The sequence below is a fragment of the Kumtagia sp. genome (assembly GCF_059502445.1).
In genome coordinates this window covers 1-94,208 of the sequence record NZ_JCACER010000024.1, presented here as the reverse complement: position 1 = coordinate 94,208, position 94,208 = coordinate 1, and the positions used below count along the sequence as shown (strand labels likewise).

The window sequence follows — 94,208 nt, the reverse complement described above, 5'->3', positions numbered from 1 at the left end:
CCCCCTCTCCGTCTCGGGCTTCGCCCTCGACACCTCTCCCCCACTCCGTGGGGGCGAGGAACCCAGGCTGGAGGAGCGCCGGCATCGCGGCAGCGGTTCCTCGCCCCCGCAGGGGGAGAGGTGTCGAGGGCGAAGCCCGAGGGGGAAGCGCCGGGGACGGTTTATTTTTTCGGCCCGCACCTACCTTGGAGCCGCGATGCGGGCCGGGTTCCGCTGCTGCATATGCGATTTGACCTGCCCACCCTAAGGGCAGGACAATCTCAAATCCCGGCGCCGTCGTCGAACTGCTGGCCGGCCTGGTCGCGGCGGTCGAGCCAGCGCTCGATCTCCTCGACCAGATCCTCCGGCGCGCGGCCGACGGTCTTCAAATGGATCTCCGGCCGCTCCGGCGCCTCGTAGGGCGAATCGATGCCGGTGAAATTCTTGATCTCGCCGGCCAGCGCCTTGGCGTAGAGGCCCTTGGGGTCGCGCCGGGTGCATTCCTCGATCGGCGTGTCGACGAAAACCTCCGCGAACTCGCCCTCCTCGAACAGCCGGCGCGCCATGTCGCGTTCGGCGCGGAAGGGCGAGATGAAGGAGACGATCACCATCAGGCCGGCGTCGACCATCAGCTTCGCCACCTCGGCGACGCGGCGGATGTTCTCGACCCGATCTGCGTCGGTGAAGCCGAGATCGCGGTTCAGCCCGTGGCGGATATTGTCGCCGTCGAGGATATAGGTGTGACGCCCGGCGGCGTGCAGCTTCTTTTCCAGGAGGTTGGCCACCGTCGACTTGCCGGAGCCGGACAGGCCGGTCAGCCAGAGTGCTGCCGGCTGCTGGTTCTTGGCGGCGGCGCGCGACTTCCTGGTGACGTCGAGCGACTGCCAGTGGATGTTGTCGGCGCGCCTGAGCGGATGCAGGATCATGCCGGCGCCGGCCGTCGCATTGGTGATACGGTCGATCAGGATGAAGGCGCCGGTGGCACGGTTGGCCGAAAAGCTGTCGAAGGCGATCGGTGCCTGCAGCGCGATCTTGACCTCGCCGACCTCGTTCATGGCGAGCGACCTGGCCGGCTGGTGCTCCAGGCTATTGACGTCGAGGCGATGCTTCAGCTCGGTGACCGTCGCGCTCGCCTGGTCGGTAGCGGTGCGCAGGATATAGGAGCGGCCGGGCAGCATGGCCTGCTCGTCGAACCAGACGACGGTGGCGGCGAACTGGTCGGCCACGTCCGGGCGGGCGGAAGGCGCCGCCAGCAGATTGCCGCGCGACACCTCGACCTCGTCCTCGAGCAGCAGCGTGACCGCCTGCCCCTCGACGGCACGCCGCAGGTCGCCGCCGGCCGTGACGATGCGGCGTACGCGCGACTTCTGGCCGGACTTCGCCACCACCACCTCGTCGCCGGCGGCGATCGAGCCGGACGCTACCGTGCCGGCGAAGCCGCGGAAGTCGAGATTCGGCCGGTTGACATACTGCACCGGGAAGCGGAACGGCCGCTCGGCGGAGGCGCCGTCGACGTCCACCGTTTCCAGATGCTCCAGCAGCGTCGGCCCGGAATACCAGGGCGTGTTGTCCGAGCGCTGCGAGACATTGTCGCCGTAGCGGGCCGAGATCGGGATCGGCGTGACCGAAGCGAAGCCGAGGCCACGCGCAAAGGCCGAATAGTCCTCGACGATACGGCCGTACACGCCGGCGTCGAAGCCGACTAGGTCGATCTTGTTGATCGCCAGCACGATGTGCCGGATGCCGAGCAGCGAGGCGATGATGGAATGGCGCCGCGTCTGCCGCAGCACGCCCTGGCGCGCGTCGATCAGCACGATGGCGAGATCGGAGGTCGAGGCGCCCGTCGCCATGTTGCGAGTGTACTGCTCGTGGCCGGGCGTGTCGGCGACGATGAACTTGCGGCGCGGCGTCGCGAAGAAGCGATAGGCGACGTCGATTGTGATGCCCTGCTCGCGCTCGGCCTCCAGCCCGTCGACCAGCAGCGCGAAGTCGACCTCCTCGCCGGTGGTGCCGTGACGACGCGAATCGCGCTCCAGCGCGGCGAGCTGGTCCTCGAAGATCTGGCGCGTGTCGGACAGAAGCCTGCCGATCAGCGTCGACTTGCCGTCGTCGACCGAGCCGCAGGTGAGGAAGCGCAGCAGCGACTTCCGGGTCTGGTCGGCAGCATCGAGGGGATCGATGACGGTGCCGACCAGCGCGTCCGCTTTGAGATGGCGCATCTTCAGAAATACCCTTCGCGCTTCTTCTTTTCCATCGAGCCGGCCTCGTCGCGGTCGATGGCGCGGCCCTGCCGCTCGGAGGTGGCGGCCGCGAGCGTCTCGCTGACGATGCTTTCGAGATCGGCGGCATCCGACTCGATGGCGCCGGTCAGCGGATAGCAGCCGAGGGTGCGGAAGCGGACCATGCGGTTCTCGACCGTCTCGCCCGGACGGAGTTCCATGCGATCGTCGTCCTTGAGGATGAGCATGCCGTCGCGCTCGACAACCGGCCGCTGCTTGGCGAAGTAGAGCGGCACGATCGGGATATTTTCGCGCAGGATGTATTGCCAGATGTCGGCCTCGGTCCAGTTGGACAGCGGGAAGACCCGGATCGACTCGCCGGGGGCAACGCGGGTGTTGTAGATGTTCCACATTTCCGGCCGCTGGTTCTTCGGGTCCCAGACGTGGCTGGCGTTGCGGAAGGAGAAGATGCGCTCCTTGGCGCGGCTCTTCTCCTCGTCGCGGCGCGCGCCGCCGAAAGCGGCGTCGAAGCCGTATTTGTCGAGCGCCTGGCGTAGCGCCACGGTCTTCATGATGTGGGTGTGGGTGTTGGAGCCGTGGGTGAACGGGCCGATGCCGTCGCGCACGCCGTCCTGATTGATGTGGACCAAAAGATCGAAGCCGAGCTTTCGCGCCATCTCGTCGCGGAACGCGATCATCTCGCGGAACTTCCATGTCGTGTCGACATGCAGGAACGGAAAAGGCGGCTTGGCCGGATAGAACGCCTTCATGGCCAGATGCATGAGCACGGAGGAATCCTTGCCCACCGAATAGAGCATCACCGGCTTGGCGAAGGTCGCCGCGACCTCACGAAAGATATGGATCGACTCGGCTTCGAGCCGATCGAGATGGGAAAGCTTTGCCAGCATGATGGTCCACTGCGAGACGGCGGGCCGGCCGGAACAGGGCGGCCCGGCCCAAATATCCGGATTGGCTGGCAGTCTCGCAGAAAAGCGGCTCGTCTCAAGGAGAGGCCTACCAAAAAGCCGGCGGATCGAGGGTTTCACTTCCGCCCGCGACACATTCTATGGAATCTTGTTCCTGCGTTTTCTGCGTACTCGACAGACCCAAGGAAATTCTTTCCTTCAACTTCCTGTGCGTCGGACCACTAGCCCGGCTGCGGTACGTGGATAGTATCACAATTCCACAAAATGGAACCTAACCCTTGTTCCATATGTGGGAACGTATTACTATTTGCCATGCAGGTCGTGAGCCGCAAGACGCTGGTCGCCTTCTGGGAAAAACACCCAAGAGCCGAAGCTCCGCTGTCGACCTGGTTCGTTGCCGCAAGAGCCGCGGAATGGAAGACCCCGCAGGACATCCGCAACGATTTCAGTTCCGTCGATTTCGTCGGAGACAATCGCGTCATCTTCGATATCGGGGGCAACAACTACCGGCTGATTGCTCACGTGAGCTACACCTACAAGAGCGTGCTCATAAAGTTTGTCGGCACCCACGCCGAATACGACAGGATAGACCCGGAGAAAGTCTAATGGAAAACATACGACCCATCCGCACCGAGGACGACTACGATTGGGCGATCGCCGAGGTGACGAGGTATTTCGAGAATGAGCCCGCCCCGGGCACTCCCGACGCGGACCGTTTCGTCCTGCTGACCGATATCATCGAGGCCTACGAGGACAAGCACTATCCGATCAAGGCTCCCGATCCCGTCTCCCTGATCGCCGACTATCTCGAGCGAACCGGCAAGAAGCAGTCCGCATTGGCCGAGATCATCGGATCGAAATCGAGAGCGTCGGAAATCATGAACCGGAAGCGCGCACTCAATATCGCACAAGTCCATGCTATCTCCGCGGCATGGAAGCTTCCGGCCGACGAACTGGTCAAGCCGTACCATCTTGAAGTCGAAGAGCGCGCCTGAAGCGCGACTTGTGAGCCGCTGCCTCCAATCGCCGGTCTTCAGGGCAATGCCAACACTGCGCATACTTGAAGGCGCGTACTTTGACGTATCCTTGCCCGGCAAGCCCACCAAGCCTATACTTTCTACCTGTGGGGTGCTTTCATGATCTTCATACTTCTCGAACTGTCCTGGATCGGCGCCGCGTGGGCGATCTATTGGCTCGTGCCTGCCGCCCAATGCGGTTTCTGACGCGCTTGCGTGCCGGCAGCACAGCCCTGCCGGTGGTTGTGGCGAGCGAGGAGTAGTTATGTGGACGATCGACATGACGCCTTCGACATTCAGGCAACTGGTCGTGGCGAACCTGATCGTTCCAGTCATCGGCATTGCTCTCGACCTCATGCTGTCGCCGAGCACCTACGACGGCCAGCCCTTCACGAAGTCGGATGCCATCCTGGTGGGAATCGGCCTGTTGGCCATCGTGCTCATGGTTATGACAACCATCGGCCTTTGCCGTTTCGCACGATGGTCGAGGCCTTTGGTTCTTTGGCTGACAGTGGTCGGGCTCGTGTGGATCGTGTTCGACAGCCCTTATCAAGCCCACGCATTCGCTGAAGCGATGTATGAGCTATCATCGTTGCTGACCGGCGCAGTCCTTGCAGCCGCATACTGGTCGCCGGTCAGCAGGCTGTTCGAACCAGGGCGGGCCGAGGAAGATCTGCAAGAGGTGTTCCGGTGAGCCACGCTCGCCGGTCGAAGCTCGGGCGAGCGAGGCACCAGCAGGCCATCCGGAATGGCAACACTATGCTGCGTCGGATGGGCCCTTGAATAGCCTGCCAATTGGCAGTATATTTTCCGCCAATTGACGGAGATAAAAATGTCCCTCGCCCCCGCGCCTCACGATCCTCAGGCTCTGCCGACAAATCTGGCGGATCAGGCGGCACGTGCGCGGCTCACGCCGGCGGCGGTCGCCGGCGTCGTCAGGCTCGCCGACATCTGGCGCCTGACCAGCGCCGAGATCTGCACGCTGATCGGCGACGTGTCGGAGCGAACCTGGTTCCGCATGAAGAAGGGCGAGTGGGACGGCGTGCTCTCCCAGGATTCGCTGACGCGGGTCAGCGCGCTGGTCGGCATCTTCAAGGGCTTGCGGCTCTTGTTTTCGGAACGGCTGGCCGACGAATGGGTGCGGCTGACGAACAGGGGACCGCTTTACGGCGGCCGGCGGCCCCTCGACGTGATGATCGAAGGCGGCATTCCCAGGCTGCTGCAGGTCCGTCAGCATATCGACGCCTTGCGCGGCGGACTTTGAATGCTGGTCCCGCCACGCGCCGACATTTCGCAGCGCGACACGATCCGGCTGATCTCGACGGGCAGGCTCAAGCAGCCCGTGCTGTTGCCGCTGGCCGCGAACCGGGAAGAGCTGGAGAACCTTGCGGAACTCGAAGGCGCAACCAGCGGCCGCCTGCAGGCGCAGGAAGGCGGCCTGCCCGACCTCGATCCGCGCGAGCTGGTGTTCGGCAGGCCGGGCTACACCTTCGTCAATGCCGCCTTCGCCTATACCCGCCCCGGCGGCAACCGCTTCAACGACGACGCGCGGGGCGCGTGGTACTGCGGCTTCGACGCCGACACGGCGCTCGGCGAGGTGTCGTTCCACCTGACGCGCGAGCTCGCCACTGTCGACCGGTTCGACAATGTCACCGACTATGCCGAGCTCGTGGCCGACTTCGTCGGCTCGTTCCACGACCTGCGCGGCTCTGAATTCAGCGAGCACCCGGTGCTCCATCCGGACACCGAGGTCGCCTATCCCGCCGGCCAGGCGTTGGCGCGGCATCTACGGAAGGAGCTGGCGGCGATCGGCCTCGTCTATCCGTCCGTGCGGCATGCCGGCGGAACCTGCCTCGCCGCCTTCCATCCCGATCTCGTCCAGAACCTGCGGCAGGGAGGGATATGGCGCCTGGAATGGCGGGGGTCGCCGATCCCGACGATCACGGGCGTATAGCGGATAGTGGCGCCGGCATTCTGACGGACAACCCGGTCAGGAGCGCGATTGCGGTGCCGGTCTCAAAGGACCACCCCATCGCCAAGAAAATCTTGCGTCGCTGCCACCGGATGGCGCCCGCACCGTCAAATCAGAACGGCAATGCCATATCTGTCCGTTGAGTTTGGTACGGCATTGCCGTATATTGCCAAAGTGCACACCGTTCTCACCACCCCTTATTTCGATAGGGAAGCTGACCGCGTCGGGCTGACATCCGAGGAGTTGACGGAGATCGTTTCGACCATTGCCGCTGATCCTCTGGCCGGCGATTTGATGCAGGGCACGGGCGGCGCGCGCAAATTGCGCCATGCTGGTCGCGGTTTCGGCAAGAGCGGCGGCTATCGCACCATTCATTACTTCGGTGGCGATGACGTGCCGGTGTTCCTCTTGTCGATCTACGGCAAGGGCGAGAAAGGCAACCTGTCGAAGCAGGAGCGGAACGAACTCGCGAAGCTGCTCCCGACGATCGCCGACAGCTACCGAGCCCGGAGATAGGCACCCTGGTCGGGGCAGAATCAAGTCAAGTGCGGCCAGCCGCAGTCTGGAAAGGAAAAGGTTATGTCCAAGTTCGGAAAGGGTCTGATCGAGAGCGCCAGCCAGGCGGTGGCCATTGCAAAGGGCGAAATGAAGCCCGGCCGCGTGTTCGAAGGCTCAAGCGTCGATGTGGCGGCTATCCGCAAATCCCTGGGGCTTTCGCAGGTCGGTTTTGCCGAGAAATTCAACCTGTCGCCGGCCACCGTGCGCGATTGGGAACAGAAGCGCCGGCACCCGGACAAGCCGGCCGAAAACCTGCTGCGCGTGATTGCCAGCAATCCGGAGGCGGTGGAAGCGGCACTTGCCGGGAAGAACCGTTGAATAAACGGAATCCGGTTTCCCGCTGCGTGGAGGGTAGCGCCACCGCAAGTTTCCGCCTCTCCAAAACCAAACGGCCGCGCGGGCGCGCGGCCGTCGGCTGAAATGCTCGGACTGGCCCGCTCAGCGGCGATTGGGCAGCAGCGCCCAGATGGCCGGCGGGATGGCGGCAGCGAGCGCCACCTTGATCAGGTCGGGCACGATGAACGGCACCACGCCGAACTGCCACGACTTTTCGACGCCGATCAGGCCGGCGAGCCAGGCGAAGCCCATGGCCATCATCACCACCTCGGCCACCAGCAGCGCGCCGAACAGCTTGAACGGGCTGCGGTCCCAGCCGCGGTCGGCGGCCCAGCCGGCGATCGCCGCCATGGCGACGAAGCCGGCGAGATAGCCGCCGGTGGAGCCCAGCATATAGGCGAGGCCGATACCCTTCTCGGGCGTGCTCTGGAACACCGGCAGGCCGGCGGCACCCTCGGCGAGGTAGAGCAGCAGCGTGGCGACCGCCAGGCGGCGGCCATAGGCGACGGCGATCAGCATGATCGCCAGCGTCTGCAGCGACATGTCGACCGGGCCGAGCACCACCTTGGTCTTGGCCGAAAGCGTCAGGAGCAGCGTGCCCAGAACGGCCAGGACGATTTGCGTCGCCAGTCGCAGGGCCGGGTTTTCCGGCAGCGCCAAGGAAACGAGCGGACGGGCCGCGGTGACTGCTGTTGCCATATCGATCCCCATTCTCCAGGTCGGCGGCACGCCCGCCATTCGGCTTCCGGTATATTGGCTTCCGTGTTATGCGGCAAACCGTTTTTCGGGGCCGCGCCCCGTTGCAGGCGGAAGGCGGTCCGATGGAATTCGACACCAAATTCGACCCCAGGCATGGCCAGGCCGTCGAAGTCGCGAAGGGCGTGCTGCGGGTGACGGCGCCGAACGCCAGCCCCTTCACCTTCCACGGCACCAACAGCTATATCGTCGGCACCGACACGCTGGCCGTCATCGACCCCGGCCCGAGCGACGAGCAGCACCTCGCCGCCCTCGTCAAAGCCATCGACGGACGGCCGGTCAGCCACATCTTCGTCAGCCATACGCATCGCGACCACTCGCCGCTGGCCCGGCCGCTGGCGGAGCGGACGGGCGCGACCGTGCTGGCGGAAGGCCCGTACCGGCCGGCGCGCATCGTCCAGGTCGGCGAGGCAGACCGGCTCGACGCCAGCAACGACGTCGAGTTTTCGCCCGATCATGCGCTTGCCGACCAGGAGTTGGTCGAGGGTGACGGCTGGGCGCTGCGCACCGTGCTGACGCCCGGCCACAGCGCCAACCACGCCGTGTTCGCGCTGGAAGGAACGGGCATCCTGTTCTCGGCCGACCACGTCATGGGCTGGTCGACGACCATCGTGGCGCCGCCCGACGGCGCCATGGCCGACTACATGGCCTCGCTCGAGCGCCTGCTCGCACGCGACGACCGCCTGTTCCTGCCCGGCCATGGCGGCCCGATCGGCAATCCGGCGGCCTTCATGCGCGGCCTGCGCACGCACCGCAGGATGCGCGAGCGCACCATCCTCGAACGGGTGATGCAGGGCAACCGGAAAATTCCGGACATCGTCGCGGCGATCTACCGCGACACCGATCCCCGCCTGTTCGGCGCCGCCGGTCTGTCCGTCTTCGCCCATCTGGAGGACCTGGTGGGGCGCGGCGCCGTCGCCACCGACGGGCCGCCGTCGCTGCATGGCGAGTTCCGGCCGGGCTGAGGCGCTACTCGACCGCCACGGCGGTCGTCCTGCGGATCACCTCCGCGTCGAGTTCCGCCAGAAAGGCGGATATCCGCGCCGCATTGTCGCCGAGGTCGTGGCGCCCGTAACGCCAGGCCGAGCGCATGTCGACATAGGTCGGTCCGGCCTCATCGGTGAGGCGGACTGAGACATCCACCGGAAGCGCGATCAGCGGCGTCGCCGCTTCCGCCTCGATCGTGACCTCGCCGGGCGGATGCTCCAGCCCGCCGGGGCGGAAGCGCCAGCCCTTGGCCGCCATGACGGCTTCCACGACTTCGAGCGCCTGGTCGAAAGGCAGGTCGTAGCGACGACCGGTCACGTTCGGATAGGCGCGCGCCTGCTCGGCCGCCGCGGCCGGCGCGATCGGCAGCACCCGGTTCATGCCGGAGCCGCGCGCGGCCGCCGCCTGGACCAGGCTGGGCGGATCGGCGGTGTCGGTCGAGATGTCCGCCAGCATCGGCAGGACGGCGGCGCGGTAGCCGGCGAACAGGAACGGGGCAAGCACGATCAAGGCGAGAAGCGTGCCGACGCCGAGGTCGAAGCCGCCGAGGTCGCCGTCGTTCCAGAACCGATGGAAGGCGACGCCGGCAAAGACCAGCGCCGCGCAGGCGATCGCAGGGACGAGGGTCAAGACGGTCAGGAACGCCGGCGTGTCGAGCAGGCCATAGCGGTGCGAGAGACCGGCGGTGACGGAAAGAACAAGGGCGAAGGCGCCGGTCCTCCGCGCCCAGCCCGCCGCCCGCGTCACCCGCCGTTCCAGAACCGCCGCCATGCAATCCGCTGTCCGTGACCGCCGCCAAGGGTGCTGCCCGGCAGCGGCTGACGCACACTCATTATCAGCCGCCCATCGCGGCAACAATGCGCCCGCGCCTTCCCGCTCACGCATCCGTCGGCAGGCGAAAATCCCTGAACTGTTCGCGCAGCGCGGTCTTCCTGATCTTGCCGGCGGCGGTGTGCGGGATCTCGTCGACGAACACCACCTCGTCCGGCATCCACCACTTCGCCACCTTGCCGTCCATGAAGGCGAGGATGTCGGCCTTCTCAGGCTCCTTGCCCGGCTTCCTCACCACCACCAGCAGCGGCCGCTCGTCCCAGCGCGAGTGGCGCACGCCGATCACCGCGGCTTCGGCCACATCGGGATGGCCGACCGCAAGGTTTTCCAGGTCGATGCTCGATATCCACTCGCCGCCGGACTTGATCACGTCCTTGGCCCGGTCGGTGACCTGCATGTAGCCGCAGGCGTCGATATGGGCGACGTCGCCGGTGTCGAACCAGCCGTCTTCGTCGAACTGCTCCTTGCCGTCGCCGCCGTAATAAGCGGCGGCAACCGCCGGCCCGCGCACCTTCAGCCGGCCGAAGGTTTTTCCGTCCCACGGATGGTCATGGTCGTCGTCGTCCGTCACCTTCATCTCGACGCCGAAGGGCGCGTGGCCCTGCTTCTGCTGCACCGCCAGGCGCTCTTCCCTCTCGAGCGCGTCGTAGTCCGGCTTCATCGTGCACAGCGAGCCTAGCGGCGACATTTCGGTCATGCCCCAGGCGTGGATGACCTCGACCCCGTAATTCTCCTGGAACTTCCGCGTGATGGCGAGCGGACAGGCAGCCCCGCCGATCACCACTTTCCCGAGATGCGGCAGCATGCTGCCGGTCTCCTCCAGATATTGCAGCAGCATCAGCCAGACGGTCGGCACGGCCGCGGAGAAAGTCACCTTCTCGGTGTCCAGCAGCTCGTAGATCGAGGCGCCGTCCATCTTGCCGCCCGGCATGACGATCTTGGCGCCGACCATCGGGCAGCTCTGCGCCAGCCCCCAGGCGTTGGCATGGAACATCGGCACGACCGGCAGCACCACGTCGCGCGCCGAGATGCCCATGGCGTCGGGCATCGCCGCCATCATCGCGTGCAGCACATTGGAGCGGTGGCTGTAGACCACGCCCTTGGGATTGCCGGTGGTGCCGGAGGTGTAGCACATGCCGGCCGCCGTGTTCTCGTCAAAGCTCCGCCAGGCGAAGTCGCCGTCGGCCTCGGCCAGCCATTCTTCATACGGCATGACATCGGGCAGGCTGGTCTGAGGCACGTGCGCCCGGTCGGTCAGCACCACCACCTTCCGAACCGACTTGACGGAGGGCACGATCTTCTCCGCCAGCGGCAGGAAGGTCAGGTCGACGAACAGCAGCCGGTCCTCGGCATGGTTCATGATCCAGGCGATCTGGTCGGGGAACAGGCGCGGATTGAGCGTGTGGTAGATGCCGCCCATGCCCATGATGCCGTACCACGCCTCCAGATGCCGGGCGGTGTTCCAGGCGAGTGTGGCGATGCGGTCGCCGACACGATAGCCGTCGCGCTCCAGCCGCTGCGCCACCTTTAAAGCGCGGGTCCGTATCCCGGTATAGGTCGTGCGCACGACCGGCCCTTCGACCGAGCGCGACACCACCTCTCGCCCGCCATGCTGGGCGGCGGCGTGGTCGAGAATCTTGTGGCAGAGCAATGGCCAGGGCTGCATCAGACCGAGCATCGGGGTTCCTCCTCTTGTTCGTTCCCGCCGGAAGATTGCGGCGCAACCCCTTCCCTGTCCAGAGCCGGTTTCCGCAGCGTAGCCGGTCCGTGCCACATTGCGGCCAATGTCGACGCCAACATGGAAAAGGGGCGAGGTTGGTTAACAGGCGCGAGGTTTGTCATGGACGCGCAGAAGAAACCCGTCGACGAGCAGAAGTCAGTCGAAGAGCACGGCAACGCCGAAGAACTCCGGCAAGCGGCAGAGGCGCCAGCAGCCACACCGGCGGCCGAGGACGAAATCGCTCCCGCTGCCGAAGTCGAGGCTGTTACGGCAAGCGCCGAAGCGGACGCCGTCAGCGAAGGCCAGTTCGAGGAGATCGCCGTCCAGGCGCTGGAAGGCGTCGGCGGCACCATCCTGTTCAGGATGCGGATCGACGGCGGCGCGGAGAGCCAGCACGTCGCGGCCGGCGCGGTCGGCGACGGCGAGGCCCGGCAGTTCCTCATCCTGTCCATGCCGACGGCCGGCGGCGAATTGCGGGTCGAGCCGGCGGGCGACAGCGACAATCCGGTCGCCGGCATCGCCGCCTCCTATGCCGGGCTGGCGGACGTGTTCGCGGCCGCCGCATAAGCGGCCTTGCGCGCTGCCGCGACGACCCCACATCAAGGCGATCGCATCGGCCGCACGGCCGGATACGACCACAGGACCGAAAGGATCGCCCGATGACACGCTCGAATCCGGCCCCGGGCTTCGCCCGCAATCCATCCAAGGTGATCACCATCGAAGCCCATGACGGCGAGGTGACGGTGAGCGTCGGCGACGTGCCGATCGCAAGGTCGGCAAGCGCCAAGATTCTGGCGGAAACGCCCTACGCGCCGGTCTTCTACATTCCTTTTTCGGACATCGATTTCGGCAAGCTGGCGAAGACGGATCATTCGACCCACTGCCCCTACAAGGGGGATGCCAGCTACTGGAGCATCGGGGCGCTTGGCGAAGACGGCAGGAACGCCATGTGGGCCTATGAGGCACCGTTCGACGAGGCCATTGCCATCAAGGACCACGGCGCCTTCTATCCCGACAAGGTGACGATCAGGACGGCGTAACCGGCTTGCCGGCCAATTGGACGGGCATTCCGGCCAGGCCGATATCGTCCGATGAAACGCCGAATTGCGGCGCCCATCGCGCCGCCGCCTCGTCGAGCATGCCGCCGGTTTCGGACGTGAGCCTGGCCTTGCCGAGCGTCAGCGCGTGGCGCCAGGTCGGACCGCGCTGCCATGCCTCCATCCAGGCTTCGATCAACTCGAACCCATTGAGCCTCACCAGGGCTTCGATCAGGAAAGACGCCTGCCCCAGATCCTTGGCCGCCTTCTCCCTGTCCTTGCGCCGCGTCGCGACGATCAGCTTGTGGATCGCGTACCGCGTCGGAGCGGGAACGGTGACCGGCACGCCGCCGCCATAAAGCAACACGGATCGAACGGGGTGGCGGATCAGGAAATCGAGAAAGCGCAGCGGCTGCGCCGCCGTGCCAGCAAGGGCGGGCATTGTCGAAGGCTTGCCGGAATGGTCATCCGAGCCCCTGTTCGGAACGAGAAACTCGATCTTGTAGCCGCGCGCATTCACATAGCTGGTGGTTTTGCGCCCGTCCGTCATGTTGGATACCGCTCGAAACGACGGGTCAATCTGCGCGATCTTTTCGAGAACCGGTGACATATTGTCGTCGATAGCGATCGAGATGCCGTGATCCTGAGCGAGATCGATGTCGCCGGTCTGCAGATACCGCTCAGGGCGCGCTCCTACCAATCCCGGATAGGTCTGGAACGCAATCGTTCCGATCAGAACGCCGCGCAGGCGAAAGAACCCGGCCCTGGCGATCTTGTCGACCAGCGCGCCCGTCATCGCGTCTGGCACCGGAAGGCCGGCAGCCCGAAGCATGCGAACCGCTTCCAGGCGGGCCTTCAAAGCCGTCTTGTTACGGTCGAATGCTTCCACTCGGGATGAAATCGCCTCGTCAGAAGCGGGGCCGACATATTTGCGCGACTTCTTGCCCGTCAAAGGATCGTAGCCGTCGTAGTACCAATAATCCCGGCCCTTGACCGTGCTCCTGGAAAAACTGCCGTTTTCCGGAAACGCCTCGTCGAAGGCTGCATCCAGGGTACGTTGATTGAGATCGGCGAATACGGTTTGAGTTGCCTGATCGATCGGTTGCATGGCTAGTTATAGGAAAATCCGGATTTTCCTATAACTAGCTTCCCCAATGAATCATCGCCAGGCAAAAAGAGTTATAGGAAAGCCCAGATTTTCCTATAACCATTTTATATCAATTAGATGCCCGAATTTAGCGACCCAAGGGCCTAAGGCACCTCCAGAAGAATTTCGCCATGGTCTCTCCGCTCAGTCATCCATCTCGTAGCTGCCGTCGCGGTCGGCGTCGTCCAGGCGCACGAAGGTGACGCCGCGCGCCTTCAGCTTGAGCAGGCCCTTCACCAGACCCGCGCCTGCCGAACGCGTCGGCTGGTTGATGTGGGCGATCAGCACGTCGCCGTCCTTGGCCGCCGCCACCCGCCTTTCGGTGCTGCCGGCCGAAAGCAGCGCGCCGCCGTCGGCATTGATCGAATAGCCGGCGACGTGGAAGCCGAGCGCCTTGATCTCTGCGATCGCCGTCCGGCTGTATTTTGCGGTCGCGCCGCGGAACCAGCGCGGCTGGGCGAGCCCGGCTGCGATGATCGCGGCCGCGCCGTCGTTGATCTCCGAGGCGACCGCCGCCGGGCTGCCGGCGGAGCGGATGCCGTAGATGCGCATCGGCGCATCGACGGCCGGAATGTGCCGGTCGCCATGGTTCTCGATCTCGAACAGGTCGGGATGCGCGCGCATGACGGCAAGCGCCTCGGGATTGCGCTTCAGCCACAGCCCGGTGACGAAGATGGTGGCCGGGATGCGGTGTTCGACCAGCGCCGACAGGATGCGGTTGTCGGTGCGGCGGCCGCAGGCGTCGAGGGTAAGCGCCACCCGAGTCTCGCCGGCCGCTGACGACTTCAGATGCAGGGATGGCTCCACCAGGGCGCCGGCAGCGGCGGGCAGGCTGGTGGCAGCCGTCAGGGTAGCGGCAATAAACAAGCGAAGGAAGAAACGCATGGTACCGAAACCTCGCAAACCGGCGCGCCTTCAAGGCTCGCTTAACGTCGATTTTGAGGCGGGTGCGAATGGTCGCCAGACTGTGATCGCGGTTTGAAGGTGAAAGACAAACTCATCAAACAATCCGCTCCTTGAAAGCCTGTCACCGAGAGCTCAAAACTAACTGTTTCAAAACCCGGCGCCATGCGGATGAAAAAATACGGACGAACCTATCACCTGCCGAATTCGCCAGGCGCGACCAGCGACGACAAGGTCATGGAGGGTATCGACACGCTTGTTGCTGGCGCGTTGGTCGTCACCGAAAAGATGGATGGCGAGAACACGACCATTCATCGAAGCGGAACCCATGCTCGCAGCCCGGACAGCCGCTATCACCCTTCCCGCGACTGGCTGAAGGCGTTCGCGGCCGGAATATCGGTTCAGTTATCCGAGGACGAACGCATCGTGGGCGAATACCTGTTCGCACAACACTCCGTCGTTTACGATCGCCTGCCCACCTATTTCCTGGGGTTCGCCTGGATCGTCGGCGATACTTTTCAATCATGGGACCACACGATCAAACGTTTTGTGGAGCTGGGCATCACGCCGGTGCCCGTTCTGTATCGCGGCGCCTATCGGCCCCGATTGTTCGAAGACTTGGCCGCATCGCTCGATCTTCGCCTCCAAGAAGGTTTCGTAGTCAGAGCGGCCGGCGCATTCGTGGAATCCGACATGCCTACGCGGATTGGAAAATATGTCCGGAAAGGCCACGTCCAAAGCGAGACGCATTGGATGAAGACGGAGGTGGTCAGAAACGGATTGGCTTGATGGGTAGGCCGGACTACCCCTTCCCCACCGCCGCCTGCGCGGCCGCCAGCCGGGCGATCGGCACGCGGAAAGGCGAGCACGACACATAGTCCAGACCGACCTTCTCGCAGAAGCGGATCGAGGCGGGGTCGCCGCCGTGCTCGCCGCAGATGCCGAGTTTTATGCCGGGCCGCGTGCTTCTTCCCTTCTCCGCCGCCATCGCCACCAGCTCGCCGACGCCGTCGACGTCGATCGACACGAACGGGTCCTGGTCGATGATGCCCTTCTGGCGGTAGGTCTCCAGGAACGGCGCGGCGTCGTCCCGGCTGATGCCGAAGGTGGTCTGGGTGAGGTCGTTGGTGCCGAAGGAGAAGAATTCCGCCGTCTCGGCGATCACATGGGCGCGGATGGCGGCGCGCGGAAGCTCGATCATCGTGCCGGTGAGATAGTCGACCGAAACGCCGGCTTCCGCGATCACGCTTTTCGCCACAGCATCGATGCGCGCCTTCACATAGTCGAGCTCCTTCTTCAGCCCGACGAGCGGCACCATGATCTCCGGCACCACCGGGCTGCCGGTCTTGCGGCCGGCCTCCACCGCCGCCTCGAAGATGGCGCGCGTCTGCATCTCGGCGATCTCCGGATAGGAGACGGCGAGCCGGCAGCCGCGATGGCCGAGCATCGGATTGAACTCGTGCAGCGCCTCGGTGCGGTGCCGCAGCTTGTCGGCAGGCACGTTCAGCACCGCCGCCACCTCCTCGAATTCCTTCTCGGTCTTGGGCAGGAACTCATGCAGCGGCGGGTCGAGCAGGCGGATGGTGACCGGCAGGCCCGCCATGATCTCGAACAGCTCGACGAAGTCGGAACGCTGCATCGGCAGCAGCTTGGCGAGCGCGGCGCGCCGGCCCTTCTCGTCCTCGGCGAGAATCATCTCGCGCATGGCGACGATGCGGTCGCCGTCGAAGAACATGTGCTCGGTGCGGCACAGCCCGATGCCCTCGGCGCCGAAGGAGCGGGCCATGCGCGCGTCGGCGGGCGTCTCGGCGTTGGTGCGCACCTTCATGCGGCGCGCCTTGTCCGCCCATTCCATGATGGCTGCGAAATCGCCGGAGAGCTCCGGCTGCAGCATGGCGACCGCGCCCTTCAGCACCTGGCCGGTGCCGCCGTCGATGGTGACGACGTCTCCGGCCTTCAGCGTGTGGCCCATCGCCACCAGCGTACCGGCGCGGTAGTCGACGCGCAGCGAGCCGGCACCCGATACGCAGGGTTTTCCCATGCCGCGCGCCACCACGGCGGCGTGGCTGGTCATGCCGCCGCGCGTCGTCAGAATGCCTTCGGCCGCATGCATGCCGTGGATGTCTTCCGGGCTGGTCTCGACGCGCACCAGGATAACCTTGCGGCCGGCCTTCCTCGCCTCCTCCGCCTCGTGGGAGGAAAACACGATCTCGCCGGTCGCCGCGCCCGGCGAGGCCGGCAGGCCGGTGCCGATGACGTTGCGCTCGGCCTTCGGATCGATGGTCGGATGCAGCAGCTGGTCGAGCGAGGCCGGGTCGATGCGCAAAACCGCCTCGTCGCGGCTGATCAGCCCTTCATTGGCCATGTCGGCCGCCATCTTCAGCGCCGCCTTGGCCGTGCGCTTGCCCGAGCGGGTCTGCAGCATCCACAATTTTCCGCGCTCGATGGTGAATTCGAGATCCTGCATGTCGCGGTAGTGCCTTTCCAACCGCTCGCAGATGTCGACGAAGGAGGCGAACGCCTCCGGCATCAGCTTCTGCAGCGACGGCCGGTCGGAGCCGGCGGCGATGCGCGCCTTCTCGGTGATGTTCTGCGGCGTGCGGATGCCCGCCACGACGTCCTCGCCCTGCGCATTCACCAAAAATTCGCCGTAGAGCGCCTTCTCGCCGGTCGACGGATTGCGCGTGAACGCCACGCCGGTGGCGGAGGTCTCCCCCATGTTGCCGAACACCATGGCCTGCACGTTAACCGCCGTGCCCCAGCTTTCGGGGATGTCGTGCAGGCGGCGATAGGTGATGGCGCGTGCGTTCATCCAGCTGGAGAACACCGCACCGATGGCACCCCAGAGCTGCTCGTCCGGATCTTGCGGGAACGGCTTTCCCAGTTCCTCCTCGACCCTGTCCTTGTAGAGCGCGATCACCTCCTGCCATTGCCCGGCCGAGAATTCGGTGTCGAGTTCGTAGCCGAGCCGCGCCTTCTCCTCCTCCAGGATCTCCTCGAACAGCTCGTGGTCGAGGCCGAGCACCACGTCGGAATACATCTGGATGAAGCGGCGGTAGCTGTCATAGGCGAAACGCGCGTCGCCGGAATCCCTGGCCAGCGCCTCGACGGTGACGTCGTTGAGGCCGAGGTTAAGCACGGTGTCCATCATGCCCGGCATGGAGGCGCGCCCGCCGGAGCGCACCGACACCAGCAGCAGCTTCTCGGGGTCGCCGAAGCGGCGGCCGGCTATCCTGCCGACCTCGGCGAGAGCCGCCTTCACCTGCCCGGCCAGCTCCTCCGGATGGCCGTTGCCGTTGGCATAGTAGAAATTGCAGGCTTCCGTGGTGATGGTGAAGCCGGGCGGCACGGGCAGGCCGAGGCTGCACATCTCGGCAAGGTTGGCGCCCTTGCCGCCGAGCAGGTTCCTGTCGCCGGCGCGGCCTTCCGCCGCTCCGTCACCGAAGGTGTAGACCCACTTGGTCATGCTCGCTCCTTGCCGGCTGGCATCGGGGCAGCGATAGGATGCTGCGCTGCGAAAGGCAAGCGCCGGAGGGCGCCGCTAACCCCTACAATCGATTAGAAATTCCGGCTTTTTCGGGGCTTGCCGCCGGCACTCCGTTCTTGTAGAACATACAGAGAACGAGGAGTTGCGTGATGAAACAGACCGGAAAGCTCGATTACCTCGAAATGGCCGCGCCGCGCGGCACGCTGGACAGCGTCAAGGCGTTCTACAGCGCCGCCTTCTCCTGGTCCTTCACCGATTACGGCCCGACCTACTCGGCGTTCGACGAAGGGCTGGAAGGCGGCTTCCAGGCCGAAAGCACCGAAGCCGCGCAAAGGCCGCTGCCCGTCCTCTACTCGGAGGCGCTGGAGGAGACGCTGGCGGCGGTCGAGGCGGCGGGCGGAAAGATCGTCAAGCCGATCTTCTCCTTCCCCGGCGGCCGGCGTTTTCATTTCTCCGACCCGGCCGGCAACGAACTGGCAGTGTGGGGCGAGTAGAGCGCGATCCAGCCCTCCCCCTCAAAGGCGCATACGGAACTACCCCCACCCCTAACCCCTCCCACAAGGGGAGGGGGACTGGCTGCACCTCCGCCTGACGCCGATCGTCGACGGTTCGCCTGGCATGGCGGCCGCAAAGTCCCCCTCCCCCTTGTGGGGAGGGGTTAGGGGTGGGGGTAAACCCATATGCGATTGCCCCCTTCTACCTCAAGGGATTCAAGATGGAGGATCGGCCGCTGCGCCGCCGGCGCTCGGCACGACCGTCCTGTTCGCCGCCGTTACGTCACGATTGCGCTTCACCGACACTCTGCCTATAAGGCGGCGTCTCCGGCGCGCGCGCCGGGCTGCTGGGGCGTAGCCAAGCGGTAAGGCAGCGGTTTTTGGTACCGCCATTCCCTGGTTCGAATCCAGGCGCCCCAGCCAAAATTAAAAGGTCCGTTCCGGACGGGTTCCCGAGTGGATCGGCAGCCGCCCTACCCCCTCATCCGATCCAGGAACTGCTGCCCCAGCGCCTCGTAATTGCCGTCGAAATGATGGCCGCCGGAGGTTTTTATCACCGTCGTGTCCTTCAGCGCCGGATCGGGGCAGGCGCTGTCGTCCTCGTCCTCGCCATAGACGCACATGACGCTTGCCGCCGGCAGCGCGGCGATCGCCGGCACGATGCGGTAGCCGCTGTTGTCGATGCCGAGCCAGCCCGAGATGGTGACCTGGAAGGAGGTCGTCTGCCCCGGCGCCATCAGCGCGATCAGCTTCGTGCGCTCCTGCAGCGGTTTCGGCAGCAGCGGATAGGCGAAGGGGATCGTGTCGGCGCCGAAGGAATAGCCGATCAGCATCACCGGCAGCTTGCGGCTGGGATCGGCCCGCCGCAGCATGTCGGCGATGTCGGTCGCCAGCTCCTGCGGCGTGCGCCTGGCCCAGAAATAATGCAGCGCGTCGAGGCCGACCACATGCACGCCCTGGGTGGCGAGCCATTCGCCCACCGACTTGTCGATGTCGCGCCAGCCGCCGTCGCCGGAGACCAGCACGGCCACGGCGGTCGGCTTCCCATGCGCCGGCAGGTCGACGGCCGGCAGGTCGCCGAACGGCTGGTCGGCATCGGCGATCTGCGCGACCGCGTCGGCGATCTGCGCGGGCTCGCCGCCCTCGGCGAGGGTGTCGACCGTGATGTTTTCCCGGGCGTGGACGCGGTTCAGTGCGTCGTCGAGCGTATCGGACGGCACGAACAGCCAGGCGGGACCGGGAAGGTCGATGTCGAAGCCGTAGCTGAAACCGCCGTCGTCGCGTTTCCTGGAGGAAGCGCCGGGGCAGAAGGGCAGCTTCAGGTCGAGCCGGTTGGCAAAGCCGGAGGCGACGGCGCCGCCGAGCGTGTTGGCCGGCGAGTCGGCCAGCGCCGCATAGGCGAAGGTGGCGCCCTGCCCCGAGCCGACGACGATCGGCGGCATGTAGGTCTGGATGTCGAGCTGGCGCTGCGCCGTCTGGGCCAGATCGGTGATCTCGCCGACGACATACAGGCATTCGCCGTCGTCCGCGTCGAGCTTTTCGGCGTAGCGGGCGAGATCGACCGCCAGCACCACGTCGCCCTGCGATCGCAGCGCCTCGACCACGGCGTCGTCGGACGGCTTCCAGCCCGCTCTATCCGACAGATAGACCACCAGCGCGTCCGGCGCGTCGTCGGGAACATGGATCGGCACGTTCTCCAGGCGGCCGGCCGACACGGTCCGCGCGGCCGGGTCGGTCGTCTCGGCAAAGGCCGGCGCGGCGGCCAGCAGGCCCGCGCCGACGAGGAAAACGGCAAAAAATCTCATCGCTTGAATATCCTGATCGGATTGCCGGAAATGAGGCTCGTCACGTCGACCAGCACCTGCGGCAGCGCCAGCCCGTTCGGGCAGGCAAGATATTGCGGCGTCCAGACGGGATCGAATTTCTGCTTGAAGGCGCGCAGTCCCTCGAAATTGTAGAATTCGTCGCCGCGCCGGTAGATGAAGGTGCCGAGCCGGTTCCAGGTCGAGGCCAGCGGATGATCGGCCAGGCCCGCCAGCGGCGCCGCGCCGAGATTGAACCAGCGATAGCCTTCCGCCTTGCCGTAGAGCAGCAGTTTTGCGAACAGCGCGTCCATCAGGATCTTCGAGACGCCGTGGCGGTAGCGCATGAGGTCGACCGACAGCTCGCTGTTGCCGCTGCCGCGCCACAGATTGGCGAAGGCGACGATCTCGCCCTGCTTGCGGATTACCGCGCAGTCGAACTCGGCGAGATAGTTTTCGTCGAGGCGGCCGAGCGAAAAGCTCTTCTCGCGGCCGGATTTCGTCGCGAGCCAGGCGTCGGAGACGGCGCGCAGCTCGGGCAGGACGGCCGGCACCTCGGCCTGGGGCACGACGGAGAAGTCCAGCCCCTCGCGTTCGGCCCGCTTCTCGGCATAGCGGAAATCCTGGCGGGCCGAACCCTGAAGCGAGAACCGGGTGAGGTCGACGCGCGCCACCTCGCCCGTCTTCAGGATCGCCAGGCCAAGGTCGAGATAGGTGGTGAGCAGGTCCGGGCCGATGGCATAGAAGACGGCGCGCGCGCCGGCGCGGTCGGCGGCCTCGGCGAAGTGCCAGACGAGGCCGCGCGCGGCTTCCGCCTCGCCGACCGGATCGCCCAAAGTGATCCAGCTGCGGCCGGCGATGCCGTACATGATGAACGCCTTGCCGTCGGGCGACAGCATGAACCGCTTGTCGCCGAGCAGCGCCAGCGCCGGATGGGTATCGCTGCTCTGCGCGACCAGCCGGCGCACGGCGTCCGGCACCGGCTGCGGCGTCTTGCTTGGCCGGGGCTGGTGCGGCCGGTTGATCAGCGCGTCGATGGAGAGCGCGGCCGCCACGACCACCAGCGCCAGCGTGGTGCGCAGGAAGCGAGGGGCGTCGCCGCCCCAGGCGAACTCCCACCACAGCGAAGACTGGTACTCGACATGGCGATAGGCGAGGAAACCGACCAGCGTGAGCACCGACAGCACGATGACGATCAGCGCCAGCCAGGTCGGCGTCGGCCGGAACGAGCGCCAGTTGCCCTTGCGGTAGAACACTTTCGGATAGGCGAACAGCAGGCCGGCGACGAGCATGAGGATGGCCGCCTCCTCCCAGTCCAGCCCCTTGAGCAGCGAGAAGCAGGCGCCCGCCAGCAGCAGCAGGATCGAGGCGATGCGGGCAAGCGCGATGCGCCGGTAGAGCCCGCGCGCCAAAACGATCAGCATCAGGCCGACCAGGCTCGCCAGCAGGTGCGAGGCCTCGGCAAAGGGCAGCGGCAGCACATGGCTAAGGAAGCCGGTGCGCTCGTCCTCGGCCGGCAGATTGCCGGACAGCAGCAGCACCACGCCGCCGCAGAACACCAGCGTCGCCGACAGCGGCGCAACGACCGGCCGCATGACCGAGGCCGCACGCCGCGACCCGGACAGAACGGCGGCGCGCGCCCGGTAGGCTTCGAAGGCGAGCAGCGCAACGCCGGCGAAAGCCAGCGGGATGGCGTAATAGACCAGCCGGAAGACGATGAGGGCCGCCACCACGTCCGGACGCGTGCCGGCGCCGAGCCCGACCAGGATCGTCGCCTCCAGCACGCCCAGCCCGCCCGGCGCGTGGCTGAGCACGCCGGCGGCGATGGCGGCGACGAACAGCAGCAGGAAGGTGGCGAAACCCGGCGCCACATCCGTCGGCAGCAGCACGTAGAGCGCGCCGGCCGCCGCGGCGATGTCGATAACGGCGACGAGTATCTGGGCAAGCGCGCTGCGGGCCGACGGCAGCGGCAGGCGCCAGCCGAACAGGGCGATCTCGCGCACGCCGCGCGACAGCCACAGGATGACCGCGGCGAACGCTACCAGGATGGCGGCACCGATCGTGCGGTCGGCGTTCGCCGACAGGCCTTTCAGGAACGCCACGCCCGCGGGATCGAGCACCAGCGCCAGTCCGGCCAGCACGACGATGCCGCCGCTGAAGGCGAGGAAGGAGACGCCGACGATGCGCCCGACATCAGCGGCGTCGAGTCCCGCCGCCTGGTAGATGCGGTAGCGCACCGGCCCGCCGACGACGACATTGAAGCCGACCGCGTTGGAAATGCCGTAGCCGACTAGTCCGGCGAAGGCGGCGAGCCGGTCCGGGACGCGGCCGGCGGCGACGCGGCGCGCCGCCATCACGTCATAGAGCGCCATCGCGGCGAAGCTGACGACGGTGAGCGCCAGCGACTGGACGACCGCGGCGGGCCTGGTTTGCGCCAGCGCGGCACGGATGTCGTCGAGGTGCACGCGGCCGGAAATCTGATGGATCACCACCAGCGCCACCACCACCAGCCCGGCACCGAACAAGGGCCCGAGCACGCGCGGCTCCAGCAGGCCGACCACGACCTGCTGGACGCTCCTGCGGCCGCCGGCTTTCTCGACGGCCGTCTCCGCCTGCTGCATGGTTTCCAAATCCGTGGAATGCCGGTCAGGCGTGCGCCGCACTGGCGGCGGGCCGCTTTCGCCCGCCCGTGCCCGGGTCATGCCTCGGGGACAGCTCCTTGCGGGCTGCAACGGCATCGGCAACAATTGCACTGCGCGTCATGGCATTCCCCGATGATGGATCCGGCCGCGTGCACACCATTGCAGCGCGGCCCCATCGAGCGCGAAGCGCGGCGACCCGCATTTCACGCGGTTCCTCCGCTGCTCTCGTATTGAGGCAGAACTAGAGCCGCCCGCGCGGCTTTTCAAATAACGGAAAAATAATCCCGGAGACGCTTGAAGGCGCCACAATCGGCGGCGATGCCGGTGAATTGTGGCGGCAGTCGCCACAAAGGGCGGGGAAGACGGCCCGGCGCGTTCGAAGATGCCAGCCGTTCAAAGGATCGCGTCACGCACCGGCATTTGCGTCCGTTCCGGCGCGATCTCGACTTCATGGTCCGGTGAAGCCCGCATGGCCGTGATCAGGACCCCGCCCGTAGCGTTGCCTTTGAGGCGTTGAAACTCTCCAGCGGCGATGACCACAACTTCTTGTCGCCCATCCACGGTGACGCGCTGAGGGCCATCCCTGTGGACCCGACGCACCAGCTCACTGAAGCGCGCCTTTGCGTCCTGCAGAGCCCACGTACTCGCGGGCAGCTCTGCCTCGCCGCTTCGGGGCCCGGGTGTGGCCTTTCTAGTCATACTGATCAGAATGTTCCCGAATGAGCCGGAATTCAAGGCTGGCGCGCCGGTCCGCCACCAGCCTTGAAGCGGGCGCCATCTATTCCAAGGCGAAGGAACCCTGTTTGACGGCACCGTGGCGCACATAGGTGCTGATCACCACACCGGTGGTCGAGGCCTTGCTGTCGAGGAGCTTCATGCCGCCGGAGAGCGAGCCCTCGCCGAAAAAGCGCTTGCCGCCGCCGAGCACGACGGGAAAGGTCCACAGCCGGTATTCGTCGATCAGGTCGGCCTTGAGCAGCGCCTGGACGAGCTGGCTGCTGCCCTGGATGAGCAGGTCCGGACCATCCTGCCGCTTCAGCTTCGCGACGCCGGCGACGGCATCCTCGCCGAGCCATTCGGAGTTCTTCCACGACAGCGTCCGTGGCGTCGAGGTGGCCACGTATTTGGTGATTGCGTTGAACTTCCTGCCGATCGCATCGTCTTCCGGGACGCGCGGCCAGTGGGCGGCGAAGATGTCGTAGGTTTTGCGGCCGAGCAGCAGATCGAAAGGCTTGCCGAAGGACTCGTCCATGATGTCGCCCATCATCTCGTCCCAATAGTGGAAGGTCCAGCCGCCGAACTTGAAGCCGCCGTCGGTGTCCTCCTCCGGGCCGCCGGGCGCCTGCATGACGCCGTCGATGCTGAGGAAGGTGGCTGCGATGACTTTTCTCATGATCTTTCTCTCCTCTTTATTACGACCATTCGCACCGCCCTCCACGAGCAAGGCGACGCACTCTTCGCCGCCCATGGCTGCGAAGCGAACCGCTCAATTGCCTCGGAGATATGTGCCGAATGAAGTCGGCCTAAGGACGGCCGGACGCGCGGCGTTCCGACACCGGCGTCGAAAATTTTTCAAGGAAGCGGCGCCCAGGGCGTAGCTGCAGGGGGACTGTTACTTTGTTGCCGGACGACGGCACGGTGGTCCAGAACGAAGCGTGGGCAGAAAAAAAGTAAGCCGTCCCCGCCGCTTAGCTCGCCTCGCGCAGGCGCTCCGCCGTCTGCAGGTCGACTGAGACGAGCTGGCTCACGCCCTGCTCGGCCATGGTGACGCCGAACAGCCGGTTCATGCGCGCCATGGTGATCGGGTTGTGGGTGATGATGACGAAGCGCGTCTCGGTGGTGCGCGCCATCTCGTCCATCAGGTTGCAGAAGCGCTCGACATTGTGATCGTCGAGCGGCGCGTCGACCTCGTCGAGCACGCAGATCGGCGCGGGATTGGTCAGGAACACCGCGAAGATCAGCGCCATCGCCGTCAACGCCTGCTCGCCGCCCGACAGAAGCGTCATGGTCTGCGGCTTCTTGCCGGGCGGGCGGGCGAGGATTTCGAGGCCGGCCTCCAGCGGGTCTTCCGATTCGATGAGCTGCAGCTCCGCCGTGCCGCCGCCGAACAAATGAGTGAACAGCCGCTTGAACTGCTCGTTGACGACCTCGAAGGCGGCCAGCAGCCGCTCGCGGCCCTCGCGGTTGAGGCTCTGGATCGCCTGCCTGAGCTTGCGGATCGCCTCCACCACGTCCTCGCGCTCGGACACGATCGTCTCCAGCCGCTCGGACAGCTCCTTCTGCTCCTCCTCGGCGCGCAGGTTGACGGCGCCGAGCCGCTCGCGCTCGATCTTCAGCCGCTCGAGCTGGCGCTCGACGTCGGGAAGCTCCGGCAGGCGCGCGTCGGGCGCCAGCCCGGTCAGGCGGATGACCAGATGCGGCGGCGTGTTCAGCGCCTCGTGGATGCGCGCCTCGACCTCACGGCGGCGCTCGTCGGCGGCGGTCAGCCGCTCCTCGGCGCGGCCGCGCTCCTCGCGGGCGGAGGCAAGCGCCTGGATGGCGTCGGTGGCGGCCTTGTCCAGCCCCACCTGCCGGTTCTCGGCCTGCAGCAGCGCGTCGCCCGCCTGCTTGCGCGCCTCCTCCGCCCTGGCGAGCTCGGACAGGAGCGAGCGCCGGCGCTGGTCGATCTCGTCGGGCGCGCCCTCGATCTTGCGGCGCTCGGCATCGGCCTCGGCGCGCCGCTCGGCAAGGGCCGCGATCTGCGCGTCGGCGTTCTCGGCGCGGCTCTTCCAGCCCGCCCGCTCCACCGCGATGGCGTCGATACGGCGCAGGCGGGCGGCGGTCTCGCGCTGCAGCCCGTCGAGAGCGGAGCGCGCCTCGGCCAGCGCCGAGCGATCGCGGGCGACGGCCTGCGCCGCCTGGTCGAGCCGCGCCTGCAATGCGGAAACGTCCGGCGCGTCGGCCCGGCGCGCCGTGGCTTCGGCAAGTGCCGCCTCGGCCTCGGTGAGATCGGCGCCGACGCGGGCTCGCGCCTCGTCCAGCGCGGCACGGCGCGCCGACAATTCGCCGGCGGCCCGCTCGGCCCGGGCCAGCGCCTCGCGCGCCTCGCCGACGGCGCGCTGGGCATTGCGCCACTGGTCGCGCGCCAGCCGCTCGGCCTCGGCCTCCGCCTTCACCGCGACTTCGGCGGCGACAAGCGCCGCTTCGGCGGCCCTGACGCGCTCGGCGGTGTCGCGCGCCTCGGTCTCCAGCTCCAGCAGCCGGTTCTTCTGGGCAAGCCGCTGCGCTGCCGCCGTCGGCGCATCGGCGCCGGCGACAAAGCCGTCCCAGCGCCACAACGCGCCTTTCCGGCTCACCAGCCGCTGGCCGGGCTTCAGCAGCTTCTGCAGCCGTGCCCCGTCGGCGTCCTCGATCAGGCCGATCAGGGCGAGGCGGCGGGCGAGCTGCGCCGGCGCCCGCACCACCTCCGCCAGGCTCCTGACGCCCTCCGGCAGGGCCGGGTCGTCCGCCACGGCCGCGCTTTCGCCCCAATGCGCCGGGGCGCGGGTATCGAGCGGCGCGTCCAGATCCTCGCCGAGCGCCGCGCCCAGCGCCGTCTCGAAGCCGCGCTCCACCGCGATCTGCTCCAGCACCGCCGGGTACTGCCCGCCGCCGCCGGCATTCAGCACCTTGGCCAGCGTGCGCGCCTCGGTCTCGATGCGGGCAAGCGCGGCGCGCGCCTCCTGCACCGGCGGCCGCGCCGCCGTTTCCGCTGCCCGCGCCCGGGCGACCGACGTCTCGGCGGCGGAGGTCGCCGTCTCGGCCGTCTCGGCGGCGGCAACCGCCCGATCGACCAGCACGCGCTTCTCCGCCGGGTCCGCCAGCGCGGCGATCCTGGCGCCGATCTCGCCGGCCTCGCGCTCGACCTCCGCCAGCTGCCGGGCAAAACGGTCGCGGCGCTCGGTGCTTTCGCGCAGGCTGCGCTCGATCTGGCCGATCGCCGCCTGCGCCTCGGCGCGTTGCGCCGTCAGCGCGGCGAGGCCGGCCTCGCTTTCGGCGAGCACCGCGGACGCGTGGTCGAGGGCCGCGCGCTTCTCCCGCTCCCGCTCGTCCGTCCCGGCATCCTCGCCGCGCAGCGATGTCTCCTCGGCGTCGAGGCGCGCCAGCACGTCGGCATTGTCGCTGACCATCCGCTCTTCGCGCTGGATGTCGGCGGCGAGCTGCGCCAGCCGGCGCTCCAGCTCGGCCTGGCGGTTGCGCATACGCTCCGCCTCCTCGTCGAGCTGGGTGCGGGCGATCGACAGGCGCTGGAAGGTGGCCGCAGCCGCCGCCGACTTGTCGCGCAGCGCCGGCAGATGGTGGGCGCCAACGCCCTGCGCCTTGGCGGCCTCCATCTGGGCGGCGGCGCGCTCGGCGACCAGCGAGGTTGCGACGGCGAGCGCCGACTGGGCCTCGCCCTCCTGCGCCTTGGCCAAAGTCCAGCGCAGGTGCAGCAGCGTGGCCTCGGCCTTGCGGATATCGGCGGACAGGTTCTTGAAGCGGGCGGCCTGCCGCGCCTGGCGGCGCAGATTGTCGATCTGGCTCTCCAGCTCGCCGACCACGTCGTCGAGGCGCTCGAGATTCTGCTCGGCGGCGCGCAGGCGCAGCTCCGCCTCGTGGCGGCGCGTATGCAGGCCGGAGATGCCGGCCGCCTCCTCCAGCAGCGCGCGCCGCGCCTGCGGCTTCGCCTGGATCAGCTCGCCGATGCGGCCCTGCCCGACCATGGAGGGCGAGCGCGCGCCGGTCGACTGGTCGGCGAAGAGGAGCTGCACGTCGCGGGCGCGCGCTTCCTTGCCGTTGATGCGGTAGACCGAGCCCGCCTCGCGCTCGATGCGGCGCGACACCTGCAATTCGTCGGCCTCGTTGAAAGGCGGCGGCGCGGTGCGGTCGGCATTGTCGAGGAACAGCGTGACTTCGGCGGTGTTGCGGGCCGGGCGGGTGCCGGAGCCGGAGAAGATGACGTCGTCCATGCCGGACGCGCGCATGTTCTTGTAGGAGCTTTCGCCCATCACCCAGCGTAGCGCCTCGACGAGGTTCGACTTGCCGCAGCCGTTCGGCCCGACCACGCCGGTCAGGCCGCGCTCGATGACGAACTCGCCAGGCTCGACGAAGGACTTGAAGCCGACGAGGCGGAGGCGGTTGAACTTCATGCCGGCGCTCTTCCCCTTCTCCCCTTGTGGGAGAAGGTGGCCGATCCTGAGCCGCGAGCGAAGCGAGCGGTCGAAGGGGAGGTCGGATGAGGGGTGTTGGACGGAGTGGAAACGTTGGCGATCCTGCCAACACCCCTCATCCGTCTTGGCGCTGCGCGCCAATCCACCTTCTCCCACAGGGGGAGAAGGGAAGGAGCGTCAGAGCATGCCGTCGATGATCGCCGACATTTCTTCAACCGACAAAGCTCCCTTGTACTGGTTTCCGTTGATGAAGAAGGTCGGCGTCGAGTCGACCCTGAAATCCTTCTGGCCGCGATCCTTTACAGCCCTGATCTCGTCCAGAAGCTTCTGGTCGGTCAAGCAGGCCTCGAAGCTCTCCTGTGTAAAACCGGCAAGCTTGGAGATCTGCAGCAGCGCGTCGCGGGCGTTTTCGGCGGCTGCCCAGCCCTGCTGCTGCTTGAACAGCACGTCGACCATCGGGAAATAATTGTCCTTGGAGCAGCGGGCGAGCATGAAACCGGCCTCGGCGCGCGGATCGAAGGGGAACTCGCGCAGGATCAGCCGCGCCTTGCCGGTGTCGATATATTTGGTCTTGATCTCCGGCAGCGTCGTCTCGTGGAAATGCGCGCAGTGCGGGCAGGTCATGGAGGCGTATTCGACGATGGTCACCGGGGCGTCGGCCTTGCCGAGTGCCATGTCCGGCAGGGCGCCGGGCTCCAGCAGCTTGGCCATGTCGACCGTGCCGGCCGGCTCGGGTGCCTTCGCCGCCGTCGTCGTCGATGCCGTCGTGGTCGGCTCCGCAGGCTGGTCGGCGGCGGCGGTCGGCGTCTCGTCGCCGCTGTCGCTGCAGGCGGCGAGCACGGCGCCGGCGGAAAGCACCGCGAGCGAGGAAAGAACGGTTCTGCGCGAGACGGACCGGAGCATGCGAATCACCTGAAACGACGGGAGGATGATGAAGCTGGAATGCAACAAAAAGCGAGAGTTGGCGCGAAATAAGGCATTCCCGGACGCGAACCAAGCGGCATCATGCCGCAAAGCTTCACGAAAATGCGAGTGCGGGCCTATTTTTTTTCGCGGTCGCGGCACCGGCGCCTAGCGCCGCCGCGTGCCCACCACGGCCTCGCCGAGCCGCTCCAGCGAGGCGCGCAGGCCCTCATCCTCGATCAGCCGCACCTTGCCCTCGATCGCGGAGCGTTCGGACGGCGAAACCGGCCGCGGCTTCCGCCGCAGCGCCCGTTCGGGCGCGGCTACCGGCTTCTGCACGATGCGGATGCGGTCGATCGCCTCGAAGCCGAGGAAGGAATTGACCCGGCCGATCACCTCGCCGGTCTCATGCTGCAGGTGCAGCGCCGCCAGCCCCTCGCAGGCGACAACCAGGACGGCCGGGCGGAACGCCTCGTCCTCGCTGACGCGGCGCGGCCATTGCAGTTTTTCCGGCCGCGACTTCGCGGCGATGCGCGGACCAACGATCTCCTCCCACGACTGTATCAGCCCGATCGACAGGCCCGCCCGCTTGCGCATGACGGGATCGAGCACCTGGCTCACGAGATCGCTCACCGGAACCGGATTGCCGAACGGCCTTTTCCCTGCCATGTCGTCCTCCAAGTCAGCCCATGCCAGCCTCAAGCCACGTTCCCGTGAAAATGGCAACCGCCAGCAGATCGATCATCGCCGACGCCGCCCCGCCGGACGTGGCCGCGCGCCTGCTCGCCTGGTACGACGCCCACCATCGCGACCTGCCCTGGCGGGTGCCTCCGGCCGAACTGAAGCGCGGCGTCCGTCCCGATCCATACCACGTCTGGCTGTCGGAAATCATGCTGCAGCAGACGACGGTCGAGGCGGTGAAGCCGTATTTTCGCGATTTTCTCGACAAATGGCCGGATGTGGAGGCGCTCGCCGCCGCGCCGGCCGAGGACGTCATGCGCGGCTGGGCCGGCCTCGGCTACTATTCGCGGGCACGCAACCTGAAGGCCTGCGCGAACCTGGTCGCCACGTTGCCGGACGGCTTTCCCGACACGGAAGACGGCCTGCGGGCGCTGCCCGGCATCGGCGCCTACACGGCGGCGGCGATCGCGGCGATCGCCTTCGGCCGGCCGGCCGCCGTGGTCGACGGCAATGTCGAGCGGGTGACGGCGCGGCTGTTCGACATCCGGACGCCGCTCCCCGAAGCGAAGCCCGAGATCAGGGAACGCGTGGCGGAACTGGTGCCGGCCGGCCGGCCCGGCGATTTCGCGCAGGCGATGATGGATCTCGGCGCGACGATCTGCACGCCGAAGCGGCCGCGCTGCATGCTCTGCCCGCTGCGCGCGGATTGCCGGGCTATCCTTTCCGGCGATCCGGAACTCTTGCCGCTCAAGGCGCCGAAGGCCGACAGGCCGAAGCGCTCGGGGATCGCCTATGTGGCGGTGCGCGCCGACGGCGCGGTGCTGCTGCGCACCCGGCCGGAAAAGGGCCTGCTCGGCGGCATGACCGAAGTGCCGAGCAGCGGCTGGGACGGCGGGCGCGCCGCGCCGAACGGCCGTGACGATCCGCCTTTTCCCGCCGACTGGCGCCGCGCCGGCACGATCGCCCACGTCTTCACGCATTTTTCGCTCGACCTCGACGTCTTCCGCGCCGATGTCGGGCCGGCCGAGGCCCCGCCCGGCCATCGCTGGGTGGCGGCGCGCGACGTTGCCGGCGAGGCGCTGCCAACCGTCATGAAAAAGGCCATCGAGGCCGCGATACCCGGCGCGACCAGAAAGCAGCGCACGACAGCGAACCGAGGGACCATATGAGCGAAATCCGTCACATCGTCTTCGACATCGGCAAGGTGCTGGTCCACTACGATCCCGACCTGCCCTTCAGCCGGCTGATCCCCGATGCGACTGATCGCAAATGGTTCTTCGACAATGTCTGCACGGCGGACTGGAACATCGAGCAGGACCGCGGCCGCTCGTGGGAGGAGGCGGAGGCGCTGCTGATCGCCGAACACCCGGCCCATCAGGAAAACATCCGCAATTTCCGCCGCTGCTGGCACGAGATGGTGCCGCACGCCTACGACGACACCGTAGGCATCATGGAGGGGCTGATCGAGGCCGGCCACGACGTGACGATGCTGACCAATTTCGCCGCGGACACCTTCGTCGAGGCGCGCAAACGCTTCGATTTCCTCGACCGTCCGCGCGGCGTCACCGTCTCCGGCGAGGTCCGCATGATCAAGCCCGAGCGCGGCATCTACGAGCTTCACGCCGCGAGCTTCGGCCTGGACCCCGCGCGGACGCTGTTCATCGACGACAGCCAGAAGAACGTCGACGGAGCGATCGCCGCGGGCTGGCAGGCGGTGCTGTTCACCGATGCCGCGACGCTGCGCCGGGATCTCGGCGCGAGACGCATCGAGGCATGAGCGATCCCGCCGACGTCCTGCGGCGCTACCACGACGCCATCAATGCACTGGACTATGCCGCGATCGAGGCGTTCTTCGCCGAAGACGCGAGCTATGCGTCGAAGGGCGTCGGCGCGCTGAAGGGCAAGGCGGCGATCATGGCGGCGTTCCGCGGATATTTTTCGGAGTATCCCGACCAGGTCGCGCATGACGACCGTGTCGAAAAACTCAGCGAGACCTCGGCCAAATCGAATTGGCATCTCGAAGCCACCAGCGCCACGACCGGCAAAAAGCTGGTCCGCAAGGGCGAGGAGACGATTTTCCTCGACGCCGAAGGCAAGATCGAGCGCGTCGACGTCCACGACGCATGAACGCATGCGGTTGTCCCTTGCCGCGCTCCGTGTCGCGGCACCGGTTCAACCATGTACCCGGCCGAGAAAATCCCGGACCAGCGCGACCACCTCATCCAGATGCGTCTCGAGCAGCCAATGCCCGCCGTCGAGCAGATGAAGCTCGGCGTCGGGCAGGTCTCTGAGATAGGCACGCGCCGATTCTTCCGGCATGTAGCCGTCATGCGGACCCCAGACGATCAGGGTCGGCGGCCGGTGCTCGCGCAGATAGGCCTGGTAGCGCGGGAACCGGTCGAGATTTTCCTTCAGGCCTTCCATCAGGCCGACGGCTATCTGCTTGCGCTTCGGCGTCACCAGCGGCCATGACAGTTTCCACAGGTCCGGCGGTATGGTCTCAGCCAGTTCCCGCGTAACCTCGTTGAGGAATTCTTCGCGGAATCCTTGCTCGCTGACCGCGTCCTCCAGCACCTTCCGGCTTTCCGGCGTCGGCTCGGCGAAGTGGTCGAGCAGGCCCTCGTATTTCGGGCCGAGCGCGTCCTCGTAGATGTCGCCGTTCTGGATGATCAGCGCCGCGATGCGCCGCGTATCCTCCATCGCCAGGCGCAGGCCGATCTGCGAGCCGTAGTCGTGCAGATAGATGGCGAAGCGGGCGACGCCCATTTCCTCGACGAACTGGCCGAGGAAGCGCGTATAGCCGGCGAAGCTGTAATCGAAGCCGTCCGGCGTATCGCTGAAGCCCTGGCCGGGAAAGTCCGGCGCGAGCAGCCGCCAGCGATCGGCAAGCGCCGGCATGAAATTGCGGAACTCGAAGGACGATGACGGATAGCCGTGCGGCAGGAGCACGACGGGCGCACCTATAGGCCCGGCCTCGCGGTAGAAGGTGCGCACGCCGCCGACATCGGCATAGCGGTGGCGGACGCGTCTGTCCGGGTGGGCGGTAGCGTGATCGGGCATGGCCGGCTCCTCCGTGGAGCCGGCAAAACCACGCGGGACGGCGTTCGTTCCGCCAATTACGCCCCTGCCCGCTCCATGCCGAGGCGGGCGATGCGGCGCAACTCGTCGATCGCGGTCAGCCCGCCATTGCGCTCGTAGTGCCAGAAGGTCCAGCCGTTGCAGGCGTCGAGCTCCTGCACCTGCGCGCCGACGCGGTGGATCGAGCCGACGCGGTCGCCGGCCGCGATGGTGCCGTCGGCGCGCACCTTGGCCACCCAGCGCTTCCTGGCGTCATAGAGGAACATGCCGGGCCGCACGATGCCGGCATCGATCAGGCTGACGAAGGCGACGCGCGGCTCGGCGCGCTTGCCGGTGAGCAGCGACAGGTCGATGCTGGGCAGCGGCACCACGGCATCGATACGCTCGCGCGCGGCGTCGATATAGGCCTGCTCGCGCTCGATGCCGACGAAATGGCGGCCGAGGCGCTTCGCCACCGCGCCGGTGGTGCCCGAGCCGAAGAAGGGATCGAGCACGACGTCGCCGGGCTTGGTCGAGGCCATCATGACGCGCGCCAGCAGCGCCTCCGGCTTCTGCGTCGGATGCAGCTTGTTGCCGCTGTCGTCCTTCAGCCGCTCGGCGCCGGTGCAGATCGGGAACAGCCAGTCGGAGCGCATCTGCACGTCGTCATTGGCTGCCTTCAGCGCGTCGTAGTTGAAGGTGTAGCCCTTGGCGGCGGCGTCGCGCGAAGCCCAGATCATCGTCTCGTGCGCGTTCTGGAAGCGGCGCCCGCGGAAATTGGGCATCGGGTTGGTCTTGCGCCAGACGATGTCGTTCAGGATCCAGTAGCCGAGGTCCTGCATGGCCGCGCCGACGCGGAAGATGTTGTGGTAGGAGCCGATCACCCAGATGGTGCCGTTGGGCTTCAGCACCCGGTGGGCGGCGAGCAGCCAGGCGCGGGTGAAGGCGTCGTAGGCGGCAAAACTCTCGAAGCGATCCCAGTCGTCATCGACCGCGTCGACCTTGGACTGGTCGGGGCGATGCAGGTCGCCGTTGAGCTGGAGATTGTAGGGCGGGTCGGCGAAGATCGCGTCGATGCTCTTTTCGGGAAGCCTCTCCAGCGCGGCGACGCAGTCGCCCTTCAGGATGGTGTCGAGCCAGGGAGCTTCGGCCGGCTGGAAGGACGAGACGGCGAGAGACGCTTGCATGCTGCTACCCGAATACGCGTGACTGTTTACCCGCCGTTATGGTTACCGTTTCGCGTAAATTTTTAATGAAGCGGGAGCAGTCGAGGATCGGTCAATGCTCGCCGTCAAACCTTGTCCCAAGGCGCTGGCGTCTGCATCGTCCTACGGAGTCGGTCGTTTGGCTGGGGTGGCATATCCAGCCTTGCCAGGAATTGAGCGAACGCCTGGGGCTCGAGTTCGATGATCAGTCGATCGATCAAGTCGCACTCCTCGTCCAGGCTGTGACCTGTCGCAGTCTTCTGGGTACTCGACATTGAAGTCTCCTGATCTCAAGAATAAAGCAACCTTGCTGTTCGAACCAGCATCTTCGCTGGACCGGACGAACCACTCGCGCATCCGATACAACAGCCCTCGAAATTTGCCCATTGCGGCCACTTCGTGTATGCGGCGCGGGAAACGGCGACCCACCCCGCATCCTCTCCCCTCCCGATCCGCGAAGCTCATGAACCAGCCAGACCTCGTCATTTTCGACTTCGACGGAACGCTCGTCGATTCCGAGATCATCGCCGCCCGCGTCGAGGCCGACCTGCTCACCCGCGCCGGGTTTCCGATCACCGGCGAGGAGATGTGCGTGCGCTATGCCGGCCTTACCTTCAAGGACATCATGCTGAGGATCGAAGAGGAGGCGCATGTGCCGCTGCAGGCCTCGCTGATCGGCGAGGCCGAGGTGCTGGTCGACCGCAAGCTGCGCGCCGAGGTGCGCATGATCGACGGCGCGCGGGCCGCGGTCGCCGCGGTCGGGGCGAAAAGATGCATCTGCTCGAATTCGCGCACCGAGCGGATCCGCTTCATGCTGGAGAAGACCGGGCTCGACCATCTGTTCGGCGTGGACGACGTCTTCTCGGCGCTGAGCACGCCGAGCGGCAGGCCGAAGCCGGCGCCCGACGTCTTCCTGCACGCGGCAAAGCACTATGCGGCCGACCCGGCCAACACCTTCGTCGTCGAGGATTCGGTGCACGGCATCCACGGCGCCAAGGCTGCCGGCATGCGCGTCATCGGCTTCACGGGTGCGGCCCACACCTATCCCGGCCACGCCGACATGCTGACCGATGCCGGCGCCGAGACGGTCATCCACCGCTGGTCGGATTTCCGCGGCGTCCTCGCCGCGCTGGCGGAATGGTCGGACGCCTGACCGGGGCGGCGGTGATCCTCCTACTGGGCCGATGCGGTCTTCTTCGGCGGTCCCTCGTCAAAGCCGGCGAAGATCTGGATGTTCTGCTGCGACGGCTCGGGAATGGTGATGTTCGGGTCGTTGAACATGAACTGCGTGGCGGTCGAGGAATCGGCACTCGCCGCCTGGTGCTTGTGAAGCTGGGAATAGAGGATGGTGTCGCCCTGCACTACGGCGATGCGGATCGGCACGGTGGCGCTCGCCGAGCCGCCGGCCGGCCCGGGAACGACCCGACCGGCGACGGCGACGTTGATGGTCAGATTGCCGCCGGAGCGCGAGCAGGCGCGCGTGACGTCGGTGATGGAGGCCTGGTATTGCAGCTTCGTCGGGTCGTCCTGGCCGCCCTTGGCGTAGCTGTTGAAATAGGCCGTCCCGTCGCGCAGCGTGACGCGCGGGCAATAGCCGCGCAGCTCGCTTTCCAGAACCTTGCCCTGCGGCGGCTTCGCGTCCCCGCCGCCCGAGCTCCCCAGAAGACTGCCCCCGTCGCCGGACTGGCAGCCCGCGACGGCGAAAATAAAGCCGGACACGATGAGGCCCGGCACGATACGTCGGTTAGCCAAACGAAACTCCATATACCGCTCTTCCCACCCGCAAAGCGTTTGCTCTATAGCAACGGCGCGTCCGAAATGCGACGGGTGGCGCGGCGATTTGCACAAACGGGCCATCCGAACGGTCTCGCAGGGAGCCATTGACGATGAGATATGTCAGCACGCGCGGCAGCGCTCCGACGCTCGGTTTTTCCGATGCGGTGCTATCCGGACTGGCGCGCGACGGCGGGCTCTATGTCCCCGATGCATGGCCGGAACTGTCGCCCGCCGAGCTTCGCGCCCTGCGCGGCCTCTCCTATCCCGAGCTGGCGATCCGGCTGCTCACGCCCTTTCTCGGTGGCGAGATCGACCGGCCGACCTTCGGCAGGATCGTGCGCGAGGCCTATGCCAGCTTCCGCCACGAGGCCGTCTGTCCGCTGATGCAGCTCGACGGCCGGACATTCGCACTGGAACTCTTCCACGGCCCGACGCTCGCCTTCAAGGACGTGGCGATGCAGCTTCTCGGCCGCCTCATGGACCATATCCTGGCCGAGCGCGGCGAGCGTGCCACGATCGCCGCGGCGACCTCCGGCGATACCGGCGGCGCGGCCATCGAGGCCTTCGCCGGCCGTGAGCGCACCGACATGTTCGTGCTCTTCCCGCATGGCCGCGTCTCGCCGGTGCAGCAGCGGCAGATGACCACGTCCAAGGCCGCCAACGTCCATGCGCTCTCCATCGAGGGCAATTTCGACGACTGCCAGGGGCTGGTGAAGGACATGTTCAACGACCATCGCTTCCGCGATGGCGTGTCGCTGTCCGGCGTCAATTCGATCAACTGGGCGCGCATCATGGCCCAGATCGTCTACTACTTCTCCTCGGCGCTCTCGCTGGGCAGCCCGGACCGGCCGGTCTCCTTCACCGTGCCGACCGGCAATTTCGGCGACATCTTCGCCGGCTACGCCGCCAAGCGCATGGGCCTGCCCATCGACCGGCTGGTCATCGCCACCAACGACAACGACATCCTGGCGCGCACGCTTTCGTCCGGCGAATACCGGACGCGCGGCGTCGTCGCCACCACCTCGCCGTCGATGGACATCCAGGTCTCCTCGAATTTCGAGCGGCTGCTGTTCGAGGCCTCCGGCCGCGACAGCGGCGCGGTAATCCGCTGCATGAACGGGCTGAAGCAGTCCGGCGGCTTCACCATCGACACTCCGACCCTCTCGGCGATACGCGGGGATTTCGACGCCGGCCGCGCCTCCATGGCGGAGACCGCCCAGACCATCGGCCGGACGCTGAAGGCCAGCGGCTACCTGCTCGATCCGCATACGGCGACCGCCGTTCACGTCGCCTCGCAACAGCTGACGGAGAGCCCGATGATCGTGCTCGCCACCGCCCATCCGGCGAAATTCCCGGACGCCGTCAAGGCGGCATCGGGCGTGTTTCCCGCCCTGCCGGAGTGGCTGTCGGGCCTGATGGACGCAGAGGAAAGATACACGGTACTTCCCTCCGACCTGAAAATGGTGGAAGATCACATTAGCCGACACGCACGTGCGGCGCGCCAGGGAGTTTGATCTTGATGGGTGTTGAGGTAAGCCGTCTGTCGAACGGCCTGACAGTCGCGACCGAAACCCTTCCCAGCATCGAAACCGTCGCCCTGGGCGTCTGGGTCAAGTCCGGCGCCCGCAACGAGCGCGACGAAGAGCACGGCATGGCCCACCTGCTCGAGCACATGGCCTTCAAGGGCACCAGCGGCCGCAGCGCCTTCCAGATCGCCTCGGACATCGAGAATGTCGGCGGCGAGATCAACGCCGCGACAAGCGTCGAGACCACGTCCTTCTATGCCCGCGTGCTCGGCGGCGACGTGCCGCTCGCCATCGACATTCTCGCCGACATCCTGCAGGACTCGACCTTCGACCCCGACGAGCTAGAGCGCGAGCAGCACGTCATCCTGCAGGAGATCGGCGCGGCCTTCGACACGCCGGACGACATCGTCTTCGACAAGTTCACCGAGACCGCGTATCGCCAGCAGACGATCGGCCGCTCGATCCTGGGCACGCCGGACACGGTGCGCTCCTTCACCTCGCGGCAGCTGCACGCCTTCATGGAGCGGCAGTACGGCGCCGACGACATGGTGGTGGTGGCCGCCGGCGACGTGAGACACGACGCCTTCGTGCGCGAGGTGGAGAAGAAGCTCGGCGGCTTCCGGCCCAAGGCGCGCAGCGTCGTTCCGCATCCGGCGCACTATGTCGGCGGCGACTTCCGCGAAGAGCGCGACCTGATGGATGCGCAGATCGTGCTCGGCTTCGAGGGCCGCGCCTATCACGTGCGCGACTTCTACGCCTCGCAGGTGCTGTCGATGATCCTGGGCGGCGGCATGTCGTCCCGCCTGTTCCAGGAGGTGCGCGAAAAGCGCGGCCTCTGCTATTCGGTCTACGCGTTCCACTGGGGCTTCTCCGACACCGGCATCTTCGGCGTGCATGCGGCGACCGGCCAGGGCGACATCGCCAGGCTCGTGCCGGTGATCATCGAGGAGTTGCAGAAGACCGGCGAGCGGATCGACCAGTCCGAGCTCGACCGCGCGCGCGCCCAGTATCGCGCCGGCCTCATCATGTCCGCCGAAAGCGCCGCCAGCCGCGCCTCGCAGATCGCCAGGCAGATCCTGCTGTTCGGCCGGCCGATCAGCAAGGAAGAGCTGATGGAGCGGCTTTCCGCGTTGACGGTGGAGCGACTGACCGACCTGTCGGCACGGCTGTTCTCGACGCTGCCCACGGTGGCGGGCATCGGGCCGGTGGGATCCCTGCCCTCCTACGAGGCGATCCGCGATTCGCTGGTCGGCGCCGCCCCCGCGGTTGGCAAGCTCGCCGTCTGACGTCCTGATGCATGATCGCGCTTCCCTTCTTCCGCCGCGACTTTCCGTCGCTGAAGAGTGAACGTGTCGTCCTGCGCATGCCGGCCTCCGGCGACTATCGCGAATGGGCGGCGCTGCGCGCCGAAAGCCGCCGTTTCCTCGAGCCGTGGGAGCCGCGCTGGGCCAGCGACGAACTCGACTGGCCGTCCTGGCGCCAGCGGCTCCACCGCTACCGCGAGGACTTCCACCAGGGCATCGGCGTCGGCTTCTTCATCTTCGAGGCCTCCTCCTGCAAGCTGATGGGCGGCATCACCATAGGCAATGTCCGCTACGGCGTCTCGCAGAGCGGCCAGATCGGCTACTGGATCGGCGAGCGCTACGCCGGCAAGGGCTACATGCCCGAGGCGCTGCGCCTTGTCGCCGGCTACGCCTTCGATACGCTTCGGTTGCACCGCATCGAGGCCGCCTGTATTCCCGACAACACACGATCCATCCGCGTGCTTGAAAAAGCCGGATTCCAGCGCGAGGGACTGCTGCGATCCTATCTCAGGATCAACGGCATCTGGCACGACCACTATCTCTACGCCCTGATCGCCGACGATCGCGGCGCCGCCCTGAAGGACTGATTGTTGCAGTTTTCCATCCGATACCTGATCGCCCTTCTGGGCGCGGTGCTGCTCAGCCTGATGGCTGTCGCGCCGGGCTATGCCATCGAGCCGATCAAGATCGCGCGCGACGACGTGGCGCTGGACCTTTCCGGCGCGCTGGAGATCCATCGCAGCCAGGGCCAGAACTTCCAGGTCTCGACGGCGCCCGGCCCCGACGGCATCGTGCGGCGCATCGAGGTGGAGGCCAAGGACGCGGCATCGGGCGACTGGGCCGTCTTCGCGCTCGCCAACACCACCGACCAGCAGATCGACAAGCTGATCGTGGCGCCGCATTTCAGGCTGGTGAATTCCGGCCTGTTCTGGCCCGATCTCGGCTCGAGCCGCATCGCCGCCATCACTCCCAGCGAAGGCTTTGCGCTGGACCGGCAGGTCAGCCCGGACGCCGACGTCTTCCAGGTCACTCTGGACCCCGGCGCCGTGGTGACCTTCGTGGCCGAGCTGGCGTCGCCGCGCCTGCCGCAGGTCTATCTGTGGGCGCCCGACGCCTACAAGGACTCCATCAATTCCTACACGCTCTACCGCGGCATCGTCATCGGCATCGCCGGCCTGCTGGCGCTGTTCCTGACCATCCTGTTCGTCGTCAAGGGAACCTCGATGTTCCCGGCCACGGCGGCACTCTCCTGGGCGGTTCTCGCCTATATCTGCGTCGATTTCGGCTTCGTCAACGAGGTGATCGAGATCACGCCGGGCAGCCAGCAGATCTGGCGGGCCGGAACGGAAGTGGCGCTGGCGACCACCTTCGTGGTGTTCCTGTTCGCCTATCTCAACCTCAACCGATGGCACGGCCATTTCAGCTATGGCGCGCTGCTGTGGATCGCCGGGCTGGCGCTGATCGCCGGCGTCGCCGTCGTCGACCCGGCGGTCGCGGCCGGCACGGCGCGCGTCTCCTTCGCAGCCACGGCGGCGGTCGGGCTCGGGCTGATCGTCATGCTCGGCTTCCGCGGCTACGACCGCGCCATTATGCTGGTGCCGAGCTGGGTCATGGTGCTCGCCTGGATGACGGCGTCGTGGATGGCGATCACCGGCGTCCTCAACAACGACATCGTGCAGCCGGCGCTGGGCGGCGGCCTGGTGCTGATCATCCTGTTGATCGGCTTCACCGTCATCCAGCACGCCTTCGCCGGCGGCGCCCTGCACCAGGGCCTGTTCAGCGATCTCGAGCGGCAGGCGCTGGCCGTCGCCGGATCCGGCGACACCGTGTGGGACTGGGACGTGCTGCGCGACCGGGTGACGACGCGCCCCGATGTCAGCCTGCCGCTCGGCCTCTCGCCCAACGCGCTCGGCGGCCCCGCCCGCACCTGGCTGCCGGTGCTGCACGCCGACGACCGCGACAGCTTCCGCACCACGCTCGACGTGGTGCTGGAGCACCGGCGCGGGCGCGTGATGCAGCATTTCCGCCTGCGCGGCGCCGACGGCCACTATCACTGGTTCGCCCTCAAGGCGCGGCCGGTGGTGGGATCGGACGGCGAGGTCATCCGCTGCGTCGGCACCCTGGTCGACATCACCGAGCAGAAGAAGTCGGAGGAGCGGCTGCTGCAGGACGCCGTGCACGACAATCTCACCGGCCTGCCCAACCGCGAGCTGTTCCTGACCCGGCTGGAAACGGTGATCTCCATCGCCAAGACCGAGGAGACGGTGCGCCCGACCGTGCTCGTCATCGACATCGACCGCTTCAAGCAGGTCAATGACGGCCTCGGCATCTCCGCCGGCGACACCATCCTGCTGACCATCGCGCGCCGCCTGCACAGGCTGCTGAAGCCGGCCGACGCGCTGTCGCGCTTCTCCGGCGACCAGTTCGCCTTCATGCTCCTGTCCGAGCAGGATCCGGCCCGCATCGCCGCCTTCGCCGATTCGATCAAGCAGGCGATCCGCACGCCCGTGAACTTCGCGAAGCGCGAGATCATCCTCACCGCCTCGGTCGGCCTCGTCACCTGGACGACGACACAAGGCACCGCTGCCGACATGGTCAAGGACGCCGAGCTCGCCATGCAGCAGGCGAAGCGTTTCGGCGGCGACCGTATCGAGCCGTTCCGCCCGGCCTTCCGCTCCGTCGGAACCGATCGGCTGCAGCTCGAATCCGACCTGCACCGTGCCGTCGAGCGCAAGGAGCTGACGCTCGTCTACCAGCCGATCGTGCGGCTGGAGGACCGTTCCGTCGCCGGCTTCGAGGCGCTGCTCAGATGGGAGCATCCGCGCCGCGGCGCCATCCCGCCCTCCGACTTCATCCCGGTCGCCGAAAACAGCGGGCTGATCGTCCAGCTCGGCCTGTTCGCCATGCAGCGGGCCGCGGAGGACCTGGCGTCCTGGCAGACGCAGATCGGCGAGACGCCGCTGTCGGTCTCGGTCAACCTGTCAAGCCGGCAGCTTCTGCGCCGCGACCTCGTCAGCGACGTGCGCTCGGTGGTGGCACGCGCCAACATCAAGCCGATCTGCTTCCGCCTGGAGCTCACCGAGTCGCTGGTGATGGACAATCCCGAGCAGAGCGCGCACGTGCTCGCAAAGCTGAAGAAGCTCGGCATCGGCCTGTCGATCGACGATTTCGGCACCGGCTATTCGTCGCTCTCCTATCTCACCCGCTTCCCGTTCGACACGATCAAGATCGACAAGAGCTTCCTGGAGGACCCCTCCCCCAAGCGCGCGGTGCTGCTGAAGTCCATGGTCAGCATGGCGCACGAGCTCGGCATGGCGGTGGTGGCGGAAGGCATTTCGGACGAACGCGACGCGCTGGAGCTCAGGCAGATGGGCTGCGAGTTCGTGCAGAGCTACATGTTCGGCGCGCCGATGCCGGCCGATGCGGCGCTGAAGATGCTGAAGGAGCAGTACCCGGCCGTTCAGGCGTGACCGGCGACCGGGCTGAGATGCGCGAGGTCGATGCCGAGCGAGGCGATCACACGGTCGTATTTCCGGTCCATGTCGGCATCGAACAGGAGATCCGGACCGGCCGGGCAGGTCAGCCAGCCGTTCTCCTGAATCTCCCTTTCGAGCTGGCCGGCGCCCCAGCCGGAATAGCCGAGCGCCATCAGCGCCTGTCTCGGCCCCCTTCCCTTCGAGATGGCGCGCAATATGTCGATGGTGGCCGTAAGACAGATGTCCTGCGACACCGGCAGCGAGGATTCGACCCGATAATCGCCGGTGTGCAGCACGAAGCCGCGGCTGCGATCGACCGGCCCGCCGTTGCGCACGACGAAATTGCGCGCGGAATCGGGCAGTCTGATCGCCTCGCGCTCGTCCATCAGGCCGAGCTGGACGAGCAGGTCGGGAAACAGCATCTGCTGGGCCTGGTTGATGATAAGCCCCATCGCCCCTTCCTCGCTGTGGGCGCAGACATAGATGACTGCGCGGGCGAAACGGTCGTCCTTCATCCCGGGCATGGCGATCAGGAAATGCCCGTCGAGGAAACCGCGCTTGGCCGAGGCTTTGTGCTTCAGGATGTCCATGCCCCAAAGTAACGTTTTTTTCGCCCGCTTGAAAGACGGCTTTGCAGAGGCTAAGCGCCGGCGGCCTGATTCGAGTCACGTAAAAATGACCCTGAGGCGACGACCCGGGCCATTGCAAATGGCCGGCCGCATCGGCAAACCCGCGCCATGAAGATGCTCCGCCCACTGGCGGCCTCGGCCGCCGCTTCGTTTCTGCTGTGCGGTGGCGCGCTCGCCTCGTCGAGCCCGTGGATCGAGGTCGAGGGCGGAAGCGTGCGGCTGGTGACCAGCGGCAGGCCGGATGCCGAGGGGCGGCTGCAGGGGGTTCTCGACATAAAGCTGTCGCCGGGCTGGAAGACCTACTGGCGCGATCCCGGCGCCGCCGGCGTGCCGCCGACGATCGACATCTCCACCAGCCGCAACGTCGTCGGCGCGTCGCTCGACTTCCCGGCTCCCGAGCGCCACCACGACGGCACCTTTTCCTGGGCCGGCTACAGCCGGCCCGTTGGACTTCCCGTCACCTTTCAGCTCGACGATCCGACGCTGCCGGCGACCGTCGGCGCCACCATCTTCCTCGGCATATGCGAGACCATCTGCGTTCCGGTGAAGGCGACGCTGGCGCTCGACCCCGACGCCGATCCCGACAATCCCGACGACGTGGCGCTGGTCTCCTCCGCCCGCGCCGGCCTGCCCGCCCCGGCGACGCCGGACTTCGGCGTCCGCGTGGTCGGCATGGAAGGCAAGAATCTCGTGGTCGAGGCCAATTTTCCCGGATCGGCGGACGGCGCCGACCTCTTCGTCGCCGCCGACAACGGCTACGCCTTCGAGGAGCCGAAAAAATCCGAGAGGGATGGCCGGACCTATTTCACCATCCCCGCCGTTCGGCCGGACACGCCGCCGGAGGGCGACGGGCTGCACTATACGCTGGTGACCGCGGGCGGCGCCGTCAGCGGCATCCTTCCCTATTTCTGAAGGAGCCGATTGCGGAGCCGACGGTTAGCGCGTAATCGGTCCAGGTATTTCCCAGAGGACGGAGAGACAGGATGACGATCACGGTCGGCGAAAAACTGCCGGAAGCCAGCTTCAAGGTCATGACGGCGGACGGCGCCAAGACGCTGACCACGGCGGACGTGTTCTCGGGCAAGAAGGTCGTGCTGTTCGCCGTGCCCGGCGCCTTCACCCCGACCTGCAGCAACAACCACCTGCCCGGCTACCTGGAGAACCGCGACGCCATCCTGTCGCGCGGCGTCGACACCATCGCGGTCGTCGCCGTCAACGACCAGTTCGTCATGGCCGCATGGGCGCGCTTCTCCGGCGCGGAGGACAAGATCCTGTTCCTGGCCGACGGCAGCGGCGACTTCGTCAGGGCGATCGGCCTCGACGCCGATTTCAGCGCCAACGGCATGGGCCTGCGCTCCAAGCGCTTCTCGATGATCGTCGACGACGGCAAAGTCACCCAGCTCAATGTCGAGACCCAGTCGGGCGTCAGCGAGTCGGGCGCGGCAAAGATCCTCGAGCAGCTCTGATGGCCGACATGCTGTGGCGCGCCGTGGCGATCGGGATCGGCGCCACCGCCCTGATGGATATATGGGCGATCCTGCTGAACCGGCTGTTCGGCCTCGGCCTGCCGAAATGGGATCTCGTCGGCCGCTGGGTCTGGCACCTCGGCGGCAAGGTCTTTCACGACGACATCGGCAAGGCGGCGCCCTACAAGCATGAGCTGGCGCTTGGCTGGGCGTTCCACTATGCCGTCGGCATCCTCTACGGCATCGTCCTGGTGGCGTTCGTCGGGTCCGGCTGGCTTGCCGCGCCGACCTTCCTGCCGGCCTTCATCCTCGGCATCGTCACCGTCGGCGCCGGCTGGTTCCTGCTGGCGCCCGGCATGGGCGGCGGCTGGGCCGCCTCGAAACACCCCAACCCGACGCAGGCGCGGGCGCTCAACCTGGTCGCCCACACCGTCTTCGCCCTCGGCCTTTTCGGCACGGCGTTGCTGATTCGGTGAAGCGGCGGCCTCAATAGCTCTGCGTCGAGCGCCGCGGCTTTCGCGGCGCCGGCCGCGCAGCTGCGGCCAGCGGATCGGCGGGCCGCAACGGCTTCTTCTTGAACGGCGCCATGCCCATGCGGGCGAGTTCGTCGGCGCGCTCGTTCTCCGGATGGCCGGCATGGCCCTTGACCCAGTGCCACGTCACCTTGTGGCGGCGCGTCGCCTCGTCCAGCGCCTGCCACAGCTCGGCATTCTTCACCGGCTGCCTCGACGCGGTCTTCCAGCCGTTCTTCTTCCAGCCGTGGATCCAGCCGGAGATGCCGTCGCGCACGTAGTTGCTGTCGGTATAGAGGTCGACCGTGCAGGGCTCTTTCAGGGCGTTCAGCCCTTCGATCGCCGCCATCAGTTCCATGCGGTTGTTGGTGGTGGCCGCCTCGCCGCCCGACAGTTCCTTGACGGTGTCGTTGAAGCGCAGGATGGCGCCCCAGCCGCCGGGGCCGGGGTTGCCCGAGCAGGCGCCGTCGGTGAAGATCTCGATCTGCTTCATGTCAGAACCCGTATTCGGCGGCGGAGCGGATGTTGCGGTGGAAGCGCAGGCGCCGCACGAATTCCAGCGGGTCGCGCTTCTGCACCAGGGCGCCGTCGGGAATGGTCAGCCAGTCGTAGAGCCTGGTCAGCATGAAGCGCAGTGCCGAGCCGCGCGCCAGAAGCGGCAGTGCTTCGACCTCCGCCTGCTCCAGCGGCCGCACCGAGCGGTAGCCGGCGAGCAGCGCCGTGCTCTTGGTGAGGTTGTAGGAATGATCCTTCTCGAAGCACCAGGCGTTGAGGCAGGTGGCGAGATCGTAGGCGTAGAAGTCGTTGCAGGCGAAGTAAAAATCGATCAGACCCGACAGTTTTTCGCCAAGGAAGAACACATTATCGGGGAAAAGATCGGCATGAATGATGCCTGAAGGCAGGTTTTCGGGCCAGTTTCGCTCGAGCTCGGCGAAGTCGCGGTCGACCTCGGCGACAAGGCCGGGCTCGACCCCGTCGGCGCGGTCGCGGGCGCCGGCCCACAGCTTTCGCCAGCCGTCGATCTGCAGCGCGTTCGGCCGCGTCAGCGGGAAATCGGCGCCGGCGATGTGCATGGCGGCAAGCGCCCTGCCGACCTCGCGGCATTGCGCAACGGTCGGGCGGCGCATCCACATGCCTTCAAGGAAGGTGATCAGCGCCGCCGCGCGCCCGGCCAACTCGCCGACCAGCGCGCCGTCCCTGCGGTGCACCGGCAGCGGGCAGACGATACCCTTCCTGGCCAGATGGTCCATCAGGCCGAGGAAGAACGGCAAATCCTGCCGCTCCACCCGCTTCTCGTAGAGGGTGAGGATATAGGCGCCGGAGGTCGTGTGGAGCAGGTAGTTCGAGTTCTCGGAACCCTCGGCGATGCCCTTGTAGGACAGCAGGTCGCCGACCGCGTAGTTGCGGAGGAACGCTGCCAGCTCGCCTTCCGAAACGTCGGTATAGACCGCCATCAGTTGCCGCCGTTCACGAAGGCCATGTCGGCCGCTGTCAGCTCGACGTCGCGCAGGGCCCGCATCACCGGAAAGTTCTCCAGTTCGGTCGCCGTCACGGCAAGGTCGAGCCTGACGTCGAAACGCTCGCGGAAGGCGTCGATGATCTCGCCGACGATGATCTCCGGCGCCGAGGCTCCTGCCGACAGGCCGACGGTGGCGACCGCGCCGATCTCGTCCCACGGGATTTCCGAGGCGCGCTGCACCAGCAGCGACATTTTCGCTCCGGCGCGCTCGGCGACCTCGACCAGCCGCTTGGAGTTGGACGAATTGGGGGCGCCTACGACGAGGAAGAGGTCGGCACCGGGCGCCGCCTCCTTGACCGCCTCCTGGCGGTTGGTGGTGGCATAGCAGATCGATTCGGCGGCGGGTGCCTTGAGGTCGGGAAAGCGCTGCTCCAGCGCCTTGAGCAGCCCAGCCGTGTCCTCGACCGACAGCGTCGTCTGGGTGACGAAGCCGAGGGCCGACGCATCCTCCGGCTCGAACCGGTCGATGTCGGCTTCCGTCTCGATCAGCGTGACGGCACCGGGCGGCAATTGCCCCATCGTGCCGATGACCTCCGGATGGCCGGCATGGCCGATGAGCAGAACATGGCGGCCGAGCCGCTGGTGGCGCATCGCCTGCTTGTGCACCTTGGATACCAGCGGGCAGGTCGCGTCGAGATAGAAGAGATTGCGCGCCACCGCGTCGGCCGGCACCGATTTCGGTACGCCGTGGGCCGAGAACACCACCGGCGCGTCGCGATGCTCGGCCGGGATTTCGTGGAGTTCCTCGATGAACACCGCGCCGAGCTGCTGCAGGCCCTCGACCACGTAGCGGTTGTGCACGATCTCGTGGCGCACATAGACCGGGGCGCCATATTTCTTCAGCGCCAGCACGACGATCTGGATGGCGCGGTCGACCCCCGCGCAGAAGCCGCGCGGCTGACAGAGCCGGATGGTGAGTGGTGGTTTGATCGGTAGGGCTGGCATGGCGGGTGGTTGCTTTCAGGCGCCGACTTGAAGGGTCGACCCCTGCCCTGTCAAGGGCCGCGACCTTCTGCCGACCAGCGATGCGCTACGCAAATCGTCACGGACGCTTGCGCCGGCCGTAGAGCCACAGCGCCGTGACGCCGGCCAGCGCCGCCGCCAGCCCGTACCAGGTCAGCGCGTATTGCAGGTGATTGTTGGGCAGGTCGATCATCGTCACCCCGCCGATCGGCAGGCCGCCCGGATTGGGCGTGCCGTCGGCATCGATGAAGAAGGGCAGGACGTCGGCGCGGCGCGGCAAATCGGCCGACCACGCCATGGCGTTCAGATCCTTCCAGTAGAAGACGTTCTTCCAGGGCTCGTTGTCCGGCACGATGGACGACGGTTTTGCCGGCAGCGGATTGCGGCCGAGTCCCTTCACCGTCACCTCGCCCTCGACCTGCGACGCCGGCCGCGAGGCCGCCTCCTTCAGCGCATAGGGCACGAAGCCGCGGTTGACGAAGACGAAGCGGTTGTAGGGCAGGCGCAGCGGCGTGTAGACATAGAAACCCGACTGCCCCTTGTGGGTCGCCAGGAAATGGCGCTCGCCGCTGTTGAGGAAGGTACCGCGCAGCTCCACCGGCCAGTAGTCGACGTCGCCGCTGCGGGCATAGCGCGCCTCGAGCGAATCGATCGAGATCGGCGGCTGGGCGATGCGGTCGTGGATGGTGGCGATCAGCCCTTCCTTCCAGTGCAGACGTTCCACCTGCCAGGTGCCCAGCGCGACCAGGGCGGCGAAGGCCAGCGCCGACAGGGCCACCAGCAGCCACGGGAACGGCCTGTCGTCTTGAACCGGGCCGACCGTCATGACACTACTCCGGCCGGTCGAGCCGACCTTCGGCCGCCTTGTTGCGATACTGCAGCGAAATCAGCATGCCCTTGATGAGACGCAGCGCCGAGAGACTTAGCGCTATCGTCAGCGGAATCCACAGCAGGAAATGCAGCCACAGCGGCGGGCCGTAGGAGACCTCCGTCCACAGCGCCAGGCCGACGACGACGAAGCCGACGATCAGGATGACGAAGACGGCCGGACCGTCGCCGGCATCGGCGAAGGAATAGTCGAGCCGGCAGACGCCGCAGGCCGGTGCGACCGTCAGGAAGCCGGAGAACAGACGGCCTTCGCCGCAGCGCGGGCAGCGCCCCTTCAGCCCGACGCTGAAAGGGTCGACCGGAGGCCAGTGCGCCTTGTCCTCGACCATGTCTATGTCTCCTGCGTGCGGCGTGAACGCGCCACCTGCCTCAGCGATCCAAATCCGGCGGATTTAGGAACGCGCGGCCTTCCGGAAAAGCAGAGGGGCGGCCATGCTGCCATGACCGCCCCTGTAGAAACCCTGTCCGGCCGTCAGTGGCCCGCCGCGATCGGCGCGCCGGAGGACGCCCACACATAGATGCAGGCGAACAGGAACAGCCAGACGACGTCGACGAAGTGCCAGTACCAGGCGGCCGCCTCGAAGCCGAAATGCTGCTTCGAGGTGAAGTCGCCGCGCATGGCGCGGATCAGGCAGACCAGCAGGAAGATGGTTCCGATGAAGACGTGGAAGCCATGGAAGCCGGTCGCCATGAAGAAGGTCGCGCCGTAGATGGAGTCGGCGAAGGCGAAGGGCGCATGCATGTACTCGTAGATCTGGACGAAGGAGAACAGCACGCCAAGCCCGACGGTCAGCACCAGGCCGTTGATGAGGCCCTTGCGGTCGTCATGCAGCAGCGCGTGGTGCGCCCAGGTGACCGTCGTGCCCGACAGCAGCAGGATGATGGTGTTGTAGAGCGGCAGATGGAAGGGATCGAGCACCTCGATGCCCTTCGGCGGCCAGACGCCGCCGGTGAACTCGGCGCGCGTCACCTGATGCACCTCGTTGGGGAACAGGCTGGCGTCGAAGAAGGCCCAGAACCAGGCGACGAAGAACATCACCTCGGAGGCGATGAACATGATCATGCCGTAGCGCAGGTGCAGCGACACCACACGGGTGTGGTGGCCCTCATGCGCTTCCTTGATGGTGTCCGACCACCAGCCATACATGGTGTAGAGGATCACCAGAAGCCCGATGGCGAAGATGAAGTAGCGGGCGCTGGCGAAGTCCATCCCGAAAAGATGAAGGCTGCCGCCCTTCAGGTACTGCATCCAGGCGACGCCGCCGAGGGCAGCGATCAGCGCCCCGACGGAACCCAGGAACGGCCACGGGCTGGGATCGATGATGTGGTAGTCGTGGTTCGGTTTCGCGTGCGCGTCTGCCATGTCTCAGCCCCCGATTTTTTCGTCGGCAGTTTTGCCCGTCTTGCCGGTCGCGGCGGCGGCCTTGGGGGCGGCCGGCTCGATCGGGAAGAAGGTGTAGGAAAGGGTGATGGTCTTCATGTTCTTCAGCTCGGGCACGTCTTCGATCGCCGGATCGACGTAGAAGACGACCGGCATGTCGATCGTTTCGCCCGCGTTGAGCGTGGTGTCGGTGAAGCAGAAGCACTCCACCTTGTTGAAATAGGCGCCGGCGAGCTCCGGCGTGACGTTGAAGGTGGCGCGGCCGGCCGACGGACGGTCGAACAGGTTGGTCGCCTTGTAGGCGATCTGCGTCGTCTCGCCGATCTTCATGGTGACGTCGCGCTGCACCGGCTGGAAGTCCCACGGCACGCCGCCGGCGACATTGGCGTCGAAGCGCACGGTGACGGTGCGGTCGAGCACCCGGTCGGAATACTGGGTGACGCGCTGGGTGGTGCCGCCGTAGCCGGTGATCTGGCAGAACATCGCGTAGAGCGGCACGGCGGCATAGGCCATGCCGACCATGCCGGCGAAGAAGGCCACGCACACGGCCGCCACCATGCGGTTCGACCGCTCGACGCGCGCATCCACGGGCTTCGCCTCGGCCATGCCTCAGAAGCTCCGCTCGATGACGGCCGGACCCATGCGCACCACGCTGACGGCGTAGACGACGACGACGAAGGCGACGAGCGCCAGCGCGATCGCGACCGAGCGGCTGCGGCGGGCCTTGAGCTGCGCCTCGGTGGGCTTGACGGTTTCGATTTCCATGACCAATCAGACTCCCGGCAGGCCGAACGCGCGTTCGGCGACGGTGTCCGCCAGATAGACGGCGAAGATCGCGAACAGATAGAGCAGCGAATAGGCGAACAGCAGCTTCGCCGGTCGCATCTCGCGGTCGCCGTCGGCCATGCGCAGCACCTTCCAGGCATACCAGACGAAGCCCGCGCCCAGCACCGCGGCAACCGCGCCATAGGGGGCGCCGGCATAGTCCAGCCACCAGGGCAGCAGGCCGACGATCGCGACGACGACCGAATAGGCGAATATCTGGCGCCGCGTCGAGGCCGCACCGGCGACGTTCGGCATCATCGGGATGCCGGCGCGGCCGTACTCGTCGGCCTTGAACAGCGCCAGCGCCCAGAAATGCGGCGGTGTCCACAGGAAGATGATGAGGAAGAGGATGACCGGCTCGAGCGTGACCGAGCCCGTCGCCGCGGCCCAGCCGATCACCGGCGGGAAGGCGCCGGCGGCACCGCCGATGACGATGTTCTGCGGCGTCCAGCGCTTCAGCCACATCGTGTAGATGACGGCGTAGAAGAAGATGGTGAAGGCAAGCAGCGAGGCGGCCAGCCAGTCGATGAGGAAGCCCAGCGCCATGACCGACAGGACCGACAGCACCAGGCCGAAGGCCAGCGCCTCGCCCGGCTTGACCCGGCCGGCCGGCACTGGCCGGCTCGCGGTGCGCCGCATCAGCGCGTCGATATCGGCGTCGTACCACATGTTCAGCGCGCCCGAGGCGCCGGCGCCGATGGCGATCGAAAGGATCGCGGTGAGCGCGATGAAGGGATTGACGGCCACGGGTGCCGCGACCATTCCGACGAAGGCGGTGAAGACCACAAGCGACATCACGCGCGGCTTGAGCAGCGCGAAGAAGTCACCGGCGGTCGCTTCCGACATGCCGGCGCCGCGGTCCTCCAGAATGGTCCTGTTCAAGAAAGCCATGCGTACGAAATTCGCTTTCCGTTTGGCTGCCGCCGCCGGTCGCCCGGCGGCGGAATGTCATTGCAGCGCCGTTACTTGATCTTCGGCAGCTGCTCCCACTGGTGGTAGGGCGGCGGCGAGGAGAGCTGCCACTCCAGCGTCGTCGCGCCCTCGCCCCACGGGTTGGCGCCGGCGACACGCTTCTTGGAGAACGCCTCGAAGACGCCGAACAGGAAGATCAGCACGCCGATGGCGGCGATGTAGGAGCCGTAGGACGAAACCATGTTCCAGCCCGCATAGGCATCGGGATAGTCGATGTAGCGGCGCGGCATGCCGGCCAGGCCGAGGAAATGCTGCGGGAAGAACACCAGGTTGACGCCGATGAAGGTCACCCAGAAATGGGTGCGGGCGATCAGCGGCGAGTACATGTAGCCGGTCATCTTCGGGAACCAGTAGTACCAGCCCGCGAAGATGGCGAAGACGGCGCCGAGCGACAGCACGTAGTGGAAGTGCGCCACCACGTAATAGGTGTCGTGCAGCGAGCGGTCGAGGCCGGCATTGGCGAGCTGCACGCCGGTGACGCCGCCCACGGTGAACAGGAAGATGAAGCCGATCGCCCACAGCATGGGGGTGCGCATCGAGATCGAGCCGCCCCACATGGTGGCGATCCACGAGAAGATCTTCACGCCCGTCGGCACCGCGATCACCATGGTCGCGAACACGAAGTAGCGCTGCGTGTCGAGCGAGATGCCGGTGGTGTACATGTGGTGGGCCCACACGACGAAGCCGACCGCGCCGATCGCCACCATGGCGTAGGCCATGCCGAGATAGCCGAAGATCGGCTTTCTCGAGAAGGTCGAGACGATGTGGCTGACAATGCCGAAGCCCGGCAGGATCAGGATGTAGACCTCGGGGTGACCGAAGAACCAGAACAGGTGCTGGAACAGGATCGGGTCACCGCCGCCGTCCGGCGCGAAGAAGGTCGTGCCGAAATTGCGGTCCGTCAGCAGCATGGTGATGGCGCCCGCCAGCACCGGCAGCGACAGCAGCAACAGGAAGGCGGTGATCAGCACCGACCAGGCGAACAGCGGCATCTTGTGCAGCGTCATGCCGGGCGCGCGCATGTTGAAGATGGTGGTGATGAAGTTGATGGCGCCGAGGATCGACGAAGCGCCGGCGATGTGCAGCGCCAGGATCGCCAGGTCCATGGCCGGTCCGGGCTGGCCGGAGGTCGAGAGCGGCGGGTAGATCGTCCAGCCGCCGCCGACGCCGTAGCCGCCGGTCGGGCCGGGCACGAACATGGAGAGCAGCAGCAGCAGGAAGGCCGGCGGCAGCAGCCAGAAGGAGATGTTGTTCATGCGCGGGAACGCCATGTCCGGGGCGCCGATCATGATCGGCACCATCCAGTTGGCGAAGCCGCCGATCAGCGCCGGCATGACCATGAAGAAGATCATGATCAGCGCATGGCCGGTGGTGAACACGTTGAACATGTGCTTGCCGCCGTCGATGGCGGCGTCGCCCTCGAAGCCGTAGACCATCTGGGCGAGACCGGTGAAGATCTGGATGCCCGGCTCGGCGAGCTCCCAGCGCATCATCACTGACAGGAAGCCGCCGATGATGCCGGCGCAGATCGCGAAGATCAGGTAGAGCGTGCCGATGTCCTTGTGGTTGGTCGAATAGACCCAGCGGACCCAACCGCGCGGCTTGTGGTCGTGATGGTCTTCGTGAGCTGCAGCGCCTGCCATGTTCCGCTCCGTTCCCTAATTTCTGCCTGCGCTACGCGCTCAGTTGCCCGCCACCGCGACCGACGGCGCGCCGTCGACGGCGGCCATCAGCGCCCGGTTGGCGCCGTTGAGGTCGGTGCGGGCTGCCGTCAGCCAGGTGTTGTACTGCTCGTCCGAGACGACGCGGATCGCGATCGGCATGAAGGCGTGGTCCTTGCCGCAGAGCTCGGAGCACTGGCCGTAATAGAGCCCCTCCTTGCGCGCGTTGAACCAGATCTCGTTGATGCGGCCCGGCACCGCGTCCGTCTTGATGCCGAAGGCCGGCATGGCGAAGGCATGGATGACGTCGGCGGCGGTGACCAGCACGCGCACGGTGGCGTTGACCGGAACGACAACCTCGTTGTCGACGGCGAGCAGCCGCGGATACCTGGCCCTGTCCTCCTTGCCGGCGGCGGCCCGGTCGGCGTCCTGGAGAATTGCCGAATTGAAGGAAAGCGGCTCGTCGACCTGGTATTCGTAGTCCCAGTTCCACTGGTTGCCAGTCGCCTTGATGGTGATGCTGGCCTCTTCCGGCGGGTTGTACTGGGCGGTCAGCAACTGGAAGGACGGCACGGCGATGAACAGCAGCACGACGACCGGGCCGACCGTCCAGATGACCTCGATCAAGGTGTTGTGGCTGGTCCGCGACGGGACCGGATTGGCGCTCGCCCGGAACTTGACGATGCAGTAGGCGAGCAGCCCCAGAACCAGGACGGTGATCGGGACGATGAACCAGAGCGTCCAGACCTCGAACCACTCGATCTGCTCCATGATGCCGGTCGCGGCTTCCTGGAAACGCCACTGCCAGGGATGCGGCTGGTCGGCAAAGGCGGCGGCCGCCGAACCAAGGATGAGCGCCAACGTCCCGGCACCGGTCACAAGTCTCTTCATTGCCCTCTTCACTCCCGCTTCGACGCCCGTCGCGCATCGGCATGGTTCGACCGCCGGAAAGGGAATCCCGGCGCCGTTCGGCTGGTTCAAACCATACTCTGTTTCCGACCGCAAGGAAGGAGCACCGGGTGGCATGCGGCATTTTTGCGCGCGATGCGGGCGCCGTTCCGGCGGCTCCCGCGACCACCGACGGCACCGCCGGGGGAGCCACCGCGCGGCATGCGGGGCGCTGCGCTGCGGAAAAGCCGGGCAAATCGGCCGCCCCGACTGGCCGGGCCGGCCCGATGTCCTATAGTTGCCATGATTGCGGCGGAAAGCGCCTTGATTCGTAACGGAGCCTCCATGAGACCCGGCCTTTCGAAAGCCCTGGCGAGCCTGTTCGGCCTCGCGCTACTCGCGACGACCCTGCCCGCCGGCGCACAGCAGAGCGGCAAGGTGCGCGCGACTCACGGCGCCTGGTCGATCATCTGCGACACGCCCGCCGGCGCAACCGCCGAGCAGTGCGTGATGATGCAGAACGTGATCGCCGAGGACCGGCCGGAAATGGGCCTTTCGGTGGTGGTGCTGCGCACCGCCGACAACAAGGCCGAGATCCTGCGGGTGCTGGCGCCTCTCGGCGTGCTGCTGCCCAACGGCCTCGGCCTCAACATCGACGGCAAGGATATCGGCCGCGCCTATTTCGTGCGCTGCTTCGGCGACGGCTGCTATGCCGAGGTGATCCTGGAGAAGCCGCTGCTCGACACACTGAAGACCGGCAAGGCGGCGACCTTCATCGTCTTCCAGACACCCGAGGAAGGCATCGGCATCCCGGTCGACCTCTCAGGCTTCGGCGAGGGTTTCGCGGCGCTGCCGTAGGCGCCACGTGTAGGGTGCGTCAGCGCCGTCGGGCGGTCTCGTAAACTTCACTTCGTTCGCGCTTGCCCACGGCGACAACCGTAATCGTTATTGTTTCGTCCGTACGCGGTAGACCAGACGGTAGCCCGACTGGCGCAGCTTGATCTTATAGTGGTCCGGCATTCCATGAAGGGCCGAGGCCGGAACGCGCGGGTGTTCGAGGCGTTCGCGCAGCTTCTTGACGAATTGTGCGCGGATCGTCGCTCCGAGCTTGTCCCACTCCTTGCGGGCGGATGGCAGAAATTCCAGCCTATAGGGCATCGATGTCGACCGGCAGGCCTTTCTCGCCGGCACGCGCCTTGGCTATTTCCACAAGCTCGAGATCGTCGAGACGCTCGAGCATGGCTTCATAGACCTCGGCGGGAACCATGTAGGCCATGACCCGGTTATGGTTGAGAATGGCGACAGGCTCGCCTTTTGCGGATTCGATCACCGACGATGGGCTTTTTCTAAGGTCGGAGATCGAGACGCCCAGAGTGGCTTCGATGCGCTGCATGGTTTCTTCATCCTTCCGCTTTTCTCGATCGTACCTTATTCAAGGCAAAATTTCGTACATATTTTCATCATCTGCGACAATGGTTGCAGTTTCCGATGAACGCAATTCCGGACGGCAGTGGGAATTGCGCACGCATTCCCCTATCTGAGGGCGACAGAACGCCACCACGGAACAGTCCCATGCCAGACAGCCTGCTCAGCCGCTTCGACGTCGACGAGGACGAGGTGAAGGCGCTCGTCGCCGACACGATTTCCGGCGCCGACGACGGCGAGCTCTTCCTCGAATACAGCGAGAGCGAAGCGCTGATGTTCGACAACGGCCGGCTGAAGACGGCCAACTTCAACACCGAGCAGGGTTTTGGCCTGCGCGCGGTGGCCGGCGAGGCGACGGGCTACGCGCATTCGAGCGAGCTCTCGCATGCGGCGCTGCTGCGCGCCGCCGATGCGGTGTCGGCGGTCAAGGGCGGCTATTCCGGCACGCTCGCCGAGGCGCCGCCGCGCACCAACCGCCATCTCTACGGCGAGGAGAACCCGACCGGATCGCCCAGTTTCGAGGGCAAGGCGAAGCTGCTGCAGGAGATCGACGCCTGGGTGCGGGCCGAGGATCCGCGCGTGCGCCAGGTGACGGCGTCGCTGGTGTCGTCGTGGCAGCAGGTCGAGATCGTGCGCGCCGACGGCCAGCTGGTGCGCGACGTGCGCCCGCTGGTGCGCATGAACGTCTCGGTCGTGGTCGGCGACGGCGACCGCCAGGAATCCGGCTCCTACGGCATGGGCGGCCGCAAAGGTTTTGGCGAATTCCTTGTGGAGGACAGCTGGAAGCATGCGGCGAAGGAGGCCCTGCGCCAGGCGCTGGTCAATCTGGAGGCGATCCCCGCCCCCGCCGGCACGTTCGACATCGTGCTCTCCTCGGGCTGGCCGGGCGTCATGCTGCACGAGGCGGTCGGCCACGGGCTGGAAGGCGACTTCAACCGCAAGAAGACCTCCGCCTTCGCCGGCCTGATGGGCCAGCAGGTCGCCGCCAAGGGCGTCACGGTGGTCGACGACGGCACGATTGCCGAGCGGCGCGGCTCGCTCACCATCGATGACGAGGGAACGCCGACCAACCGCACCGTGCTGATCGAGGACGGAAAGCTGGTCGGCTACATGCAGGACCGGCAGAACGCCCGGCTGATGGGCATGAAGGCGACCGGCAACGGCCGGCGCGAGAGCTACGCCCACCAGCCGATGCCACGCATGACCAACACCTACATGACCGCCGGCGAGCATACGCCCGAGGAGATCATCGCCTCGGTCAAAAACGGCGTCTACGCCGTCTCCTTCGGCGGCGGGCAGGTGGACATCACCTCGGGAAAATTCGTGTTCGGCTGCACCGAGGCCTACATGATCGAGGACGGCAAGGTGACCCGGCCGATCAAGGGCGCCATGCTGATCGGCAACGGCCCGGACGCCATGCACCGCGTCAGCATGGTCGGCAACGACATGAAGCTCGACACCGGCATCGGCATGTGTGGCAAGGCCGGCCAGGGCGTGCCGGTCGGCGTCGGCCAGCCGCATCTCAGGATGAATCAGATGACGCTCGGCGGGACGAGGGTGTAGCCTTCAGACCCACGAGGCCGGCGATTTCGGCAGCCGGCCTTCCGGGTCGACGACGTCGAGCCGCGGCGCGCCCGCGGCATTCCACCGCCACAGAGCGACGCAGGTGCCGCCCGGCGACATGATGGACGGGTAGATCACGCCATCGGCGCCCTCCCCCAGCAGCTTCCCGCGCAGCCTGTGCGTTTCGGGCTCACCGCCCGCATCAAGGATCGCCCGCCACTCGCAGTGGTGGATGTCCGGCGTCAGGCCGAGCCGCTCGAAAACCCGCAGGTCGGTAAGGTCGAGCCTTGCGCCGGTCAGTTCGAGCCGGGCTATCAGTGCCGGGTGCTGGACAAAACCCTGATTGTACTCGGCCCAGGCCGTCGACAGCTCGCGCGCTGCGTAGATGGTCGGGGCACCGACCGGGTTCCAGCGGCCGCCGAAGCGAGCCGCGCCGTCGCCCGACAGCGGCAGCCAGGACCAGCGCGGCACGTAGGCGCGCCACAGAACCAGCCCCGCCGCCGCTTCAGGCATAGACGCCGGCGCGGACGCCCTCCAGATAGGCCAGCACCTTGTCGGCCTTGCCCTCCCGGACGAGGTCGTGGGCAGTCTTGCCCGCCCAGCCGGGGATAGGCTGGTGCTTGAACCAGATCGCCGCGCGGTCCTCCCCGCCGGCCATCTCGCCCGCCATCGCCAGAATGCGCACTACCGGGCTCAGCGCCTGATCGACCTTGCGCGCCCCGCTCTTGGCGACCAACGTGTTGCGCGCCACGCCGATCATGGCGGCGAGTTCCGCCAATGTGACGCCGAGCCGCTCGGCGACACGGCGGGCTGACAGATACGGCGTGCCGTCGCTGCCGAAGCGCTTCGCCGACGTTTGCAAGGGAGTGTTGCTCATGGTTATACGCAAATTGAATGCCCTGCGCTCAAGTTGCGCTCAAGTTGCGCCCATTTCAAGACGTCGAGCAAGAAACCGGCCGAGCATGTCGGGGAAGCGGGTCGACGAGATCGCGCCGCGGCGTGCCCTGCGGAAGCGTCATGCCCGGTTGCCCGGCGGCGAAGCACGATCGATCATGGCTTGATGCCCCGCCCCATCGGTTTCCCGCTTGACACGCGATCGTGTGGCCGGGCTTGCGCTCTTCAAAGCTTGAAGGCCGGAAAAGCGTATGCGATAGGGCGGGCGACAGCATTTCGGAGACGTTGCAATGGCGGGTGGACAGGGGCTGATGGCCGGCAAGCGCGGCCTGATCATGGGAGTCGCCAACAACCGGTCGATCGCCTACGGCATTGCCAAGGCCTGCGCCAACCAGGGTGCCGAGCTGGCGCTGACCTATCAGGGCGACGCCTTCAAGAAGCGCGTCGAGCCACTGGCGCAGGAACTCGGCGCCCACATCGTCGGCCATTGCGACGTGACCGAGCCGGAGACGCTCGATGCCGTCTTCGCCGAGGTGGAGAAACTGTGGGGCAGACTGGATTTCGTCGTGCACGCCATCGCCTTCTCCGACAAGGAGGAGCTCGACGGCCGCTACGTCGACACCACGCGCGCCAACTTCCAGCGGACGATGGAGATTTCCGTCTTCTCCTTCACCGACGTCGCCAAGCGCGCCGAGGCGCTGATGCCCGACGGCGGCTCGCTGCTGACGCTCACCTATTACGGCGCCGAGAAGGTGATGCCGCACTACAACGTCATGGGCGTCGCCAAGGCGGGGCTGGAGGCCAGCGTGCGCTATCTCGCCGTCGACCTCGGCGGCAAGAACATCCGCGTCAACGCCATCTCGGCCGGCCCGATCAAGACGCTGGCCGCCTCCGGCATCGGCGACTTCCGCTACATCCTGCGCTGGAACGAATACAATGCGCCGCTGAAGCGCACGGTCACCCCGGAGGAGGTCGGCGATGCCGGCATGTACTTCCTCTCAGATCTGTCGCGCGGCGTCACCGGCGAGGTGCACCACGTCGATTCGGGTTACCATGTGGTCGGCATGAAGGCCGTCGACGCGCCGGACATCAGCGTCGTCAAGGAGTGACGGCGGCCCTCCAACGCCTGCAACCGGGGCGCCGCATGCTTCCGCTCGTCTATTTCGTCCGGCACGGCCAGACCGCCTGGAATCTCGAGGGCCGGCTGCAGGGCCAGGCCGAGAACGACATCACCGAGCTCGGCCGACAGCAGGCTGACAGGAATGGCGCCAGGCTGCGCGAGCTGATCGACGATCCGGAAAAGTTCGACTTCGTCGCCAGCCCGATGCGGCGCACCCGCGAGACCATGGAACGCGTCCGCGCCGCCATGGGCCTTCCGCCCAGGGACTATGCCACCGATCCGCGGCTGGTCGAGGTGAGTTTCGGCGACTGGCAGGGTTTTACCTTCCTCGAGCTGGAGCAGGCCGAGCCGGGATGCACCGTTGCCCGCCACAAGGACAAGTGGAACTTCGTGCCGCCGGGAGCGGGCGCGGAAAGCTATCAGATGCTGCTCGACCGCGTGCGCCCCTGGCTCGAGGCCCTTGCCCGCCCCACGGTCTGCGTGACCCATGGCGGCGTCATCCGCACCGTCTTCCGCATGCTGGCCGACACGCCGCCACGCGGCGCCGCCCGCCTCGAAATCTTCCAGGACCGCGTGCTGCGGGTAGAGGACGGCGAGCTGGAGTGGCTGTGAGACTGGACGGCCGGCAGGGCTATTCCGGAAGCTGCATGTCGGTGATCAGGTTCTGCCCGTCGATCTCGTCATAGGCGAGCAGGACTTCCATGCCTTCCTTGATCGAATCGAGATCGAACTCGCCGGGCAGCTTGTAGGACTTTCCGTCGTCCAGCGTGATCGTCAGCGCTTCGGTGTCGATCGACCTGATTTGGCCCTCCGCCTCGGCTGCCAAAGCGGTTCCGGTGAGCATCAATACTGCGCAGAGCGCGCCGATCAGGGTACGCATGTCGAGTCCTCTTTCTGCTTTTTGTCCGCGTTTTCGCGGATGGTTCCCCCGACCTACCTGACCAGAAACAAGGGGAATGTGTCAAAACTATTTCTGCCGGTTCCCGCATTTGACCCCGTGGGAAAACGCCAATAGAAGGCGGGCGTCGGTTCGGACCCTTTCCATGTCGCACAACACGTTCGGCCATCTTTTTCGCGTCACCACCTGGGGCGAGAGCCACGGCGCGGCGCTCGGCTGCGTGGTCGACGGCTGCCCGCCCGGCATCCGCTTCACCCCCGCCGACATCCAGGCCGAACTCGACCGCCGGCGCCCCGGCCAGTCGCGCTTCGTCACCCAGCGGCGCGAGCCGGACGAGGTCAAAATCCTCTCCGGGATAGTCGAGGACGGTGACGCGCTGGTGACGACCGGCACGCCGGTGTCGATGCTGATCGAGAATGTCGACCAGCGCTCCAAGGACTATGGCGACATCGCCCGCCAGTACCGGCCGGGCCACGCCGACTACGCCTATGACGTCAAATACGGCATCCGCGACCATCGCGGCGGCGGCCGCTCGTCGGCGCGCGAGACGGCGGCGCGTGTCGCCGCCGGCGCGCTCGCCCGCAAGGTGGTGCCGGGCCTCACCGTGCGCGGCGCGCTGGTCGCCATCGGCGGGAAGGACATCGACCGCGCCAATTGGAATTGGGATTTCGTGCACGATGCCGAGAACCCGTTCTTCACGCCGGACCCGGCCTCGGTTCCCGTTTTCGCCGCCTATCTCGACGGCATCCGCAAGGCCGGCTCCTCGGTCGGCGCGCTCATCGAGATCGTCGCGGAAGGCGTGCCGCCGGGGCTCGGCGCGCCGATCTACGCAAAACTCGACCAGGACATCGCCGGCAATCTGATGTCGATCAATGCCGTGAAAGGCGTCGAGATCGGCGAGGGTTTTGCCGCGGCGCGGCTCACCGGCGAAGAGAATGCCGACGAGATGCGCATGGGCAATGACGGGCAGCCGATCTTCCTCTCCAACCACGCCGGCGGCATTCTGGGCGGCATCTCGACCGGCCAGCCGGTGGTGGCGCGCTTCGCCGTCAAGCCGACCTCGTCGATCCTCACCCCGCGCCGGTCGATCGACAAGGACGGCCGCGACGTCGAGGTGATGACCAAGGGCCGCCACGACCCCTGCGTCGGCATCCGCGCCGTACCGATCGGCGAGGCGATGGTTGCCTGCGCCATCGCCGACCATTATCTGCGGCATCGGGGGCAGACGGGTAGAATTTAGCGAATAGCGAATAGGAAGTAGCGAATACATGGTGGATATCGACAGCGTGACGCCGGGCGGCGCGCTCTTCTTCTCTATTCGCTATTCCCTATTCGCTATTCGCTCAGCCAACGGATCGAGCGAATAATGCCCTACGATCAAAAACGAGTCGTCGAAGCCATCCGCGCCTTCGAGCGCGGCGAGATCGTCGTGGTCACCGACGACGACGATCGCGAGAACGAAGGCGACCTGATCGTCGCGGCGATCCACTGCACGCCGGAGAAGATGGCCTTCATCGTGCGCAACACCTCCGGCATCGTATGCACGCCGATGACGCGCGAGGACGCGCGCCGGCTCAACCTGGCACCGATGGTGGCCGACAACGATTCGGCCCACACCACCGCCTTTACCGTCAGCGTCGACTTCAAGCACGGCACCACCACCGGCATCTCGGCCGACGACCGCACGCTCACCGTGCGCAACCTCGCCAACGGCAATGCCGGCGCCTCCGACTTCGTGCGCCCCGGTCATATCTTCCCGCTGATTGCGCGCGAGGGCGGGGTGCTGATGCGTTCCGGCCATACCGAGGCAGCGGTCGACCTGTGCAAGCTCGCCAATTTGCCGCCGGTCGGGGTGATCTCCGAACTGGTCAATGACGACGGCACGGTGATGCGCGGCCCGCAGGTGGCGGCTTTCGCCGAAAAACATGCGCTGAAGCAGGTGTCGGTCGCCGATCTGATCGCCTACCGCCAGCGCAAGGAGACGCTGGTCCAGCGTCTCGCCTGCACCGAAATCGAGACGGCCGGCGGCAAGGCGCAGGTCTTCACCTACGGCCTGCCATGGGACGTCATGCACCATCTCGCCGTGGTGTTCGGCGACATCCGCGACGGCGAGAACGTGCCGGTGCGCCTGCATTCGGAGGACGTCGTCAACGACGTGTTCGGCAAGGGCACGGCGCTCAAGGATCTGCTGGCCTCCTTCGGCGAGCGCAAGCGCGGCGTCGTCGTCTATCTGCGCGAGGGTTCCGTCGGCGTCGCCCATGCCGGCCGCAACCGCCCGGCCAACGAGGAGCGCGAGAGCCACGAGGAGGCGCGCCGCCGCGAAGCGGAGTGGCGCGAGATCGGGCTGGGCGCGCAGATCCTCAAGGATCTCGGCGTGCAGTCGATCGACCTAGTCGCCTCGCGCGAGCGTCACTATGTCGGCCTGGAAGGGTTCGGCATCAGGATCGCCAGGACGACGATTCTTTAGGCCTGGCCGGCCGCGTTGGCGGCCCCGCAGCTGTGTGTTATGATGTACTCGACATGTAACACACGGGTGCCGCAATGGCCGACAGCACGTTCACCTTCCGCGTCGATGAAGAGCTGAAATCCGCCTTCGCCGATGCCGCCAAGGCCGAGGATCGCACGGCCGCCCAGCTTCTGCGCGTGCTGATGCGCGAGGCGGTCGAGCGGTCGCAGGCGAAACGGGAGTATGACGCGTGGTTCGATGCCGAAATCGATGCCGCGATCAGGGAAGCCGACGACCCGAATACGGAGTGGGTGAGCAACGACGAAGCGAAGAAGGATTGGGCCGAGACCCGCGCAGCACTTGTCCGGCGGCTGGAAGAAGAAGAATCCCGACGCTCGGCGGCTGAGTAGACTGCTTGCTGGTCCGATGGCTGTCAAAGGCGATTGCCGAGCGCAACGCGCAGCTCGCCTACATTGCCAGGGACAATCCGAGGGCTGCCATCGAGCAGGGCGACCGGATCCAGAGCGCCGCCAATGGGCTGGCCGATTTCCCGGAAGCGGGCCGTCCCGGCCGCAGGCGCGGCACGCGCGAGCTGGTGATTACGGGTACGTCTTTCCTGGCGGTGTATCGTATTCGCGCGAAGGCAGCAGAAGTTCAGATCCTCCGCCTGCTGCACGGAGCCCAGCGTTGGCCGCCGCGCAAGCGCCGGGATCGTTGACGGATTGTGCGGCCGCAAGCGTGCCGGAGAAGCAAATCATCCCAAATGAAAAGGGTTCCGACGTTCCGCCGGAGCCCTTTTCGCTTATGCGCCGGATCATTCCGCCGGTTGCGGGGCCGCGGCGGGCAGGCTCCTGACCCGGTCGCCGGCCAGCGTGCGCTGGCCGAGCAACACGGTGAGCAGGGAGATCGTCCCGGCGACGACGGATACCCAGAAACCGTTCTGCGCGCCGAAATTGTCGACCACCCAACCGGCCGCGAAGGCTCCGAGCGCCATGCCGATGCCGATGCCGGTCATCACCCAGGTGACGCCCTCGGTCAGCATCGCCTCCGGCACGCGCCGCTCGATCAGGCCGAAGGCGGTGATGAAGGTCGGCGAGATCGCCACGCCGCTGACGAACACGGCCAGCGCCAGCAGCGGCACCGTGTCGGCGACCAGCAGTGGCAGCGTGGTCAGCGCTATGATGGCGACGGCGATGGCGAGTTGCCGCTGCAGCGCCATCTTCAGGTTGAGCGCGCCGACGATCAGGCCGACGACGAAGGAGCCGACGGCGTAGACGCCGATGACCAGGCTGGCGGCGCCGGGCTGGCCGAGCTCCTTGGTGATCGCCACGGCGCTGACTTCGGCGGTCGCGAAGATCGCACCGATGAAGATCAGGGCGAAGGTGATGATCTGCACCGGCCTCTGCCGGATCGCCGAACCGCCGCCGCCGTGCTCCACCGGCCGCACCCGCGGCTCGGTCGAGCGCTGCAGGATGAAGGCGGCCGATCCGAATGCCAGGAACAGCGTGCTGACCAGCATTCCGGCTTCCGGGAACAGCGCCACGCTCAAGCCCACCGATACCGACGCGCCGGCGATGTAGACGAGCTCGTCGGCGGCCGATTCGAAAGCGAAGGCGGTGTTGAGCTCGGGACGGTCGCGAAAGATCTCCGTCCAGCGCGCGCGCACCATCGCCGGAATGCTGGGCATGGTGGCGGCGAGTAGCGCCGAGGCGAACAGCGTCCAGGTAGGCCAGCCCTGGTTGGTGGCAGCGATCAGGGCCGTGAAGGCGGCCACGGAGACGATCGTGGCCGGCACCATCACCTTGGCCTGGCCGAGGCGGTCGACCAGCCGGGAGATCTGCGGCGCCACCAGGGCGTTGGTCAGCGCGAAGGTGGCCGACACCGCGCCGGCCAGCCAGTATTCGCCGAGCGCCTGCGACAGCATGGCGACGATGCCGATGGGAGCCATTGCGAGCGGCAGCCGTGCCAGGAAGCCGGCGGCGGCAAAACCCTTGGCGCCTGGTGCCCTGAAGATTTCGCGATAGGGATTGGACATGGGGATGCTCCTGGATTCCCGGGGCGACGTCACTTACATACGTAGCGTATGCATTCAGTTAATTGCATACGGATCGTATGTCAATTAATATACGCGTCGTACGTGAAATAAATATACGGCTCGTATGGGAAAGGACGGCAATGGCCCACAGACCACGCAGCGAGATGATTGCGGAAACCCGCGCAAAGCTGCTCGCCGCCGCCCGCCAGGCCTTCGGAACCATCGGCTACGCGGACGCGTCGATGGACGATTTCACCGCCGCCGCCGGCCTCACCCGCGGCGCGCTCTACCATCACTTCGGCGACAAGAAAGGCCTGCTGCAGGCGGTCATCGCCGAGATCGATGCCGAGATGAACGAGCGGCTGTGCACCATCTCGGGCCGCGCGCCGAACCGCTGGCAGGGTTTTGTCGACGAGTCTGTCGCCTATATCGAGATGGCGCTCGAGCCGGAGATCCAGCGCATCATGCTGCGCGACGGGCCTGCCGTGCTCGGCGACCCCGCGCAATGGCCCAACGCCAATGCCTGCATCTCGTCCATGACCAGGAGCCTCGCCCGGCTGAAGGCGGACGGCGCCGTCGCCGACATCGATCCGGAGGCGGCGGCGCGCCTGATCAGCGGCGCCTCCCTCTACGCGGCGCAGTGGATCGCCAATTCCGACGACCCGGAAGCGACCTCGAAGAAGGCGGTGGCAGCTTTCAAGGCAATGCTGGAAGGGTTTTTGGCGCGCTGAGGATTTTTTTCGCTCTTTCGGTCGGCCACGGGGCGACTACCTGCCGGCGATCGCCGCTTTCAGCCCTGTTTCGCCTTCCCCGCCGAAAGTCTCGCTCATGACGAGTTCGGCCGCCGGCATGCGGCTACGCCATCCCTGCGTCTCCAGGTCGGGTTTCTCGGCGAAGCAGGAAACGCGCCCGACGCAGAGATAGGCCACCGGCACGACATGCTCGGGAATGCCGAGCAACGCCTTCAGCGCCGCCTCGTCGAAGATGCTGACCCAGCCGACGCCGATGCCTTCCGCACGTGCGGCGAGCCAGAAATTCTGGACGGCGCAGACGGTGCTGTAGAGGTCCATCTGCGGGTTGTGCCAGCGGCCGAGCGGCGTTTCCCGCGCCCGGCTGCGGTCGCAGGTGATGCAGAGGTTGAGCGCGCTCTCGCAGATGCCCTCCAGCCGCAGTTTTTTGTAGAGCGCCTGCCTGTCACCCGCGATCCGCTCCGCCTCCTCCAGTCGGGCGGCGAGGAAGAGCTCGCGCACCCGCTCGCGGCGCGCCGCGTCGCGAATGACGACAAAATTCCACGGCTGCATGTAGCCGACCGAGGGCGCGTGGTGGGCGGCCTCGATCAGCCGCGCCAGCACGGCGTCGTCGACCGGCTCGCCGGAAAAATGCGCGCGCACGTCGCGGCGCGTTGAGATGGCCCGGTAGACCGCCTCGCGGTCCGCCTCCTCGAAGGCATGGGCGGAAGATGTGGCGCCTGCGGGCATCGCTTGTCCCCTCGCGATTCATTGGACAAGTCGATCCGCCCGGCCTTGCGGATGACCTTCCTGTCCGGCCGGTCTTCTGGCTCGGGTTCGCCCCGCCTCCGGCGCCTTCCCGCCGCAAGGCGGTGGCACATGCCGGCGCGGTCCCCCTTACAGCGGACACGCCACGGGATTCCACCGTGTTCCCGATTCTCCCGCGAGGCGGGCACCGGACAGTGGCGGCACTCTATGCCGGAAAGTTATCGGACGCGACCCCCGGGGCGACATCGTCCGGCGAACATTCCCTGAACGTGAGTAGCGATCCGGGGAAGCGGCGCCTTCCGCGCCACGCCGGCGAACGTATGCGCCGCGACGCAGGAGGAACTCGGCCCGGGTGAGACGATCAACGAAGCCGCAGCGCGTGAATTACGTCGCTGGCATCATGATCGGCACCGTTACGCGGAACCGGCGAGCAGGTCTTCGCGGGGGATGAGACGCGCGGCGTCACGGTCGGAAGCGCGCGCGCTCGCGGCGAGGCCCGAGGCAACGCCGGCGCGGTCGGCCGCAGCGCGGTTCTGGCTCATCTTGCGCTTGCCCTCCAGGCGGGCGATCGGCATGCGCAGGCCGACGATGCCGCGTAGCTGCGCCTGGATGAAATCCGCCGGCGCGTCCGACACCGTCCAGGGCGAGGGCCGTTCGCCCTCGTGGAGATCGGTCAGACGGCTCACGACTTGCAGCAGCCTTCCTGGATCAGTGAAGAACTCGACCGGGCCGTAAGCATGGACGGCGACATAATTCCAGGTCGGCACCACCTTCCCGGTTTCCTGCTTGGTCGCATACCACGACGGCGTCACATAGGCGTCCGGTCCCATGAAGATCGCCAGTCCATCGCCCAGCGGCGGAACGCGCCACTGGGGATTGGCCTTGGCCAGATGGCCGTAGATCACGCCGTGCTCGCCCTCGCTTTCGTCGAGGTAGAGCGGCAACGGCGTGGCCAGCGGGCCTTCCGTGGTCGCGGTGACGAAATTCGCCAGCCGTGCCGCACGGATCGTGGCCCTCAGGCTCTGCTGATCGTCGTCACGAAAGGCGGGAGGCGTATACATGGCAAGCTCCTTGCGCTGGAGGGCAAGATGCGCAGGATTTGGCTCGCTTGGAATATCCAGTTTCAAGGCTTTGCGGGTCCAGTTCGAGAACGACGGCATCCGGCGCCGGATCGTCGCGACGATCAAGAGCATGTTCACCACGGTCTAGCGGCCCATGGCGGACTTCCGTCCGCGCGGCGCCTTTCCGGTCGAAATGGAACCTCTCCCCGCCCGTCCGTCGCCTTCCCGCCCCAAGGAGGCGGGGCATCATGCGGGCGCGGTCCCTGCAGCAGCGCGGCGATGGTCGTGCCGACGAGATTGGGCCGGACCGCGAGCCGAGGCCGCCGAGTTCGATTCGCCCGCCCGGGCGAGGCCGGAGCTCCGGCGCCGAACTCACCCGCGCGCCAGGATGCGCTGCATCTCCTCGGTTGCCGCCTCGCGCTGCGCATCGCCGCCGGCCGCATAGGGCAGCCTGAACGGCACGGCGACGCTGGGCTCGACGCCGGCGCCCTCGAGGCGGACATTGTCGCCGATGACCGCGTCCGAGACCGCCAGTTCGAGCAGGCTGTCGTCCGGCAGCACGTAGGCGCGGCCGGCCAGCAGGGCCCCTGCCGTGCGCGTGCCTACGAGCGGGATGCCATTGAGCTTCAGCGCGTATGCGAACACTTCGAGGCCGCTGCGCGTGCCCTCGTCGACGATGGCGACCACCGGCCGATGCCAGCGCACATTGGCGAGAAAATCCTGGCCGCTGCGCGGGATCAGCCGGAACGGCGGCGTGCGGCCGAGGAAGAGTTCGGCCGCGTCGGCGCTGCCGCCGCCCCAGCGCCCACGCAGGTCGAGCAGCAGGCCCTCGGCATCCTTGAGCGGCCCTCTCGCAAGGGCTTCGGCCACCACCTCCATGGAGCGCGGCGCGGCAAGCGTCCACAGCCGGACATAGCCGATCTTGCGGCCGTCGCGCTCGATGATTTCCGCGCTCTGTGCAATCGCCCGCTCGAACATGGCCAGCGGCCGCAGATGCTCGACCCTAGCCTCGACGGCGACCGGCTCCGCATCCGCCCGGCGGCGGAGTTTTATCCCGACCGTCTTGCCGACTTTTTCCCGGAACGACGCGATCTCGTCATAGGGTTTTCCGTCGACGGTCATGATCTCGTCGCCCACAAGAACGCCGGCCCGGTCGGCGGGCAGGCCGTCATAGACGTCGGTGACGAACCAGCGGCCGTCGTCCTGCCGGGCGACCATGCCAATGCCCGGATAGCTGGCGTCGCCGTTGGGCGGGAACAGCCTGCGCCTGTCGTCGCGGATGGCGTAGCGGAAAATGTCGGCCAGTTCGTAGTAGTCGATCGTCCCGGGGCGGAAGCGGCCGGTGTGGGACGCGCCGAGGCTGGCAAGGATCGCCTCGATGGCGGCATCGACGCGCGCGGGCGGGCTTTCCGCTCCAACCGGGGACCGCGGATCTTCGATTTCGCGCCGGACCGCTTCATTGAAGCGGTCGAGCGCCGAACCGTCGTAGAACTCGCGGGTGACCAGTTGGACGGCCCGGTCGAAGACGGGATGTCCGGACCGCAGCGGCTCGGCCGCCGCCGCGACCGCGAGGCCGAGGGCAACGAGCAGCGCCAGCAGACCGGGAATCGTTCTTCGCATGTCCGTCTCCTTGCGCGGGCATTATCGGGCAACCATGGCCGGATCGGGAACGTCGTTCGACACGATTGCGTGAGCATTGCCGCCGGCGTCCGCCGGGCCGCGACGGCGATGCGATTGTCAGGAAGCCTGTTGAGCAACGCCGATCGTGCCATTCCCGGCCATGGCCAAAACGAAATGAGGCGCCTATATCGGGGCATGGTCACCAAGCTCTATTCGCATCCGGTCTTCCTGGAGCATCTGACGCCGCCCGGCCATCCGGAACGGCCGGACCGGCTGCGCGCCGTCGCCCGCGTGCTCGACGACGAGGCTTTCGAGGCGCTCGACCGCGCCGAGGCGCCGGAAGCCGATGAGGCGACGCTGCTCTATGCCCATCCGGAGCGCCACGTCGAAGCCGTGCGCAAGGCGATCCCCGAGGAAGGCATCCAGGCCATCGATGCCGACACGACCGTCAGCCCGAAGAGCTGGGAGGCGGCGATCCGCGCCGTCGGCGCGGCCAATGCGGCCGTGGACGACGTGTTTTCCGGCAAGGCCGACAATGTCTTCGTCGCGTCGCGCCCGCCCGGCCACCACGCCGAGAAATCGACGGCGATGGGCTTCTGCCTGTTCAACAACGCGGCGATCGCCGCCCGCCACGCGCAGCGCAGGCACGGCGCCGAGCGCGTCGCCATCGTCGACTGGGACGTCCATCACGGCAACGGCACGCAGGACATCTTCTGGGACGATCCGAGCGTGCTCTATTGCTCGACCCACCAGATGCCGCTCTATCCCGGCACCGGCGCCAAGCACGAGACCGGCGCCGGCAACATCGTCAACGCGCCGCTGTCGCCGCGCACCGGCAGCGACCTGTTCCGCGAGGCTTTTCGCGCCCGCGTGCTGCCGGCGGTCGGCGATTTCGCGCCGGATCTCATCATCGTCTCGGCCGGCTTCGACGCGCATCACCGCGATCCGCTGGCCGAGATCAACCTGACCGAAGAAGACTTCGACTGGGCGACGGGCCAATTGCTCGACCGCGCCGCGAAAAGCGCCGGCAACCGCCTGGTCAGCCTGCTGGAGGGCGGCTACGACCTCGACGGTCTGTCGTCGTCGGTCGCCGTCCATGTCCGGCGTATGATGAAAGGATGAGCATGGCCGAGGAAGCCAACACCGACATCAAGGCCATGAGCTTCGAGCAGGCGCTCGAGGCGCTGGAGCGCATCGTCGACGACCTCGAGCGCGGCGACGTGCCGCTCGACCAGTCGATCCGCATCTACGAGCGCGGCGAGGCGCTGAAGTCGCATTGCGACCGGCTGCTCAAGGCAGCGGAAGACAAGGTCGAGAAAATCCGGCTGTCGCGCGAGGGCAAGCCGGTCGGCGTCGAGCCGCTCGACGGGGAGTAGACCGACGCGCTGGGCGCTTGCTTGAAAGACCTTCCGCCTGTGACTATGATAATGTCATGTGCATAGGAGGTCGGCATGGATGTTGGCCGTGAAACCGCGACCGCACGGGTCGTTACCCTAATGACCCCGGGCGAAAAGTCCAATCTCGAGGCGAAAGCCCGAAAGGCAGGGCTTTCCGTGGGGGAGATCGTTCGCCGATCGGTGGAAGCCTACGATCCGGAAGAGATGCGCCAACTGGAGGAACTGGCCGTGCTGGCGCGTGAATTCCGGGCAAGTGCAGAGCGGGCATCGCGTGCGGTTGACCGTACCAACGCCAACATCGAGAAAACGCTGAAGGAGCTTGCCGAGCGGCGGCGCACATGAGTGCGTTGGGCGACATCATGGCCGGTCTCAAGACGGTCGTGGAACTGACCGGCAAGGTCGAAAGGCTGGAACGGAATGTCGACAAGCTTGCAGGGCAGGTCGACGACATCGACCGCCGGCTCGTCCGGATCGAGACCGTCATCGAAATCACCCGCTCCGACGGCGCGACGTTGAGGATCGGCCGCGATCCGGAGAACAAGCCATAGGCCAGGGAGGTTGACCCATGTGCCGCAACATCAAGAACCTGTTCAACTTCGATCCACCGGCGACCGATGCGGAAATCCGCGACGCCGCACTGCAGTTCGTGCGCAAGGTGAGCGGCTCGACGCGGCCGTCGAAGCGCAACGAGGCGGCATTCGACCGCGCCGTCGAGACGATCGCGGCAGCGGCGCATGAACTGCTCTCCTCCATGGAGACCAACCAGCCGCCCCGGGATCGCGAGGAAGAGGCCATAAAGGCGCGCGCCCGTTCGGCTCAGCGCTTCCCGAAGCAGCCGGAGATCGTTTTCGAATGAGCTTCTTTCCTCGGGGAGCAGCCCGCATCTCGCGGGCGCGCAGCCGGGCGCCAGGGTCGGGCTTCTCTATTCGTCCTCGTGTTCGCGTTCCTGCGAAGGATGCTTGACGCTCAGCACGACAATCGCTTTGTCCGCCTCATCCACGGCATAATAGATCAAGTAGGAATATTTGGTCGTCACCAGTTTACAGACGCCCTCGGTCGATTGCCGCCGGCCGGCAAACGGGAACGACGTGAGCAACTGAAAAGACGAAAAAATGTTTGCCCGGACGCGTCGCGCCGCCTGCGGGCTGTGCGCTCTCAAATAATCGGCGATGCTGGCAAGATTGTCGTTGGCGCGGCGCGTAAGCCGCAGCTTCACGATGCGAACCGCCGGAACGTGGCCGCGATCTCCGCATCGCTCGCGAACTCGCCGCGCCGCATCTGCGCAAGACCTTCCAGGACATCCGGCAGATGCGCGGCATCGATGTCCTCGACAGCATCGCTTTCGGCGACTGTGAGCATCATGCGAGCGACCTCCTCCTGATCCGCGTCAGGCAGGCGCTGCACCGCTTCCACAGCCTTTCTCAAAAGTTCGTTCATGTCCGGGAGAATACGCTAGAAGGGGCGATCGCGAAAGCTGCCACGGAATAGGTGTCCCATGAGCTTCTTCCCCGGAAACGACCCCCAACCCGGCGATGCCTTCGCCTGCGACGCGATCGAGCTGATGGTGATCCCGAATGCCAGGGACATCGGCGGCTTCGAGGTGCGGCGCGCCCTGCCGACGGCGAAGCGCCGTCTCGTCGGCCCGTTCATCTTCTTCGACCGCATGGGCCCGGCGATCCTGCGCGCCGACCAGGCGCTCGACGTGCGCCCGCATCCGCATATCGGGCTCGCCACCGTCACCTATCTGTTCGACGGCAGGATCAGGCACCGGGATTCGCTCGGCACCGAGATGGTGATCGAGCCGGGCGACGTGAACCTGATGACCGCCGGGCGCGGCATCGTCCATTCCGAGCGTACGCCGGAGGAACTGCGCGGCGCGCCGATGTCGATGTCCGGCCTGCAGACCTGGATAGCTCTGCCCGAGGACAGCGAGGAGGTGGCGCCCAGCTTCGAGAACACCGCCCGCGCCGTGCTGCCGACCTTCGACGACGGCGGCGTGTCGGGGCGCCTGGTGATCGGCGGCTTTTCCGGCCTGCGCTCGCCGGTGCGCACGGCGAGCGAGACGCTCTATGCCGACATCGCTCTCGCCCCCGGCGCCAGGGTGGCGATCCCCGCCGACGCCGAGGAGCGCGCCATCTACGTGCTTGAAGGCGACGTCGACATTTCCGCCGACCATTTTCCGTCCGACCGGCTGCTGGTCTTCCGCCCCGGCGACGAGATCGTCGTGTCGTCGGAGCGCGGGGCGCATTTCATGCTGTTCGGCGGCGCCTCGCTCGGCTCGCCGCGCCACATCTGGTGGAACTTCGTCTCCTCCTCGAAGGAGCGCATCGAGCAGGCCAAGCAGGAGTGGAAGACCGGCCGCTTCGACATCGTGCCGGGCGACGCGGAGGAGTTCATCCCGCTGCCGGAGGGATGAGGCGTTGTCGGCCGTGTAGGACTGTCACCTGCCGGACACGGCGCGATTGACATTGCGCGCCCACGGGAGAAGGCTGTTGCATGTCTCTCTTGAGGCCCATCTCCGCCGCCTCAGTGCCTTGGATCGAGTACGCGCCGGTCCCGCGCTTCGGCATGCGCTACCGCCACCTGACGCTGGCGGCGGTCGGCGAGAGCTACCATGTCGGCGTCGCCATCGAGGAGCTGGCGCCCGGCATGCGCAGCAATCCGGCGCACTACCACATCCTCGAGGAGGAGCATGTCTACGTGCTCGACGGCGCGATGACGGTGCGCATCGGCGCGGCGTCCTATCCGCTGAAGGCCGGCGACTATGCCTGTTTTCCCGCCGGGCTGAAGGCCGGGCACGGCTTCGTCAACGACAGCGGCGCCGTCTGCCGCTACGTGATCCTGGGCGAGAACAGGCCGGACGAGGTGGCCGTCTACACCGATTCCGGAAAGGTGCTGGTGCGCGCGCTCGGACGGCGCGCCGTCTTCGACCTGGCAGCGCTGCGCGGCTATTGGGACGGCGAGGATACCGGCCTGCCGGACGGCGAGGAGGCGCCGTCCGAGGCGGCGACCGATGCGCTCGACCCGCCCGCCGGCATCGCGCCGCCGATTTCCTCCGGCGACGTCGCATGGACGATCGAGGGCGAAGGCCCGCGCTTCGGCGGCCGCTCGAAGCACCTGACCCATGCCGCGGTCGGCGAGACCTATCACGTCGGCGTGCTGATCGAATCGCCGGCGCCGGGCATGCGCCTGTGTCCCCGCCACTACCACATGCTGGAGGAGGAGCATGCCCTGGTCCTGGAAGGCGAGGTGACGCTGCTGCTCGGCGACGAACGCCACGTGATGAGGCCCGGCGACTATGTCTGCTTCCCGGCCGGCCGCAAGGTCGGGCATTCCTTCCTGAACAGCGGCGGCGGCCACTGCGCCTATCTGATGATCGGCGAGCGCAACCCCAACGACGTCTGCGTCTATCCGGATTCCAACAAGGTGATGGTGCGCGCGCTGCGCAGCGACGACGACATTTTCGACATGGCGGCGACGCGCCGCTACTGGGACGGCGAGGAGACGGGGTGAGCGTCTCGTCTTGTCACGGCGCGGCTGCCCCCGGCCCGCGTCACCGCCGCGCATTTACAAGGGCGGATTTAGTCCTTATCCCCTTCGACTTGATGCTGCGTGCAGGCACAAGGACACGTGCAGGCGAAAGACAAGTGACCCAGCCCCCGAAGACGCCCCTTCTCGACAAGGTCCGCATCCCGGCCGACCTGCGCGCCCTGCCCGAAGGCGAGCTGCGCCAGGTCGCCGACGAGCTGCGCGCCGAGCTGATCGACGCGGTGTCGCACACCGGCGGGCACCTCGGCGCCGGGCTCGGCGTGGTCGAGCTGACGGTGGCGCTGCACTATGTCTTCGACACGCCGGACGACCGGCTGATATGGGACGTCGGCCACCAGGCCTATCCGCACAAGATCCTGACCGGCCGGCGCGACCGCATCCGCACCTTGCGCATGGAGGGCGGGCTGTCCGGCTTCACCAGGCGGGCCGAGAGCGATTACGACCCGTTCGGCGCGGCGCATTCCTCCACCTCGATCTCCGCCGGGCTCGGCATGGCGGTGGGGCGCGACCTCAAGGGCGGCCGCAACAACGTGATCGCGGTCATCGGCGACGGCGCCATGTCGGCCGGCATGGCCTATGAGGCGATGAACAATGCCGGCGCGCTGGACGCCCGGCTGATCGTCATCCTCAACGACAACGACATGTCGATCGCCCCGCCGTCCGGTGCCATGAGCGCCTATCTGGCGCGGCTCGCCTCCGGGCGCGCCTATATGGGTTTTCGCGACATCGGCAAGAAACTCACCTCCTATCTCGGCAAGCGCGTCGACCGCGCCGTCACCCGCGCCGTCGAGCATGCGCGCGGCTACGTCACCGGCGGTACGATGTTCGAGGAGCTCGGCTTCTATCACATCGGGCCGATCGACGGGCACAATCTCGACCATCTGGTCCCGGTGCTGAAGAACGTCCGCGACAATGGCGACGGGCCGGTGCTGATCCATGTCGTCACCCAGAAGGGCAAGGGCTACGCACCGGCCGAGGCCGCCAGCGACAAGTATCACGGCGTCAACAGGTTCGACGTCATCACCGGCGCCCAGGCCAAGGCGCCCGCCAACGCGCCGAGCTACACCAAGATCTTCGCCGAAAGCCTGGTCCAGGAGGCCGAGCGCGACGACAGGATCGTGGCGATCACCGCCGCCATGCCGTCCGGCACCGGCCTCGACCTGTTCGGCGAGGCCTTTCCGTCGCGCACCTTCGACGTCGGCATCGCCGAGCAGCATGCGGTCACCTTCGCCGCCGGGCTTGCCGCCGAGGGCCTGAAGCCGTTCGCCGCGATCTATTCGACCTTCCTGCAGCGCGCCTACGACCAGGTCGTGCACGACGTCGCCATCCAGAAGCTGCCGGTGCGTTTTCCCATCGATCGCGCCGGCTTCGTCGGCGCCGACGGCGCGACGCATTGCGGCGCCTTCGACACCACCTACCTCGCCAGCCTGCCGGGTTTCGTCGTCATGGCCGCCGCCGACGAGGCGGAGTTGCGCCACATGGTGCGCACCGCCGCCGACTATGACGAAGGCCCGATCGCCTTCCGCTATCCGCGCGGCAACGGCGTCGGCGTCGACATGCCCGAGCGCGGCTCCTTCCTGGAGATCGGCAAGGGCCGCGTCCTGCGCGAGGGCAGCAAGGTGGCGCTGCTCTCCTTCGGCACGCGGCTGGCCGACTGCCTGCTCGCCGCCGAGGAGCTGAACGCCTCCGGTCTCTCCACCACGGTCGCCGATGCGCGCTTCGCCAAGCCGCTGGACGGGGCGCTGGTGCGACGCCTGGCCGCCGGGCACGAGGTGCTGATCACGGTGGAGGAGAACGCCATCGGCGGCTTCGCCAGCCAGGTGCTGCATTTCCTCGCCCGCGAGGGCCTGCTGGAGCATGGCCTGAAGGTGCGCCCGCTCATCCTGCCCGACGCCTTCACCGACCATGCCAAGCCGGAGAAGATGTATGCCGACGCCGGTCTCGACAGCGCCGGCATCGTCAAGACGGTGTTCGGCGCGCTCGGCCGCACGGTGAGGTCCGCTTCGGCATAGAAGCGGCCCGCCGCATGCCATCGTTAACGCGGCTCCCGCCCATTTGCCCTTTGCTTACCGTCTTTCTTGGCCGGATTTTAGCGCGCAGCGACGATAACTGCCGCCGGGCAAGGGTACGGCCATGGCAAGGGCAGCGTTTCTACTGGCGGCAGCATTCGTTCCGGCGCTTGGGGCAACGGCCGGCGCGCAGCCCAAATACGACCAGAAGCTGGAGCGCGCCGTCATGGAGCGCGTCGCCGGCCGGATCGGCGACATCCGCCCGGGCTTCGGCTATGGCCAGCAGCCGGCCTTCGTCGTCCCGCGCGAGCGGCGCCAGGCGGGTCCCGGCTGGCAGGTCGTCGGCTCCGAGCGCGGCATGGACATGCAGGCGACCGGATCGATGCTGACCTTCGCCGACGGCGATTTGCGCCCAACCGTGGAAGAGCTTCGCGACGCGCCGTCGAAAACCGTGTCGCGCGTCATCCAGTTTTAGCTGCTTTGGATCTCGCCACGTCCGCTGCAGGACCGGATTTTGTCATGCACTTCCGCGTCGTTCCGAAGGGAGCACAGGGGACAGTTTTCCTCCTTTCGCAGGAAGGCGGTGCCCACGCAACGCCGTCGGGGTAAAAAAAATGAGCTGCCTTCGGCACTTACCTAATTCGGCCAACTCAAGCGCATGGCGGGAGGCAATTATTTTATCCCCTCCCCTCCCACTTGCCTCATACTTGCGCCCGAAAGCCGCTCCCTGCGGGAACTTGGTGCGCACCGGGTATCAGGAGGGAGCGTCGGCGCCGGGTCGGCCGCGCAAACGGTAGCGCGGCTGGCGTGAGCTGGAGACCCGGGCCCCAGCCGCGAAGGTCGCGCGAATGCGGGCTAGCGGACGGGCAAGAACGCCGGCGGGGCGCGGGTCACCGCGCCACGTACTTAATTAGAGAGGCTCGGCCCCGCGCCCCGCTTCTCGCACTTTCTCTCAATGGCCAGACTGCAAAAGCAGGGCGTGGTGATGATGAAGCTTGGCTCCCCTCTTGAGTGGAGGGCAATCGCATATGCCGATGTGATCGTCATTCCGGGGCCGCGCAGCGGAACCCGGAATCCAGAGCGTTGGTATCGAAGGAAAAGCGAAACGTCGCAAATATCCAGGAATTTCGAGCAGCGTCGGCACTCTGGATTCCGGGTTCCGCTGCGCGGCCCCGGAATGACGACGCAGAGCTGTCTGCCGCTCCTATACAACTCATATGCGGTAGCCCTGCCCCTTGAGGAGGGCGGACGGAAGCGGTTCTCCGCATCAGGGTCCTGCCGCCCCGCAGGCGGAGGTGGAGGGAACCGGGCGCTCAGGCGACAGGATATCGTGACCGTGCTTGCCATCCGCCCAACCATTCGCCAAGGAAGCCGGATGACGGCAGAACGCAAAAGCGGAAAGGGGCCGCGCCTCGACGAGGTGCTGGTGCGGCGCGGCTTCTTTGCCAGCCGCTCGCGTGCCCGCGACGCGGTCGAGCGCGCGACCGTGCGGGTTGCGGGCGCGGTCGTCCGCAAGCCCGGCGCGTCGGTCGCCGAGGATGCGGCGATCGAGGTGGACGACCCCGCAGGCGCCTATGTGTCGCGCGCCGCGCTGAAGCTGGTCGCCGGCCTCGACCATTTCGGGCTCGACCCGGCCGGCCGCATCGCGCTCGACATCGGCGCCTCCACCGGCGGCTTCACCCAGGTGTTGCTGGAGCGCGGCGCGCAAAAAGTGTTCGCGGTCGATGTCGGCCACGGCCAGATCGACCCGGGCCTTCGCGCCGATCCGCGCGTCATCGTCCGCGAGGGACTCAACGCGCGCGCGCTCGGCGCCGCCGATCTCGACGGGCAGGCGCCGGACTTCCTGGTCAGCGACGTCAGCTTCATCTCGCTCAGGCTGGCGCTGCCGCCGGCACTTGCGCTCGCCGCGCCGGGCGCCGAGGCCGTCTTCCTGGTCAAGCCGCAGTTCGAGGCAGGCCGGCAGGCGATCGGCAAGGGCGGCATCCTGAAGAATCCGGAAGACGGCGCGCGCGTCGCCGAGGACATCGCCTCATGGCTGGGCGCGATGTCCGGCTGGCGGTCGCTCGGCCTGCACGCCTCGCCGATCGAGGGCGGCGACGGCAACCGCGAATTCCTGCTCGGCGCCATCAAGGACAGCCCATGACCGTGCTCACCATCGATCGTCTCGGCGCCCAGGGCGACGGCGTTTTCGAGACCGGGCAGGGACCCGTCTATATTCCGTTCGTCTTGCCGGGGGAGCGGGTCAACGCCGCCGTCGAAGGCCAGCGCGGGACCTTGCTGTCGGTGCTGGAACCCTCGCCGGAACGCGTCGAGGCGCCCTGCCGCCATTTCGGCGAGTGCGGCGGCTGCGCCATCCAGCATCTCGCCGACGGCCCGTACCGCGCCTGGAAGCACGACAAGGTGGCGCAGGCCCTTCGCTCGCGCGGCATCGAGACGGCCGTCTCCGACACCGTACCCGGCGAGCGCCGCTCGCGCCGCCGCGCCGTCTTCTCGGCGCGCCGCACCGAGAAGGGTGCCGTGCTCGGCTACAACCGCATGGCCTCCCACACCATCATCGACATTTCCGAATGCCATGTGGTGCTGCCGCGCATCGAGGCGGCGCTGGAGATTCTGCGCGCCCTGGCGACGCTCGTCGGCACCACGCGCGACGCCTTCCACATCACCGTGACCGAAACGGCTTCCGGATTCGACGTCGCCTGCACCGGCTCCGGACCGCTGCCGGAGGCGGCCCGGCGCACCGCGGCCGACTTCGCCATGCGCGAAAAATTCGCCCGGCTTTCCATCGACGGAGAGATCGTCATCGAGCCGAGGAAGCCGCTTGTCGGGTTCGGAGCGGCGGCGGTCCCCCTGCCGCCCGGCGGCTTCCTGCAGGCGGTGGCCTCGGCGGAGGCGGCGATGGCCGGCATGGCGCTGGCGCATCTCCGGCGCGCCAGGAAGGTCGCCGACCTGTTTGCCGGCGCAGGGGCCTTCGCGCTGCGGCTCGCGGAAAACACCGAGGTGCATGCGGTGGAGGCAGATGCGGCCGCACTCGCCGCGCTCGATCGCGGCTTCCGCTCGACACCGGGCCTGAGGCGCGTGACCGTGGAAAAGCGCGACCTCTTCCGCCGGCCGCTGACCTTCAAGGAGCTCAACGCCTATGACGGCGTCGTGCTCGATCCGCCGCGCGCCGGCGCCGAGGACCAGTCGAAACAGCTTGCGCGCTCCGACGTCCCCCATGTCGCGATGATCTCATGCAATCCGGCAACCCTGGCGCGCGACCTGCGCATCCTCGCCGACGGCGGCTATGCGCTGAGGAGCGTCACGCCGGTCGACCAGTTCCTTTGGTCGCCGCATGTCGAGGCCGTGGCGCTGCTGGAGAAGCCGCGACGCCGCCGCTGAACCTGAAGCGCGACTGGAGCGCGAGGAAGGAGTCCATGGCAAGTCGCGAGGCATCCCGCCGGGCCACCGCGGTCCGCGGCGTTCCGATGGCTGCCCGACGGGCCGGATCGACCGTGGCCGGCCGTTCAGCCGCGCCGCTTGCGGGCGAAAGCCTCCAGGTCGGGGTCGGGCGTGGCCGGCAGCATGACGCGCAGGTGAACGTAGAGGTCGGCATGGCCGCCGGTTTTCACCGGCAGCCCCCTGCCCTTCAGGCGCAGCACCTTGTCGGAGCTCGACCACGGCGGCACGGTCACAGCCACCTTGCCGGTCGGCGTCTCTACCGCCACCTTCTCGCCCAGGATGGCATCCTCGAGCGGCACCGGATGGTCGACATGCAGGTCGCGTCCCTCGACGCGGTAGCGCGAATGTTTTCGGATGTGGATCTTGACCAGCGCGTCGCCGGCGCCGCCCGGCCCCTGCTCGCCCTGGCCCTTCAAGCGGATCGTCTGCCCCTCCTCGACATAGGCCGGAAGCTTGACCGCCAGCCTGCGGCCGTCCGGGAACAGCGCGCTTACCTTGGCGGCGGTCGCCACCTCCTCGACGCTGACGTCGAGGGTCGCATTGAGATCGGCGCCGGCCGGCGGGGCGTGACGCCTGCCGCCGCCCGGACCGCCCATGCCGGAACCGCCGCGTCCGGAAAAGGCTTGGCCGAAGATCTCGCTGAAGATGTCGCCGGCATCGCCGCCGCCGCCGCGGAACTCGAAATGCGTCGCGCCCGGCCCCTGCCGGCGGAAGCCGGCGAAGGGATCGGCACCGGCATGCGCCTCGAAGCCCTGGAACTTCGGCTTGCCCTCGGCGTCGATCTCGCCGCGGTCGTAGGCGGCGCGCGTCTTCTCGTCGCCGACGATCTCATAGGCCTGGGTGGCGGCGTTGAACCGCTCCTTGGCCTTCGGATCGTCCGGATTCTGGTCCGGGTGATACTTCTTGGCCAGCTTCCGGTAGGCCGATTTGATTTCCTTGGGCGTCGCGGATTTCGCAACACCCAGCACGTCATAGGGATCGCGCATTGTCTCTGCCCGCGGCGGTGGAGTTGTAGTCGCCCCCCTATATGCGTCCTGCTAGGAACAAATTCCAGAGGCAGGACAGGACTTTGGCGCCCTGGCGGTCAGAGCGCGGCAAAATCCTTCACCTGCCAGGCGCCGGGCGCCACCATGCAGACCTCGCCGCGGTACAGGGCGATGCCGTCGAAGCGCTCGCGCGAGGTGGTGAAGCGGCGGCACGGCATTTCGGCAATCTTCTCCTCGACCAGGCCGCTGATGGCGCCGCGCGAGCCGGTCTCGGCATTGGCCCAGGGAATCGGCGCGCCCTTCAGCAGCTCGACGTCGGCGGCCGACACCGCGTTGCGGATGGTCGCCTCGTCGGAAAGCTGGTCGGGATCGTCGGGGATCGCGACGGCGTTGCCGACGTTGCCGGTGACGATCGTCCTGTCCGCCTCGACCGTATCGAGGCCTATGCCGGCGGCGCAGCCGCTCAGGCCGGCGGCCGCAAGCAGGACCACCGCCATCACGCCGGCATGGCGACGAAGACACCTATATGTGTCCCGAGAGGCTTGCGCGCCTCGCAGCAATCGGCAATCTCCCCGCCGGACAGACAATGGAGCGGAATGATGGGCGACGCCGCCTTAACAAATGGTGACTTCACCGAAAGCGCCGAGCCGTTCCGGCTGTTCGCCGAATGGCTGGAGGACGCGACCGGCAGCGAGCCCAACGACCCCAACGGCGTGGCGCTGGCGACTGTCGACCCGGACGGCCTGCCCAATGTCCGCATGGTGCTGCTGAAGGGCTTCGACGAGCGCGGCTTCGTCTTCTACACCAATTTCGAAAGCGCCAAGGGCCGCGAGATCCTGGCGAGCCGCAAGGCGGCCATGTGCTTCCACTGGAAGTCGCTGCGCCGGCAGGTGCGGGTGCGCGGGCCGGTGGAGGTCGTCTCCGATGCGGAGGCAGACGAATACTACGCGACGCGGCCGCGCGGCAGCCGCATCGGCGCCTGGGCCTCGAAGCAGTCGCGACCGCTGGAGAGCCGCTTCGCGCTGGAAAAGGCGGCGGCGGAATACACGGCGAAATTCGCCGTCGGCGCCATCCCGCGGCCGGACTACTGGTCGGGCTTCCGCATCGTGCCGACCTCGATCGAGTTCTGGCATGACCGGCCGTTCCGCCTGCACGACCGGGTGGTGTTCACGCGCATGGAAGACGGCTGGGAGAAGACGCGGCTCTACCCGTGAACCCTTTAGGCGCGCTTTCGCATCAGCCAGCGCGCGGCGGCGGCGAGGGCGAAAGCGAGCAGCGGCCAGACCGCCCAGAACTCGCCCTGCCACGACGCCAGGTTGATGCCGGTCACGAACAGGCCGACCACCAGCAGCGCGGCCAAGGTTCGGTCGAAGCGCGTGCGGCGGGTCCAGCGCAGCCCGCCGATGAGCGCCAGCACCAGCAGCGGCCAGCGCGCCCAGAAGACCTGCGGCGAGGCTATGAGATTGACGGCGACGAGTGCCACGCCGATCACAAGCAGCGTGGCCTGCGTGCGGTCGAGGCGAAACCCCAGCACGTGCAAGCCAGACGCAGCCGACGGTTCGGCCATGGCGGACAGCGGCGCCGTTACGGTTTCGGCCGCCTGCCGCCCCCAGCCCGCCGCCGGGTCCGACCGCTCGCCGATGCGCACGGCATAGCTCGGCACGCCCTCCTCGATGTTCTTCACCGACAGATTGCCGAGGAACTCGAAGCCGACCGGCAGCTTGTTGCGGACCTGATGGTAGACGGTGTTGGAGATCAGGATGCCGCCGGCCGGCGCTTCCGCCTGCAGGCGCGCGGCGACGTTGACGCCATCGCCATAGATGTCGTCGCCGTCGACGATGACGTCGCCCAGATTGATGCCGATGCGGAACTGCATGCGCGCCCCGTCCGATCGGCCGGCATTGCGTTCGGCGAGTTCGTTCTGCACGTCGACGGCGGCGCGCACGGCCGCGACAACGCTGGAGAATTCGGCGATGAGGCCGTCGCCCCAGGTGTTGACGACACGGCCGTTCTGCGCCGCGATCAGCCTCGCCATGGCGTCGCGATAGCTCTTGAGGGTGGCGAAGGTGCCTTCCTCGTCGGCCTCCATCAGCCGCGAATAGCCCTGCACGTCGGCGGAAAAGACGGTGGTCAGCTTGCGGTCTGCAATGTCCATCCCGCTTTCCTCTTCGCCGCTCCTGCGCCGCCCCGCGCAACTCGCTAGAAAGTAGGCGCTGACGCAGCGTCGTTCAACGGGTCTTCGCCAACCCGACCGGCGGATGGCGCCTGCCTCCGCCGCAAGGGATTACAAAGATTTAATGGCAACCCCGAGGAGCCTGCCGCCGTTGATTCCGGCGCCCCTGGTGGGCGCGGATTTCATGAGGTTTCGACATGACCAAGCTCCTGTGCACTGCTTGCGCGGCAGCGATGTCGCTTGCCGCGACAGCTTCAGGTTTTCCGGCCTACGCCAAGTCCGGCCCCGATCCGGTCGGACCGGCGGGCTTCACCGACATCCGCTTCGACCACGACTATCGCGACGGCTCCCATCGCGGCGGCTGGCACGGCGGCTGGGACCACCCCTATTACCGCCACGGCTGGGGCGGCGGGTGGGTACCACCGGCGGCGGGTTTCGTTACCGGCATGATTCTCGGCGACGCCATCGCCTCTCAGCCCGTCTATGAGCACGTGGTGCCGGTCGGCGGCGCCCATGTGCGCTGGTGCTACGAGCACCATGCGAACTACAACCCCTACAGCAATACCTTCCGGGACGGCTACGGCTACCGGCACGTCTGCTACGCGCCCGTCTGAGTTCCCGGCCTCATCCCTGAGCCGACGGCACAGGCCGCCGTCCATTCCTGCCGATCACCGAGTCGGCCGCGATCACCGCGGCCGGCTCGGGTTTTCTGAGATCAGGTCGCCTTCTTGCGCGACAGGAAGGCCGCGAAGGCGGCGCGCGCCTCGTCCGACTTGAGGCGAGCCCGGAAATGCCCGGCTTCCTCACGGATGCGTGCCAGCACGGGCTCGCGCGGCCCGCGCATCAGGTCGCGGGCGATCTTCAGCGCTTCCGGCGGCTTGGCGGCGATCTTTTCGGCAGACGCCAGCGTATCGGCCTCCAGCCGATCCTCCGGCACGACCGCATGGATCAGGCCGGCGGCGAGCGCGCGTTCCGCAGGCAGCGGCTCGCCCAGGCCGAGCAGCGCGAAGGCCCGCTGATGGCCAAGCACGGCCGGAACAAGCAGGCTGGACGCCGCCTCGGGCACCAGCCCGAGATCGACGAAGGGAGTGTGGAAGGCGGTGCGCGGCGTCGCGAAGGTCAGGTCGCAATGCAGGTTCAGCGTGGCGCCGATGCCAACGGCGATGCCGTCAACGCCCGACACCAGCGGCTTTTCGGCCCCGGCCAGCGCCAGCAGGAAATCCCAGACCTCGGTGCCGCCCTCGCCGCCAACCGCGACCGCCATGAAGTCGGCGAGGTCGTTGCCGGCCGAGAAGGCGCCGGGCACGCCGAGAAAGACCTGGACGCGGATGCCGGGATCGGCGTCGCCGGCGGCCAGCGCGTCGGCCATCGCGCGGTACATGGCGCGGGTGATGGCGTTCTTCTTGTCGGGCCGGTTCATACGGATAAGCTGAGCGGCGCCGCGCCGCTCGACGAGCACATGTTCGTTCAAGATCAATCCTCCTCAGGCGACCAGGGCTTTTGCCGCGGCTTCGAGGCTGGCGCCGCCGTCGATCACCGTCTCCCGCAAGGCGGCCGTCTCGCCGGCAAGATTTTCGGCGAAGAAGCGCAGCAGCGCGACCCGGTCTTCCGCGCCCGATGCGACCGCGCCGCGTGCCAGCAGCGCCCCGCCGGAAGCGAGCGCGAACAGCCTGAGATAGGGCGTCGCGCCGGCAAGGGCGGCCTGCATGGCGCCGGCGCCGAGCATCTTCAGCAGCGCCTGCGTGGCAGCGTCCAGGTGGTCCAGCGCCCTTTCCAGCCTTTCCGCCGAACGGCCGAGCCCGTCGAGGTTGGAGGAACGCAGCGCATCTACCGCCCCGCGCAGCTCGGCGATGTAGGCGCGCACATGGTCGCCGCCCGACTGCGGCAGCTTTCGGGTCACCAGGTCGATAGCCTGGATGCCGTTGGTGCCCTCGTAGATCGGCGCGATGCGGGCGTCGCGCAGCAGCGCGGCGGCGCCGGTCTCCTCGATGAAGCCCATGCCGCCATGCACCTGCACGCCGAGCGACGCAACCTCGCAGCCGACGTCGGTCGAGAAGGCCTTGGCGACCGGCGTCAGCAGGTTGGCGCGCTCCTGCCAGAAGTTTGCCTTGTCGCCGCCGGCCCGCGCCATGTCGGTGGCGTGGGCACAGCAATAGCTGATGGCGCGGGCGACCGAGGTCAGCGCCTTCATGGCGAGCAGGTCGCGCTGCACGTCGGGATGATGGACGATCGGCGCCATACCCTCGCCCCGCCAGGTCGCCGCCCTGCCCTGCCGGCGCTCGTTGGCGTAGGCCAGCGCCTTCTGGAAGGCGGCTTCGGCTACCGCCACGCCCTGCATGCCGACGGCCAGGCGGGCATTGTTCATCATGGTGAACATGCAGGCCAGCCCCCGGTTCTCCTCGCCGACCAGCCAGCCGACGGCGCCCGGCTCGCGATCCCCAGCGAAGCCGTCGCCATAGATCATGGTGCAGGTGGGCGAGGCATGAATGCCGAGCTTGTGCTCGATCGAGGCGCAGAACAGATCGTTGCGGGCGCCGAGGCTGCCGTCCTCGTTCACCAGGAACTTCGGCACGAGAAAGAGCGATATGCCCCTGGTGCCGGCCGGCGCGTCCGGCAGGCGGGCCAGCACCAGATGCACGATGTTGTCGGTGAAATCGTGCTCGCCATAGGTGATGAAGATCTTCTGGCCGAAGATGCGGTAGGTGCCGTCGCCGCCACGCTCGGCGCGGGTGCGCAGCGCCGCCAGGTCCGAGCCGGCCTGCGGCTCGGTGAGGTTCATCGTCCCCATCCATTCGCCGGAGACGAGCTTTTCGAGATAGGTCGCCTTGAGTTCTTCCGACGCGTGCTTATCCAGCGCCTCGACAGCGCCCATGGTGAGCGTCGGGCCGAGGCCGAAAGCCATCGCGCCGGAATTCCACATCTCCAGCGCCGCGACGCCGAGCATGGTCGGCAGCCCCTGCCCGCCATAGTCGACAGGTCCGGAAAGCGCGTTCCAGCCGCCCTCGATCCAGCGTCGGTAGAGATCCGGCCAGCCCTCGGGCATGCGCACCGCGCCGTCCTCCAGAACGGCGCCCTGCCGGTCGCCGATCTGCCGCAGCGGCGCCACCTCATCGCTGGCGAAGCGCCCGGCTTCGGCGAGGATGGCATCGACCAGATCCTCGGAGAGATCGCCCAGCGAACCGGCCTCGATCGCCGCCTTCAGGCCGGCGACATGCTTCAGCGTGAAGGCGATCTCGTCGACGGGAGCACGGTACATCGAAAATCCTCCACGCGAAGGCGCCACCCCCACCGCAGCGCTTGTCTTCTCCGATCGATATGTGCTTTTGACGTAAACGTCAATTGAGAGGCGGTCGCGCGACAGCGGAAATTGCGCTAGGTTGGACTGTCGCAGCCCAGCCCACGGAACCCGTCCCATGCTCGCCAGACCGGAAACCCGCCGCTGCATCGAATGCGGGCTGCCCTTCGGCATGCCCGGCTTCAACTACTATCACGGCAGCATCGACAACGGCCCCGCCTACTGGTCCGACCGCGGCATATTGTGCTCGCCGGCCTGCTCGCTGGTGCACCATCAACGGCGCGAGGCGGAGGGGACGCTGCCCATGGCGCCGGCGCCAAACCCGTTCGAATACGGGCGGTGAACTGAGGCCGCTTCGGAGTAGCAAAACCGGTCGAGCTGTGGAATTCTTCCCTACGCTTGGGGGAACGATCGATGCCGCTTTCCGATGCCACGAAAGAGAAAATCAAGCTACGCGCTAGCTTCGTCAATGGCTTGGCAATGGGTGTGGTCTTGATCGGTGTTTTCACACCAATTACGCGCGCAGCCTACGATCCGACCGTTGGTGTAGACATCTTCGTTTTCATGGCCATATCGGCAGCGATTTGCTTTGCCCTCGGCTTCGTCCTACATTCTCATGCGATGGAGCATCTGGACGAAATGGACCGATGACCGTTTACAACTACCTGCTGCTGCTCGTCCCCGTCGTAGGCATCGCAGTGATGCTGGTTGCGCTACGCCGGCAGGGCGTCGCGCCGAGAGATCGCCTGCATCCTGGCGAATGAGCCTCGCGCAACGGGTTGAACGCGCACTAAACGCCTGTCACGGCAGGAACGCCTTCACCTTGTCCCCCGGCCGCGCCAGCAGCGCGCCCTTCGGCGTCACCACGATCGGGCGATTGATCAGGATCGGGTTCTCGACCATGAAGCCGACGATCTCGTCATCGGTCCATTTCGGATCGGCCAATTTCAGCGTCTCGTACGCCTTCGTTGGTCCGCAGCAGGGCGCGCGGACGCATGCCCATGGCGGCGAGGAGCTCCACCAGCTTTTCGCGCGTCGGAGGTGTCTGGAGATACTCGACGATCGTCGGCTCGATGCCGGCGGCGCGGACAGTCTCCAGCGCCAGCCGCGAGGAACTGCATCGGGGATTGTGATAGATGGTGACGCTCATCAACCCTCCTCCCGTTCCACTGCGCGAAAACCGATATCGCGGCGGCAAAAACCCTGCGGCCAGTCGATGGCGTCGACGCCGGCATAGGCGCGCGCCTGCGCTTCCGTCACCGAGCGACCGGTCGCCGTGACGTTGAGGACGCGGCCGCCATTGGCGACGATTTTTCCGTCCTTCTCCGCCGTTCCGGCATGGAACACCTCGACCCCGTCGGGTACGCGGTCGAGGCCGGCGATGACGCCGCCGCGCTCGGGCGTGCCGGGATAACCTTTCGCCGCCATCACCACGGTCAGCGCGGCATCGTCGCGCCAGCGCGCCGACATATGGGCAAGCTGGCCGTCGGCGGCGGCCGACAGCAGCACCAGAAGGTCGTCCTTCAGCCGCGTCATCAGCACCTGGCATTCCGGGTCGCCGAAGCGGGTATTGTATTCGATCAGCTTCGGCCCGCCCGGCGTGATCATGAGGCCGGCGAACAGCACGCCGGCGAACGGCGCACCGAGCTCGGCCATGCCGCGCATGGTCGGCTCAACGATGTCGCGCATGGTGCGCTCGACCATCTCCGGCGTCATCACCGGCGCCGGCGAATAGGCTCCCATGCCGCCGGTGTTGGGGCCGGTGTCGCCCTCGCCCACACGCTTGTGGTCCTGCGCCGTGCCGAAGGGCAGCGCCGTCGCCCCGTCGCACAGGCAGAAGAAGCTCGCCTCCTCGCCGGTCAAGAACTCCTCGACGACGACCTCGGCGCCGGCGCCGCCGAAGGCACCGTCGAAACAGGCGGCGACGGCGGCAAGCGCCTCCTCGACGGTCATGGCGACGGTCACGCCCTTGCCGGCGGCGAGCCCGTCCGCCTTGACGACGATCGGCGCACCTTGCGCGCGGATGTAGGCCGCGGCCGCGGCCGCATCGGCGAAGCGACCATAGGCGGCGGTCGGGATGTCGAAGCGGGCGCAGAGGTCCTTGGTGAAGCCCTTCGAGCCTTCCAGCTGCGCGGCGGCCTTCGAGGGACCGAAGACGCGGATGCCGGCGGCGCGCAGGTCGTCGGCGATGCCGGCGACCAGCGGCGCCTCCGGCCCGACCACCACCAGGTCGATCGCCTTGTCCTTGCAGAAAGCGGCAACGGCGCCGTGGTCGCCGATGTCGAGCGCGACGATCTCGGCCTCCCGCGCGATGCCGAGATTGCCGGGCGCGGCATAGAGCCTGGTCAGCAGCGGCGAGGCCGCCAGCTTCCAGGCCAGCGCATGCTCGCGTCCGCCCGAGCCGATCAGAAGTACGTTCATGCAGTTCACCGTAATCCGCAAAGAGGACCGCCTATGGCGCCCCAGCCGCGTGGTCAAGGCGTGCTCTCACCTTCAGCGCAGATAGTGGAACCGGCAGCCGGTGATCTCGATCGCCTGAGCCTCGCCGCTGCCGGTGACGCGATAAACAATGCGGTTTTCTTGCGTGATGCGTCGGGACCACCAGCCGGACAGTTCCCGATACCCTGAAACGGGCTGCGCCGCATATCCCGGATCAATTCGTTGATCCGGAAAACCATCTTCGCATCCACGCCCTGCCAGTAGAGATAATCGTCCCAGCCTTGTCGGGTCCAGAGAAGCTTCACGGATCGATCAATTCATGCTCGACCAGCTTGCCGGCATCCGCTTCCGCAATCGACTGCAGCAGGCGCTCGGCATTTGCGGGCGAACTGAGGAGATGCAGCGTCTCCTTCATCCCTTCCCACTCGGCGAGAGAGACGATGACGACGGGATCGTGCCCCTGTCGCGTCACGACCAGCTCGGCGCGGTCGTCCTCGACCCGATCGAGGTGGGTGGCCAGATTGTTCCGCAGGTCGGTGAAGGTCACATAGGGCATTGCGCGCATCCTGGAAGACTTCTGTACATACACGTGTACATATTCATTTCTGCAAGTTCAGGCCCGAGGTTGCACCCCGTGCTCCTTGGCGACACTTCGCCTTCTTGACGCCAAGGCGCCGCGCTGTCACTCCAGCCGCATGGAAACCATCCAGTCCCGCGCGGCCCAGGGCCGGGTCGCCGACGCGCCGAGCCGGCATTGGGTCTACCGGCTGCTGCCGCGCGCGCTGTGGCCTTATGCGCAGCTCGCCCGCTGGGACCGGCCGATCGGCTGGCAATTGCTGCTATGGCCTTGCTGGTGGTCGGCGGCGCTCGCGGCAAGCGCCTATGCGCGGCCCGAGGACACGCTCGCCAGCCTGCTGCCCTCGCCGCTGACGCTCGCGCTGTTCCTGGTCGGCGCCATCGCCATGCGCGGCGCCGGCTGCACCTACAACGACATCGTCGACGAGCGGATCGACGCCGCGGTCGAGCGCACGCGCTCGCGGCCGCTGCCCTCGGGAAAGGTGAGCCGCCGGCAGGCCTGGACGTTCCTCGTCCTGCAGGCGCTGGTCGGGCTCGTCGTGCTGCTGCAATTCGACAGCTTCGTCGTGCTGCTCGGCCTCGCCTCGCTGGTGGTGGTCGCCGCCTACCCGTTCATGAAGCGAATCACCGACTGGCCGCAACTCGTTTTGGGGCTTGCCTTTTCCTGGGGCGCGCTGATGGGCTGGGCGGCCGAGTTCGGCGATATCGACGGCCCGGCCGTCATGCTCTATCTCGGCTCGATCCTGTGGACGATCGGCTATGACACGATCTACGCCCACCAGGACAAGGAAGACGACGCGCTGGTCGGCGTGCGATCGACGGCGCGGCTGTTCGGCGAGAACACCAAGGCATGGCTCGCCGGCCTCTATGGCGGCGCGCTGGCCTGCTTCGCCATCGCCTTCGCGTCGGCCGAGGTGCCGCTGCCGGCTCTGGCCGGGCTGGTCGCCGCCGGCGCCCATATGGCCCGGCAGATCCGGGTGCTCGACATCGACAACCCGGACCAGTGCCTGGCGCTGTTCCGCTCCAACAACATCGTCGGATGGCTGATCTTCCTTGGACTACTCGGTGGCGGGCTGTGGATGGCGCTGAAGCCGGCCGTGCCGATCTGAGGAGCGAAGAGCAGGAATCATCATCCTGCTCCAACTCCTTGTTTTAGCGAACGATCTTCCGATAAGCCGTGCGCCCTTCCGGGCTCGTGCCCTACTCGGCAGCATCGAGATTCAAGAGTTCGACGCTGACCTCCGCCTCCAGCCGGAACGGCGCAAAGCTCGTGCGGTGGATGCGCGGCAGCGCGCCGTGGCGCTCGATGGCGGTGCGGTGGCGCACCGTCGCATAGCCCATATGGCTCTCGAAGCCGTAATGCATGTGGGTGCGTCCGCAATTCTCCATCATGCGGTCGCGCACCACCTTGGCGACGATCGACGCGGCGGCGATCGACTGCGAGCGCTGATCGCCCTTGACCAGCGCCTCGGCGCCGCAGGGAAGACCCGGCGGCACGTCGCGGCCGTCGACCAGCGCGTGCAGCGGCTTCACCGGCAGGCCGCAGAAGGCGCGCCGCATCGCCTCCAGGCTGGCGCGCAAAATGTTGATGCGGTCGATGCCGGCGGCGCTCACCGACGCCACCGACACACCGAGGGCGGAGTCGAGGATCAGGCCGAACAACGCCTCTCGCGCCTCGGCGCTCAGACGCTTGGAATCGTCCAGGCCGTCGGGAATGCGGTCGGGATCGAGGACCACCGCGGCGGCGACGACCGGGCCGGCGAGCGGCCCGCGCCCGGCCTCGTCGAGGCCGGCGAGCGGCCACAGCCCGCGCTTCATCGCCTTCCGCTCGAAGGCGAAGTCCGGCTTGATCACCAGATCGAAGAGGGGCGGAGAATCGGAAGACGGGCGAGCCATTTGGCGGCGAAACTCGCATCCGTTCCGATTCTCCGCAAGGCCTTCCCGGCCGTCGGGGGGCGAGCGGGGAAGGCACTCCGTCAGGGTGGGGCGGCCTGACGGAAGCTGAGACAGTAGGCAGTAGGCAGTAGGCAGTAGGATGATCTTCAAAGCCCACAAGGCGGCAAGATGCCGGGCTTTCTCCCCTACTGCCTACTGCCTACTGCCTATTTGCTTCACAAAAGCATCAACTGCTCGGTCCTCCCTTCATTGCCCTTGAACAGGTCGGTGCGCAGTCGCGTACGCTCCTTGTTGAGGCCGAGCCGCTTGGCGGCGATCTCGAAGCGGCGGCCGATCTGCCAGGCATAGGGACCGGCGCCTTTCATGCGCTTGCCCCATTCCGAATCGTAGTCCTTGCCGTCGCGCATGGAGCGGATCAGCGACATCACATGCCGGTAGCGGTCGGGATAATGGCGCAGCAGCCAGTCCTTGAAGATCGGGCTGACCTCCAGCGGCAGGCGCAGCAGCACGTAGCCGGCCTCGCGCGCCCCGGCATGCGCGGCCGAATCCAGCACGCGCTCGATCTCGTGGTCGTTGAGGCCGGGCACGATCGGCGCCATCATCACCGATGCCGGAATGCCCGCCTCGTCGAGCGCCCGCAGCGCCTCGAGCCGCTTGGGCGGGGTCGAGGCGCGCGGCTCCATAGTGCGCGCCAGCATGCGGTCGAGCGTGGTGATCGACAGGGCCACCTTGGCGAGGCCCTTCTCGGCCATGCGGGCGAGGATGTCGATGTCGCGCAGCACCAGCGCCGACTTGGTTACGATGCCGACCGGATGCTCCCGCGCCTCCAGCACTTCGAGTATCTCGCGCATGATGCGGTATTTCCGCTCGATCGGCTGATAGGGGTCGGTGTTGGTGCCGATGGCGATGGTGCGCGGCTGATAGCCGTCCTTGGAAAGCTCCCTGTCGAGCAGTTTCGCCGCGTCCGGCTTGGCGAACAGTTTCGACTCGAAGTCCAGTCCCGGCGACAGGCCCATGAAGCTGTGCGTCGGCCGGGCGAAGCAGTAGACGCAGCCGTGCTCGCAGCCGCGATAGGGATTGATCGACCGGTCGAAGGAGATGTCCGGCGAGTTGTTGCGGGTGATGATGGTGCGCGGCTTCTCGACCTGCACCTCGGTCTTAAAGGGCGGCAGGTCCTCGAGCCCGCTCCAGCCGTCGTCGAAGACATGGCGGCTCAGCGGCTCGAAGCGGCCGGTCGGATTGACCCCGGCGGCGCGGCCTCGCCGCCGCTCCTCGCCGACCCTGACACCGCTCTCCTCGATCATCGCATTGGCCATTTCCGCCCTGCCGCTTCCAAAAGCAGCAATGTCGGCGCGCACGACCTGTTCCATGCGGGCGCGCTGCCATGGCGTTTCTGCGGTCTGTCGAATCGCGGTGTCCATGAAACTATTCCTATCCGCTAGATTGGAACATATCAAGAACATTCTAGCGGGAACGGCTTGCCGCCGCATTGCGGCGCCTTGTCGGCTGGCACTCGGCACGCGCATCCGCTACTGGCTAAGCAATGCTCACCGTGCTCATCGAGACCAGGAACGACGAGGAGGCGCTGGCGCGTACGCTGGCCTCCCTGGTCGGCGCGGCGGTGGAGGGCATCGTGCGCGACGTCGTCGTCTGCGACAGCGGCTCGACCGACCAGACACACCGCGTCGCCGAGCACGCCGGCTGCCACTACGTGACCGAGGGCGTGGCCGCCGGCATACGCCAGGCGAAGGGCGAATGGCTGCTGATGCTCGAGCCGGGCGCACGGCTGGCCGACGGCTGGACCGAGTCGGTGATCGATCACGTCTCGCGCCAGTCGATGCCGGCGCGCTTCTCGCGCGCCCGCGGCGAGCGCCGTGCGCTGTTCACGCGCATGTTCTCCGGACAGAGCGCGCTGGCCGAAGGGCTGGTCATCCGCAAGGGGCAGGCGGTTGCGCTGTCCAAGTCGGCGGCCAGCGCCGAGGCGGTGGCGCGAGGGCTTGCGAGCAGGCGGCTGGAGGCCGAGATCCGGGTCGCCGAAACGCGGCAGAAATAGCGCCGCAATCGTCGTGGTGGATCCGGGGCGCCGCCTCAGTTCGGTGGCGTCGGAGCGCTGCCATGCTCACGCCAGCCTTGTTGCCAATGGCGGAGCCGGCAGAGCCAGCGCCGGGGCCAGTTGCGGATCGCGGTCCGGCGCAGGTTCTGGGCGCGGCGCCCGTAAAAATCCGTGTCGATCGAGCCGTCGGGCCTGCGGCGGACCGGCAATTCGGCAGAGGCGGTCATGGCGGTCATACCCAGCTCAACGTGCCGAGGCTAGGTGCTCGGGCCTTCTCGCGCTTGACCGGCGGCTGACCGTTTCCTTGCCTTTCGCTTGTCTTTTGCTCGGCTCTGCCCGGCACCCCTCCTGTTCGGCCACGCGCTGGTGTAGAAGCGGGCATGCGCTATCGCTTCGGGCCATGCGAATTGCAGCCGGAAACCCGTGAACTGTGGGTGGAAGGCCGGCCGCAGCCGGTCGAGCCACAGGTCTTCGACCTGCTTCTGCTGCTGGTGCAAAACCGCGACCGGGTCGTCTCGCAGGACGAGCTCGTCAGGGTGGTCTGGGAAAACCGGATCGTCTCGGATTCGGCGATCGCCGCCCGCATCAGCGCGGGGCGCGCGGCCATCGGCGACGACGGCAGGCGCCAGGCCTGGATAAGGACGGTACCGCGCCGCGGCTTTCGTTTCGTTGGCGCCGTCGAGGAGGCAGCGCGGCCGGAGACGGCTTCGCCGCCCTCCGCCGAACTCAGCCGGCAACGCGTGGCGCTGTGCCGTTCGGCCGACGGCACGCGCATCGCCTATGCGACGAGCGGCAGCGGCTATCCGCTGGTCAAGGCCGGGCACTGGCTGACGCATCTGGAGCATGACTGGCAAAGCCCGATCTGGCGGCCTGCCCTCGATCTGCTGAACCGCCGTTTCCACCTCGTCCGCTACGACCAGCGCGGCAACGGCCTGTCCGACTGGACCGTGACGGATTTTTCGCTCGAGCGCTTCGTCGACGACCTGGAGGCGGTCGTCGAGGCAGCGGGGCTCGACCGCTTTGCGCTCTACGGCACGTCGCAGGGCGCGCCGATCGCCGTCGCCTACAGCGTGCGCCATCCCGGCCGCGTCAGCCATCTGGTGCTGCAGGGCGGCTTCGAGAAAGGGCGCCTGGTGAGAGGCGCGGCGAGCGAGCGGGAACAGGGCGAGGCGATCCTCACACTCATCCGGCACGGCTGGGGCAAGCGCGGCAGCCCTTTCATCAATGCCTTCGCCGCAATGTTCATCCCGGAAGGCAGCCGTGAGCAGATGGATTCACTGGTCGACCTGCAGCGCCTGACGACGTCGCCGGACAATGCGGCGCTGTTGCGGGGCGCCGTCGACCGGTTCGACGTCAGCGATCTTCTGGAGCAGGTCAGCGTGCCGACGCTGGTGATCCACTCACGCGACGACGGTGTTCAGCCTCTCGAACAGGGCCGCCAACTCGCCGCCCGGATTCCGGGCGCCGAGTTCGTCGTGCTGGAGGGCTCCAATCATGTCATCCTGCCGCAGGAAAAGGCGTGGCAGGTGCTCTTCGCCGAAATCGGCCGTTTCGTCCCGGGCGGATGATCTAGCAGAGGCGCTTACGCGATCCCGCCCCGGCGCAGATGCTCGTCGAGCCGCGGCATGATCTCCACGAAGTTGCAGGGCATGTGCCGGTAATCGAGCTGCGGCTTGAGGATGCCGTCCCAGGCGTCGCGGCAGGCGCCGGGCGAGCCCGGCAGCACGAAGACGAAGGTGGCGTTGACGACGCCTCCGGTCGCCCGGCTCTGAATCGTCGAGGTGCCGATCTTGTCGTAGGAGATGCGGTGGAAAACCTCGGAAAAGCCGTCCATGCGCTTGTCGAAGATCGGCTCCAGCGCCTCCGGCGTCACGTCGCGGCCGGTGAAGCCGGTGCCGCCGGTGGTGACGACGACGTCGACCTTTTCGTCGCGCGACCAGGCCAGCACCTTTTCCCGGATTTTGTCCTTGTCGTCGGTGACGATGGCGCGGTCGGCGAGGATGTGCCCCGCCTCCGCGATGCGGTCGGCCAGCGTTTGGCCGGACTTGTCGTCGGCCAGCGTGCGCGTGTCGGAGACGGTAAGCACCGCGATGCGGACGGGGATGAAGGGGCGGTCGGAAGGAGCCATCAGGATCTCGCCCAGTCTTGTCGTCGCGCAAACTCCGACAGGCCGCATTCCTTCGCACCCCCCTCTGTCCTGCCGGACATCTCCCCCGCAAGGGGGGAG

At 67.0% G+C, this 94,208-nt stretch carries 104 protein-coding genes, 1 tRNA gene, 2 pseudogenes and 1 riboswitch; of the genes and pseudogenes, 51 read left to right on the top strand and 56 right to left on the bottom strand.

The genetic code is table 11. From position 1 onward, the window contains the following. Positions 1 to 260 precede the first annotated feature (260 nt). Both cysN and cysD read right to left on the bottom strand, forming a co-directional pair. Positions 261 to 2,198 (bottom strand): sulfate adenylyltransferase subunit CysN, encoded by a 1,938-nt coding sequence (gene cysN / locus AC5JDC_RS10655; RefSeq protein WP_495841332.1) that lies wholly within the window; start codon positions 2,196 to 2,198, stop codon positions 261 to 263. 2 nt (positions 2,199 to 2,200) lie between these two features. Continuing rightward, positions 2,201 to 3,106, bottom strand: a complete 906-nt coding sequence (gene cysD / locus AC5JDC_RS10650) for a sulfate adenylyltransferase subunit CysD (protein WP_495841331.1) — start codon at positions 3,104 to 3,106, stop codon at positions 2,201 to 2,203. Between the two features lie 330 nt (positions 3,107 to 3,436). On the opposite strand from cysD, the gene AC5JDC_RS10645 reads away from it, so the two are divergent. From AC5JDC_RS10645 to AC5JDC_RS10615, 7 genes are all read left to right on the top strand, one after another. Next, positions 3,437 to 3,730 carry a type II toxin-antitoxin system HigB family toxin gene (locus AC5JDC_RS10645; protein ID WP_106771563.1) on the top strand — a complete coding sequence of 98 codons (294 nt, stop codon included), beginning with the start codon at positions 3,437 to 3,439 and terminating at the stop codon, positions 3,728 to 3,730. Next, the gene (locus AC5JDC_RS10640) at positions 3,730 to 4,119 is read left to right on the top strand and encodes a helix-turn-helix domain-containing protein (RefSeq protein ID WP_495841330.1); all 390 of its coding nucleotides are present in this window, start codon (positions 3,730 to 3,732) and stop codon (positions 4,117 to 4,119) included. The genes AC5JDC_RS10645 and AC5JDC_RS10640 overlap by 1 nt, the downstream gene beginning before the upstream one ends. 286 nt (positions 4,120 to 4,405) lie before the next feature. Next, complete coding sequence (locus tag AC5JDC_RS10635) at positions 4,406 to 4,834, top strand: hypothetical protein (RefSeq protein ID WP_495841329.1); 429 nt, start codon at positions 4,406 to 4,408, stop codon at positions 4,832 to 4,834. A gap of 138 nt (positions 4,835 to 4,972) precedes the next feature. Continuing rightward, on the top strand, positions 4,973 to 5,404 hold the full coding sequence (locus AC5JDC_RS10630) for an antitoxin Xre-like helix-turn-helix domain-containing protein (RefSeq protein ID WP_495841328.1): 432 nt from the start codon (positions 4,973 to 4,975) through the stop codon (positions 5,402 to 5,404). Continuing rightward, complete coding sequence (locus tag AC5JDC_RS10625; RefSeq protein WP_495841327.1) at positions 5,405 to 6,094, top strand: RES family NAD+ phosphorylase; 690 nt, start codon at positions 5,405 to 5,407, stop codon at positions 6,092 to 6,094. A 141-nt stretch (positions 6,095 to 6,235) separates the two neighbouring features. After that, positions 6,236 to 6,628 (top strand): type II toxin-antitoxin system RelE/ParE family toxin, encoded by a 393-nt coding sequence (locus tag AC5JDC_RS10620; protein ID WP_495841326.1) that lies wholly within the window; start codon positions 6,236 to 6,238, stop codon positions 6,626 to 6,628. 63 nt (positions 6,629 to 6,691) lie between these two features. Beyond that, entirely contained in the window at positions 6,692 to 6,988 is a 297-nt protein-coding gene (locus AC5JDC_RS10615) for a helix-turn-helix domain-containing protein (RefSeq protein ID WP_106771568.1), read from the top strand. Positions 6,989 to 7,108: 120 nt separating this feature from the next. Here AC5JDC_RS10615 and AC5JDC_RS10610 read toward each other — a convergent pair whose 3' ends face one another. Further along, the gene (locus AC5JDC_RS10610) at positions 7,109 to 7,705 is read right to left on the bottom strand and encodes a biotin transporter BioY (RefSeq protein WP_106771569.1); all 597 of its coding nucleotides are present in this window, start codon (positions 7,703 to 7,705) and stop codon (positions 7,109 to 7,111) included. Between the two features lie 122 nt (positions 7,706 to 7,827). Between AC5JDC_RS10610 and AC5JDC_RS10605 the strand changes: the two genes are divergently transcribed. After that, positions 7,828 to 8,727, top strand: a complete 900-nt coding sequence (locus tag AC5JDC_RS10605) for an MBL fold metallo-hydrolase (protein ID WP_495841325.1) — start codon at positions 7,828 to 7,830, stop codon at positions 8,725 to 8,727. A gap of 4 nt (positions 8,728 to 8,731) precedes the next feature. On the opposite strand, the gene AC5JDC_RS10600 is transcribed toward AC5JDC_RS10605, so the two are convergent. Next, entirely contained in the window at positions 8,732 to 9,520 is a 789-nt protein-coding gene (locus AC5JDC_RS10600) for a DUF1499 domain-containing protein (protein WP_495841324.1), read from the bottom strand. A gap of 106 nt (positions 9,521 to 9,626) precedes the next feature. Continuing rightward, the gene (locus AC5JDC_RS10595; RefSeq protein WP_495841323.1) at positions 9,627 to 11,258 is read right to left on the bottom strand and encodes a long-chain-fatty-acid--CoA ligase; all 1,632 of its coding nucleotides are present in this window, start codon (positions 11,256 to 11,258) and stop codon (positions 9,627 to 9,629) included. A 162-nt stretch (positions 11,259 to 11,420) separates the two neighbouring features. Here AC5JDC_RS10595 and AC5JDC_RS10590 point away from each other — a divergent pair, with 162 nt between their 5' ends. After that, positions 11,421 to 11,867, top strand: coding sequence for a hypothetical protein (locus tag AC5JDC_RS10590; RefSeq protein ID WP_495841322.1), 447 nt, complete (start codon positions 11,421 to 11,423; stop codon positions 11,865 to 11,867). A 92-nt stretch (positions 11,868 to 11,959) separates the two neighbouring features. After that, the gene (locus tag AC5JDC_RS10585; protein WP_495841321.1) at positions 11,960 to 12,340 is read left to right on the top strand and encodes a DUF427 domain-containing protein; all 381 of its coding nucleotides are present in this window, start codon (positions 11,960 to 11,962) and stop codon (positions 12,338 to 12,340) included. On the opposite strand, the gene AC5JDC_RS10580 is transcribed toward AC5JDC_RS10585, so the two are convergent. Together AC5JDC_RS10580 and AC5JDC_RS10575 are read right to left on the bottom strand one after the other, a co-directional pair. Continuing rightward, positions 12,327 to 13,445, bottom strand: a complete 1,119-nt coding sequence (locus AC5JDC_RS10580; protein WP_495841320.1) for a nucleotidyltransferase family protein — start codon at positions 13,443 to 13,445, stop codon at positions 12,327 to 12,329. The two genes, AC5JDC_RS10585 and AC5JDC_RS10580, sit on opposite strands and share 14 nt — an antisense overlap. A 183-nt stretch (positions 13,446 to 13,628) precedes the next feature. Then, the gene (locus AC5JDC_RS10575; RefSeq protein WP_495841319.1) at positions 13,629 to 14,369 is read right to left on the bottom strand and encodes a polysaccharide deacetylase family protein; all 741 of its coding nucleotides are present in this window, start codon (positions 14,367 to 14,369) and stop codon (positions 13,629 to 13,631) included. A gap of 189 nt (positions 14,370 to 14,558) precedes the next feature. On the opposite strand from AC5JDC_RS10575, the gene AC5JDC_RS10570 reads away from it, so the two are divergent. Then, positions 14,559 to 15,176, top strand: coding sequence for an RNA ligase family protein (locus AC5JDC_RS10570; protein ID WP_495841318.1), 618 nt, complete (start codon positions 14,559 to 14,561; stop codon positions 15,174 to 15,176). A gap of 13 nt (positions 15,177 to 15,189) precedes the next feature. Here AC5JDC_RS10570 and ppdK read toward each other — a convergent pair whose 3' ends face one another. Beyond that, complete coding sequence (gene ppdK / locus AC5JDC_RS10565; protein WP_495841317.1) at positions 15,190 to 17,853, bottom strand: pyruvate, phosphate dikinase; 2,664 nt, start codon at positions 17,851 to 17,853, stop codon at positions 15,190 to 15,192. 170 nt (positions 17,854 to 18,023) lie between these two features. Between ppdK and AC5JDC_RS10560 the strand changes: the two genes are divergently transcribed. Together AC5JDC_RS10560 and AC5JDC_RS10555 are read left to right on the top strand one after the other, a co-directional pair. Then, on the top strand, positions 18,024 to 18,368 hold the full coding sequence (locus AC5JDC_RS10560) for a VOC family protein (RefSeq protein WP_495841316.1): 345 nt from the start codon (positions 18,024 to 18,026) through the stop codon (positions 18,366 to 18,368). Between the two features lie 348 nt (positions 18,369 to 18,716). Then, positions 18,717 to 18,791: transfer RNA gene (locus tag AC5JDC_RS10555), tRNA-Gln, on the top strand. Between the two features lie 50 nt (positions 18,792 to 18,841). Here AC5JDC_RS10555 and AC5JDC_RS10550 read toward each other — a convergent pair. The 7 genes from AC5JDC_RS10550 to AC5JDC_RS10520 all read right to left on the bottom strand — a co-directional run bounded on the left by AC5JDC_RS10550 (position 18,842) and on the right by AC5JDC_RS10520 (position 29,552). Continuing rightward, positions 18,842 to 20,173 carry a virulence factor family protein gene (locus AC5JDC_RS10550; RefSeq protein WP_495841315.1) on the bottom strand — a complete coding sequence of 444 codons (1,332 nt, stop codon included), beginning with the start codon at positions 20,171 to 20,173 and terminating at the stop codon, positions 18,842 to 18,844. Beyond that, positions 20,170 to 22,791: a bifunctional lysylphosphatidylglycerol flippase/synthetase MprF gene (gene mprF / locus AC5JDC_RS10545; protein WP_495841314.1), complete on the bottom strand. Its 2,622-nt coding sequence runs from the start codon at positions 22,789 to 22,791 to the stop codon at positions 20,170 to 20,172. The genes AC5JDC_RS10550 and mprF overlap by 4 nt, the downstream gene beginning before the upstream one ends. A gap of 414 nt (positions 22,792 to 23,205) precedes the next feature. Next, the gene (locus AC5JDC_RS10540; protein ID WP_495841313.1) at positions 23,206 to 23,511 is read right to left on the bottom strand and encodes a type II toxin-antitoxin system prevent-host-death family antitoxin; all 306 of its coding nucleotides are present in this window, start codon (positions 23,509 to 23,511) and stop codon (positions 23,206 to 23,208) included. A gap of 79 nt (positions 23,512 to 23,590) precedes the next feature. After that, positions 23,591 to 24,205, bottom strand: a complete 615-nt coding sequence (locus tag AC5JDC_RS10535) for a dihydrofolate reductase family protein (RefSeq protein WP_495841312.1) — start codon at positions 24,203 to 24,205, stop codon at positions 23,591 to 23,593. 295 nt (positions 24,206 to 24,500) lie between these two features. After that, positions 24,501 to 27,959 carry a chromosome segregation protein SMC gene (gene smc, locus AC5JDC_RS10530; RefSeq protein ID WP_495841311.1) on the bottom strand — a complete coding sequence of 1,153 codons (3,459 nt, stop codon included), beginning with the start codon at positions 27,957 to 27,959 and terminating at the stop codon, positions 24,501 to 24,503. A gap of 198 nt (positions 27,960 to 28,157) precedes the next feature. Then, a complete protein-coding gene (locus tag AC5JDC_RS10525; RefSeq protein WP_495841310.1) occupies positions 28,158 to 28,883 on the bottom strand; it encodes a DsbA family protein in 726 nt (241 codons plus the stop codon). 168 nt (positions 28,884 to 29,051) lie between these two features. Next, on the bottom strand, positions 29,052 to 29,552 hold the full coding sequence (locus tag AC5JDC_RS10520) for a DUF721 domain-containing protein (protein WP_106771585.1): 501 nt from the start codon (positions 29,550 to 29,552) through the stop codon (positions 29,052 to 29,054). A 50-nt stretch (positions 29,553 to 29,602) separates the two neighbouring features. Here AC5JDC_RS10520 and AC5JDC_RS10515 point away from each other — a divergent pair, with 50 nt between their 5' ends. Genes AC5JDC_RS10515 through AC5JDC_RS10505 form a run of 3 tightly spaced genes read left to right on the top strand, consistent with a single transcriptional unit; the run spans position 29,603 to position 31,691 of the window. Beyond that, positions 29,603 to 30,733: an A/G-specific adenine glycosylase gene (locus AC5JDC_RS10515; RefSeq protein ID WP_495841309.1), complete on the top strand. Its 1,131-nt coding sequence runs from the start codon at positions 29,603 to 29,605 to the stop codon at positions 30,731 to 30,733. After that, positions 30,730 to 31,341: an HAD family hydrolase gene (locus AC5JDC_RS10510; protein ID WP_106771587.1), complete on the top strand. Its 612-nt coding sequence runs from the start codon at positions 30,730 to 30,732 to the stop codon at positions 31,339 to 31,341. The genes AC5JDC_RS10515 and AC5JDC_RS10510 overlap by 4 nt, the downstream gene beginning before the upstream one ends. Continuing rightward, entirely contained in the window at positions 31,338 to 31,691 is a 354-nt protein-coding gene (locus tag AC5JDC_RS10505) for a nuclear transport factor 2 family protein (protein WP_495841308.1), read from the top strand. The genes AC5JDC_RS10510 and AC5JDC_RS10505 overlap by 4 nt, the downstream gene beginning before the upstream one ends. A gap of 45 nt (positions 31,692 to 31,736) precedes the next feature. Here AC5JDC_RS10505 and AC5JDC_RS10500 read toward each other — a convergent pair whose 3' ends face one another. The 3 genes from AC5JDC_RS10500 to AC5JDC_RS10490 all read right to left on the bottom strand — a co-directional run bounded on the left by AC5JDC_RS10500 (position 31,737) and on the right by AC5JDC_RS10490 (position 34,101). Further along, positions 31,737 to 32,624 carry an alpha/beta fold hydrolase gene (locus AC5JDC_RS10500; RefSeq protein WP_495841307.1) on the bottom strand — a complete coding sequence of 296 codons (888 nt, stop codon included), beginning with the start codon at positions 32,622 to 32,624 and terminating at the stop codon, positions 31,737 to 31,739. 56 nt (positions 32,625 to 32,680) lie between these two features. Then, entirely contained in the window at positions 32,681 to 33,808 is a 1,128-nt protein-coding gene (locus tag AC5JDC_RS10495) for a site-specific DNA-methyltransferase (RefSeq protein ID WP_495841306.1), read from the bottom strand. Between the two features lie 104 nt (positions 33,809 to 33,912). After that, positions 33,913 to 34,101: a type II toxin-antitoxin system TacA family antitoxin gene (locus AC5JDC_RS10490; RefSeq protein ID WP_495841305.1), complete on the bottom strand. Its 189-nt coding sequence runs from the start codon at positions 34,099 to 34,101 to the stop codon at positions 33,913 to 33,915. 188 nt (positions 34,102 to 34,289) lie between these two features. Here AC5JDC_RS10490 and AC5JDC_RS10485 point away from each other — a divergent pair, with 188 nt between their 5' ends. Next, positions 34,290 to 34,979 carry an HAD family hydrolase gene (locus AC5JDC_RS10485; protein ID WP_495841304.1) on the top strand — a complete coding sequence of 230 codons (690 nt, stop codon included), beginning with the start codon at positions 34,290 to 34,292 and terminating at the stop codon, positions 34,977 to 34,979. A 20-nt stretch (positions 34,980 to 34,999) separates the two neighbouring features. Here AC5JDC_RS10485 and AC5JDC_RS10480 read toward each other — a convergent pair whose 3' ends face one another. Then, positions 35,000 to 35,578, bottom strand: coding sequence for a hypothetical protein (locus AC5JDC_RS10480; protein ID WP_495841303.1), 579 nt, complete (start codon positions 35,576 to 35,578; stop codon positions 35,000 to 35,002). A 134-nt stretch (positions 35,579 to 35,712) separates the two neighbouring features. Between AC5JDC_RS10480 and thrC the strand changes: the two genes are divergently transcribed. The 4 genes from thrC to AC5JDC_RS10460 are packed head-to-tail and all read left to right on the top strand — an operon-like array spanning position 35,713 to position 41,902. Then, the gene (gene thrC / locus AC5JDC_RS10475; RefSeq protein WP_495841302.1) at positions 35,713 to 37,116 is read left to right on the top strand and encodes a threonine synthase; all 1,404 of its coding nucleotides are present in this window, start codon (positions 35,713 to 35,715) and stop codon (positions 37,114 to 37,116) included. Positions 37,117 to 37,121: 5 nt separating this feature from the next. Next, entirely contained in the window at positions 37,122 to 38,414 is a 1,293-nt protein-coding gene (locus AC5JDC_RS10470) for a M16 family metallopeptidase (RefSeq protein ID WP_495841301.1), read from the top strand. A gap of 11 nt (positions 38,415 to 38,425) precedes the next feature. Continuing rightward, a complete protein-coding gene (locus tag AC5JDC_RS10465) occupies positions 38,426 to 39,019 on the top strand; it encodes a GNAT family N-acetyltransferase (protein ID WP_495841300.1) in 594 nt (197 codons plus the stop codon). Positions 39,020 to 39,079: 60 nt separating this feature from the next. Next, on the top strand, positions 39,080 to 41,902 hold the full coding sequence (locus AC5JDC_RS10460; RefSeq protein WP_165816030.1) for an EAL domain-containing protein: 2,823 nt from the start codon (positions 39,080 to 39,082) through the stop codon (positions 41,900 to 41,902). On the opposite strand, the gene AC5JDC_RS10455 is transcribed toward AC5JDC_RS10460, so the two are convergent. Then, positions 41,893 to 42,498 carry a YqgE/AlgH family protein gene (locus tag AC5JDC_RS10455; protein ID WP_106771598.1) on the bottom strand — a complete coding sequence of 202 codons (606 nt, stop codon included), beginning with the start codon at positions 42,496 to 42,498 and terminating at the stop codon, positions 41,893 to 41,895. The genes AC5JDC_RS10460 and AC5JDC_RS10455 overlap by 10 nt on opposite strands. 147 nt (positions 42,499 to 42,645) lie before the next feature. On the opposite strand from AC5JDC_RS10455, the gene AC5JDC_RS10450 reads away from it, so the two are divergent. The 3 genes from AC5JDC_RS10450 (at position 42,646) to AC5JDC_RS10440 (ending at position 44,479) form a co-directional block, all read left to right on the top strand. Continuing rightward, positions 42,646 to 43,449 carry a protein-disulfide reductase DsbD domain-containing protein gene (locus tag AC5JDC_RS10450; RefSeq protein ID WP_495841299.1) on the top strand — a complete coding sequence of 268 codons (804 nt, stop codon included), beginning with the start codon at positions 42,646 to 42,648 and terminating at the stop codon, positions 43,447 to 43,449. Between the two features lie 71 nt (positions 43,450 to 43,520). Next, positions 43,521 to 44,003: a peroxiredoxin gene (locus tag AC5JDC_RS10445; protein ID WP_106771599.1), complete on the top strand. Its 483-nt coding sequence runs from the start codon at positions 43,521 to 43,523 to the stop codon at positions 44,001 to 44,003. Further along, positions 44,003 to 44,479 (top strand): DUF2938 domain-containing protein, encoded by a 477-nt coding sequence (locus AC5JDC_RS10440; RefSeq protein ID WP_495841298.1) that lies wholly within the window; start codon positions 44,003 to 44,005, stop codon positions 44,477 to 44,479. The genes AC5JDC_RS10445 and AC5JDC_RS10440 overlap by 1 nt, the downstream gene beginning before the upstream one ends. A gap of 10 nt (positions 44,480 to 44,489) precedes the next feature. Here AC5JDC_RS10440 and rnhA read toward each other — a convergent pair whose 3' ends face one another. From rnhA to coxB, 11 genes are all read right to left on the bottom strand, one after another. Then, positions 44,490 to 45,008, bottom strand: coding sequence for a ribonuclease HI (gene rnhA / locus AC5JDC_RS10435; RefSeq protein WP_495841297.1), 519 nt, complete (start codon positions 45,006 to 45,008; stop codon positions 44,490 to 44,492). A 1-nt stretch (position 45,009) separates the two neighbouring features. Further along, complete coding sequence (locus AC5JDC_RS10430) at positions 45,010 to 45,969, bottom strand: homoserine kinase (protein WP_495841296.1); 960 nt, start codon at positions 45,967 to 45,969, stop codon at positions 45,010 to 45,012. Next, on the bottom strand, positions 45,969 to 46,979 hold the full coding sequence (gene ispH / locus AC5JDC_RS10425; protein WP_106771603.1) for a 4-hydroxy-3-methylbut-2-enyl diphosphate reductase: 1,011 nt from the start codon (positions 46,977 to 46,979) through the stop codon (positions 45,969 to 45,971). Before ispH ends, AC5JDC_RS10430 begins: the two co-directional genes overlap by 1 nt. 97 nt (positions 46,980 to 47,076) lie before the next feature. After that, on the bottom strand, positions 47,077 to 47,823 hold the full coding sequence (locus AC5JDC_RS10420) for an SURF1 family protein (protein ID WP_106771604.1): 747 nt from the start codon (positions 47,821 to 47,823) through the stop codon (positions 47,077 to 47,079). A gap of 4 nt (positions 47,824 to 47,827) precedes the next feature. After that, the gene (locus tag AC5JDC_RS10415) at positions 47,828 to 48,214 is read right to left on the bottom strand and encodes a DUF983 domain-containing protein (RefSeq protein WP_495841295.1); all 387 of its coding nucleotides are present in this window, start codon (positions 48,212 to 48,214) and stop codon (positions 47,828 to 47,830) included. Between the two features lie 143 nt (positions 48,215 to 48,357). Then, positions 48,358 to 49,248 (bottom strand): cytochrome c oxidase subunit 3, encoded by an 891-nt coding sequence (locus AC5JDC_RS10410; protein ID WP_106771605.1) that lies wholly within the window; start codon positions 49,246 to 49,248, stop codon positions 48,358 to 48,360. Between the two features lie 3 nt (positions 49,249 to 49,251). Next, positions 49,252 to 49,872: a cytochrome c oxidase assembly protein gene (locus AC5JDC_RS10405; RefSeq protein WP_106771606.1), complete on the bottom strand. Its 621-nt coding sequence runs from the start codon at positions 49,870 to 49,872 to the stop codon at positions 49,252 to 49,254. A 3-nt stretch (positions 49,873 to 49,875) separates the two neighbouring features. Continuing rightward, entirely contained in the window at positions 49,876 to 50,031 is a 156-nt protein-coding gene (locus tag AC5JDC_RS10400; protein ID WP_165816023.1) for a cytochrome c oxidase system small membrane protein, read from the bottom strand. A 6-nt stretch (positions 50,032 to 50,037) separates the two neighbouring features. After that, positions 50,038 to 50,982 carry a heme o synthase gene (locus tag AC5JDC_RS10395; protein ID WP_495841294.1) on the bottom strand — a complete coding sequence of 315 codons (945 nt, stop codon included), beginning with the start codon at positions 50,980 to 50,982 and terminating at the stop codon, positions 50,038 to 50,040. A gap of 71 nt (positions 50,983 to 51,053) precedes the next feature. Next, positions 51,054 to 52,706 carry a cytochrome c oxidase subunit I gene (gene ctaD, locus AC5JDC_RS10390; RefSeq protein ID WP_106771608.1) on the bottom strand — a complete coding sequence of 551 codons (1,653 nt, stop codon included), beginning with the start codon at positions 52,704 to 52,706 and terminating at the stop codon, positions 51,054 to 51,056. A 39-nt stretch (positions 52,707 to 52,745) separates the two neighbouring features. Further along, positions 52,746 to 53,615, bottom strand: a complete 870-nt coding sequence (gene coxB / locus AC5JDC_RS10385) for a cytochrome c oxidase subunit II (protein ID WP_495841293.1) — start codon at positions 53,613 to 53,615, stop codon at positions 52,746 to 52,748. A 342-nt stretch (positions 53,616 to 53,957) separates the two neighbouring features. Between coxB and AC5JDC_RS10380 the strand changes: the two genes are divergently transcribed. Further along, positions 53,958 to 54,470, top strand: coding sequence for an invasion associated locus B family protein (locus AC5JDC_RS10380; RefSeq protein WP_106771610.1), 513 nt, complete (start codon positions 53,958 to 53,960; stop codon positions 54,468 to 54,470). A gap of 19 nt (positions 54,471 to 54,489) precedes the next feature. On the opposite strand, the pseudogene AC5JDC_RS10375 reads toward AC5JDC_RS10380, so the two are convergent. Both AC5JDC_RS10375 and AC5JDC_RS10370 read right to left on the bottom strand, forming a co-directional pair. Beyond that, positions 54,490 to 54,770 (bottom strand): annotated as a pseudogene (locus AC5JDC_RS10375) (type II toxin-antitoxin system RelE family toxin). Then, a complete protein-coding gene (locus tag AC5JDC_RS10370) occupies positions 54,760 to 55,005 on the bottom strand; it encodes a type II toxin-antitoxin system Phd/YefM family antitoxin (RefSeq protein WP_495841292.1) in 246 nt (81 codons plus the stop codon). The pseudogene AC5JDC_RS10375 and the gene AC5JDC_RS10370 overlap by 11 nt, the downstream one beginning before the upstream one ends. Positions 55,006 to 55,184: 179 nt before the next feature. Between AC5JDC_RS10370 and tldD the strand changes: the two genes are divergently transcribed. Beyond that, positions 55,185 to 56,600 (top strand): metalloprotease TldD, encoded by a 1,416-nt coding sequence (gene tldD / locus AC5JDC_RS10365; protein ID WP_495841291.1) that lies wholly within the window; start codon positions 55,185 to 55,187, stop codon positions 56,598 to 56,600. Between the two features lie 3 nt (positions 56,601 to 56,603). Here tldD and AC5JDC_RS10360 read toward each other — a convergent pair whose 3' ends face one another. Together AC5JDC_RS10360 and AC5JDC_RS10355 are read right to left on the bottom strand one after the other, a co-directional pair. Next, on the bottom strand, positions 56,604 to 57,113 hold the full coding sequence (locus AC5JDC_RS10360) for an RES family NAD+ phosphorylase (RefSeq protein ID WP_495841290.1): 510 nt from the start codon (positions 57,111 to 57,113) through the stop codon (positions 56,604 to 56,606). Further along, on the bottom strand, positions 57,106 to 57,477 hold the full coding sequence (locus AC5JDC_RS10355; protein WP_495841289.1) for an antitoxin Xre/MbcA/ParS toxin-binding domain-containing protein: 372 nt from the start codon (positions 57,475 to 57,477) through the stop codon (positions 57,106 to 57,108). The genes AC5JDC_RS10360 and AC5JDC_RS10355 overlap by 8 nt, the downstream gene beginning before the upstream one ends. A gap of 307 nt (positions 57,478 to 57,784) precedes the next feature. Here AC5JDC_RS10355 and fabI point away from each other — a divergent pair, with 307 nt between their 5' ends. After that, on the top strand, positions 57,785 to 58,603 hold the full coding sequence (gene fabI, locus AC5JDC_RS10350; protein WP_495841288.1) for an enoyl-ACP reductase FabI: 819 nt from the start codon (positions 57,785 to 57,787) through the stop codon (positions 58,601 to 58,603). A gap of 35 nt (positions 58,604 to 58,638) precedes the next feature. Further along, positions 58,639 to 59,226, top strand: a complete 588-nt coding sequence (locus tag AC5JDC_RS10345; protein ID WP_495841287.1) for a histidine phosphatase family protein — start codon at positions 58,639 to 58,641, stop codon at positions 59,224 to 59,226. Positions 59,227 to 59,245: 19 nt separating this feature from the next. Here AC5JDC_RS10345 and AC5JDC_RS10340 read toward each other — a convergent pair whose 3' ends face one another. Beyond that, complete coding sequence (locus AC5JDC_RS10340; RefSeq protein ID WP_106771620.1) at positions 59,246 to 59,494, bottom strand: DUF1344 domain-containing protein; 249 nt, start codon at positions 59,492 to 59,494, stop codon at positions 59,246 to 59,248. Between the two features lie 163 nt (positions 59,495 to 59,657). On the opposite strand from AC5JDC_RS10340, the gene aroC reads away from it, so the two are divergent. From aroC to AC5JDC_RS10320, 4 genes are all read left to right on the top strand, one after another. Continuing rightward, the gene (aroC, locus tag AC5JDC_RS10335) at positions 59,658 to 60,752 is read left to right on the top strand and encodes a chorismate synthase (RefSeq protein ID WP_495841286.1); all 1,095 of its coding nucleotides are present in this window, start codon (positions 59,658 to 59,660) and stop codon (positions 60,750 to 60,752) included. Positions 60,753 to 60,878: 126 nt separating this feature from the next. Further along, complete coding sequence (gene ribB, locus AC5JDC_RS10330; RefSeq protein ID WP_495841285.1) at positions 60,879 to 61,979, top strand: 3,4-dihydroxy-2-butanone-4-phosphate synthase; 1,101 nt, start codon at positions 60,879 to 60,881, stop codon at positions 61,977 to 61,979. A gap of 74 nt (positions 61,980 to 62,053) precedes the next feature. After that, positions 62,054 to 62,368 (top strand): hypothetical protein, encoded by a 315-nt coding sequence (locus AC5JDC_RS10325; protein WP_495841284.1) that lies wholly within the window; start codon positions 62,054 to 62,056, stop codon positions 62,366 to 62,368. A 5-nt stretch (positions 62,369 to 62,373) separates the two neighbouring features. Further along, positions 62,374 to 62,676 (top strand): type II toxin-antitoxin system RelE/ParE family toxin, encoded by a 303-nt coding sequence (locus AC5JDC_RS10320; protein ID WP_495841283.1) that lies wholly within the window; start codon positions 62,374 to 62,376, stop codon positions 62,674 to 62,676. A gap of 96 nt (positions 62,677 to 62,772) precedes the next feature. On the opposite strand, the gene AC5JDC_RS10315 is transcribed toward AC5JDC_RS10320, so the two are convergent. Continuing rightward, on the bottom strand, positions 62,773 to 63,993 hold the full coding sequence (locus AC5JDC_RS10315) for an MFS transporter (protein ID WP_495841282.1): 1,221 nt from the start codon (positions 63,991 to 63,993) through the stop codon (positions 62,773 to 62,775). Positions 63,994 to 64,133: 140 nt separating this feature from the next. Here AC5JDC_RS10315 and AC5JDC_RS10310 point away from each other — a divergent pair, with 140 nt between their 5' ends. Then, on the top strand, positions 64,134 to 64,724 hold the full coding sequence (locus AC5JDC_RS10310; RefSeq protein WP_495841281.1) for a TetR/AcrR family transcriptional regulator: 591 nt from the start codon (positions 64,134 to 64,136) through the stop codon (positions 64,722 to 64,724). A gap of 36 nt (positions 64,725 to 64,760) precedes the next feature. On the opposite strand, the gene bluB is transcribed toward AC5JDC_RS10310, so the two are convergent. The 3 genes from bluB to AC5JDC_RS10295 form a co-directional block, all read right to left on the bottom strand. Continuing rightward, positions 64,761 to 65,471 carry a 5,6-dimethylbenzimidazole synthase gene (bluB, locus tag AC5JDC_RS10305; RefSeq protein ID WP_495841280.1) on the bottom strand — a complete coding sequence of 237 codons (711 nt, stop codon included), beginning with the start codon at positions 65,469 to 65,471 and terminating at the stop codon, positions 64,761 to 64,763. 49 nt (positions 65,472 to 65,520) lie between these two features. Further along, a riboswitch (cobalamin riboswitch) is annotated at positions 65,521 to 65,696 on the bottom strand. A 206-nt stretch (positions 65,697 to 65,902) separates the two neighbouring features. Further along, positions 65,903 to 66,550 carry an FMN-binding negative transcriptional regulator gene (locus tag AC5JDC_RS10300; protein ID WP_495841334.1) on the bottom strand — a complete coding sequence of 216 codons (648 nt, stop codon included), beginning with the start codon at positions 66,548 to 66,550 and terminating at the stop codon, positions 65,903 to 65,905. 372 nt (positions 66,551 to 66,922) lie between these two features. Next, positions 66,923 to 68,170 carry a S41 family peptidase gene (locus tag AC5JDC_RS10295; protein WP_495841279.1) on the bottom strand — a complete coding sequence of 416 codons (1,248 nt, stop codon included), beginning with the start codon at positions 68,168 to 68,170 and terminating at the stop codon, positions 66,923 to 66,925. A gap of 195 nt (positions 68,171 to 68,365) precedes the next feature. On the opposite strand from AC5JDC_RS10295, the gene AC5JDC_RS10290 reads away from it, so the two are divergent. The 5 genes from AC5JDC_RS10290 (at position 68,366) to AC5JDC_RS10270 (ending at position 70,423) form a co-directional block, all read left to right on the top strand. After that, positions 68,366 to 69,292 carry a histone deacetylase family protein gene (locus AC5JDC_RS10290; protein WP_495841278.1) on the top strand — a complete coding sequence of 309 codons (927 nt, stop codon included), beginning with the start codon at positions 68,366 to 68,368 and terminating at the stop codon, positions 69,290 to 69,292. 2 nt (positions 69,293 to 69,294) lie between these two features. Continuing rightward, positions 69,295 to 69,546: an exodeoxyribonuclease VII small subunit gene (locus tag AC5JDC_RS10285; RefSeq protein WP_106771630.1), complete on the top strand. Its 252-nt coding sequence runs from the start codon at positions 69,295 to 69,297 to the stop codon at positions 69,544 to 69,546. A gap of 75 nt (positions 69,547 to 69,621) precedes the next feature. Next, the gene (locus AC5JDC_RS10280; protein WP_495841277.1) at positions 69,622 to 69,909 is read left to right on the top strand and encodes a hypothetical protein; all 288 of its coding nucleotides are present in this window, start codon (positions 69,622 to 69,624) and stop codon (positions 69,907 to 69,909) included. Then, positions 69,906 to 70,115, top strand: a complete 210-nt coding sequence (locus AC5JDC_RS10275; RefSeq protein ID WP_133170072.1) for a hypothetical protein — start codon at positions 69,906 to 69,908, stop codon at positions 70,113 to 70,115. The genes AC5JDC_RS10280 and AC5JDC_RS10275 overlap by 4 nt, the downstream gene beginning before the upstream one ends. Before the next feature lie 17 nt (positions 70,116 to 70,132). Next, positions 70,133 to 70,423, top strand: coding sequence for a DUF2277 domain-containing protein (locus AC5JDC_RS10270; RefSeq protein ID WP_106771633.1), 291 nt, complete (start codon positions 70,133 to 70,135; stop codon positions 70,421 to 70,423). 66 nt (positions 70,424 to 70,489) lie between these two features. Here AC5JDC_RS10270 and AC5JDC_RS10265 read toward each other — a convergent pair whose 3' ends face one another. Continuing rightward, a complete protein-coding gene (locus AC5JDC_RS10265) occupies positions 70,490 to 70,783 on the bottom strand; it encodes a type II toxin-antitoxin system RelE/ParE family toxin (RefSeq protein ID WP_495841276.1) in 294 nt (97 codons plus the stop codon). After that, positions 70,780 to 71,004 (bottom strand): hypothetical protein, encoded by a 225-nt coding sequence (locus AC5JDC_RS10260; RefSeq protein WP_495841275.1) that lies wholly within the window; start codon positions 71,002 to 71,004, stop codon positions 70,780 to 70,782. The genes AC5JDC_RS10265 and AC5JDC_RS10260 overlap by 4 nt, the downstream gene beginning before the upstream one ends. 58 nt (positions 71,005 to 71,062) lie before the next feature. Between AC5JDC_RS10260 and AC5JDC_RS10255 the strand changes: the two genes are divergently transcribed. From AC5JDC_RS10255 to AC5JDC_RS10230, 6 genes are all read left to right on the top strand, one after another. Beyond that, on the top strand, positions 71,063 to 71,983 hold the full coding sequence (locus AC5JDC_RS10255; protein WP_495841274.1) for a pirin family protein: 921 nt from the start codon (positions 71,063 to 71,065) through the stop codon (positions 71,981 to 71,983). An 80-nt stretch (positions 71,984 to 72,063) separates the two neighbouring features. Then, positions 72,064 to 73,080 (top strand): cupin domain-containing protein, encoded by a 1,017-nt coding sequence (locus AC5JDC_RS10250; RefSeq protein ID WP_495841273.1) that lies wholly within the window; start codon positions 72,064 to 72,066, stop codon positions 73,078 to 73,080. 92 nt (positions 73,081 to 73,172) lie between these two features. Further along, positions 73,173 to 75,128 carry a 1-deoxy-D-xylulose-5-phosphate synthase gene (dxs, locus tag AC5JDC_RS10245; protein ID WP_495841272.1) on the top strand — a complete coding sequence of 652 codons (1,956 nt, stop codon included), beginning with the start codon at positions 73,173 to 73,175 and terminating at the stop codon, positions 75,126 to 75,128. A gap of 121 nt (positions 75,129 to 75,249) precedes the next feature. Next, positions 75,250 to 75,600, top strand: a complete 351-nt coding sequence (locus AC5JDC_RS10240; RefSeq protein WP_495841271.1) for a hypothetical protein — start codon at positions 75,250 to 75,252, stop codon at positions 75,598 to 75,600. A gap of 900 nt (positions 75,601 to 76,500) precedes the next feature. After that, complete coding sequence (locus AC5JDC_RS10235; RefSeq protein WP_495841270.1) at positions 76,501 to 77,268, top strand: TlyA family RNA methyltransferase; 768 nt, start codon at positions 76,501 to 76,503, stop codon at positions 77,266 to 77,268. Continuing rightward, positions 77,265 to 78,503: a class I SAM-dependent RNA methyltransferase gene (locus AC5JDC_RS10230; RefSeq protein WP_495841269.1), complete on the top strand. Its 1,239-nt coding sequence runs from the start codon at positions 77,265 to 77,267 to the stop codon at positions 78,501 to 78,503. The genes AC5JDC_RS10235 and AC5JDC_RS10230 overlap by 4 nt, the downstream gene beginning before the upstream one ends. Positions 78,504 to 78,628: 125 nt before the next feature. Here the strand turns inward: AC5JDC_RS10230 and AC5JDC_RS10225 are convergent, their stop codons facing one another. Both AC5JDC_RS10225 and AC5JDC_RS10220 read right to left on the bottom strand, forming a co-directional pair. Continuing rightward, positions 78,629 to 79,549 carry a DnaJ C-terminal domain-containing protein gene (locus tag AC5JDC_RS10225; protein WP_495841268.1) on the bottom strand — a complete coding sequence of 307 codons (921 nt, stop codon included), beginning with the start codon at positions 79,547 to 79,549 and terminating at the stop codon, positions 78,629 to 78,631. A gap of 98 nt (positions 79,550 to 79,647) precedes the next feature. Further along, the gene (locus AC5JDC_RS10220) at positions 79,648 to 80,046 is read right to left on the bottom strand and encodes an RT0821/Lpp0805 family surface protein (RefSeq protein WP_106771642.1); all 399 of its coding nucleotides are present in this window, start codon (positions 80,044 to 80,046) and stop codon (positions 79,648 to 79,650) included. Between the two features lie 102 nt (positions 80,047 to 80,148). On the opposite strand from AC5JDC_RS10220, the gene pdxH reads away from it, so the two are divergent. Next, entirely contained in the window at positions 80,149 to 80,763 is a 615-nt protein-coding gene (gene pdxH, locus AC5JDC_RS10215; protein ID WP_495841267.1) for a pyridoxamine 5'-phosphate oxidase, read from the top strand. 5 nt (positions 80,764 to 80,768) lie between these two features. Here the strand turns inward: pdxH and AC5JDC_RS10210 are convergent, their stop codons facing one another. Beyond that, entirely contained in the window at positions 80,769 to 81,704 is a 936-nt protein-coding gene (locus AC5JDC_RS10210; RefSeq protein ID WP_495841266.1) for an adenylate/guanylate cyclase domain-containing protein, read from the bottom strand. A gap of 215 nt (positions 81,705 to 81,919) precedes the next feature. Between AC5JDC_RS10210 and AC5JDC_RS10205 the strand changes: the two genes are divergently transcribed. After that, positions 81,920 to 82,336 carry a BA14K family protein gene (locus tag AC5JDC_RS10205; protein WP_495841265.1) on the top strand — a complete coding sequence of 139 codons (417 nt, stop codon included), beginning with the start codon at positions 81,920 to 81,922 and terminating at the stop codon, positions 82,334 to 82,336. A 101-nt stretch (positions 82,337 to 82,437) separates the two neighbouring features. Here AC5JDC_RS10205 and AC5JDC_RS10200 read toward each other — a convergent pair whose 3' ends face one another. Continuing rightward, entirely contained in the window at positions 82,438 to 83,193 is a 756-nt protein-coding gene (locus AC5JDC_RS10200; RefSeq protein ID WP_495841264.1) for a crotonase/enoyl-CoA hydratase family protein, read from the bottom strand. A gap of 12 nt (positions 83,194 to 83,205) precedes the next feature. Continuing rightward, entirely contained in the window at positions 83,206 to 84,978 is a 1,773-nt protein-coding gene (locus tag AC5JDC_RS10195) for an acyl-CoA dehydrogenase family protein (protein ID WP_495841263.1), read from the bottom strand. 157 nt (positions 84,979 to 85,135) lie between these two features. Between AC5JDC_RS10195 and AC5JDC_RS10190 the strand changes: the two genes are divergently transcribed. Continuing rightward, entirely contained in the window at positions 85,136 to 85,360 is a 225-nt protein-coding gene (locus AC5JDC_RS10190; RefSeq protein ID WP_495841262.1) for a hypothetical protein, read from the top strand. A gap of 71 nt (positions 85,361 to 85,431) precedes the next feature. Beyond that, on the top strand, positions 85,432 to 85,668 hold the full coding sequence (locus tag AC5JDC_RS10185; RefSeq protein ID WP_495841261.1) for a hypothetical protein: 237 nt from the start codon (positions 85,432 to 85,434) through the stop codon (positions 85,666 to 85,668). A gap of 150 nt (positions 85,669 to 85,818) precedes the next feature. Here the strand turns inward: AC5JDC_RS10185 and AC5JDC_RS10180 are convergent, their stop codons facing one another. The 5 genes and pseudogenes from AC5JDC_RS10180 to AC5JDC_RS10160 form a co-directional block, all read right to left on the bottom strand. Further along, the gene (locus tag AC5JDC_RS10180; RefSeq protein WP_495841260.1) at positions 85,819 to 85,962 is read right to left on the bottom strand and encodes an ArsC/Spx/MgsR family protein; all 144 of its coding nucleotides are present in this window, start codon (positions 85,960 to 85,962) and stop codon (positions 85,819 to 85,821) included. After that, the gene (locus tag AC5JDC_RS10175; RefSeq protein ID WP_495841259.1) at positions 85,937 to 86,167 is read right to left on the bottom strand and encodes a thioredoxin domain-containing protein; all 231 of its coding nucleotides are present in this window, start codon (positions 86,165 to 86,167) and stop codon (positions 85,937 to 85,939) included. The genes AC5JDC_RS10180 and AC5JDC_RS10175 overlap by 26 nt, the downstream gene beginning before the upstream one ends. Next, entirely contained in the window at positions 86,167 to 87,438 is a 1,272-nt protein-coding gene (gene purD / locus AC5JDC_RS10170; protein WP_495841258.1) for a phosphoribosylamine--glycine ligase, read from the bottom strand. The genes AC5JDC_RS10175 and purD overlap by 1 nt, the downstream gene beginning before the upstream one ends. A gap of 72 nt (positions 87,439 to 87,510) precedes the next feature. After that, positions 87,511 to 87,761 (bottom strand): annotated as a pseudogene (locus tag AC5JDC_RS10165) (Txe/YoeB family addiction module toxin). Further along, the gene (locus AC5JDC_RS10160) at positions 87,758 to 88,012 is read right to left on the bottom strand and encodes a type II toxin-antitoxin system Phd/YefM family antitoxin (RefSeq protein ID WP_106771653.1); all 255 of its coding nucleotides are present in this window, start codon (positions 88,010 to 88,012) and stop codon (positions 87,758 to 87,760) included. Before AC5JDC_RS10160 ends, AC5JDC_RS10165 begins: the two are co-directional and overlap by 4 nt. Positions 88,013 to 88,151: 139 nt before the next feature. Between AC5JDC_RS10160 and ubiA the strand changes: the two genes are divergently transcribed. Continuing rightward, positions 88,152 to 89,141, top strand: coding sequence for a 4-hydroxybenzoate octaprenyltransferase (gene ubiA / locus AC5JDC_RS10155; RefSeq protein WP_495841257.1), 990 nt, complete (start codon positions 88,152 to 88,154; stop codon positions 89,139 to 89,141). A 91-nt stretch (positions 89,142 to 89,232) separates the two neighbouring features. Here ubiA and rnhB read toward each other — a convergent pair whose 3' ends face one another. After that, the gene (rnhB, locus tag AC5JDC_RS10150; protein ID WP_495841256.1) at positions 89,233 to 89,928 is read right to left on the bottom strand and encodes a ribonuclease HII; all 696 of its coding nucleotides are present in this window, start codon (positions 89,926 to 89,928) and stop codon (positions 89,233 to 89,235) included. A gap of 215 nt (positions 89,929 to 90,143) precedes the next feature. Next, positions 90,144 to 91,298 (bottom strand): PA0069 family radical SAM protein, encoded by a 1,155-nt coding sequence (locus AC5JDC_RS10145; protein WP_495841333.1) that lies wholly within the window; start codon positions 91,296 to 91,298, stop codon positions 90,144 to 90,146. Positions 91,299 to 91,471: 173 nt separating this feature from the next. Here AC5JDC_RS10145 and AC5JDC_RS10140 point away from each other — a divergent pair, with 173 nt between their 5' ends. After that, positions 91,472 to 91,981: a glycosyltransferase gene (locus tag AC5JDC_RS10140; protein ID WP_495841255.1), complete on the top strand. Its 510-nt coding sequence runs from the start codon at positions 91,472 to 91,474 to the stop codon at positions 91,979 to 91,981. Positions 91,982 to 92,016: 35 nt separating this feature from the next. Here AC5JDC_RS10140 and AC5JDC_RS10135 read toward each other — a convergent pair whose 3' ends face one another. Continuing rightward, positions 92,017 to 92,217 carry a hypothetical protein gene (locus tag AC5JDC_RS10135; protein WP_495841254.1) on the bottom strand — a complete coding sequence of 67 codons (201 nt, stop codon included), beginning with the start codon at positions 92,215 to 92,217 and terminating at the stop codon, positions 92,017 to 92,019. A 144-nt stretch (positions 92,218 to 92,361) separates the two neighbouring features. Between AC5JDC_RS10135 and AC5JDC_RS10130 the strand changes: the two genes are divergently transcribed. Continuing rightward, complete coding sequence (locus AC5JDC_RS10130) at positions 92,362 to 93,549, top strand: alpha/beta hydrolase (RefSeq protein WP_495841253.1); 1,188 nt, start codon at positions 92,362 to 92,364, stop codon at positions 93,547 to 93,549. A 14-nt stretch (positions 93,550 to 93,563) separates the two neighbouring features. Here the strand turns inward: AC5JDC_RS10130 and moaB are convergent, their stop codons facing one another. Beyond that, positions 93,564 to 94,109, bottom strand: coding sequence for a molybdenum cofactor biosynthesis protein B (gene moaB, locus AC5JDC_RS10125; protein ID WP_495841252.1), 546 nt, complete (start codon positions 94,107 to 94,109; stop codon positions 93,564 to 93,566). Positions 94,110 to 94,208: the final 99 nt, after the last annotated feature.

Excerpts from the sequence above, each read along its gene's own strand:
- cysN (WP_495841332.1), bottom strand. The coding sequence starts at position 2,198 with ATGCGCCATCTCAAAGCGGACGCGCTGGTCGGCACCGTCATCGATCCC.
- cysD (WP_495841331.1), bottom strand. The coding sequence starts at position 3,106 with ATGCTGGCAAAGCTTTCCCATCTCGATCGGCTCGAAGCCGAGTCGATC.
- AC5JDC_RS10645 (WP_106771563.1), top strand. The coding sequence starts at position 3,437 with ATGCAGGTCGTGAGCCGCAAGACGCTGGTCGCCTTCTGGGAAAAACAC.
- AC5JDC_RS10640 (WP_495841330.1), top strand. The coding sequence starts at position 3,730 with ATGGAAAACATACGACCCATCCGCACCGAGGACGACTACGATTGGGCG.
- AC5JDC_RS10635 (WP_495841329.1), top strand. The coding sequence starts at position 4,406 with ATGTGGACGATCGACATGACGCCTTCGACATTCAGGCAACTGGTCGTG.
- AC5JDC_RS10630 (WP_495841328.1), top strand. The coding sequence starts at position 4,973 with ATGTCCCTCGCCCCCGCGCCTCACGATCCTCAGGCTCTGCCGACAAAT.
- AC5JDC_RS10625 (WP_495841327.1), top strand. The coding sequence starts at position 5,405 with ATGCTGGTCCCGCCACGCGCCGACATTTCGCAGCGCGACACGATCCGG.
- AC5JDC_RS10620 (WP_495841326.1), top strand. The coding sequence starts at position 6,236 with ATGCCATATCTGTCCGTTGAGTTTGGTACGGCATTGCCGTATATTGCC.
- AC5JDC_RS10615 (WP_106771568.1), top strand. The coding sequence starts at position 6,692 with ATGTCCAAGTTCGGAAAGGGTCTGATCGAGAGCGCCAGCCAGGCGGTG.
- AC5JDC_RS10610 (WP_106771569.1), bottom strand. The coding sequence starts at position 7,705 with ATGGCAACAGCAGTCACCGCGGCCCGTCCGCTCGTTTCCTTGGCGCTG.
- AC5JDC_RS10605 (WP_495841325.1), top strand. The coding sequence starts at position 7,828 with ATGGAATTCGACACCAAATTCGACCCCAGGCATGGCCAGGCCGTCGAA.
- AC5JDC_RS10600 (WP_495841324.1), bottom strand. The coding sequence starts at position 9,520 with ATGGCGGCGGTTCTGGAACGGCGGGTGACGCGGGCGGCGGGCTGGGCG.
- AC5JDC_RS10595 (WP_495841323.1), bottom strand. The coding sequence starts at position 11,258 with ATGCTCGGTCTGATGCAGCCCTGGCCATTGCTCTGCCACAAGATTCTC.
- AC5JDC_RS10590 (WP_495841322.1), top strand. The coding sequence starts at position 11,421 with ATGGACGCGCAGAAGAAACCCGTCGACGAGCAGAAGTCAGTCGAAGAG.
- AC5JDC_RS10585 (WP_495841321.1), top strand. The coding sequence starts at position 11,960 with ATGACACGCTCGAATCCGGCCCCGGGCTTCGCCCGCAATCCATCCAAG.
- AC5JDC_RS10580 (WP_495841320.1), bottom strand. The coding sequence starts at position 13,445 with ATGCAACCGATCGATCAGGCAACTCAAACCGTATTCGCCGATCTCAAT.
- AC5JDC_RS10575 (WP_495841319.1), bottom strand. The coding sequence starts at position 14,369 with ATGCGTTTCTTCCTTCGCTTGTTTATTGCCGCTACCCTGACGGCTGCC.
- AC5JDC_RS10570 (WP_495841318.1), top strand. The coding sequence starts at position 14,559 with ATGAAAAAATACGGACGAACCTATCACCTGCCGAATTCGCCAGGCGCG.
- ppdK (WP_495841317.1), bottom strand. The coding sequence starts at position 17,853 with ATGACCAAGTGGGTCTACACCTTCGGTGACGGAGCGGCGGAAGGCCGC.
- AC5JDC_RS10560 (WP_495841316.1), top strand. The coding sequence starts at position 18,024 with ATGAAACAGACCGGAAAGCTCGATTACCTCGAAATGGCCGCGCCGCGC.
- AC5JDC_RS10550 (WP_495841315.1), bottom strand. The coding sequence starts at position 20,173 with ATGAGATTTTTTGCCGTTTTCCTCGTCGGCGCGGGCCTGCTGGCCGCC.
- mprF (WP_495841314.1), bottom strand. The coding sequence starts at position 22,791 with ATGCAGCAGGCGGAGACGGCCGTCGAGAAAGCCGGCGGCCGCAGGAGC.
- AC5JDC_RS10540 (WP_495841313.1), bottom strand. The coding sequence starts at position 23,511 with ATGACTAGAAAGGCCACACCCGGGCCCCGAAGCGGCGAGGCAGAGCTG.
- AC5JDC_RS10535 (WP_495841312.1), bottom strand. The coding sequence starts at position 24,205 with ATGAGAAAAGTCATCGCAGCCACCTTCCTCAGCATCGACGGCGTCATG.
- smc (WP_495841311.1), bottom strand. The coding sequence starts at position 27,959 with ATGAAGTTCAACCGCCTCCGCCTCGTCGGCTTCAAGTCCTTCGTCGAG.
- AC5JDC_RS10525 (WP_495841310.1), bottom strand. The coding sequence starts at position 28,883 with ATGCTCCGGTCCGTCTCGCGCAGAACCGTTCTTTCCTCGCTCGCGGTG.
- AC5JDC_RS10520 (WP_106771585.1), bottom strand. The coding sequence starts at position 29,552 with ATGGCAGGGAAAAGGCCGTTCGGCAATCCGGTTCCGGTGAGCGATCTC.
- AC5JDC_RS10515 (WP_495841309.1), top strand. The coding sequence starts at position 29,603 with ATGGCAACCGCCAGCAGATCGATCATCGCCGACGCCGCCCCGCCGGAC.
- AC5JDC_RS10510 (WP_106771587.1), top strand. The coding sequence starts at position 30,730 with ATGAGCGAAATCCGTCACATCGTCTTCGACATCGGCAAGGTGCTGGTC.
- AC5JDC_RS10505 (WP_495841308.1), top strand. The coding sequence starts at position 31,338 with ATGAGCGATCCCGCCGACGTCCTGCGGCGCTACCACGACGCCATCAAT.
- AC5JDC_RS10500 (WP_495841307.1), bottom strand. The coding sequence starts at position 32,624 with ATGCCCGATCACGCTACCGCCCACCCGGACAGACGCGTCCGCCACCGC.
- AC5JDC_RS10495 (WP_495841306.1), bottom strand. The coding sequence starts at position 33,808 with ATGCAAGCGTCTCTCGCCGTCTCGTCCTTCCAGCCGGCCGAAGCTCCC.
- AC5JDC_RS10490 (WP_495841305.1), bottom strand. The coding sequence starts at position 34,101 with ATGTCGAGTACCCAGAAGACTGCGACAGGTCACAGCCTGGACGAGGAG.
- AC5JDC_RS10485 (WP_495841304.1), top strand. The coding sequence starts at position 34,290 with ATGAACCAGCCAGACCTCGTCATTTTCGACTTCGACGGAACGCTCGTC.
- thrC (WP_495841302.1), top strand. The coding sequence starts at position 35,713 with ATGAGATATGTCAGCACGCGCGGCAGCGCTCCGACGCTCGGTTTTTCC.
- AC5JDC_RS10470 (WP_495841301.1), top strand. The coding sequence starts at position 37,122 with ATGGGTGTTGAGGTAAGCCGTCTGTCGAACGGCCTGACAGTCGCGACC.
- AC5JDC_RS10465 (WP_495841300.1), top strand. The coding sequence starts at position 38,426 with ATGATCGCGCTTCCCTTCTTCCGCCGCGACTTTCCGTCGCTGAAGAGT.
- AC5JDC_RS10460 (WP_165816030.1), top strand. The coding sequence starts at position 39,080 with ATGGCTGTCGCGCCGGGCTATGCCATCGAGCCGATCAAGATCGCGCGC.
- AC5JDC_RS10455 (WP_106771598.1), bottom strand. The coding sequence starts at position 42,498 with ATGGACATCCTGAAGCACAAAGCCTCGGCCAAGCGCGGTTTCCTCGAC.
- AC5JDC_RS10450 (WP_495841299.1), top strand. The coding sequence starts at position 42,646 with ATGAAGATGCTCCGCCCACTGGCGGCCTCGGCCGCCGCTTCGTTTCTG.
- AC5JDC_RS10445 (WP_106771599.1), top strand. The coding sequence starts at position 43,521 with ATGACGATCACGGTCGGCGAAAAACTGCCGGAAGCCAGCTTCAAGGTC.
- AC5JDC_RS10440 (WP_495841298.1), top strand. The coding sequence starts at position 44,003 with ATGGCCGACATGCTGTGGCGCGCCGTGGCGATCGGGATCGGCGCCACC.
- rnhA (WP_495841297.1), bottom strand. The coding sequence starts at position 45,008 with ATGAAGCAGATCGAGATCTTCACCGACGGCGCCTGCTCGGGCAACCCC.
- AC5JDC_RS10430 (WP_495841296.1), bottom strand. The coding sequence starts at position 45,969 with ATGGCGGTCTATACCGACGTTTCGGAAGGCGAGCTGGCAGCGTTCCTC.
- ispH (WP_106771603.1), bottom strand. The coding sequence starts at position 46,979 with ATGCCAGCCCTACCGATCAAACCACCACTCACCATCCGGCTCTGTCAG.
- AC5JDC_RS10420 (WP_106771604.1), bottom strand. The coding sequence starts at position 47,823 with ATGACGGTCGGCCCGGTTCAAGACGACAGGCCGTTCCCGTGGCTGCTG.
- AC5JDC_RS10415 (WP_495841295.1), bottom strand. The coding sequence starts at position 48,214 with ATGGTCGAGGACAAGGCGCACTGGCCTCCGGTCGACCCTTTCAGCGTC.
- AC5JDC_RS10410 (WP_106771605.1), bottom strand. The coding sequence starts at position 49,248 with ATGGCAGACGCGCACGCGAAACCGAACCACGACTACCACATCATCGAT.
- AC5JDC_RS10405 (WP_106771606.1), bottom strand. The coding sequence starts at position 49,872 with ATGGCCGAGGCGAAGCCCGTGGATGCGCGCGTCGAGCGGTCGAACCGC.
- AC5JDC_RS10400 (WP_165816023.1), bottom strand. The coding sequence starts at position 50,031 with ATGGAAATCGAAACCGTCAAGCCCACCGAGGCGCAGCTCAAGGCCCGC.
- AC5JDC_RS10395 (WP_495841294.1), bottom strand. The coding sequence starts at position 50,982 with ATGGCTTTCTTGAACAGGACCATTCTGGAGGACCGCGGCGCCGGCATG.
- ctaD (WP_106771608.1), bottom strand. The coding sequence starts at position 52,706 with ATGGCAGGCGCTGCAGCTCACGAAGACCATCACGACCACAAGCCGCGC.
- coxB (WP_495841293.1), bottom strand. The coding sequence starts at position 53,615 with ATGAAGAGACTTGTGACCGGTGCCGGGACGTTGGCGCTCATCCTTGGT.
- AC5JDC_RS10380 (WP_106771610.1), top strand. The coding sequence starts at position 53,958 with ATGAGACCCGGCCTTTCGAAAGCCCTGGCGAGCCTGTTCGGCCTCGCG.
- AC5JDC_RS10370 (WP_495841292.1), bottom strand. The coding sequence starts at position 55,005 with ATGCAGCGCATCGAAGCCACTCTGGGCGTCTCGATCTCCGACCTTAGA.
- tldD (WP_495841291.1), top strand. The coding sequence starts at position 55,185 with ATGCCAGACAGCCTGCTCAGCCGCTTCGACGTCGACGAGGACGAGGTG.
- AC5JDC_RS10360 (WP_495841290.1), bottom strand. The coding sequence starts at position 57,113 with ATGCCTGAAGCGGCGGCGGGGCTGGTTCTGTGGCGCGCCTACGTGCCG.
- AC5JDC_RS10355 (WP_495841289.1), bottom strand. The coding sequence starts at position 57,477 with ATGAGCAACACTCCCTTGCAAACGTCGGCGAAGCGCTTCGGCAGCGAC.
- fabI (WP_495841288.1), top strand. The coding sequence starts at position 57,785 with ATGGCGGGTGGACAGGGGCTGATGGCCGGCAAGCGCGGCCTGATCATG.
- AC5JDC_RS10345 (WP_495841287.1), top strand. The coding sequence starts at position 58,639 with ATGCTTCCGCTCGTCTATTTCGTCCGGCACGGCCAGACCGCCTGGAAT.
- AC5JDC_RS10340 (WP_106771620.1), bottom strand. The coding sequence starts at position 59,494 with ATGCGTACCCTGATCGGCGCGCTCTGCGCAGTATTGATGCTCACCGGA.
- aroC (WP_495841286.1), top strand. The coding sequence starts at position 59,658 with ATGTCGCACAACACGTTCGGCCATCTTTTTCGCGTCACCACCTGGGGC.
- ribB (WP_495841285.1), top strand. The coding sequence starts at position 60,879 with ATGCCCTACGATCAAAAACGAGTCGTCGAAGCCATCCGCGCCTTCGAG.
- AC5JDC_RS10325 (WP_495841284.1), top strand. The coding sequence starts at position 62,054 with ATGGCCGACAGCACGTTCACCTTCCGCGTCGATGAAGAGCTGAAATCC.
- AC5JDC_RS10315 (WP_495841282.1), bottom strand. The coding sequence starts at position 63,993 with ATGTCCAATCCCTATCGCGAAATCTTCAGGGCACCAGGCGCCAAGGGT.
- AC5JDC_RS10310 (WP_495841281.1), top strand. The coding sequence starts at position 64,134 with ATGGCCCACAGACCACGCAGCGAGATGATTGCGGAAACCCGCGCAAAG.
- bluB (WP_495841280.1), bottom strand. The coding sequence starts at position 65,471 with ATGCCCGCAGGCGCCACATCTTCCGCCCATGCCTTCGAGGAGGCGGAC.
- AC5JDC_RS10300 (WP_495841334.1), bottom strand. The coding sequence starts at position 66,550 with ATGTATACGCCTCCCGCCTTTCGTGACGACGATCAGCAGAGCCTGAGG.
- AC5JDC_RS10295 (WP_495841279.1), bottom strand. The coding sequence starts at position 68,170 with ATGCGAAGAACGATTCCCGGTCTGCTGGCGCTGCTCGTTGCCCTCGGC.
- AC5JDC_RS10290 (WP_495841278.1), top strand. The coding sequence starts at position 68,366 with ATGGTCACCAAGCTCTATTCGCATCCGGTCTTCCTGGAGCATCTGACG.
- AC5JDC_RS10285 (WP_106771630.1), top strand. The coding sequence starts at position 69,295 with ATGGCCGAGGAAGCCAACACCGACATCAAGGCCATGAGCTTCGAGCAG.
- AC5JDC_RS10280 (WP_495841277.1), top strand. The coding sequence starts at position 69,622 with ATGGATGTTGGCCGTGAAACCGCGACCGCACGGGTCGTTACCCTAATG.
- AC5JDC_RS10275 (WP_133170072.1), top strand. The coding sequence starts at position 69,906 with ATGAGTGCGTTGGGCGACATCATGGCCGGTCTCAAGACGGTCGTGGAA.
- AC5JDC_RS10270 (WP_106771633.1), top strand. The coding sequence starts at position 70,133 with ATGTGCCGCAACATCAAGAACCTGTTCAACTTCGATCCACCGGCGACC.
- AC5JDC_RS10260 (WP_495841275.1), bottom strand. The coding sequence starts at position 71,004 with ATGAACGAACTTTTGAGAAAGGCTGTGGAAGCGGTGCAGCGCCTGCCT.
- AC5JDC_RS10255 (WP_495841274.1), top strand. The coding sequence starts at position 71,063 with ATGAGCTTCTTCCCCGGAAACGACCCCCAACCCGGCGATGCCTTCGCC.
- AC5JDC_RS10250 (WP_495841273.1), top strand. The coding sequence starts at position 72,064 with ATGTCTCTCTTGAGGCCCATCTCCGCCGCCTCAGTGCCTTGGATCGAG.
- dxs (WP_495841272.1), top strand. The coding sequence starts at position 73,173 with ATGCTGCGTGCAGGCACAAGGACACGTGCAGGCGAAAGACAAGTGACC.
- AC5JDC_RS10240 (WP_495841271.1), top strand. The coding sequence starts at position 75,250 with ATGGCAAGGGCAGCGTTTCTACTGGCGGCAGCATTCGTTCCGGCGCTT.
- AC5JDC_RS10235 (WP_495841270.1), top strand. The coding sequence starts at position 76,501 with ATGACGGCAGAACGCAAAAGCGGAAAGGGGCCGCGCCTCGACGAGGTG.
- AC5JDC_RS10230 (WP_495841269.1), top strand. The coding sequence starts at position 77,265 with ATGACCGTGCTCACCATCGATCGTCTCGGCGCCCAGGGCGACGGCGTT.
- AC5JDC_RS10225 (WP_495841268.1), bottom strand. The coding sequence starts at position 79,549 with ATGCGCGATCCCTATGACGTGCTGGGTGTTGCGAAATCCGCGACGCCC.
- AC5JDC_RS10220 (WP_106771642.1), bottom strand. The coding sequence starts at position 80,046 with ATGGCGGTGGTCCTGCTTGCGGCCGCCGGCCTGAGCGGCTGCGCCGCC.
- pdxH (WP_495841267.1), top strand. The coding sequence starts at position 80,149 with ATGGGCGACGCCGCCTTAACAAATGGTGACTTCACCGAAAGCGCCGAG.
- AC5JDC_RS10210 (WP_495841266.1), bottom strand. The coding sequence starts at position 81,704 with ATGGACATTGCAGACCGCAAGCTGACCACCGTCTTTTCCGCCGACGTG.
- AC5JDC_RS10205 (WP_495841265.1), top strand. The coding sequence starts at position 81,920 with ATGACCAAGCTCCTGTGCACTGCTTGCGCGGCAGCGATGTCGCTTGCC.
- AC5JDC_RS10195 (WP_495841263.1), bottom strand. The coding sequence starts at position 84,978 with ATGTACCGTGCTCCCGTCGACGAGATCGCCTTCACGCTGAAGCATGTC.
- AC5JDC_RS10190 (WP_495841262.1), top strand. The coding sequence starts at position 85,136 with ATGCTCGCCAGACCGGAAACCCGCCGCTGCATCGAATGCGGGCTGCCC.
- AC5JDC_RS10185 (WP_495841261.1), top strand. The coding sequence starts at position 85,432 with ATGCCGCTTTCCGATGCCACGAAAGAGAAAATCAAGCTACGCGCTAGC.
- AC5JDC_RS10175 (WP_495841259.1), bottom strand. The coding sequence starts at position 86,167 with ATGAGCGTCACCATCTATCACAATCCCCGATGCAGTTCCTCGCGGCTG.
- purD (WP_495841258.1), bottom strand. The coding sequence starts at position 87,438 with ATGAACGTACTTCTGATCGGCTCGGGCGGACGCGAGCATGCGCTGGCC.
- AC5JDC_RS10160 (WP_106771653.1), bottom strand. The coding sequence starts at position 88,012 with ATGCCCTATGTGACCTTCACCGACCTGCGGAACAATCTGGCCACCCAC.
- ubiA (WP_495841257.1), top strand. The coding sequence starts at position 88,152 with ATGGAAACCATCCAGTCCCGCGCGGCCCAGGGCCGGGTCGCCGACGCG.
- rnhB (WP_495841256.1), bottom strand. The coding sequence starts at position 89,928 with ATGGCTCGCCCGTCTTCCGATTCTCCGCCCCTCTTCGATCTGGTGATC.
- AC5JDC_RS10145 (WP_495841333.1), bottom strand. The coding sequence starts at position 91,298 with ATGGAACAGGTCGTGCGCGCCGACATTGCTGCTTTTGGAAGCGGCAGG.
- AC5JDC_RS10140 (WP_495841255.1), top strand. The coding sequence starts at position 91,472 with ATGCTCACCGTGCTCATCGAGACCAGGAACGACGAGGAGGCGCTGGCG.
- AC5JDC_RS10135 (WP_495841254.1), bottom strand. The coding sequence starts at position 92,217 with ATGACCGCCATGACCGCCTCTGCCGAATTGCCGGTCCGCCGCAGGCCC.
- AC5JDC_RS10130 (WP_495841253.1), top strand. The coding sequence starts at position 92,362 with ATGCGCTATCGCTTCGGGCCATGCGAATTGCAGCCGGAAACCCGTGAA.
- moaB (WP_495841252.1), bottom strand. The coding sequence starts at position 94,109 with ATGGCTCCTTCCGACCGCCCCTTCATCCCCGTCCGCATCGCGGTGCTT.